This window comes from Microbacterium sp. MYb45 (assembly GCF_002979655.1).
Lineage (GTDB): Bacteria > Actinomycetota > Actinomycetes > Actinomycetales > Microbacteriaceae > Microbacterium.
In genome coordinates, this window is the sequence record NZ_PCPG01000001.1 from 456,523 (window position 1) to 570,768 (window position 114,246).

The window sequence follows — 114,246 nt, forward strand, 5'->3', positions numbered from 1 at the left end:
TGGCGATGCCGACGCGCTGCTTCTGTCCGCCCGAGAACTCGTGGGGGAACCGGTTGTAGTGCTCCGGCCGCAGCCCCACCCTGTCCATCAGAGCCGCGACCCGGTTCTTCATGCCCTCCTGGGGGGAGATTCCCTGGGCCTGCAGGGGAGCCGCGATCGCCGCGCCGACGCTCTGCCGCGGGTTCAGCGACGATGAAGGGTTCTGGAACACCATCTGCACGCGGCGCCGGAACTGCTGCAGGTCTGACCCGCGGAGCTGGGACACGTCGGCGCCGTCCAGCAGGATCCGCCCCGACGTGGGGGTGAGCAGACGCATCAGCAGACGTCCGGTGGTGGACTTGCCGCAGCCGGATTCGCCGACCAGCCCCAGCGTCGATCCGCGTTCGAGTGTGAAGGAGACCCCGTCCACCGCTTTCACCTGCGAGGACCCGCGCAGGAATCCCTTGCTGACGCTGAAATGCTTGGCGAGGTTCTCGACGCTCAGCAGCGGCTCGCTCATCGGGCTACCTCCTGCAGGTCGAGCGCGGATGTCTGGATGTCGACTTCCGCGAGGTGACAGCGTGCGCGGTGGTCCGAGCCGACGAGGGTGAGTCCGGGGCGCTCGGTGCGGCATCTGTCGTCCGGCACGAGGGCCGCGACGGGGCAGCGATCGGCGAAGAGACACCCCTGCGGGAGGTCGAGCAGCGACGGCGGGAAGCCGGGGATGGGCGTGAGGCGTCCGGCTTCGTCGACCATCGAGGGCATCGATGCGAGCAGGCCCCGGGCATAGGGGTGCGCGGTCCGGAAGAACAGGTCGTGCACGCCGGCCTCTTCCACGCACTGGCCGCCGTACATGACGACGACACGCTTGCAGACCTCGGCGACGACGCCCAGATCGTGCGTGACGAAGATCACGGCGGAACCGGTCTCCGCCTGGAGCGATCCGATCAGGTCGAGGATCTGCGCCTGCACCGTGACATCGAGCGCCGTGGTGGGCTCGTCGGCGATGAGCAGCTCCGGTTCGCAGATGAGGGCCATCGCGATCATCGCCCGCTGCCGCATACCGCCGGAGAACTCGTGCGGGTAAGAGTCGTACCGTGCGACCGGATCGGGGATGCCGACGCGGTTCAGCATCTCGATCGCCTGGGCCTTCGCGGCCTTCGCGCTCACCCTGTTGTGCACGCGATACGCCTCGGCGATCTGCCGGCCGACGGTGTAGAAGGGGTGCATCGCCGAGAGCGGATCCTGGAAGATCATCCCGATCTTGCGACCGCGGTATGGCCGCATCTCGCTCTCGCTGAGCGGTACCAGATCGGTGCCGTCGAAGAGCACTCGTCCGGTGACCTTCGCGCTGGTCCCTTTGAGGAGCCCCATCAGGGTCTGGCTGGTCACGGTCTTTCCCGAACCGGATTCGCCGACGATGCCGACGGTCTCTCCGCGCTGCACGACGAGGTCCATGCCGTTCACGGCGTGCACCAGACCGTCGTCGGTGGGGAAGGTCACCCGCAGATCGCGGATGTCGAGGATCGGCGTGGTCATCAGTTGACTCTCACTCTCGGGTCGACGCTCGCGTACACGAGGTCGACGATGACGTTCGCGGTGATGATGAAGAAGGCGGCGAGCATCGTGATCGCCATGGTGACCGGGAGGTCTCCCGAGGTGGCTGCCCGCACCGCCGTGAACCCGAGACCGGGCACCGAGAAGATCTGCTCGGTCAGGACGGCACCGCCGAGCAGGGCGCCGATGTCCAGGCCCAGCATCGTGATGATCGGAGTGATGCCGGCACGGACCCCGTGGGTCGTGATCCGTCCGGGGCTCAGACCCTTCGCCCGCGCGGTGCGCATGTAGTCCTCGCCGAAGGTCTCGATCATGTTGTTCCGCGTGATGCGGATGTACTGCGCGCTGAACAGGATGGCCAGCGCGACCCAGGGGAGCAGGTAGTTCGTGAACCACGCCCCGGGTCCGGCGGGGCCGAACGGGGACGAGATCTGATTGCTCGTGAACGGCAGCCAGTGCAGTGCGCTCACGAACACGAGCAGGAGCAGCAGCCCGGTGACGGGGACAGGGAGCGAGACGCCGACGGATGCGGCTCCGACGATGATCTTGTCCGTCGCCCTGCCCTTGCGGAGGGCTGCGAGCAGGCCGAGGCCGACGCCGATCACGGTCCACAGCACGACAGCACCGACGGCGATGGAGATCGTGTAGGGGAGCGCTCTGACGATGACGTCGGTGACGTTCTCGTTGGTCTGGAACGATTTGCCCAGGCAGGGCCAGGCGCAGACCTGCTCGGCGCCCGGGGCTCCGATGAGCCGTTCGCCGAAGAATCCACTGAGGTACGTGAAGTACTGCACCAGGAACGGCTTGTCCATGCCGAGGGCGACGCGCGCCTGGTCGATACGTTCAGGGGTGCACTCCTGGCCGCAGGCGGCTGCCGCAGGGTCTGCGGGGCCGATCTGGAACAGGGCGAACGTCACGAAGCTCACGACGAGCAGGAGGATGACCAGCGCGGTCACGCGGCGGATGATGAATCCGAACATTGCTGTCCCGTACGGGGCCGACCGATCGAGTGGTCGGCCCCGTCCTTTCCGGAGGTGTCGTGTCGGCCGTTACTGTTCGACGCCGATGGTGGACAGGTCGATGCTTCCGAAGAAGTACCCCACCTGGGCGTTGTGGATCTTCGAACCCACGACGCTGTTGGTGAAGGTGCGGATGAGCGGAACGAGCGGGTAGGACTCCATGGCCTCGTTGTAGAGCTCGGCCCAGCGCGTGTTCAGCTCTTCGGAGGTGCCGTTGGTGTTGCGCAGCTCGTACATGTCGCCGGAGAGCTTCTCGTCGTAGAAGCGCGAGATGTTGCTGAAACCGTATCTCGTTCCGTCGAGGCTCGGGCCGATGTTGGGGTCGACCGTGGTCCGGGTGGAGCCGGAGGCCGCACCGCCGCACCAGCCGGCGCGGGCGATGTCGGGCATCTCGTCGCTGGCGAGCACCGTGTAGTAGTTCGCGGCGGGGATCGGCACGAGCTGCAGGTCGATGCCGAGCTCGGTGAAGTTCTGCTGGAGCACGGTGCCGAGGTTCTTGTACCGGTCGATCGCGTTCGAGTAGCCGTAGGTGAGCGAGGCGGGGAGGTCCTTGCCCTCGAGCAGCTTCTTGGCGGCGTCGAGCTGCGGGGCGCCGTCGATGTCGAGGTCGGTGGTCTCGGCGACGTACCCGACCTGCGAGTCGTTCAGGTACGAGTTGGTGAGCTTGCCGAAGCGCGCACCGCCGTACTGCACCTGGATCGCCGCACGGTCCATCGCCAGGGCGAGCGCGTGGCGCACGTCGGGGTCGGTGATGGTCTCGGTGTTGAAGTTGAGCACATCGGTGCAGCCGAGCAATCCGGAGGCGGTGCGGTCGGCGACGGACGACTCGGTCAGGCGTGACGTGTCCGAGGCCTGGAGGGCTCCGTTCGAGTCGAGCGTGATCGCGGTCGGGTCGGCATCCGAGATCAGCTGCTGGCTGATGGTCGCCTGCGCGGTGGACAGCGAGAACGTGAACGTGTCCGGGAGGGCGGTGCGGTTCTCGTCGGTCGCGGGATCCCAGGAGGGGTTGCGCACGAGCTTCAGCTCCCGGCCGCGGTCGTAGCTGGAGACCATGTAGGGGCCCGAAGAGATCGGGTGGTTCGTGTAATCGAGCATCGTGTCCCTCGCCTGCGGGACCGGCGCCGTGTTCGAGCGCGACACGAGTGCGGCGAAGTCGGGGTTCGGCTGCTTCAGATGGAAGATCACGGTCTTGTCGTCGGGGGTCTCGACGGCTGTGAGATCGCCGCCGCCCGAGTACGGACCCTTGTAGTCATCGGCATCGAGAGCGGAGTTCAACTCCTGCGGTGCCTGGGTGAAGACGTCGCGCGCGAACGTGCGGGCGATGCCGTACTTCACATCGGCGGCGGTGATGGGCGTACCGTCCTCGTACTTCAGACCGTCTTTGAGGGTGTACGTCCAGGTGAGGCCGTCTTCCGAGGCGGTGCCGGTGTCGGTCGCGAGGTCGCCGACGATCGTGGGCGGCTCTCCGGCGGTCTCCTTCGCCATCGTCAGCGTGCGGTAGTAGAGCTGGCCGACGTTCGCGGTCTGCACATAGTTGCTGTTGCCCGGGTCGAGCGTCATGAAGTCGCTCGACATCAGGACGTTGACGTTGCCGCCGGCCTCGTCGAAGCCCGGCTGCACGATGTGCGCGGCATACGGGTCCTTCGAGCCGGTGGGGGCGGATTGCCCGTTCTGTGCGGTGACGCTGGTGCAACCGGTGACGACCAGGGCGATGGCCACGGTCGCAGCGGCGAGCAGGGGACTGCGGTGTCTCATGACGCGTTATCTTTCGGTGGGGGTCGGGTGTTCGGGGGAGGGAAGGTCAGCTGCGGGAGGCCTTGGGATCGAGCGCGTCGCGCACGGCGTCGCCGAGCAGGTTGAAGGCGAGCACGGTGATGATGAGCGCGGTGCCGGGCACGATGAGGAACCAGGGGTCGCTGAGGTACCAGTTGCCCGCCTGAGCGGCGTTGAGCATCTGCCCCCAGGACGGCGTCGGGTCCTTCACGCCGACGCCGAGGAAGGACAGTGCGGCTTCGGCGGAGATGTTCGCGGGGATCATCATGGTCGCGTAGACGAGGACGACCCCGAGCACGTTCGGGATGACCTGACGGAAGATGATGGTCCGGTGCGAGGCCCCGTAGGACTTCGCCGCCTCGATGTACTCCTGCTCGCGGATGCTGAGCACCTGGCCGCGCACGACTCTGGCCAGGTACGCCCAGCCGAAGAACCCGAGGATCAGCACGAGGGAGGCGATGGGGACGAAGCTGCCCTGGCCGAGGGGCGTGTCGCGCAGCCGGGATTGCAGGATCGGGGTGAGCGAGAGCACCAGGAGCAGGTGCGGGAAGGCGAGGAAGAGGTCGATGATGCGGCTGATGACCATGTCGACCTTGCCGCCGAAGTAGCCGGCCGCCGCCCCGAGCACGGTTCCGAGGACGACCGAGACCAGCGTCGAGAGCAGGGCGATCAGCAACGAGACCTGAGCCCCGTAGGCGATGCGGGCGAAGATGTCGCGTCCGAGTCCCGGTTCGACGCCGAGCCAGTGCTCCACGGACGGGTACATGTAGGCGGGGAGCGGCAGGCCGGGGGTGTTGAAGTTGTCGAGGACCTCAGGGCCGGTGTTCGTGGTGAACGGATCCTGCCCCTCGATCGCGACCAGCACGGGGGCGAGGAGGGCGAAGAGCACGATCGCCACGACGACCCCGAAGGAGACGAGGGCGATGGGGCTGCGGCGGATGCGCAGCCACGCCGTCCCGAGGAGCGAGCGTCCGGTCGCGATCTTCGGCGGCGCGGTGGGCAGCGCCTCCGTCTTCGGGGTCAGCGTCTGGGTGTCGGTCACGATCTTCCTTGATGGGCCGGGGAGCGGGTGCTCAGAATTGTATACCAGCGGGAACGAGGTTGGGATACCAAATTCCAGAGCGCTGTGATTTCTGCGTACTTACGGGGGAACATCTTGAAGAGCAGAAGCGCGTGAGATAGTTTTTGGATACCAAATCGCATCTCAGATCATCGGGGCTCTCATGCGCACACTTCTCACCGCCGACCACGTGCTGGTGTTCGACGGTACCTCCCACCGGGAACTCCGGCAGGGGGCCGTGGTCGTCGAGGACGACCTGATCGTCTTCGCCGGCCCGGCTGACCAGGCTCCCTCGGGCATCGACGAGCGCCTGGAACTCGGGGAGAGCCTGCTGATGCCCGGGCTCATCGACCTGGACGCGCTCACCGACATCGACCACTTGATCTTGGACGCTTGGGGTACTCGTGAGCAGGCGGCCCGACTGCAGTGGTCGGAGGACTACTTCGACCGTCGGCGGCATGTCTTCGACGAGGATGAGCGTGCACGGATCCGGGAGATCGCGCTGGTGCAGCTCGCGCTGCACGGCATCACCTCCTACATGCCGATCGCCTCGGAGGTGCATTCGGTCTGGGCCGAATCGGCGGGCGACCTTCACCGGATGGCGGCGTTCTCGCGCGCTCTCGGGCTGCGCGGATTCCTCGGTCCCTCCTACCGCTCGGGCGTGAACGTCGTGACGGCGTCGGGTGAACGCCGGGTGCGGTTCGCGCCGGAGGAGGGTGAGGTCGGGCTCGCCGACGCCATCCGGTTCCATGACGAGCTGGCCGCGCTCGGCGAGCCGCTGCTCACGCCCGTCTTCCTGCCCTGCCGCATCGAGACGCTGACTCCCGAGCTGCTCGCGGCGACGGGGGCGGCGGCGGTGGAGCGCGGAGCGATCGTCCGGCTGCACGCGCTGCAGGGGGAGGTCGAGCGCGAGCTCATCCTCGATGCCCACGGCTGCACTCCACTCGAGCTCATCGAGAGGACGGGCCTTCTGAACGATCGCCTCATCGTGCCGCACGGCGTGTTCCTCGACGTGAACACGCGGGTGCACGGGGAAGACCGCGGCGACCTCGCACGTCTGGTCGACGCGGGGGTGTCGATCGTGCACTGCCCGCTGACCAATGCCCGCTACGGCTCCGAACTCGAGACGTTCCAGCGTTATCGCGATGCCGGGGTGAACATCGCCCTCGGTACGGATTCGTTCCCGCCCGATCTCATCCGGGGCATCGACACCGGGGTGTCGGTCGCGAAGGTGCAGAACGGCAGTCTCGCTGCCGGTGACCTCGCCGGATACGTCGACGCGGCGACGCTCGGCGGGGCGAAGGCGCTCCATCGCCCGGACCTCGGCAAGATCGCCGTCGGTGCCCAGGCCGATCTGACGGCGTTCCGGCTGGACGACGTGCGGATGGGCGCCGTCGACGACCCGCTGCGCACACTCGTGCTGAACGGCACGGCGCGCGATGCGTGCCTGACGATGGTCGCCGGCCGGGTCGTCATGCGTGACGGGAAGATCGACGGAATCGACCTCGACGCGATCCGCGACGATACGCAGATACTCTTCGGGCAGATGCGGAACGCCTACACTGGGCGCGACCATCGGAGCGGAACGACCGACGAACTCTTCCCTCCGGTCTTCCCCCGTCATGCCTGATGCCCCGAGAGGTTCCGCGATGAGTTCCGACAGCCTGATCACCGACGGATCCGCCCTCGCCGAGCGGGTCTATCGCGGTGTGCTGCGCCGGATCATCGTCGGAGAGCTCACCCCGGGGTCCTGGCTGAAGGAGCGGGATCTGTCGGAGCGGTTCGAGGTGTCCCGTGTGCCCGTCCGGCAGGCGCTCCAGCGGCTGGAGACAGACGGGTTCGTCGTCACGACACGCAACAAGGGGGCGAGTGTCACGCCGGTGACGAGGGCCGACGTCGAGGAGCTGTACGACGCGCGGCTGTGCATCGAGCCCTATGCGACGCGGCATGCGGCGCAACGTGTCCACTCGGGAGCGGCGAGTGCGGATCGGTTGCGCGAACTCCTCGAGCGTGCGCTCGCGCCGGGGGACACGGCCGAGCTGGGGGAGTCCAACCTCGGGTTCCACCTCGAGATCGTCCGTCTCTCCGGCAATCGCATCCTCGAACGCAGTCTGCGGCCCATGCTCGGCCGGATGCAGTGGATCTTCGGCATCACGCACGCCACACGGGAGCAGGAGCACGCGGTGGAGCACCAGCAACTGCTCGACGCCATCGTCGCCGGGCGCGGCGAGGTGGCGGCGGCGCAGGCCTATGCGCACATCGATCAGGGGCGCGAACCCATCATCGAAGCCCTCGCGCAGGCACTCGACTGGTGACGACGGGTTGACCCCTCCCTCGCTTTCCGATAGGAAAGTAGTGAACTTTCCGGATGGAAAGTCAGGGAGGTCCATCGTGGGGCAGAAGTCCTTCCCTGTCAGGACGCGCTCGTCCCGCCGGATGCCGATCTCGCGCAGCAGTATCTGGCTGCCGCTGACGCGGTGGCGGGGCGCCGCGACCGCGCGATCGACCGACGCGCGCTCGCCTGGCTCCAGATCCTCAATGCGGCGGTCACTGCGGCATACCTCGTCGCATTCGCGCTCGTCCTCCGGAACGACGACGTGATCGCCTCGCAGGCGATCCTGTTCACCTTCCTGGTGTGGGGGCAGCTCGCGAGCGGCATGGCTCAGCGCAACGGGATGCAGTGGCGCATGACTCGCTCGCGGTGGCCGGTCATCCTGGGTGGAGGGGTGCTGCTGGCCGCTGCCCTCGTGGTGTTCGGACTCGTGGCGTTGGACACCGCGCTCCCCGCCGGTACGGTGCTGATCCCCGCCGGTATGGTCCTGCTGGGCATCGGCGGCCACGGGGCGGTGCAGCTCCTTCGCGCGTCACGGGACCCGCGTCGTCCGCGTCCTGCTCGGGTCCCGCTACCGGCGCCCCTGCGGTGGGGAACCGTGCTTGTCGGTATCACTGTAGGCGTACTCACCATGCTGGCGGGATCCCCCGACGATGTCCTCCGGAGCGTGATCTCGTTGCTGGTGATGATGACGCTCCTCGCGTGGATCGTGGCCTTCAACACCCCGCTGGGGCTCCCGGCCATCGGAGCCGCCTGGCGTTGGCCGCATGTGGCGATGTTCTTCGTCGCGGCGTGCGTCCCCGTCGGGCTCACTCTCGCGGGCGAGTCCTTCGGGAACCGGGGGCTCGCGGGTGTTCTCGGAGGTGTCGTCGTGATCCTGCTCTTCGCCCTCGTGTCCTTCGTCCCCGGCCGGGCGAGCCGTGGCTGAGCCGGCCTCCAGGCCTCACCCACGCACCCAGCTGGATGATAATTTCGCCTCGCCCATCCGGTTCTCCCTCATGGCGGCGCTGGGGGATGGGATGGAACTCGACTTCGCGACGCTTCGGGATGTCCTCCAGTGCGGTGACTCACCCCTGAGCAAGGCCATCACGCACCTGCAGGCTGCCGACTACGTGTTCGCGCGCAAGGCGAACGTCGGTGGCCGCTCGCGCACGTGGGTGCGTTCGACCAAGACGGGGCGCGACGCCTTCGCCGCACACCTCCAGGCGCTACGTGAGATCGTCGCCCTCGGAGGTGGGCAGGCCCTGTGAGCGTGGGCTCAGGCGGTGGCATCCACGAGGTCCGCGTGGTGGATCGCCGCGACGTCGGGGTGGGCGCGCAGGCGTGACTTGAGGGCGTTCTCGCCGTAGAGCGCGTGGATCGGGTTGCTCGGGTCCTTCGTGACGCCGTTCGCCTCGGCCGCCAGCTCGGGCGGAAGCTCGATCAGCGGGAGGCGCTTGTCGAGGGCGGGGTTGAAGAAGAACGGGATCGAGATCCGGTCGTTCGGGGCCTTCGGTGACACGACCCGGTGGTTCGTCGCCTTGAGGTAGCCGCCGGTGGCGTACTCGAGCAGCTCGCCGATGTTCACGACGAAGGCACCGGGCACCGGGGGAGCGTCGACCCAGGCTCCGTCGCGCTCGACCTGCAGGCCGCCCTTGCCCGGTTCGACCCAGAGGAGCGTGAGGACGCCCGAGTCCTTGTGCGCGCCGACGCCCTGCTGGGGCTCGGGCTCGTGTGTTCCCGGGTAGCGGACGATCTTGATCAGTGTCGAGGGCTCACCGAAGTGATCGTCGAAGTAGGTCTCGTCGGCTCCGAGCGTCTGCGCCCATTCCCGCAGCAACCGCCGGGCGACGTCGGACAGCGTCTCGTGCCATTCGGTGACGATCTCCTGCAGTTCCGGCTGCGCCGCCGGCCACAGATTCGGGCCGATGAGGCGGTTGAACGCGGGGCCGCCGTCCACGGGTTCGCGCTCGGGCCCGATGTCGATCTGCTCGCGCCAGTCCACCTGACCCTGGGTGCGCTCTCCGCCGATGCGGGTATAGCCGCGGAAGTGCGGGCTGTTCACGTTCTCGATCGCGAGCTTGTCCTCCTCCGGGAGGGCGAAGAAGTCGAGGGCAGCACGGTGCAGCCGTGCTTCCAGCTCGGGGGAGATGCCCGTGCCCGTGAGATAGAAGAAGCCGACGTCGTGCGTCGCCGCCCGGAGATCGTCGCGGAAACGAGCCGCAGCGTCCGGGCCTTCGTCGAGCTGGGACAGGTCGAGGATCGGGAGCGAGAGTTCAGCCATGGACCGAGGGTATGTCGGCTTTCCGAGCGGGAGGGCCACTGTTGCGCCGCGTTACCGCCGGGGCCTCGTCTGCCGGTGGCGACAGTGTTCCGGCAAGACTCCGCTGCAATGCTAGAGTCTCGTAGGTAAGGGATGCCTTACCTCAGTCGTCGCAACAGAAATCGTCTCCGTGCTCGCCACTTTTCTCATCGGCCTCCGTGAAGGCCTGGAAGCCGCGCTCGTCGTCGGCATCCTCGTCGCCTACCTCCGCCGCCTCGGCCGGAAGGACGCCCTGCCGAAGATGTGGGCGGGCGTCGGCCTCGCGATCGCCCTCGCACTCGGTATCGGCGCAGTGCTCACCTTCGGCGCCTACGAGCTCACTTTCAAGGCGCAGGAGCTGATCGGCGGCGGGCTCTCGCTGCTCGCCGTCGCGATGGTCACGTGGATGATCTTCTGGATGCAGCGTGCCGGACGCACCATGAAGGCGACGCTCGAGGGCGGCCTCGATCGCGCGCTCACGGTCGGCGGCCTCTGGGCGCTCGTCGCAATCGGCTTCGTGTCCGTCGCGCGGGAGGGCATCGAGACGACACTCCTTCTGTGGTCGATGGTGCAGGCGTTCGGCGATGCGCCGTCCGCTCTGCTCGGCGCTCTGCTCGGACTCGCCGCCGCCGTGATCATCGGCTGGCTCATCTCCCGCGGAGCCGTGAAGCTCGATCTCCGCCGCTTCTTCGCGTGGACCGGCGGCTTCCTGGTCATCGTCGCCGCCGGCGTGCTCGCCTATGCGCTGATGGATCTGCAGGAGGCGGGCGCCCTGCCGGGCCCGTTCACGGCCGCGGCGCCGCTCGATCCCACGACCGGGGCGGTCGCGATCGGGTGGGCGGCTTTCCCGTTCGGTTGGGCGTTCGATGTGTCGTCGGCCATCGCCCCGAGCGGTCCGCTGGCCGCGGTGCTGCAGGCCACGGTCGGCTTCATGCCCGCGATGACCTGGTTGCAGGTCTCCGCCTGGACTCTCTACATCCTCATCGTCGGTTCGCTGTACGTCCGCGGTCTCCGCTCGCGCCGTACGCCGAAGCCTCGCGCTTCGGCCGAACCCGAATCCGACACGACCTCTCTCTCACCACAAGGAGCAGCATGACCACCTCTCACCGTGTCCTGGGGGCATTGGCCGCCGCGGGCGCCGTAGCACTCGTCCTGAGCGGTTGCGTCGCGAAGAGCGACGTCGCCGCCGACGCCGCCTTCGACGTCTCGTCGACCGCCGGCGACTGCGCCGTGTCGGCGGCCACCGCGAAGAGCGGGACGCTGACCTTCGACGTCAAGAACGACACGGACCAGGTCTCGGAGTTCTATCTGCTGGCCGAGGACGGTCTGCGCATCGTCGGCGAGGTCGAGAACATCGCGCCGGCAGCGTCCCGCACTCTGACGGTCGTCGCACAGCCCGGCGACTACTTCACGCTGTGCAAGCCCGGGATGCTCGGCGACGGCGTCGGCAAGGCGGCCTTCACCGTCACCGGCGATCGCGTCGCGGTCGACGGGCCCGATGCCGAGCAGAAGCAGCAGGCGGTCGATCTCTACGCCGCGTTCGTCAAGGACCAGGTCGGTCAGCTCGTCCCGGCCGTCGAGGAGTTCGTCGCAGCCTACGAGTCGGGCGACGACGAGACCGCCCGCGCGCAGTTCCCGCTGACCCGCGCGTTCTACGAGCGCATCGAGCCGGTCGCCGAGGCGCTCGGGGATCTCGACCCGCGCATCGACTATCGCGAGGTCGACGCCGTTGCTGAGGGCCTGGATTGGACGGGCTTCCACCGTATCGAGAAGGACCTGTGGGTGCCGGCGGAGGACGCGCTGAACGCCGACGGCGAGACCCCGGCCTGGCAGGACTGGACTCCGTCGACGCCGGCAGAGCGGGCCGACTTCGGCGACCTGCTGCTCGCCGACGTGCAGGAGCTCTACGATTACGTGCACTCCGACGACTTCACGACGGCTCTCGACGATCAGGGCATCGGAGGCATCTCGAACGGCTCCATCGCGCTGCTCGACGAGGTCGCCACCGGAAAGATCTCGGGCGAGGAGGACTGGTGGTCGGGCACGGACCTCTACGACTTCGCGGCGAACGTCGAAGGCTCGAAGATGGCGTTCTCCCTCGTGCAGGACTTCGCTGCGGCTCAGGGCGACGACGGTGAGGCCCTCGTCGACGAGATCGAGGGCGGCTACGCAACCCTCGAGGAGTCCCTCGCCGCCCACGGTTCGCTGTCCGACGGCTTCGTCGCCTACGCACAGCTGACCGAGGACGACAAGCGCGAGTTCACCGACCTGATCAACGCGCTGGCCGAGCCGCTCTCGCAGCTCACCAGCACCGTCCTCGACTGATCAGCGTCGAGCGGAATCGAACGGATACCATCACGGACGTGAACGAACCAGAAGCGGGGGCCTCGCCCGACACCTCATCGACGGGTGACGTCTCCGCTCCGGGCGGGCTGAGCAGACGCGGACTCCTCGGCCTCGCCATCGGCGGTGGCGTGGCAGGGCTTGCGGTCGGCGCCGGCGCGGGCCTCGCCGGGGGTGTGGCGCTGGGACGTGCGCGCGCAGCGGAGGACGCGCATTCCGCCTACGAGTTCTTCGGTGCGCACCAGGCGGGCATCACCACACCGGTGCAGGATCATCTGCACTTCGCGAGCTTCGACATGATGCCACGCAGCGACCGCGATGACCTGATCTCCCTTTTGCAGGACTGGTCATACGCCGCGTCCCGCATGTCGCAGGGGCTGGAGGTCAGCGCGAGCGGAGCGGTCGGCGGACCGGCGGAGGCACCGCCGGATGACACCGGCGAGGCATTGGGGCTCCCCGCGGCCGGTCTCACGATCACCTTCGGGTTCGGACCCGGCCTCTTCGAGAACGAAGACGGCGACCGCTACGGCATCGCCGCGCAGCGCCCGGCCGGCCTCGAACGCCTCCCGGCGTTCCTCGGCGACGATCTCGACCCGCAGGCGTCCCACGGAGATCTCTGCATCCAGGCCTGCGCCGATGACCCGCAGGTCGCGGTGCACGCGATCCGCAACCTCAGCCGCATCGCCTTCGGCCGCGCCCGCCTGCGCTGGTCGCAGCTGGGATTCGGCAAGACGTCGCGCACGACCGCCGCGCAGGCGACGCCCCGGAACCTCTTCGGCTTCAAGGACGGCACCGCCAACATCCTCGCCGACGACACCGAGGCGCTCGCGGACCACGTCTGGGTGTCCGAGCAGGACGAGCCCGCCTGGCTCGCCGGAGGCTCGTACCTCGTCGCGCGCAAGATCGCGATGCTGATCGAGACGTGGGACCGTGTGCGGTTGTCGGAGCAGGATGCGATCATCGGCCGGGACAAGGGGGAGGGCGCGCCCCTCTCGGGAGGGGACGAGTTCACGGCGCCCGACTTCCATGGCAAGGCCATCGACGCCAACAGCCACGTGAGCCTGGCGCATCCCGAGCAGAACGACGGTGTGCGGATCCTGCGTCGCGGCTATAACTACGTCGACGGCAACAACGAGCTCGGACGCCTCGACGCCGGACTCTTCTTCCTGTCGTATCAGCGTGACCCCGCGCAGTTCATCTCGCTGCAGCGGCGGCTGTCGACCGACCTGATGAACGAATACATCCGCCACGTCGGCTCGGGGATCTGGGCCGTGCCGAGGGGTGCGACCCCGGGGTCCTACGTGGGCGCGCAGCTGTTCGCCTGAGCGGGCTCAGACCCCGCGTCGGGCGGTCTCGAGGATGTCGACCACCGTGGCAGCCATCTCGTCCGCACCGAAGTGATCGGCAGCGGTGATGGTCACGACCGCGTCGTCGAGGAAGATCAGCAGCTGGCCGTGCGCGCCGTGCAGCCGCCATCCGCGGCCGGGGCCACCCCAGCCGGCGAGGGCGTAGCGGTCGTAGCCGGGGTTCGGGCCGGCGACGACCCCGTTCTCGTGCATGGCGTCGATCCATCCCGACGACACCAGCTGCATGCCCTGCCACCATCCGCGGTCGCGGATCAGCAGACCGATCCGCGCCATCTCGCTCGTTCGCAGCGCAAGTCCGCCACCCGCTTCGATGCGTCCGTTCGGACTGCGCGCCCACACCACATCATCGATGCCGAGTGGGCGGAAGAGTCGGGCATCCAGGTAGTCGCCCACATCGCCGACCCGCGCGGAGAGCGCCGTCATGGCGGTGTAGGTGCTGGCGTTCGAGTACTGGAACACGCGTCCGCGCGACGGTCGACGCAGGAACTCGCGGGCGAGATCCGGCCAGTCCGTCATGAGCGTCTCGGACCAGGGCAGGTCGATGCCGCTCGACATCGTGAGCAGATGACGCAGGGTGACCTGTTCGACGCCCTCGCCGCGCTCGAAGTCGGGCAGGTACACCATCACGGGCACATCGAAGGAGATCGCGCCCTCATCGGCGGCGATCGCGGCCGCGAGCACGCACACGCCCTTGGCGACCGAGTGCACGTCCTCGCGCACATCGGGCGTCCAGCGGTGCTCCGCCTCATCGGCTCCGATGCGGACGTGGAGTCCGTGCGCGTCGAAGCCCGAAGCGGTTACGGCCTCGACGATGCGGTCGCGGACGTCCTCGGCGACGGTCATCGTGTGTCGGCCCGGGGGCGTCGGGATCCGGTCGGGTCGTTTCGGCGTCCTTCACGCGATGCGAGCGCGGGGTCGACGAAGAGCCAGCGGGGTCGAGGCTCGACGAGCGGCCGGAACACCCAGCGCACCGGCTTCGTGGCCAGGAGCAACGCGACGACCACGGAGAGCGCTGTCACCAGCGGCAACCAGATCCATGTCGGCTCCAGGTCGCGCAGCGCACCCGTCTCGCGGAACGGATAGAGCACGAACGAGTGGAGGAGGTAGACATACATCGTGTACTGGCCGAACGTGGTCCACCAGTACGAACCGCGCGGGATCAGGGCGAAGAAGGCGGCGCACAGCAAGACCGCCAGCAGCATCAGGGCGATGCGGATCCCGCCGGCCCACCACTGGTCGCCGACCAGGTCGGAGTACGAGTCCTCGTAGAACAGCCAATGGCGCAGGTCGACGGCCTGCCAGAGCGGCAGCCAGTTCCAGGCCGCCCAGCCGACCCCCGCGAAGACCGCCACCGCCGCCACCCGGATCCACCAGGGGCGGAAGTCGAGCAGTCGGAGCCGATCGACGATGTCGTGCTCGCACAGCCACCAGCCGAGCGCGAAGAACGGCAGGAGCCCGAGAGTGCGGGACAGCGAGAACGTGCTGTCGACGTTGGGGAGGTAGCCGGAGCCGATCGAGATCACGACGGTCCACAGCAGCGGCCAGCGGAGCAGCGCGAGATAGGGGAGCACCAGTCGGAAGATTCCGAGCGCGAGCAGGAACCACAGGGTCCAGCTCGGCTTCGTGAAGTTCGGTGTCGCCTCACCCTCGACGAGCCACTTGGTGAGGGTCCACAGCGTCTCGAAGATCACGTAGGGGAGGATGATGTCGGTGATCACTCGCGCCATCTGCGTCTTGGTGGGAGTGCCCGACTTGGAGAAGTAGCCGGAGATGATCGCGAACGCCGGCATGTGGAACGCGTACAGCGCCAGGTAGAAGGCGAAAGCGATGTCCGAGTCGTAGATGAGTCGCTGGATCGCATGCCCGAGCACGACGAGAACGATGCAGATGTACCGCGCGTTGTCCCAGAACGGCACGCGCCGTCGCTTTCGCGGGAGAGATCCTGTGGTGGGCCCTGCGCTGTCCGCCCCGGTACTGCTCATCTTTCGAGGCTACAGCCCGGGAATAAAGTTGCTGTGAGCGCGTTGACACATATACATTCAAATGAATAGAAACGGGTGCGAGTCATCCGGTTCGGAGAACACGGAGCAATCATGAGCGAGCAGTCAGGCGCGCAGGCGATGCAGTTCGGCATCATGTCGGTCAGCGACATCACCCGCGATCCCACCACGGGCATCACCCCCAGCGAGCAGGAGCGCATCAAGGCGACCACGGCGATCGCCGTGCACGCCGAAGAGGTCGGACTCGACGTCTTCGCGATCGGTGAGCACCACAACCCGCCGTTCTGGTCGTCCAGCCCCACCACTTTCCTGGCGGCACTGGCCGCGCAGACCGAGCGCCTCATCGTCTCGACCTCGACGACGCTCATCACCACGAACGACCCCGTGCGCATCGCCGAGGAGTACGCGATGCTGCAGCACGTGTCCGACGGGCGCATGGACCTCATGCTCGGCCGCGGCAACACCGGACCCGTGTACCCCTGGTTCGGGCAGGATATCCGCCAGGGTCTCCCGCTCGCGATCGAGAACTACGCGCTGCTGCACAAGCTGTGGCGTGAGGACGTCGTCGACTGGGAAGGGAAGTTCCGCACCCCGCTGCAGGGCTTCACCTCGACGCCGCGACCTCTCGACGGCATCGCCCCCTTCGTGTGGCACGGCTCCATCCGGACCCCGGAGATCGCGGAGCAGGCCGCCTACTACGGCGACGGGTTCTTCGCGAACAACATCTTCTGGCCGAAGGAGCACTACCAGCGCCTCATCGAGCTGTACCGCCAGCGCTTCGAGCACTACGGTCACGGCACCAGGGAGCAGGCGATCGTCGGCCTCGGCGGTCAGGTGTTCATGGCAGCCAAGTCGCAGGACGCGGTGAACCAGTTCCGCCCGTACTTCGACAACGCGCCGGTGTACGGTCACGGTCCGAGCATGGAGGACTTCACCGAGATGACGCCGCTGACGGTGGGTTCGCCGCAGCAGGTCATCGATCGCTACGCCGGCATGCGCGAGCACTACGGCGACTACCAGCGCCAGCTCTTCCTCATCGACCACGCGGGACTCCCGCTGAAGACAGTGCTGGAGCAGCTCGACATCCTCGGCTCCGAGGTCGTGCCGGTGCTGCGCAAAGAGCTCGCGAAGGACCGCCCGTCCTCCGTCCCCGACGCGCCGACCCACGCCGCACGCGTGGCCGCGGAGTTCGGTGACGGGCCGACCCGTCAGGCCCGCCCCGGCGCGAACCGCGGTGACAACCTCACCGGCGACTCGCCGTACCAGGACAGCCCGGCACCCGCCGGTGCAGCATTCGGGCTCGGCCGGAAGGAGGCCTGACATGACCACGCGTCGTATCGCCGTCGTCGCGGCAGGGCTCTCCAACCCGTCGTCGACCAGGATGCTCGCGGATCGACTGGCCGCCGAGACCGTGAAGGCCCTCGCGGAGCGCGACATCGCGGCCACCGTCGACGTGATCGAGCTGCGCGACTATGCGCACGACATCACGAACAACATGCTCACGGGGTTCGCACCGCAGGCGCTCGAGACCGCGATCAACACGGTGGTCTCCGCCGACGCGCTCATCGCCGTCACGCCGATCTTCTCGACCAGCTACTCGGGACTGTTCAAGTCGTTCATCGACGTGCTGGACCCGGATGCGCTCACCGGGAAGCCGGTCCTGATCGGCGCGAACGCGGGAACCGCGCGGCACTCGCTGGCGATCGACTACGCGATCCGTCCGCTGTTCGCCTACCTGCACGCCGATACCGTCTCGACGGGCGTGTTCGCGGCGTCGAGCGACTGGGGTGACTCGGGTGATGACGTCGCCCCGCTCGCGAAGCGCGTCGAGAAGGGCGCACGGGAACTCGCGGACACGATCGCGCGGAAGGAAGCGGCCACGGTCGCGGACCCCTACGACCCGGCGACGTACCTGGGCGAAGGACGCTCCTTCGGGCACATGCTCGGGGGCCTCGCGGGGGAGTGATCCGCTTCCCCTTGACCGTCGAAACGCGCCGCGCGCCCGAGAAGGGCGCGCGGCGCGTTCATCCCCGCTCCGCTCCTCCGTCCGCTCCCTGTCTCCAGGCATACTCCGTTTCGGGGCGACCTCGTGCGCCGCGACGTGCGGTGCGGAGCGCGACCCCCTCGGCGGTCAGATGCTCCAGGTAGCGCCGGGTCGCGACCCGCGAGAGCCCGAGGCGATCGGCGGCTTCGCGCGCGGACAGCGGTCCGTTCGCGCGCAGTGCCATCGAAACGTCGTTCAGCGAGCTCGCGGACAGACCTTTGGGCAGCGGGATCGCTCCGGTCGCACGGCCGAGCAGCGCGTCGATCTCCGCCTGCGTGGCCTGGCCCCTGGTCGACCGCGCCTGCTCCCGATGAACGCGATACTGCTCCATGCGCTCTCGGAACACCGAGAACGGGAACGGCTTGACGAGGTACTGGTGCACTCCGAGCGCCGCCATCTGTCGGACGCTCTCGGCATCGCGCACGCCGGTGATCGCGATCACATCCGTGGCGGCGGCGCGCGCACGAAGGCTGCGCAGCACATCGATCCCGGAGCCGTCCGGCATGGTGATGTCGAGGAGAACGAGGTCGAACGCGTCGGCACCGGGGTTCTTCAGCACGGCGTGCACCGCTGCGCGGGCACTGCTGCATTCCCCGGCGACGGTGAATCCATCGAGCCGGGCCACGTAGTCCCGGTGCAGTTCGAGGGTCAGGGCATCGTCGTCGACGATCAGCGTACGGATCATGTCGGCGGCCTCCGAGACTGAGCGCGGGGGAGGACGACGCGGAACATCGTGGGGTCGTCACTCACCGTCACCGAACCGCCGGCACTCGTGACCACGGAGCGCACGAGCGCCAGTCCGATACCGCGGCCGTTCCCATCGGCGGGCTTCGTGGAGTAGCCCTGATCGAAGATCCGCTCCTGGAGGAGTGGCGGTATGCCGGGACCACTGTCCGACACCTCGAGCACGATTCCGCCGTCGTCACTCGGATGCAGCGACACCCGCACCCACCGATCGTCGGAGTCGGAGTCGGAGTCGGCGGCAGCGTCCATGGCGTTGTCCACGAGGTTGCCCAGCACGGAGACGGCGTCGACGGGCGACAGCGGCGTGCGGGGTGTATCGGGCTCGATGTGCACCCGCCAGTCGATGCCGCGCTCCTTGGCCTGCGAGGCCTTGCCGAGGAGGAGGGCACCGACGGCGGGATCGCCGTGACCCCGCGCGGTCACCTGATCCACGAGCGACTGGCTCTGTCGTGACGTCTCCGTGAGGATCTCGATCGCTTCGTCGCGGCGCCCGAGCTCGAGCAGCGCGACCGCGGCGTGCATCCGGTTCCCGTGCTCGTGCGTCTGCGCGCGCAGAGCCTCGCCCAGCGTGCGGATCGACTCGTACGACGACACGGCGTCGCGGAGCTGGCCGGGAGGGAGGTCGCCGGCGATGCGTCGGGTCACACGCCGGGCGATGACTGCCAGACCGACGCCGAGTGCGATGAGGCCGATCGTGATGCCGAGAGTGAGAGGCAGGCGGCGGATCAGGGTGTCGGTGATGGACTCGGTCGTCACCCCGGCGGCGACCCAGCCGATCAGGTCTCCGTCCGGCGTCGTGACCGGCGCGATCGTCCGGATCGAGGGACCGAGGGTCCCGGTGAACTCCTCCGTCAGCGTCCGGGATGTCGAGGGGATCGTGCCGAGGTAGATCCCGCCGATCTGGTCGTCGTCGGGGTGGGTGATCCGCGTGCCGTCCAGGGTCATGACGGTGATGAAGTCGAGCCCGGCGCCGGCGATCACTTCCAACGAGTAGGGCTCGAGCTCCCGAGTGGCCGCGTCGTGATCGCTCGAGCGCAGACCGTCGACGACGAGTGGGGAGGAGGCGAACGCGACTGCTGTGGCCGCCGTCACCCGCTCGGCCTCGGCACGGATCGTTCGCTGCGCCTCGGCGACGAGGAAGACCGCCACGAGAGCGCCGATCACGACGGCCGCGATGAGCAGCACGACGAAGACGCGCGAGGCGGTGCTGCGGGCGCGGGAGGTGGGCGCCATCGCCTGCTCCGATCGTCGATGGTCAGGTGCCGTGACCAATACGACCACAACTCGCGCTGCGGCGGGAGGTGGATCACCGTGGGAACCGATCGGCGGTGCAGAAGCCGCCATTCGGACGACGACGTCGACGATCAAGGAGGAAGCCGTGGCGCTCACGACGGGATTCGCACTGCCGAAGTTCAACTGGCGACGAGGGAAGCACGCGTGGGACCGGCACACCTGGCTGTATGTGTCCGTGCTGATCGCCGTCGTGCTCGGCGCGGCGGTCGGGCTCATCTGGCCGGAGGTGGGCCGAGGGTTCGAAGCGCTGGGCACCGGCTTCGTCGCCCTGATCAAGATGATGATCGCCCCGATCATCTTCTGCACGATCGTCGTGGGCGTCGGTTCCATCGCCAAAGCGGCCACGGTCGGCAAGATCGGCGGACTCGCGCTCCTCTACTTCATGGTGATGTCGACGTTCGCGCTGGCGATCGGACTCGTCGTCGGGAACATCATCCACCCGGGCGCGGGCCTCGATATGGCGTCTTCGACCTATGACGTGGTCGAGGCAGAGGCCAAGACGACGCAGGAGTTCATCCTCGGCATCATCCCGACCACTTTCTTGTCGGCCTTCACGGGGGAGAGCGTGCTGCAGGTGCTGTTCATCGCACTGCTCGTCGGTTTCGCGCTGCAGGGACTCGGCGAGCGCGGCGCCCCCATCATGGAGGCGGTCAAGCAGCTGCAGAAGCTCGTCTTCCGCATCCTCGGGATGATCCTCTGGCTCGCACCGATCGGCGCGTTCGGAGCGATCGCCGCGGTGGTGGGCAAGACCGGTGTCGCGGCGATCTGGAGTCTCGGGACGTTGATGGTCGCGTTCTACATCACGTGCATCCTGTTCATCGTCGTGATCCTCGGGGCGATGCTGTGGGCGGTGACGCGGGTGAACATCTTCGCTCTCATGAAGTACCTCGCGCGGGAGTACCTGCTCATCGTCGGCACGTCCTCGTCGGAATCCGCCCTCCCTCGCCTGATCGCGAAGATGGAGTTCGTCGGCGTCTCCAAGCCTGTCGTCGGCATCACGGTGCCCACCGGGTACTCGTTCAACCTCGACGGAACGGCGATCTACCTGACGATGGCATCGCTGTTCATCGCCACGGGGATGGGGCAGCCGATGTCGATCGGCGAACAGATCGGCCTGCTCGTGTTCATGATCATCGCCAGCAAGGGGGCTGCCGGAGTGACCGGTGCGGGGCTGGCGACACTCGCCGGGGGTCTGCAGGCGTATCGCCCCGACCTCGTCGACGGGGTGGGCGTGATCGTCGGCATCGACCGCTTCATGTCTGAGGGACGAGCTCTGACGAACTTCACCGGCAACGCCGTCGCGACCCTCCTGATCGGTACCTGGACGAAGCAGATCGACCGCGACCGCGTGCGACGGGTGCTGAGCGGCGAACTCCCCTTCGACGAGTCACTGCTCGACGGCGTCGACGCGCACGGGAATGCGGATGCACCGCAGGGCGCGGATGTGCAGGAACTGCGGGAGGCGGCAGTGACGGAGATGGCGGCGAAGGAGGAGCGGGCCAGGGCGCGAGCCGAACGCAGCTGACGAGCGGGTGAGGGATGCGGGAGTCCGGATGAACGGGCTCCCGCATCCGCGCGGTCAACCGCTCTTGCGTCGGAACTCGCGCCGGGTCTGCGGGGCGTTCGCACTGTGCACGGCGGAGTCGCCATCCAGGTGCGCCTCGCCCTGCCGGTGGTGCGCGTTCTTCTTCTCGAGCGCTTCCTTGAACTTGCGCTTCATCTCCTCAGAGGAGGAGGCGCCTTCTTCGGTGCTCATGCCCCGAGCCTAGAGCACCGGCTGCGGCAGGTCACCCTCTCGTGCCGCGCAGCACGCGATCGAGCAGTACTCCCAACCCCAGCGCGACGACGATCGACACCGGAACGGCGATCACCGGCCCGCCCGGCAGGATGGCGGCGATCGTGGCGCCCACTGCCGCCTGGTAGAGCGCCCAACCGGTCGCGGCCAGTGCGACCAGAGCGAGGTAGCGAGGCGGATGGATGCGCGACGCCCCGGCCACGAGGTTGATCGCCAGTCGGGCGAAGGGCACGAATCGGGCCGTGAAGAGCACGGTGGCCGTCCCCGTGTCCAACCGGTGCCGTGCCCAACCCAATGCCTGCTGCACCCGAGACGCCCTCATCCACCGCCACCGATCGACGCCGACGGTCCGGCCGACCAGATAGCAGCAGGCGTCTCCCACGGTCGCGGCTGCCGCGGCGCAGACGACGACCGCCCAGAGCGGCGGGGCTCCGGTGGTCACCGCCAGCGCTCCGAGCGCGGTCACCGCGATCTCACCCGGCACGACGACGAAGAAGGCGTCCCCGAGCACGAGCAGGCCCATCAGTGCCAGGCTCCACGGCCCGGTGAGGGATTCGGTGAGCAGATCCGTCGTCACGTCGCCCACTGTGCCTGCAGAGGGTGAACGGGAACCAAAGAGCGCATAGCCGGTGACCCGCCGTCCAGCATCCGGTGAACATCCGGTGCTGCGGGCCGTTTCCGACGCGTGCGCCCTCGATGCTCGGTCATCCTGAGGCTGTGAGAGTAGCGATCGTCACGGAGTCCTTCCTTCCGCACATGAACGGCGTCACCGGGTCGGTGCTGCAGATCCTGCGTCACCTCGAGCAACACGGCCACGATGCCCACGTGATCGCCCCCGCCGCAGTCGGGATCCCCGGGGAGGTGGATGGGGTGTCGATCGAGGCGATCCCGAGCCTCGCTCTTCCGGGGTACCACAACGTCAGGGTCGGCACGTCGGGCGCTCCGCGCATCGCTGCGTCCCTGCGACGTTTCCAGCCGGATGTCGTGCACCTCGCCTCGCCGTTTGCGCTCGGTTGGCGGGGGGTGCTCTCCGCCGAGCGGATCGGGGTCGCCAGCGTCGCCGCCTACCAGACCGACGTGGCGGCCTACACGGAGCGCTACCGGGTGGCCGCGGCCACGGGCATCGCCCAGACGCACATCGCGCGCCTGCATCGACGCGCGACCATGACGCTCGCTCCGTCTGCGGACTCCGCTCAGCAGCTCGCCGCACTCGGGGTGGATCGTGTACGCCACTGGGGGAGGGGAGTCGACGCGGAACGCTTCCGACCGTCTCGTCGCAATCCCGGACTGCGCGCCGCGTGGGGTGCCGAGATCGTGATCGGATACGTCGGCCGCCTCGCCCCGGAGAAGCAGGTCGAGGACCTCGCCGCGCTCCGCGACCTCCCGGGTGCGCGCCTGGTGATCGTCGGAGACGGACCCAGCAGAGCACGGTTGGAGGGGCTGCTCCCGGATGCCGTGTTCCTCGGCCACCTCGACGGGTCTGCGCTCGCCGCGGCCATGGCGTCGTTCGACGTCTTCGTGCACCCCGGGGAGAGCGAGACGTTCGGGCAGACCCTGCAGGAGGCCCACGCCAGCGGGGTCCCGGTGATCGCGACCGGCCGCGGCGGGCCCCTCGATCTCGTTCGCATGGGTGTCGACGGCTGGCTGTACCGCCCAGGAGACCTCGGCGACCTGCGGATGCGAGTGGCCGATCTGGCAGGCGACGCGAGAAAGCGACGGGCGTTCGGAGAAGCCGGTCATGACGCGGTGCAGAGTCGCAGCTGGACGAGCGTGTGCGATCAGCTGCTCGGGCACTTCGAGGAGGCGCGTCTGCTGCAGCGGGTGGATGCGGCCTCCCGCGCTCGCCGCGTCACCCGGCCCGATTCCCCGCCGCCGGTGACCGCGCGTCGCTGGCGCCGCTTCGTCGCCCTGGGGGATTCGCTCACCGAGGGCCTGTGCGATCCCGCCCCGGATGGGGGCCTGCGTGGGTGGGCCGATCGGCTCGCGCTGCTGCTGGCCGCGCGGGGCGGGCTCCACTACGCGAACCTCGCGATCAGGTCGAAACGTGTGCGCGATGTGTCCGGATGGCAGGTGGACCGCGCGCTCGAACTGCATCCTGACCTCGTCTCGATCCTCATCGGCGCGAACGATCTCGTGAAGCATCGTGTCGACGTCGCAGCGCTCGCCGCGGAGGTGGAGCACGCTGTCGTGCGGCTGCGGGCGATCGGAGCGGATGTGCTGTTGGTCACCCCGTTCCTCCCGGATCGTCGGGCGGCTGCCGTCTACACGCGGCGCTTCGCGGCGTTCGCGACGGCGTTGACGGGGATCGCGGCGCGGACGGGAGCGATCCTGATCGACACGGACCTGCATCCGGCACTGGCCGAGCGACCGAACTGGGGTGAGGATCTGGTGCATCTGAGCAGCCGGGGCCATCGTCTCCTGGCGTATCGAGCGGCCGAGATTCTGGGTGTTCCCGATGCGGATGCGCTGGGTATCCTCGATGCCGCCCTGCACGAGCACGAGCCGATCGGTGCGGGCGCGTGGTGGCGGCGACACGCCCTTCCCTGGGTCTGGCGCCGCCTGCACGGTCGCGCGGCGGGCGATGGTCGTGTGGCGAAGCATGAGGACTACGTCTATCTCGGGCGCTCGTCCGCGGCGCGGTGGGCGAACATCGGCTGATCCGCTCGGCGCAGCGCCGCGTCGACTCGTCGAGCCACCGCCGACGTGCAGAGGCGGTCAGCGCCGCCCCATGCCGTGATACTGCCAGCCCGCTGCACGCCAGGCCGCCGCATCGAGGCAGTTGCGTCCGTCGATGATGATCCGTCCGCGGACCAGACCGCCGGCGTGGGTGGGGGAAAGATCGCGACGGTACTCGTCCCACTCGGTCACGATCACGACCGCATCGGCTTCCCGAAGAGCATCATCGCGGTGTCGCGCATAGCCCAGCTGCGGATGCGCGGCAGCGGCGTTGTCGAGAGCGGCGGGGTCGGTCACGACGACGTCTGCGCCGAGCCCACGCAGCCGAACGGCGACGTCGAGGGCGGGGCTGTCGCGGATGTCGTCGCTGAACGGCTTGAACGCGGCACCGAGTACAGCGATCCGACGTCCGAACACGAGCCCGCCCAATGCGTCCACGACGAGCCGGACCGCCCGTTCGCGGCGCCGGAGGTTGATCGCGTCCACCTCGTGGAGGAACCCGACCGCTTCGCCGCGACCCAGCTCTTCCGCACGGGCGGCGAATGCCCGGATGTCCTTCGGCAGGCAGCCGCCGCCGAAGCCGATGCCGGCGCCGAGGTAGCGCCGACCGATCCGCGAGTCGTGGCCGAGAGCGTCGGCGAGCAGCGCCACGTCGGCGCCGGAGGCCTCGGCGATCTCCGCCATCGCGTTGATGAACGAGATCTTGGTCGCGAGAAAGGCGTTCGCGGCGCCCTTCACCAGTTCCGCCGTGGCGAGGTCGGTGACCAGGAAGGGCGTCCCGGCCGCGACGGCCGCCGCGTAGACCTGGCGCAGCACCGCCACGGCGCGTGTGCCCGCGGAGTCCGTCTCGGCGCCGACCACGAGCCGGTCCGGTGTCAGCGTGTCGTGCACGGCCCACCCCTCGCGAAGGAACTCGGGGTTCCACACCACGGTCGTGCCCGAGTCGATGACGCGCGCAGCGAGCCGTGCGGCGGTGCCCACCGGCACGGTCGATTTCCCCGCGATCACGTCGCCGCGGCGGAGATGGGGGAGCAGCCCGTCGATCGCCGCATCGACGTAGCGGAGGTCGGCCGCGTGACCGCCGGGGATCTGCGGGGTTCCCACTGCGAGGAAGTGCACCTGCACGCCCGCGGCATCCGCCATCCGGCTGCTGAACCGGAGCCGACCGGATGCTCGTCCCTCGGCGAGCAGCTCCGTCAGCTGCGGTTCGAAGAACGGTGCGGATCCTGCGTCGAGTGCGGCCACCTTCCGTTCGTCGACGTCGATGCCGATGACGTCGTGTCCGATCGAGGCCATGGCTGCGGCGTGCACGGCACCGAGGTACCCGCAGCCGATCACTGACATGCGCATGGAGACAGCACAACGGACTTCCGCCACGGTGTGGCATCCGCGCGGTGAACGTTCCGTGGCCGGTGCCTGTCCACTCCGCGCCGCTGCGGCGACGTGGGTTTTGCGGAGTCCGCTGGTAGGGTGGATGAGGTTGACGTGTGTCAACCGCACAATCGAATATCGACTCATGGAGCGAGCGGCGGAGAAGCTGGTCCCCTGTGGTGGGTTCCTCGGCAGGACATGTCGGGTGGCTTTCTACTGGTGGCCAGCGCAGGCGACATTCGCGGGAATGCCCGCGCGCCCGAACCCTTCCGTTCCGCTCCTTTGAACACGCTCGCGCGTCACATGGACTCGCGAGTCTAAACAAAGAAGGAGAGACCTCTTGGAAGGTCCTGAAATCACCGCCACCGAGGCCGTTCTCGACAACGGCCGCTTCGGCACCCGCACCATCCGCTTCGAGACCGGCCGCCTCGCGCAGCAGGCTCAGGGCGCAGTCGCCGCGTACCTCGACGGCGAGACCATGCTCCTCTCGGCCACCAGCGCAGGCAAGCACCCGCGCGAGGGCTTCGACTTCTTCCCGCTGACGGTCGACGTCGAGGAGCGCTCCTACGCTGCCGGCAAGATCCCCGGCTCGTTCTTCCGTCGCGAGGGCCGTCCCTCCACGGAGGCGATCCTCGTCTGCCGTCTGATCGACCGTCCGCTGCGCCCGTCGTTCGTCGACGGCCTGCGCAACGAGGTCCAGGTCGTCATCACCGTCATGTCGATCGCTCCGGGCGAGTTCTACGACGCTCTCGCGATCAACGCCGCGTCGGCGTCCACGCAGATCTCGGGTCTCCCGTTCTCCGGCCCCGTCGCCGGTGTGCGCCTCGCGTTCATCCCGGGCAACGGCCAGAACGACGACCAGTGGGTCGCGTTCCCGACCGCTGAGCAGGTCTCGGAGGCCGTGTTCGACCTGATCGTCGCCGGTCGTGTCGTCACCAAGGCCGATGGCACGGAAGACGTCGCCATCATGATGGTCGAGGCCGAGGCGACCGAGGGCAGCTGGAACCTGATCAAGGCCGGCGCCACGAAGCCGAACGAAGAGGTCGTGGCCCAGGGCCTCGAGGCCTCGAAGCCGTTCATCGCTCAGCTCGTCAAGGCTCAGGCCGAGCTCGCTGCGACCGCATCGAAGGAGCCGGGCGTCTACCCGGTCTTCCCGGCGTACAGCCAGGAGGTCTACGACTTCGTCGCCGGCCGCTCCTACGACGAGCTTGTCGGTGTCTACCAGATCGCCGACAAGGTCGAGCGTCAGACCGCTGACGATGCGATCAAGGACCGCGTCAAGGCCGAGCTCATCGAGGCCACCGAGGCGGGTTCGCTCCCGGCTGCGGCTCCGCTCGAGTTCTCTGCGGCGTACAAGTCGGTCACCAAGAAGATCGTCCGTGGTCGCATCCTCACCGAGGGCGCTCGCATCGACGGCCGTGGGCTCGCGGACATCCGCCCGCTCGACGCCGAGGTGCAGGTCATCCCGCGCGTGCACGGCTCCGCGGTCTTCCAGCGCGGCGAGACTCAGATCCTGGGTGTCACCACGCTGAACATGCTCAAGATGGAGCAGCAGATCGACTCGCTGTCACCGGTCACGAGCAAGCGCTACATGCACCACTACAACTTCCCGCCCTACTCGACCGGTGAGACCGGCCGTGTCGGTTCGCCGAAGCGTCGCGAGATCGGGCACGGCTTCCTCGCCGAGCGCGCGCTCGTGCCGGTGCTGCCGAGCCGCGAGGAGTTCCCGTACGCGATCCGTCAGGTGTCCGAGGCGCTGAGCTCCAACGGCTCGACGTCGATGGGCTCCGTGTGCGCGTCGACCCTGTCGCTGCTGAACGCGGGTGTGCCGTTGCGCGCCCCCGTCGCCGGTATCGCGATGGGTCTCGTCTCCGACGAGGTCAACGGTGAGACCCGCTACGCGGCGCTGACCGACATCCTCGGCGCGGAAGACGCTCTCGGTGACATGGACTTCAAGGTCGCGGGAACGAGTGACTTCGTCACGGCGATCCAGCTCGACACGAAGCTCGACGGCATCCCGACGTCGGTGCTCACGGGCGCGCTGACGCAGGCTCGCGAGGCTCGCCTCACGATCCTCAACGTCCTGAACGCTGCGATCGACGCACCTGACGAGATGGCTCCCACCGCGCCGCGCGTCATCAGCGTGCAGATCCCGGTCGACAAGATCGGTGAGCTGATCGGCCCGAAGGGCAAGACGATCAACGCGATCCAGGACGAGACCGGCGCGCAGATCTCCATCGAAGAGGACGGCACCGTCTACATCGGTGCGACCGACGGACCCGCGGCCGAGGCCGCTCGCGCCCAGGTCAACGCGATCGCCAACCCCACCAACCCGGAGATCGGGGAGCAGTTCCTCGGCACCGTCGTGAAGATCGCCACCTTCGGTGCGTTCATCTCGCTGCTCCCGGGCAAGGACGGTCTGCTGCACGTCACCGAGGTGCGCAAGCTCGCCGGCGGCAAGCGTGTGGAGAACGTCGACGACGTGCTGTCGGTCGGTCAGAAGATCCTCGTCAAGATCACGAAGATCGACGACCGCGGCAAGCTTTCGCTCGAGCCCGTTCTCGACGATGCTGCCGCCGCTGAGGCAGCGCCCGCCGAAGACGCGGCCGCCGAGTAAGCGCAGAGATCGAACCGGAACCCGGGTCCGTCCGTCGTGGACGGGCCCGGGTTCCGTCGTATCCGGTGTGACCAAATCGTTATCGGCCGTTTCCGCGCCGTTCCCCGGATTGGTCAGGGCGTTCGATGAATTCGCTTACCCTCGAAGTACGCACCGGGGGGTGCAGATCCAGCAGGTACGCAGGTCGGCACGCACCGATCGACGCGGGGGTGAGAGAGTATGCGGTTGTTCAGCGTAGGCGCAGGAGCGTCGGCCGATCGCGCCCAGCAGCACGCCGAGCACCCGTCCGCACCGATCCCCATCGTCGGACCGGGAATAGGGGAGACCATCCGCGTCCCGCTCGGCGAGACCGGCTACGAGACCTTCCCGCTGATGCTGGGCGCCGCCGAGTTCGGCTGGAACGTCGATCTCGAGACCAGCCACGGAATCCTCGATCGCTACATGGAGTTCGGCGGTAACGCCATCCATACGGCCGACGGATTCTCCGGCGGGCGCAGCGAGCACATCATCGGCCAGTGGTTGCGGTCGCGCGGTCGGCGCGATCACGCGGTGCTGAGCGTGCGCATCGGTGCCCACGCCGACAATCCGGGGCTGGGCTCGGTCAACCTCGTACGTGCGGTGGAGGGGTCGCTCACACGGCTCGGGGTCGAGCGCATCGACGTCCTGTACCTCGACGCGACGCTCGATGCCACGACCAATCTCGAAGACACCCTGGCGACCGTGGAATGGCTGTCGGACGCGGGGAAGGTCGGTGCCGTCGGGGCCTTCGGCCTGTCACCGGAGCGACTGGTCGAGGCACGCATCCTCGCCTCGGCCGGATACCCGCGCATCCAGGTGATCGATGCGCCGTACAACCTCATCCGTCGCCAGCCGTTCGAGGGCGACCTGCGCCTCGTCGCCGGTGCGCAGAACCTCGCGGTGACGCCGTCTCACGCCCTCGAACACGGGTTCCTCTCGGGGCGCCACCGTAACAAGGCGCTGACCTCGCGCGGCGTGCGCGGCGAGCAGTTGCGCGGGCACTTGAACCGGCGGGGTATCAAGATCCTGCGCGCACTCGACCAGGTGGCCGAGGAGTTGGCGGTCCCCGTGGCTGCGGTCTCGATCGCCTGGCTGCTCGCTCAGCGCACGATCGCGGCACCGATCGTGAACACGTTCGCGACGGAACATGTCGATGAACTCATGCAGGGCGCGGGTGTCTCGCTGTCGCGGAGCCACCTCGCCGAGCTGACCCGGGCCGGCAACTGAGCATCGTCCCACCCGTGACATAGGGTGGGATCAAGGCCCGGCGGATGCTGGCGATGAAGCGAGCGAGTTGTGACGCACTACATATATCTGGTCAGACATGGTGAACATCAGGATGCGGAGCATGGTCTCGCCGACGGACCCCTTTCTCCCCGAGGGCAGCGTCAGGCCGAGCTGATCGCCGACCGACTGTCCGGGCTTCCGCTCGACGCGGTATGGCATTCGCCGTTGCTCCGCGCGAACGAGACGGCTCGAGCGATCGCTGCTCGTCTGCCGTCGGTCGATCCTGAGCCCACCGCGCTGCTCTTCGATTGCGTCCCCACCGGGATGACCGAAGAGACTCCCGCGGTGTTCGAGCCGTTCTTCGGCTCGGTCACCGAAGCCGAGATCGAAGCGGGGCGCGCGCAGATGTCGGATGCGGTCGAGGAGTTCCTCGTGCGCAAGACCGGGGAGGTGCATGAGGTGCTGATCACACACAACTTCGTGATCTCGTGGTTCGTGCGTGAAGTGCTCGCGGCGCCGGAGTGGCGATGGATGACGTTGAACCAGTCCCACTGCGGTCTGACGGTCATCGCGCAGAAGCAGGGGCGGCCGTGGACGCTTCTCACGCACAACGACACCGGGCATCTTCCGGTGGAGCTGCGAACGGGAATCCCCGACGCGCTTCTCGTCTGAGAGCTCTCGCTTCCAGAACGGCGGAGGACCGCCCGCGCGCCCCCGGACGGACCGCGTCCCGCGAAATAGACTGGACGCATGACCACGCAGGTAGCCCTCGTCGGCGGAACCGGGAAGCTCGGCACGATCATCGGTGCGGTGATCGATGAGCTCGAGGGCTTCGAGGTGAGCCGCGTGTTGACCTCGTCGAGTGATCTCTCCGAGCTCGACGGGGCCGATCTCGTCGTCGATGCCTCGACGCCCCAGGTCAGCATCGAGGTCGTCCGCGCCGCCGTCGAACGGGGCATCAACGTCCTCGTCGCGACTTCCGGGTGGTCTTCGGAACGGATCGCCCTCGTGCGTCCTCTCGTCGAAGCTGCCGGCACCGGCGCGGTGTTCATCCCGAACTTCTCGCTCGGCTCAGTGCTCGGGTCGGCACTGGCTGCGGCCGCCGCCCCGTTCTTCGGCTCCGCCGAGATCATCGAAGCGCACCGCGAGACCAAGATCGATTCGCCGAGCGGCACGGCTGTGCGCACCGCCGAGCTGATCGCGGCGGCCCGCGCGGAGCAGGGCCCTGTCAGCGCTCCGCATGCGGATCAGCGTGCACGGGGGCAGCAGGTCGGCAGCGTGCCGATCCACTCGTTGCGGCGGCCCGGAGTCGTCGCCAAGCAGGAGGTCATCCTGTCCGGCCCCGGCGAGTCGCTGACGTTCACGCATGACACCACCGATTCGGCGCTCGCCTATGCGCCGGGGATCCGGCTCGCCGTGCCGTTCGCGGTTCAGGCCGCCGGTGTGGTCGTCGGCCTGGAGAACATGATCGACATCGGCATCCGCTCGTGATGTCGCGGATCGGCGTCGGCCTGATGGCCGCGGCGCTGCTCGTCTATCTCGCCGTCGCGATCTGGCTGGCCGTGATGTTCATCTCGGTCGGCTCTCCGGTGTCCATCGGCATGGGGGTCACACTGCTGGTGCTTGCTCCGATCGGGGCCTGGGCGCTGGTTCGCGAGATGATGTTCGGCTTCGGTGCGGACCGCCTCGGACGCCTGCTCGACGCGGAAGGCGGGATGCCTCCGGTGGAGACGGAGCTGACGCCGAGCGGTCGCATCGCCCGCACCGACGCGAATCCGCTCATCGCGCGATACGCCGCCGAGGCCGACGCAGCCGGCGATGACTGGCGTGCGCGCTACCGACTGGGCGTCGTGCAGGACGCCGCCGGGCGCCGGAAGGATGCCAGGGCCAGCATCCGCGAGGCGATCCGCCTCTCGCGGCGCTGACCCCCGCATCATCCCTCAGGCGAGAGTCGCCTCGAGAGTGATCTCGATGCCGGCGAGGGCCTGCGACACCGGGCAGCCGGTCTTCGCGCCCGCCGCGATCTCCTGGAACGCCTCGGGCGTCAGGTTCGATACCGTCGCGTTCACGTTCAGGTGGCTGCCCGTGATGCCGACGCCCGGCTTGAAGGTGACCGAGGCCGTCGTGTTGACACGCTCCGGCGGGGTGCCGTTCTCCGCGAGCGCATGGGAGAGCGCCATGCTGAAGCACGAAGCGTGGGCCGCCGCGATGAGCTCCTCCGGCGTGGTCGTGGTGTCGCTGCCTTCGCTGCGCGCCTTCCAGTTGATCGGGAAGGTGCCGAGGTTCGACGACGAGAACGCGACCGTGCCCGATCCCTCCATGAGCGATCCGGTCCAGGTGCTGGCGGCTTCGCTGGTGACGGGCATGATTCCTCCGCTTCTCGGGACCCGCTCGGTGCGCGGGTCACGTAGCGGCCAGCCTACCGAGGGGCCCGGCGGGACGGAACAGGAATCAGGCGGCGGCGGGGCGCCCGATGATGCCGGCGCGCTGGAGCAGGAGGTAGAGCTGGCAACCGAGGCAGAAGGCGAAGGCGGCGTTCAGGAACGCGGCGATGAAGGCGGCTGCCGTGGCGATCGGGAGCGCCCACGGGACGCCGAGGAGATGCAGGACGAGACCGATGCCGACGACGAACAGCCCCACGCCCTGGGAGAACCGGGGTGGGCGCGGGTCCTCGAGTTCGGTCGGCGGTGAGAGTCGCGGGCGGACGAGCGTGCGGAAGACGACGCTCCACGGCGTGGTCCGGGGCGAGACGACACCCCACAGGAACAGGAGGGCGATCACGACCGTGAGCAGGAAGCCCGGGTCGAGCGCGCGTTGGGCGGGTGTCGATGATGAGATCACCAAACCACCGGGGACGAACGTGGAATCCGCGAGCGGCTGATAGGCGAACCATCCGAATGAGCCCGTACTCGCGGATTCCGTCGATATCCCGATCAATGCCAGGAACGTCGCCACCAGGAGGAGCAACGCGGTGATCGTGGCGGCGAAGCGCGGACCACGGGGATCGATGCCTTCGGGAGTGCTCATGTGTGCTCCGGTCTTCGCGCCTCAGACGGTGGCGACGGCTTCTGTGAGGGCGTGCGGGTGGGGAACCCCGTGGATTCGTGCGCGGACCGCGCCGGAACCGTCGACCAGGAACGTCGTCGGCGTCTGCAGCACCCGGTAGCGCGCGGAGAGATCGGGGCGATGGGTCAGGTCCACCTCGACGTGCGCGAGCCCATCATGACCGGACGCGTAGTCGTGCAGCAGGCGACGGACCTGCGGGCACCGCGCGCACATCTCGGTGCTGAACTGCACGAGGGTGGCGCGCGAGCCGAGTTCCGCCGACACGACATCCGCGGGGTCGAATCGAAGCGTCCCGCCATCGCGTCGCCGTCCGTCTCGACGTCGCAGGACGATGCCGATGATCGTCGCGAGCGCGATGAGCACCACGGCGACTCCGAGGGCGAGAGCGGGCGACATGTGTCGAGAGTACGTGCTCCGTCGGGGTGCCGATGCCGATGTTTCCGAGCATGACGAACCCCGGCCCCAACGCGGTGGCTCCGCCCGTGCCCGGGGCGGGGAAGGTATCGTGGCTGTCATGAGTGCAGCCGTCCCGACGCCCTACGAAGACCTGCTCCGCGATGTCCTGGAGACCGGCACGCACAAGTCGGATCGGACGGGCACCGGGACCACGAGTGTCTTCGGTCGACAGATCCGTTTCGACCTGTCGAAGGGCTTTCCGCTCATCACCACGAAGCGCGTGCACTTCAAATCCATCGCCTACGAGCTGCTGTGGTTCCTGCAGGGCGACTCCAACGTCGGATGGTTGCGGGAGAACGGCGTCACGATCTGGGACGAGTGGGCGGACGAGTCCGGCGACCTCGGGCCGGTCTACGGTGTGCAGTGGCGGTCGTGGCCGACGCCTGACGGCGGCAGCATCGACCAGCTCTCCGAGGTGATCGAGCAGATCCGGCGTTCGCCCGATTCGCGCAGGCTCATCGTGTCGGCGTGGAACCCGGCTGATATCCCCGACATGGCGCTCGCTCCCTGTCACGCGCTCTTTCAGTTCTACGTCGCCGACGGCAAGCTCTCGTGCCAGCTGTATCAGCGCAGCGCCGACATGTTCCTCGGGGTGCCGTTCAACATCGCCTCCTACGCCCTGCTCACGATGATGATCGCGCAGCAGGTGGGGCTCGAGCCCGGTGACTTCGTATGGACGGGCGGCGACTGCCACGTCTACGACAACCACGTCGAGCAGGTGCGCGAGCAGCTGAGCCGTGAGCCGTTCGAATCCCCGACGCTCCGATTCGCGCGCAAGCCCGAGTCGATCCTCGACTACCGGTACGAGGACTTCGTGGTGGAGGACTATCAGCATCACGCGCCGATCCGCGCGGCGGTGGCGGTATGACCTGGGTCGGGCTCATCTGGGCCGAAGCCCACGGCGGCGTGATCGGCGCCGAGGGGGGCATGCCCTGGCACGTGCCCGAAGACCTGGCGCACTTCAAGGACGTCACGCTCGGGACGCCGGTGGTGATGGGGCGCAAGACCTGGGACTCGCTCCCTGAACGATTCCGTCCGCTGGCCGGCCGTGACAACATCGTGGTGACCCGTCAGCAGGACTGGTCGGAGGGGGGTGCCCGCCGCGCAGCCACCGTCGCTGAAGCCGTCCGCGGCCTGGACCGGGTGTGGATCATCGGCGGCGCGGAGATCTTCCGTCAGGTGATCGGCGACGCCGACCGGCTCGAAGTCACCGAGCTCGATCTCGATGTCGACGGCGACGCGTACGCGCCGGCCAAGACCGGGTGGCGACTCGTCGACGAGGGGGAGTGGCAGACCTCCCGCACCGGCATCCGCTACCGCTTCCTCGGATACGAGCGCTGATGCCCACCGCTTTGATCACCGGCGCAAGCGCCGGAATGGGGGCAGAGTTCGCCCGCCAGCTCGCCCGCCGCCGCGCCGATCTCATCCTCGTCGCGCGTTCCGAGGCCGCGCTGGAGCAGCTGGCGGCCGAGCTGCGCAGCGAGTACGGGGTGGCAATCGAGGTGCTCCCCGCCGACCTGGTGGACGAAGCGGGGGTCGAGAGCGTCGCTGCTCGGCTGCGCGACACCGCGGATCCGGTCGATCTGCTCGTGAACAACGCCGGATTCGGGTTGCCGCTCCGCTTCGCCGACAACGACATCGACGATGAGGTGCGGCACCTCCGGGTGCACGTCGAGGCGTCGATGCGTCTCATGCACGCCGCTCTGCAGTCCATGCGCGGACGAGGTGGCCGCATCATCAACGTGGCCTCCGTCGCCGGCTTCATCTCCCGCTCCACCTATTCCGCGTGCAAGTCCTGGTTGATCGGTTTCAGTCGATGGGCGAACGCGGAGTATGCGCGCGACGGGGTGAGCGTCACCGCCCTCTGCCCCGGATTCACGCACACCTCGTTCCACGAGCGGATGGGCCTCGCCGTGGGCGAGGAGGGCGTGCCCGGCTTCATGTGGTTGAACGCCCGCGACGTGGTCCGCACGGGATTGCGCGATGCAGCCCGTGGCAAATCCGTGTCCATTCCGTCGCTGCGGTACAAGGCGATCGTGGCGTTGACGCGTGTGCTGCCGAGTTCGCTGACCTCGGGCGTCGCGCGACGCGGCCGTGTCTGAGGAGCGTCACCGCGTCCGCATGACCGCGACCCGAACCGATACGCTGGGTCTATGACGCACTCGGGCAACCCTTTCGGACAGGTTCTCGTCGCGCTCGTCACTCCGATGACGGCCGACGGCGAAGTCGATTGGCCCGCCGTCGAGAAGCACATCGATGACGTGATCACCGCGGGAGCGGACGGCATCGTCGTGACGGGAACGACCGGCGAGACCTCGACCCTGACGGACCCCGAGAAGCTCAAGCTCGTCGAGGTAGGCAAGTCCGTCTCGGCAGGTCGCGCCAAGATCATCACGGGCGGTGGGTCCAACGAGACCGCGCACGCCATCGAGCTCTACAAGGCCAGCGAGAAGGCCGGCGCCGACGGCATCATGATCGTCACGCCGTACTACAACAAGCCGACGCAGGCCGGCATCCTCACGCACTTCCGTCTGGTCGCCGACGCGACCGACCTCCCGGTGATCCTCTACGACATCCCGGGCCGTACCGGAGTGCCGATCAAGTACGAGACGATCCTGCGCCTCGCGAAGCACCCGAACATTCTCGCGGTGAAGGACGCCAAGGGCGACTTCTCCGAGGTGAGCCGCGTGCTCAATCAGACCGACCTGATGTACTTCTCCGGCGACGATGCGAACGTGCTGCCGCACCTCGCGATCGGCGCCACCGGGCTCATCGGCGTGACGGCGAACGTCGCGGCGGCGCCGTACCGCACGATCATCGACGCCGTGAACGCGGGCGACCTGGCGACGGCGACAGCCGAGCACAAGCGGCTCGAGCCGCTCGTGCGCGCTGTCATGACGCACGTCCCAGGAACCGTCGCCGCCAAGTACATCCTGCACGGGCTCGGACGTATCTCGAGCCCGCGCGTGCGGCTGCCCCTGGTCGGTCCCGAGGAATGGGAGGCCGCGCTCATCGAGGATGAGCTCGACCTCGTCAAGAACGTTCCCGGAGCCGACTTCTCGAACTTCCGCCCCGACCGCAATGCGGCTGCGGGTGGTGCCCTGCCGAAGGTGCACGGCACGACGCGCTGAGTCGCGTCCCCACGAACGAACGGACGCGCGGAGTGTCCGACTGAGGAGACAGCATGTCCATTCCCCTGGTAGAACCGGCCCCTCTCGCTGAAGGGACGTTGCGGGTCATCCCGATCGGTGGTCTCGGCGAGATCGGTCGCAACATGACGGCCTTCGAGTACGACGGCAAGATCCTGATCGTCGACTGCGGCGTGCTCTTCCCTGAGGAGCACCAGCCGGGCGTCGACCTGATCCTGCCCGACTTCGAGCCGATCCGCGATCGCCTCGACGACATCGTCGGTGTCGTACTGACTCACGGCCACGAGGACCACATCGGCGCCGTTCCGTATCTGCTGCGTCTGAAGAGCGACATTCCGCTGATCGGTTCGGGCCTCACGCTCGCGCTGGTCGAAGCGAAGCTCAAGGAGCATCGCATCAAGGCCTTCACCCTCACCGTGAAGGAGGGCGAGCAGGAACGTGTCGGACCCTTCGATCTCGAGTTCGTCGCAGTCAACCACTCGATCCCTGACGCGCTGGCCGTCGCCATCCGGACGCCGGCCGGCATGGTGCTCGCCACCGGTGACTTCAAGATGGATCAGCTGCCGCTCGACGGCCGCATCACCGACCTGCGTGCGTTCGCCCGCCTCGGCGAGGAGGGCGTCGACCTGTTCCTCGTGGACTCGACGAATGCCGACGTCCCCGGCTTCACTCCCACCGAGCGCTCCATCGGCCCGGTTCTCGACCAGGTCATCGCCAAGGCGCCGCGCCGCGTCATCGTCGCGAGCTTCTCCAGCCACGTCCACCGCGTGCAGCAGGTCATCGACGCGGCGTACGCCAACGGACGCCGCGTCGCCTTCCTCGGCCGCAGCATGGTGCGGAACATGACCATCGCCGAGCAGCTCGGCTACCTGAAGGTGCCGGACGGGGTCCTCATCGACTTCAAGAAGGCGCGCGATCTCCCGGACGAGCAGATCGTGTACATGTCGACCGGTTCCCAGGGCGAGCCGATGGCGGTCCTCAGCCGCATGGCGAACATGGACCACGCGATCGAGATCAGCGAGGGCGACACCGTCATCCTCGCCTCCAGCCTCATCCCGGGCAACGAGAACGCGGTGTACCGCGTGATCGACGGGCTGACCAAGCTCGGCGCCAACGTCGTGCACAAGGCCAACGCGAAGGTGCACGTCTCCGGGCATGCCGCCGCCGGCGAGCTGATCTACTGCTACAACATCCTGAAGCCCAAGAACGTCCTTCCGGTGCACGGCGAGTACCGCCATCTCATCGCGAACGCCAAGCTCGCGCAGGACACCGGCGTCCCGGAGTCGAATACGATCATCGCCTCGAACGGCACCGTGATCGATCTCAAGGACGGCGTGGCGAGCGTCGTCGGCCAGCTGGATCTCGGGTTCGTCTACGTGGACGGCTCTTCGGTCGGAGCGATCACCGATGCCGACCTCAAGGATCGACGCATCCTCGCCGAGGAGGGCTTCATCTCGGTGATCGTCGTCGTAGATGCCGCGACCGGCCGCATCATCTCCGGTCCTGAGATCCACGCGCGTGGTGTGGCCGAAGACGATTCCGTGTTCGATGACGTCGCGCCGAAGATCGTCGCGGCGCTCAAGGAGGCGGCCGGCAACGGGGTGCGCGACACCCACTCGCTGTCTCAGGTCGTGCGACGCACCATCGGGCGCTGGGTCAACCAGCGACTCCGCCGTCGTCCGATGATCGTCCCGCTCGTCATCGAGGCGTGACGGTCGCTCGGTATTCACGGTCGGCCGTCATCCCGGCGTAACACCCCGGTTCTATGCTCGCGGCATGGACAGCGGCTTTGCCCTTCGCAGGGCGGCGCAGACTGATGCGATGTTCCTCGGTGACATGCTCGTCGAGGCCGCCAACTGGCGCGCCGGGGGAGTGCGTCCGCGGCATGAGGTGTTGAACTCTGCCGACCATCGGCGCTATCTCGCGGGGTGGAAGCGCATGGCCGATGACGGGCTGGTGGCCACCGGTGCACACGAGGTGCCCGTGGGTGCGGCCTGGTATCGCGTGCTCCCGCAGAATGCGCCGGGGTTCGGCTTCGTCGGCGTCGCCGTTCCGGAGCTGATCATCGGCGTGCATCCGCTCTGGCGTGCACGCGGTGTCGGACGCGCTCTCCTGCGCGGTGTCATCGAGCTCGCCGGTACGCAGGGGCATGCGCGGATCAGCCTGAGCGTCGAACGCGACAACTTCGCCCGCAATCTGTATCGCGCCGAGGGGTTCGCCCTCGTGGCGGAAGGAGAGTCGCGCGACACCATGGCGCGTCGGACCCGGTAGTCAGCGTCGCGAGGATCGGTGGAAAGCCGCGTCATTACGCGGAGATGTCGGCCGTTGGTCGTAACGTGAGAGCATGGCCAGGAGTACCACGAAGACAGAGCGCGCGTCGACCAGCGCACCGTCGCGCCCCAAGCGGCAGACGGCTCCCAAGGCCCAGCCCGCACCGAAGAAGTACATCGACGAGGCAGACAAGCCTCCGGTGGCAGTCCGGGCATGGATCGGACTCGCCCACGGCGTCGGCGGACTCTTCCGCGCCTTCGGGCCTGAGGCGCTGAAGAAGGACGACCGCCGCGACGGCTTCCCGTTCCTCCTCGTGCTGCTCGCGGCTCTCGGCGCCGTGAACGAGTGGGTCTTCATCGGCAACGAGGTGGCCGAGAACATCAGTGCCTACTCGGTGGGGCTGCTCGTCGGCAGGGTGGCGTTCATCATGCCACTGCTTCTGCTGGTGCTGGCCGGTTGGCTGTTCCGTCACCCCGCGTCGGTTCACGACAACGGACGCATCGGCTTCGGTTTCGGCCTGTTCGTGATCTCCCTGGCAGGTTTTTGCCATGTCGCCGGTGGACAACCACAGCCCCAGCCGAACATCACGGCGTTGAACACGGGGGGCGGGTTGCTCGGGTGGTTGGTGGGGCAGCCGCTGACTTACCTCACGAATATCCCTGCGTACGTCGTGCTCGCGTTGCTGGCCGCACTCAGCATCCTGATCCTCACCAAGACGCCGCCGAACCGCATCGGTTCCCGTCTCGGTGATCTCTACGCCTGGATGTTCGACGCCGAGCGTCCGGAGAAGCCCGCCAAGGACGCGGCGGCGATCGACGACGCCGACAAGGTCGACGACCCCGATGTGCTGCCCTGGTGGCGTCGCAACAAGACCGGCCGTGAAGAGGACCCCGACGAGGGCACCCTCGGCTCGGATGACATCACCGCATTGCTCACGACCTCCGATCCGACTCCGGCCTACGACCAGGCGGTCGTCGTCGAGAATCCCTACGACGCCGCGACCGAGGTGCTCTCCGACGTCAGGTCGGTCGCCGATTCGCTTGCCGAGCAGCAGACGACGGCGCTTCTCGATGACTCCTCCGACACCGGCGAGGTGCCGGAGCTTCCGGGGCTCGACGGGTTCGGTACTGAGGGCCCGGGCGACCGCGGACCTCAGGCCCCCGTCACGCCGTACATCCTGCCCTCTCCGGGCCTCCTCGTCGAAGGCCCGCCGCCGGTTCTTCGTTCCGAGGCCACCGACAAGGTGATCGAGCAGATCACCAGCGTGCTGACGCAGTTCAAGGTCGACGCGAAGGTCACCGGCTTCTCGCGCGGGCCGACGGTCACGCAGTACGAGGTCGAAGTCGGTCACGGCGTCAAGGTCGAGAAGATCCTGCAGCTGAGCAACAACTTCGCCTATGCCGTGGCATCGAACGACGTCCGCATCCTCTCACCGATCCCCGGCAAGAGCGCGATCGGCATCGAGATCCCCAACGCCGACAAGGAGATGGTCGCGCTCGGCGACGTCCTCCGGTCGCCGGCCGCGCAGAAGAGCACGCACCCGATGACCATCGGCGTCGGCAAAGATGTCGGTGGCAACATCGTCATCGCGAACCTCGCCAAGATGCCGCACCTCCTGGTCGCCGGTTCCACGGGTTCCGGTAAGTCGAGCTTCGTGAACTCCATGATCACGAGCCTGCTCATGCGGGCTCGCCCCGCGGACGTGCGTATGGTCCTGATCGACCCGAAGCGCGTGGAGCTCACGAGTTACGCCGGCGTCCCGCACCTCATCACGCCCATCATCACGAACCCGAAGAAGGCAGCCGAGGCGCTGCAGTGGGTCGTGAAGGAGATGGACATGCGGTACGACGACCTCGCGTCGTTCGGCTTCCGTCACATCGACGACTTCAACCGCGCCGTGCGCGCCGGCGAAGTCGAACTCCCTGTGGGCAGCGAGCGAGTTCTCAAGCCGTACCCGTACCTCCTCGTCGTGGTCGACGAGCTGGCCGACCTGATGATGGTCGCGCCTCGCGACGTGGAGGACTCGATCGTCCGCATCACGCAGCTCGCGCGAGCTTCGGGTATCCACCTGGTCCTCGCCACGCAGCGCCCCAGCGTCGACGTGGTCACCGGTCTCATCAAGGCCAACGTGCCGTCCCGTCTCGCCTTCGCTGTCACGAGCGTCACCGACAGCCGCGTCATCCTGGACAGCCCCGGGGCCGACAAGCTGATCGGGCAGGGCGACGCGCTGTTCTCGCCGATGGGATCGTCGAAGCCGTTCCGTCTGCAGGGTGCGTGGGTCGATGAGAAGGAGATCGACGCCGTCGTCAAGCACGTCACCCGTCAGGCTCGGCCGGACTACCGACCCGATGTGCAGGAGGCGATGGAGCCGACGAAGAAGAAGGAAGTCGACGAAGACATCGGCGACGACCTGGAGCTTCTGCTCGCCGCAGCCGAGCTCATCGTCTCATCGCAGTTCGGCTCCACATCGATGCTCCAGCGCAAGCTGCGTGTCGGCTTCGCCAAGGCGGGTCGCCTGATGGACCTTCTGGAGTCCCGTGAGATCGTCGGACCCTCCGAGGGGTCGAAGGCCCGCGACGTGCTGGCCACGGCCGAGCAGCTCCCACAGGTGATGGCGAAGCTGCGCGGAGACGATGCTCCGGCGGCCTCCCCGGCTCCGGCAGCCCCTCCGGTTCCGCCGATGCCTCAGCCGCATGATCCGATCGCCGCCCAGTATGAAGGACTCCCCGAGGTGGAGGCCGACGGCGGCGACGAAGACGCCTGGGGCCTGACGGGGCGCGACTGATGACGATTCCTCGGCAGCTGCCCAACGCCATCACCGTCGCGCGCATCCCGCTGGCGGTCATCTTCTTCGTCCTGCTGCTGTTCGGTGGCACCTACGGACTCCCCGAGCCCGGCCTCCGCTGGGCGGCCGCCATCATCTTCATCGTCGGGATCTCCACCGACTGGGTCGACGGCTACCTCGCACGCAAGTACGACATCGTCAGCGACTTCGGCAAACTCTGGGACCCGATCGCCGACAAGATGCTCACCGGAGCGGGCTTCATCGGCCTCGCCATCCTCGGTGAGGTCAGTTGGTGGATCGTCGCGATCATCCTCATCCGTGAGTGGGGGATCACGATCCACCGTCTCATGGTCGCGAGCGAGCATGTGGTCGCGGCTGCCTGGATGGGCAAGATCAAGACGGCGTTCCAGGGGGTCGCACTCGGGTGGGCGTTGCTTCCCCTACACGTCCTCATCGGCCTCGATGCCTGGACGCTGATCACCTTCATCCTGATGGTCATTGTCCTCGTGCTCACGGTGGCGAGCGGGATCGACTACATCGTCGCGCAGGCACGCGGATCGCGCCAGAAGCAGGCATGAGCGACGCGGGCGCCGCCGCACTGCTGTCGGCTCTGACACACCGCGGTTGGACTCTGGGCGTCGCCGAGTCGCTCACGGGCGGCGCGCTGTGCGCCGAGATCGTGTCGGTTCCGGGGGCTTCCGCGGTCTTGCTCGGTGGTGTGGTGGCCTATGCGACCCCGGTCAAGGCGACGGTCCTCGGTGTGGATGCCGAGCTCCTCGCTGCTCACGGGCCGGTCCACCCGCAGGTCGCCTTGCAGATGGCAGACGGCGTGCGCCGCGTCGTGAACGTAGACGGAGTCCCGGCTGACGTCGGGGTCTCGACGACCGGCATCGCCGGCCCGGATTCCCCCGACGGCCAGCCGGTGGGAACGGTGCACATCGGGATCGTGACGCCCGACGGCTCCTCGGCGAAGGCGTTGCACCTGCAGGGTGACCGTGATTCGATCCGTGCGCAGACGGTGAACGCGGCTCTTCAGGTGTTGCTCGAGTTCGTCCTGGAATAGTGACGGTCCGATGTCGGTTATTACCGATGTGCTCACATTCAAACCACAGAGTGCAGGGGTAGATTTCGAGCAGGCCAGGAGTACTAGACTGGCTGTCTCATCGGGGGAGACCTCGAACGATCACACGGGGAGGAGGTTCCGATGATTCTTGTACGACAGGAAATCGGCGATGTGCTGAGGGACTTCCGCCTGCAGAAGGGGCGCACGCTCCGGCAGGTCGCGAGCAAAGCGTCGGTGGCGCTCGGCTACCTCAGTGAGGTCGAGCGGGGCCAGAAGGAGGCGTCGAGCGAGATCCTCGCATCCGTCGCCGATGCTCTCGACGTGCCCATCTCGACGATCATGCGTGAGGTCGGGGACCGTATCTCTGTACTCGAGGGCATTCAGGTCTTCCCGGATGTCGTTCCGGACGACCTCGTCGCGTCGGTCGAACCTCAGCTCTCGCTGCACTGAGCTTCGCATGCGGGTGAGCGATGCGTCGTAGCGAGTTCCTTCGCGCCGTCGACACCGAGTTCCAGGCGCGAGCCTCGTCATTGGTGAACGACCTCGGGCTTTCAGCCTTGCGTGGCCGTACGGCGCTCGAAGCTCTGGAAGACGGCACGCCGCCGCGGGAGATCTGGTTGGCGCTCTGCGCAGAGATGGATGTTCCGGAGAACCGTCGGCACGGCGTCGGACGGCAGGAGCCGCGAGGGCGTTGAACCCTGGAGGGTGTCCGCAGTTTACGGGACACGGCCTGCGATGATCGGCGTGTCGTCGAAGATCTGTTCGAAGCGGGCGTAGTCTTCTGCACAAGTGGTTCAGGGAATCTGTTCTCCACGGTATGCGAGCTCTCGGCGTTGATGTCGGTGGCCTCTCCTACGGTGGAAACAAGCCGAAGAGCCATTACGCCTTGTCGGAGAGTTCCTCCCAACCGGGAGAGCCGCGACAGCCTACAGGCGGCACCACGCGCGCAGAAGGAGCAGACCATGCCATCACCCGCCGACCGCGAGAAGTCCCTCGAGACCGCACTCGCCCAGATCGATCGTCAGTTCGGAAAGGGCTCGGTCATGCGGCTGGGCAGTGATGAGCGCGCCCCCGTGGCCGTCATCCCCACCGGCTCCATCGCCCTCGACGTCGCCCTCGGCGTCGGAGGTCTCCCGCGTGGCCGCATCGTCGAGATCTACGGACCTGAGTCCTCGGGTAAGACGACGCTGACGCTGCACGCGATCGCGAACGCGCAGCGTGGCGGTGGCATCGCAGCCTTCATCGATGCCGAGCACGCGCTCGACCCCGACTACGCGGCGAAGCTCGGCGTCGATATCGACGCGCTTCTCGTCTCTCAGCCCGACACCGGCGAGCAGGCGCTCGAGATCGCCGACATGCTCGTGCGTTCCGGTGCCATCGACCTCATCGTCATCGACTCCGTCGCTGCGCTCGTGCCTCGTGCGGAGATCGAGGGCGAGATGGGTGACTCGCACGTGGGCCTGCAGGCACGTCTCATGTCGCAGGCGCTGCGCAAGCTCACCGGTGGTCTGAGCCAGACGAACACGACCATGATCTTCATCAACCAGCTCCGCGAGAAGATCGGTGTCTTCTTCGGATCACCCGAGACGACCGCCGGTGGTAAGGCGCTGAAGTTCTACGCCTCTGTCCGCATGGACATCCGTCGTATCGAGACGCTGAAGGACGGCACCGACGCGGTAGGAAACCGCACCAGGGTCAAGGTCGTGAAGAACAAGATGGCCCCGCCCTTCAAGCAGGCGGAGTTCGACATCCTCTACGGTGTCGGTATCTCTCGCGAGGGCAGCCTGATCGACTTCGGCGTCGAACACGCCATCGTGAAGAAGTCGGGCTCGTGGTACACCTACGATGGCGACCAGCTGGGGCAGGGCAAGGAGAACGCACGGACTTTCCTGCTCAACAACCCCGACATCGCGCTGGCGATCGAGACGCAGATCAAGCAGAAGCTCGGCATCGGCGGGCCAGCCGCCGTGCCTGCTGCAGCAGACGAGCTCGCTGAGCGTCGTCCGGCCTGATGAGTGACACTCGTGGGGGCGATCCCGACCGGATCGCCCCCATCATTCCGCTCTTCGGACGCGCCGTGAAGAAGGCCGATCCGCTTGCTATCGCTCCTGGCGGCGATGACCTCTCAGACGGCGCTTCCGTGGGCCCCGGTGACGCAGGCCAGTGGCGGTCCACATGGGATGCGCGAGAGCGCACCTCTCGCGCCGAAAGTCGGCCCCAGTCCGGCAGCCCCAGCGACCGTCATCCCGCGCGTGGGGCATCAGCCCGAGCTGGGTCGGAAGCATCGAAGACCGCGCCGAGACTTCACGCGCTCGGGATCCCACCCGTCGCGCAGGGAATTGCTGAGGAGCCGGGAGAGCTCAACGATATCCGCACGGCGGCCGAGGAGTCCCTCGTGAGAAAGCTGCGGACTCGATCTCTCTCGGTCTCCGAAGCGCGTCAGGCGCTGAGGGGGCACGGGCTCGATAACGCTGTGATCGACGACGTGATCGACGACTTCTGCCGTCGTGGCTACCTCGACGATGCCGCTCTTGCCGGTGTTCTGGTGACATCGGGGGTCGAGCGGAAGGGACAGGGGAGGGTCGCTCTGTCGCGCGCACTCGCTCAACGGGGTATTCCTCGCGACGTGATCGACGCTGCACTCGACGAACTGCCGGATGATGACGATGAGCGGGCCCTCGAATTCGCCCGCACCAAGGCACGTTCGTTGGGCCGACTCGACAACGACACCGCCCTTCGGCGTCTGGTGGGACAGCTTTCGCGACGCGGCTACAACGGGTCCGTCGCGATGAAGGCGGCCAAGCAGGCACTGCGGGAGACTGGCCCGAGTGCGTCGAGCTCGGGCGTCCGATTCGTCGATTCGGACTGAGCAAGCGACGCAGCAACCGCATCCGCACGGCTCGTAGAATGGTTTGATCATGACTATTCCGCGCAGCGAACCGACGATCATCAGCGCCTCGTCCGCAGCCGTCGACGAAGACGGACGCCAGCGATCGTACGAGGTTCGTACTTTCGGGTGCCAGATGAACGTGCACGACTCCGAACGGCTCTCCGGATCGCTGGAAAGCGCCGGCTACGTCCGTGCACTCGACGGCGCCGAGGCTGACGTGGTGATCATCAACACCTGCGCGGTGCGCGACAACGCCGCCGGAAAGCTCTACGGCACCCTCGGACATCTCGCCTCCGTCAAGCGTCGTAAAGAAGGTATGCAGATCGCGGTCGGCGGCTGCCTGGCCCAGATGGACAAGCAGGCAGTTCTCGACAAGGCGCCCTGGGTGGACGTCGTGTTCGGCACGCACAACATGGGGTCGCTGCCCGGGCTGCTGGAGCGTGCACGTCACAACGGCGATGCGGAGCTGGAGATCCTCGAGTCGCTCGAGGTGTTCCCGTCGACGCTTCCGACGAAGCGCGACTCGGCGCACAGCGGATGGGTGTCGATCTCGGTCGGCTGCAACAACACGTGCACGTTCTGCATCGTCCCGAGTCTGCGTGGCAAGGAGAAGGACCGGCGTCCCGGCGACATCCTCAACGAGATCCGCCTCCTCGTCGAAGACGGTGCCATCGAGGTCACTCTCCTCGGCCAGAACGTGAATTCGTACGGCGTCGAGTTCGGCGACCGACAGGCGTTCGGAAAGCTGCTGCGCGCGGCCGGCGAAATCGAGGGACTGGAGCGCATCCGTTTCACGAGTCCGCACCCTGCGGCGTTCACCGACGACGTGATCGACGCCATGGCCGAGACCCCGAGCGTGATGCCGCAGTTGCACATGCCGCTGCAGTCCGGCAGCGATCGCATCCTCAAAGCGATGCGGCGGTCGTACCGGAGTGAGCGTTTCCTCGGGATCCTCGATCGTGTCCGCGCGCGCATCCCGAATGCCTCGATCACGACCGACATCATCGTCGGTTTCCCGGGGGAGACCGACGAAGACTTCGAAGACACGATGCGCGTCGTCGAGCAATCCCGCTTCTCCGGAGCCTTCACCTTCCAGTACTCGATCCGCGAGGGCACGCCCGCCGCGACGATGGAGGATCAGGTTCCGAAGGAGATCGTCCAGGAACGGTACAACCGCCTGATCGCACTCCAGGAGCGAATCTCGCTGGAGGAGAACCAGAAGCAGGTCGGACGCCAGGTCGAGGTTCTCGTCTCGACGGGCGAAGGCAAGAAAGACGCCGAGACGCACCGGCTGACCGGCCGTGCCGAAGACAACCGTCTGGTGCACTTCGAGGTCACCGCCGGCTCGGACCTCCCGCGGCCCGGCGACATCGTCACGGTCAGCGTCACCCATGCGGCCCCCTTCCACCTGCTTGCCGACGATCCGACCGGAGCGCCGCTGCGCATCCGTAGAACGCGCGGGGGTGACGCCTGGGATCGCTCGCAGGCGGAATCGTGCGCGGTCCCGACTCCGGCGTCCGACGGCGGCCCGCGCGCCGTATCCCTCGGTCTGCCCACCCTTCGCGTCGGAGTGTGAGCGAACCGCGCCTCTGGGCGATAGTCGGAGCCACAGGAACCGGGAAGAGTGACCTCGCGCTCGATCTGGCGGAGGCTCTCCGTGGCCGCGGCAACCCGGCCGAGATCGTGAACGCCGACGCCATGCAGCTCTATCGTGGGATGGACATCGGCACGGCGAAGCTCCCTGTCGCCGACCGACGCGGAATCCCGCATCACCTCTTCGACGTTCGTGAAGTGGATCAGGACGCGGCCGTCGCCTGGTACCAGCCCGTAGCGCGAGAGGCGGTCGGCGCGATCCACCGACGCGGAGGCGATGCGATCCTGGTCGGCGGTTCGGGCCTCTATGTCTCGAGCGTCGTTTACGAGTTCCACTTTCCACCGAGAGACCCCGAGATCCGTGCAGGGCTGGAAGCAGAGCTGGAGTCGCACGGGCTGGACGTTCTCCTCGATCGGCTCCGGTCGGCGGACCCGGCAGCAGCGGCGAAGGTCGACCCGCGCAACAGCCGACGGGTCATCCGCGCCCTCGAGGTGCTCGCGCAGGGGAGCAGTACCCACGGCGCGTCACTGCCGGAGAAGCCCGTGCTGTGGCAGCAGCGCACGAGGCTGATCGGCCTGCACGTCGAACGCTCCCAGCTGGTCTCCCGCCTGGATGATCGCGTCGAGCGGATGTGGGAGGCCGGGATACTGACCGAAGTCGCTGCACTGAGGCAGATGGGCCTCGAGCGGGGTGCCACTGCCTCCAGAGCGATCGGGTACGCGCAGGCGCTGGGCCAGCTCGATGGCACCCTCACTGCGGCGGAAGCCATCGCCGAGACGCAGGCGCTCACACGCCGCTACGCCCGTCGACAGGTGTCGTGGTTCAAGCGGTATCCCGACCTGGAGTGGTGGGATGCTCCGGCGGACGTGGGGGCACTCCTGGCTGAGTGAGCCAGCGCGCCGCGATCGACCGTCGCGATGTCGGAGGCAGGTGCGAGGCTCGGTGCATGGCCACCCACTTCTTCACCGCATCCAGCCTCGACGGATTCATCGCGACAGACGAGCATTCGCTCGACTGGCTGCTGACCCAAGACGTCGACCCCGACGGGCCGATGGGCTACAACGCCTTCGAGAAGAACATCGGCGCGCTGGCGATGGGTTCGTCGACGTACGAGTGGGTGATGCGACACGAAGAAGGACGATGGGGCTACAGTCAGCCCACCTGGGTGTTCACGCACCGCGAGATCTCGCTCCCGGAGGGTGCCGATGTGCGGCTGACGCATGACGACGTGCGCAGCGTGCACGCCGAGATGCTCGCTGCCGTCGCGGGTCAGGACATCTGGATCGTCGGTGGGGGAGATCTCGCGGGTCAGTTCGCGGACGCAGGGCTTCTGGATGAGGTGTGGGTCCAGTACGCGCCGGTGACGCTGGGCTCCGGCGCCCCACTCCTTCCGCGGCGGCTCGACCTGGAGCTTCTCGAGGTCGCGCGAAACCGCAACTTCCTCTGCGGTCGATACTCGGTCGTCTCGGCCGGAGCCGCGAAGTGACTTCGTAGAACGTTCTGCGGAGGAGGTGCGCGGCGTCTTCGCCGTATGGCTGCGCTCTCTAGACTGGGGAGCATGGTCGCATTCACCAAGGGTCACGGCACGGGCAACGACTTCATCATCATCGCCGACCCCGACGGGGCGCTCGATCTGACGGTCGAGCAGGTCGCCGTGCTGTGCGACCGCCACTTCGGAATCGGTGCCGACGGCATCCTCCGCGTCGTGCGCTCGTCGGCGATCGCTGAGGGAGCAGCGGCTCTGGCCGAGGAGCCGGCGGCCGAGTGGTTCATGGACTATCGCAACGCCGACGGATCGATCGCCGAGATGTGCGGCAACGGCATCCGGGTCTTCGCTCACTATCTCGTGCGCGCGGGGCTTGCGACCATTGAACCGGGAGCGACACTGCCGATCGGTACCCGTGCCGGTGTGCGCGACGTGACGCGCAGCGCGACGGGATACCAGGTCGACCTCGGCCGGTGGAAGCTGTCCGGCGACGACCCGCTGGTGCGCGTCGACGGCCTCCCGGTCACGCGTCCCGGTCTCGGAATCGACGTCGGCAACCCTCACGTGATCGTGGCGATCGCCTCCGAACATGAGCTCGCCTTGCTCGAGCTGCACCGTGCGCCGGAACTCGATCCCGTTCTGCCGGCCGGCGCGAACGTCGAGTTCGTCGTTCCGGGTGAGCCGTTGGTGCGCGACGGAGTCGGGCACGTCCGCATGCGTGTGTTCGAGCGCGGCGTCGGTGAGACCCTCAGCTGCGGTACCGGTGTGGCTGCCACCGCACTCGCCGTGCGGTACTGGGCGGGGGAGAATGCCCCGAACAATTGGCAGGTCGAGGTGCCGGGAGGAACACTCGGAGTGCGGATGTTCCCGGCAGAAGACGGCGAGCACGTCGCCCTGTCCGGTCCCGCTCAACTCGTCTTCAGCGGAGAGATCGAGCTGCTCTGACCGAAGCCGTACGACGCCGTCGTCGGTCGGCGTGGTCGCTCTGCATCGACGCGGTCAGAGTCCGGACAGCGCGATCGGCTCGGTCGGCGGCGTCCCGTGCTTGCGTACCTTGAGGATGCGATAGCCCTTGCCGGTCGCGGTGCGGAAGACGCTGTATCCCGGCTGGAACGTCGAGCCGATCCAGCGCTGCAGCGAGTCGGCTCCGAGATTGCGCTGCACGACGAGCCAGGCGTCGCTGCGTTCGTCGAGCCGCGGTATCCACCTCTCCAACAGTCCGTGCAGTTCGTTCTTGCCCACGCGGATCGGCGGATTCGAGCGGATGGTGCGGAACGAGACGTGCTCGGGAACATCGTCGGGCAGCGATGCGTTGATATTGGTGAGCCCGAGGGACGCGGCGTTGCGGCGCACGAGATCGAGGGCACGCTCATTCACATCGACGGCCCAGACCGTGGCATGCGGAGCGGCGAGGGCCATCGAGATGCTGACGGGGCCCCAGCCGCTGCCGAGGTCGAGAAGATTGCCTCCCGGGGGAACCGGGGGCATGTTGGCGAGGAGCACTGCAGTGCCGGCATCCAACCGATCCGGGCTGAAGACGCCACCGGCGGTGGTGACTTCCAGCTCTCGGCCTGCGAGTGATACACGGATCCTGCGCAGATTCTCGGGGCTTGCCGGGGCCGCAGTGAAGTAGTGGTCTGACCCCATACGGTGAGCGTACCGGACAGCGCGGGCTAAGGTTAAGGCTCGCTACAAAACCCCCAGAGACAAGGAACGGATGACGGATACCAGGACACCCTCCAACGGCGACGACACGGTCGATCGCGTGCTCGCGAACGCAGAGAAGCGCTCCGACGTCCACGTGTTCGGGGCAGCGCAGGCGCTGCAAGACGAGTCGACCGCCGCGCACGCCAGCACGGACGGGGCGCAATGGGATCTCGAAGACCGTCACGCTCTTCGCCGCGTCGGTGGACTCTCGACCGAGCTCGAGGACGTCACCGAGGTCGAGTACCGCCAGCTTCGCCTGGAGAACGTCGTCCTCGTCGGTGTCTACCCGCAGGGTGCGCAGGAGGATGCCGAGAACTCGCTGCGTGAGCTCGCCGCACTGGCCGAGACCGCGGGTGCCGTCGTGCTCGATGGCGTTCTGCAGCGTCGCCCGCACCCGGATGCTGCCACGTATCTCGGGCGCGGCAAGGCGCAGGAGCTCAAGGACATCGTCGCCGCGGTCGGGGCCGACACGGTCATCGCCGACACCGAACTCGCGCCGAGCCAGCGACGCGCGCTCGAGGACGTCGTCAAGGTGAAGGTCATCGACCGCACCACCGTGATCCTCGACATATTCAGCCAGCACGCGAAGAGCAGGGAGGGCAAGGCGCAGGTCGAGCTCGCTCAGCTCGAGTATCTGCTCCCTCGTCTTCGCGGGTGGGGCGACTCCATGAGCCGACAAGCCGGTGGCCAGGTCGGCGCCGGTGGTGCGGGCATGGGGTCCCGTGGTCCCGGTGAGACCAAGATCGAGCTCGATCGGCGGCGGATCCGCACCAAGATGGCGCTCCTGCGTCGGCAGATCCGTGACTTCGGACCGGCTCGTGAAGCGAAGCGTGCGGAGCGCAAACGCAACACCATCCCCTCGGTGGCGATCGCCGGCTACACCAACGCGGGCAAGTCGAGTCTGCTCAATGCGCTCACCAGTGCCGGCGTCCTGGTCGAGAACGCCCTCTTCGCGACGCTGGACGCGACCGTGCGCCGATCTGAGACCGAAGACGGCCGTGTCTACACGCTGACCGACACCGTCGGCTTTGTCCGCAATCTCCCGCATCAGCTCGTCGAGGCTTTCCGTTCGACCCTGGAAGAGGTCGGAGAGGCTGACGTGGTGCTCCACGTCGTCGATGCGTCGCACCCCGACCCGGCCGGTCAGCTGCAGACGGTACGCGATGTCCTCGGCGATGTCGGAGTGCGTGACCTGCCCGAGATCGTCGTCTTCAACAAGGCAGATCTGATCGACGACGACGAACGCCTGGTGCTCCGCGGTCTCCAGCCGCACGCGCACTTCGTGTCGTCACGCTCCGGTGAGGGAATCGCCGAACTCCGTGCCGTCATCGAGGAAGCACTCCCGAAGCCGGCGATCGAGGTTCACGCGGTGATCCCGTATGACCGCGGCGACCTCGTGGCGGCCATCCATGAGACGGGGATGCTCCTCGAAGTGGAGCATCGAGAGGCCGGCACCGCCGTGCACGCGAGGGTGTCCGAGCGCCTCGCGGCAGAACTCGCTCCCTTCACCGTCGTCAACTGACCCGGCTCACCGGGCGAGGAAGCGCGCCTCGACCGTCGCGGAGATGACGATCTCCTCCGGCTCGTATTCCATGGCCGGGGCTGCATCTGCGGCGAATGCCACGCCTCCGCGAGCCTTCATCATGGGCGCACCCGGCATCGGCTGCCCGCTCGAGATGAGACCGACATCGGCGATCTCGAGCGGCGTGACCTCGTCGAGACCGAGAGCCCCCGCATATGCCTTGGCGCGGGTGACGGCGACGCTGACGGCCTCGGCGGCCACCTCCCGCTCGATCTGCGTTCGTGTCACGCGGGTGAGGTGCCAATCGACCCAGCCCACCTCGACGCCGTCCCAGGGCGAGATGTCCGAGACCCATATCGAGAGTTCCGATGCCTCTGCGAATGTCGCAGTGAAGTCGATGCTCGCGTAGAAGACGGGTGCGAGGCGCTTGCCGTCGTTGTTCCAGGGTCGCTCGGCTCGCACGGAGAGTCGTTTGCTGGTCCAGTCGACGACGCTGCCCTCCTCTGCCCGCTCCGTGATGCTGCCGCGTACGGGCTCGGCCAAACGCATCACGTGCTCGACGACGGTCGTGCGCTCGGAACCCTCCGCCCGCACGCTGACCCGGATGGTGGCGCGCTCCGGCGCGACACGCGCCTCGTGTTCGCCGCGGACTGTGACGGTGACTTCGCTCATGCGCTGACTCTACGCCAGCGCTCCGGGCGCCTGCGGAATGGCGAATGGCCCGTGAACGTTGTAGTCTGTGATGCTCGGGTGTTCGTCGCCCGGGATGGTAATTCCATAGTGTGACAGCGGCTCCTTCGAGAGAAGGACCACGGGGCTGATCGGTTTCGACAGCGCCTGTGAATCCACGAGAAGCGGGCCGAGGATGCAGAGTTATCTCGTTAACGCTCTCTGCAAAAAAATAGTTGCCGAAACCAAGCGCAACGACTTCGCCCTCGCTGCATAAGCGAGCCCGATAGTCCGTCAGGCCGTATGTGATTCCGATACGGATCCTGGCGTCATTTAGGAATCTTGCTGCGTGATGGCGTCTGGACGTCACGTGGGACTCTTCCCAGGCTGGGCTCGTCGACTTAGGTGTCTGTGACAAAGGTCGGAGCCGAGTAGAACGTCTTCACAGACTGCGCCCGGAGAAGGCGTGGAGTCTCAGCGTTGGACGGGGGTTCGATTCCCCCCAGCTCCACCAAGCCGTTGTCACAGAAGAAGCCCCGTGCTCTCCTTCCAGGAGGTCACGGGGCTTCTTCGTGTGCGGGAACGGCGTGTCACTCCGCCGTCTGCGTATAGGGCACCGCCAGCACAGCATCCGCATATCCCGCTGCCGAGAACCGGATCGTGATGATGCCGTCCCAGAAGGAGGTCCCTCCGTTCGGTGTCTCCGCGCCGAACATGAATGCCGCCTCAGGGTCGGCGAGATAGGTCGAAACGGTCGGCACCGTCAGAGTGCCTGCCGCGATGACGGTGCTGAAGACGAACACGCTGTACAGCTGGTCGTCTGCAGCGCCCTGCAGGAGTGTCCACCCGCTGATGCCTCCATCTTGGGAGGGAGACCCTCCGTCGTAGAGGTAGAGCCCCTGTGCGTCGGAGTTGGCACCGGTGCCCTGCCAGGAGATGGTCGCTGTGACCTGTGTAGGAGCGGCGGGCGCCGGCGAAAGGGCGAGCTGACCGCTCAGGGTGAACTCGGAACTCCACTGCGGGCCCGTGAAGGCGAGGACCACGCCGGTTGCGTCGATCGCGCCTCCGCTCGCCGCTTGGGCCGGTGTGGCTGCCGTGAGGGCGATCACGGGGACCGACCACGCCGCCGCGCCGATGACGGTGCGGCGAGAGATCGTGGGACGCGCAGGGAGAGGGCGTTCGTCGGGCACGGAGCATCCTTCGGGGAGAGGTGAAGCGGTCCGACAGCAGAAGGGCCTCGGAGCGAGCAAGAGAGTAGCAGAGGCAAGCGGCCGGGGAGGCGCGAACGGCACCCGCTGGTTCCGACGGGGACCTATATTGAGGTCTGTGGAATCGACCCCCGAAACTGTCGCGACCGGTCTCACCCGAGCGGAGGTGGCCGAACGCGTCGCGGCCGGGAAGACGAACGCCTTCGTGGCGGACACGAGCCGCAGCGCGTGGAGCATCGTGCGGGCGAACGTCTTCACGCTGTTCAACGGCATCGTCTTCGCGTGTTTCTTCATCCTCTTCCTGGTCGGGCGGTGGCAGGATGCGCTCTTCGGGCTCGCCGCCTTCGCGAACGCCATCATCGGCTGTGTTCAGGAGTTCCGAGCGAAGTCGGCTCTCGACCGCCTGGCACTGATGAACGCACCGCGCGCTCTGGTGCTCAGGGAAGCTGCGGAGGCGGAGATCGCCCCCACCGATGTCGTCCTCGACGACGTGCTGGTCCTGCGCGCCGGCGAGCAGGTGCCGGCCGACGCCAGAGTACTCACGGCGCGCGGGCTGCAGATCGATGAGTCGATGCTCACGGGCGAGTCCGACCCGGTGGAGAAGCAACCGGGCGACGAGGCGCTTTCGGGCGCGGTGGTCGTCGCCGGGGAGGGAACCGCGCAAGCGACCCGTGTGGGCGCCGACTCGTACGCCAACCACTTCGCGGGCGAAGCGAAGCGTTTCTCGCTCGTCTCCAGCGAGCTCCGCTCGTCGGTCAACCGGGTCCTGAAGTGGGTGAGCTGGGTGATCGGACCGGTGGGGCTGCTCGTCCTGAACGCGCAGATCATCGTCACGGGCGGGTACGCCACCGTGTTCTCCAGCGGCGCCTGGGTGCAGGCCGTCGTGAACACGATCGCCGCGCTGACGGCGATGATCCCGCTCGGGCTGGTGCTCATGACGAGCATCGCCTTCGCCGTCGGTGCGTCGAAACTGGCACGCAGGCAGGTTCTGGTGAATGAGCTGCCCGCGGTCGAGGGGCTCGCCCGGGTCGACGTCGTATGTCTCGACAAGACCGGCACCCTCACCGTGGGGGAGATAGGGTTCGACGAAGCGCACGGACTCTCCGGGCTCACGTCGGAGCGTGCGGAGGCGGCAGCGGCGGCGCTGGGCTGGTATGCCGCCTCTCCGGATGCGAATGCCACGGCGCGATCGATGCGAGCGGTGTATCCGGCCGGGTCCCCGCTCGCGGTCGCGGAATACATCCCCTTCTCCTCCGCACGCAAGTGGAGCGCAGTCTCCTTCGAACAGGTCGCCGGGACCTGGGTGATGGGTGCGCCGGAGATGGTGTTCGGCGATGCCGCGACATCCGACGAGACCGAACTCGGGCGCACGGTCACCGCGCTCGCAGAGACCGGCCGACGCACGTTGGTCCTCGGCTACGCGGAATCGGCGTTGTCCGAGGCGGATGTCGATTCCGAGCGGCTTCCGGATGGTGTGGTCGCGGCCATCGTCCTCACCTTCCGGGAGCAGGTGCGCCCCGACGCCGCCCAGACGCTCGAGTACTTCGCGCGGCAGGATGTGGGCATACGGATCATCTCGGGCGACAACCCGCGCACGGTCGCGGCGATCGCGCGAGAGGTGGGAGTGGACGTCGCGGAGGGCTTCGACGCACGTCGCCTTCCCGATGATGACGCCGAACTCGCAGACGTGCTCGAAACCAACTTGGTGTTCGGACGCGTCTCACCCGAGCAGAAGAAGCGCATGGTCGCGGCCCTGCAGAGTCGCGGGCACACCGTGGCGATGACCGGTGACGGGGTCAACGACGCCCTCGCGATCAAGGCCGCCGACATCGGTATCGCCATGAACACGGGATCGCCCGCCACGAAGGCGGTGGCGCGATTGGTGCTGCTCGACGGGCAGTTCTCGCACCTGCCCGATGTCGTCGCGGAGGGGCGTCAGGTCATCGCGAACATCGAACGGGTATCGATGCTCTTCCTGAACAAGACCGTGTACGCCACACTTCTCGCGATCATCTTCGGGGTGTTCGTGCTGGAGTTCCCGTTCCTCCCGCGCCAGCTCTCCATCACCGACGGTCTCACCATCGGCATCCCGGCGTTCTTCCTCGCGCTGATGCCCAACGCGGCGCGTTATGTGCCGGGATTCCTCCGGCGATCGTTGAGCTTCGCCATTCCCTCGGGGATCATCGTCGCGCTCGGCCTCACGTGGTTCACCTTCGTCGCGCGCGGTCTCGAGGCGCACGAGGAGCAGCTGCGCACCGGAGCGACCGTCATCCTCGCCGTCGTCGGCATCTGGGTGCTGGCCGTGCTCGCCCGCCCCCTCAACCGCTTCAAGGTGCTGGTCGTGGGTGCGATGTTCATCCTGCTCATCGCCGTGTTCTCGCTTCCCCTCGCGCGACAGTTCTTCGTCCTCGTCGATCCGGGGGAAGACCTCGCGATCGCGCTCACCGGGATCACGGTCGTGATGATCGCGGCGATCGAACTGGTGCGCATCGTGCATCGTCGGCTCGTCCTGAGGGAGGAGCCCACGACGGGGCGTCCACAGGCGCCCGAGCAGGGCAGCGGTACCGAGCGTGGGCTGGCGGCCGTCATCACGACGACGGTCGCCGTGCTCTCGTACGTGTTCGGAATCCTCGCCACGGGCTTCGGCATCCTGGTCTTCCTCGGGCGCTACGACCCGGACGTGAGCGCCTCCGCGTTCTCGCTCGCGGGCGCGGCCATCGCGCTGTTCGGTCTCCTGGTGTTCGCGGTCGCCGCCGGTATCCGCCGGGGGAGCGGGCTCTCGCGGCTGTTGCTCACGCTCTTCCTCGGGGTCGTGCTCGCGCTCAGTGCAATCGTGCTCGTCTTCGGCGACCGGTGGGACTGGGGAGCAGCCGTCACTGCCGTGGTCGCCGCCCTCATCGTCGTCCTGCTCTGGACACCACCGGTCGCCCGGGGTTTCCGGCCCGTCCTGGAGAGTTCGATGGGGAGTACGGCGCCGTAGCGATGTCGCGAGCTCGAGCGGCGCTCAGCCGGTCCACTCGATGAGGATCAGCCCCTGACGTGTGTCCGCGAAGCGCACCCATCCGTCGCCGAACAGATACGTCATCCCGTACCCGTCTTCATCGAGTCCCATCGCGTATCGCGGATCCTCCGTGAAGTACACCCCGTCCGGGCCGTCCTCGCGCTTCCACCCCTCGGAGAGCAGGCCGGACTGGGCCTGCGCGGCGTCCTCCGAACTCAGAGATGCCCAGCCATAGAGCTGACCGTGGTCGGACGCGACGCTGTAGTCGGCCCAGAAGCACAGCAGCCCGTCGGTCAGCGCGACCCCGCCGACGACGAACTCCTTCGACTGCGCGGTCCATCCCATATCCGTGAACACGGAAACCGTTCCCGCCGAGATCATGGATTCACACGTGAGCTCGCCGGGAGCCTCCGGGACGCTGGAGCTCACCGGCTCGGGGCTCGGAGCCGGGCTCGGGCGGACCGCATCCGATGTGGGTGAGGCCTGCGGCCCCGCAGGTGCTCCGCACGCCGTCAGGGCGACAAGAAGCACCAGGGCGCCTGCGGCGGCGGAGATGATGCGGAGGGTCATCCTGTGCCTCGTGGTTCGGATCAGTCGTGCATGAGCTTCAGGAACTCATCGTGGAGCGTGCCGTTGGTGGCGAGTGTCGAGCGCGCCGATATCGTCTCGGCGCCGTCGGCGGCGGTCATCCGCCCGCCGGCCTCCCGGATGATCGGCACGGCCGCGGCGATGTCGTATTCCTTGACATCGAATTCGGCGACCATGTCGATTCGCCCTTCGGCGAGAAGCATGTAGGAGTACACGTCGCCGTAGGCGCGATCGCGCCAGACGCGTGCCGCGACTCGGAGGAGGGAGTCGAGCCGTCCCGCGTCGGACCACTGCGCGATGCTCTGGAAGCTCACACTGGCATCGTCGAGCGATGACACGGTGGAGACCTGGAGTCGGCGGGGCTCGCCGTCGGTCGCGGTCCAGGAGCCTTCGCTGGCGGCTCCCCACCAGCGCCTACCCAGTGCGGGCATGCTGACGACACCGACCTGGGGGACGCCATCGATCGCGAGAGCGATCATCGTGCCCCACAAGGGAACGCCGCGGAGGAAGTTCGCCGTGCCGTCGATGGGGTCGATGATCCACTGGCGATGCGTCCCGCCCTGCGCGCCGAACTCCTCGCCGAAGATCCCGTCGTCGGGTCGCTCGGTCTCGAGGATGGTGCGGATCGCACGCTCCGTCGCGAGGTCGGCGTCGGTCACGTGCGACTTGTCGGCCTTGGTGGAGATCTCCAGGTCGGCCGCATCGAACCGCGGGAGCGACTGGGCGTCGGCGGCGTCGGCGAGGCGGAGCGCGAGGAGGAGATCGCTGCGCAGGTCATCGGCGTGAGGGGAGGCGGTCACGCTCCCAGGATAGTCGGCGGAACAACGGGCGCTGAGGGCCGAACGGCCATGTTTCCGAGTGCGACGGGCACCGGCACGCCCGGGCCCACCTCGATTTCGCATGGGGGCGGTCGGCTGGTAATGTAATTCCTCGGTCGGGGTTATCCCGGGCCACGCACCTCTAGCTCAATCGGCAGAGCAACTGACTCTTAATCAGTGGGTTCTCGGTTCAAGTCCGAGGGGGTGCACGGAACAGCCTCAGAAACTCTCGCCAGTTTCTGGGGCTTTTCTGCTTTCTTGTGCACGCGGTCCGCTTATCGATCCGGACAGGCCCGCGAAGTCCGGGTTTCTGAGGGCTTGCAGAGAATGCCGGTGTACCGCGTAATGGGCTCTCGTCGAGGCCGTCTCTCACACGGGGACAACCGCGTCACTGCCATCGGATGCGTCGCTGCGCAGCAGCACGGCCGAGGCGGTGAGGCTTCGACAAGAAACTGGGGAACACCGTGTACAGAAGTAATCGGCGCGCGCGATCGCGCCGCGCATCCATCACGTTCGTCGCCGCCGCTGCGGCGGCACTCACCGCTGTGGTCACGGGCGTGGGGGCCGGCGCAGCCATCGCTGCCGAGTACGACCATCCTGCGGCCATCGATCCTGCGTCGATCACGGTGACCACCGTGGACGGCGATGAGACTCTGGCGCAGTTCGATCAGGTGCGCGTGGACGCGGACTGGTCGGTGCCGGATGGCGCTCTCGGCGGCGAGACGTTCGGGTTCACGCTTCCGCGTGAGTTCGCCCGAACCGGCCTGACATTCTCGGTCCCCTCGACCGAGGACCCGACGGAGATCGTGGCCGAATGCGCCGTCAGCAGCGACGCGGCACCGGTGGTGACCTGCACCCTCACCGACTACGTGAACGGACGCACGGGCGTCAACGGTTCGCTGTGGTTCCTGGCCAGCGCCGACGAGCAGACCTCAGAGACGACCGTGGAGTTCGTCGTCGACGGCAAGACCACGCGCGTCGACATCCCGGGCGGTGGGATCACGCCTCTTCCGCCTCTGCCCACGGAGCCTCAGAAGGTGTCATGGCAGACGGACGACGGCAGCATCGCGTGGCAGCTCGAGCTTCCGGGCGCGAGCTTTCCCGGCGTCGAGTCGATCGTCGTCGACGATGTGCTGACCGCGCCGAACGGTGAAGTCGCAGAGCATCACAACCGAGACGGCCAGCTCGCGGTCTGGAGCACCGACGCAGACCAGCAGGACTACCGGACGATCACGAACTGGACCGGTGCCTGGAACGAGGGCGGCACGGCGTTCCACCTCGAGATCCCGGGTGCGATCGATCCCGCACGGACGTACTTCGTCAAGTACCTCACGGTACCGAGCACTCAGGCGGACGGGACCTCATTCAGCAATGTCGCCAATGTCAACGGAGTGGTGCTGCAGGACCGCGAGGTCTGGCAGGTCACGGGTGGCGGCACCGGAGACGGAACCGCCACCGGTGCGTTCACCCTGACCAAGGCTGTGGGCGGCTCCGGAGTGACGGATGTGCCGGCCAACGCCGAGTACACGGTCCGCTACAGCTACGGCGACCCGGTGGTGGAGAAGACCGTCGTGGTGACCGCGGGAGCGGCGACCGCACCCGTTCGCCTCCCCGCCGGCACCGTCGTCACGCTCGAGGAGCTGACGCCGCCCGCCGTCGACGGCATCGAATGGGGCACGCCGGTGTTCTCGGGCACCGGAGTGCGCGCGACCGCGGACGGCGGGGCACAGATCACCGTCTACGGGGGTTCGACGCTCGCGATCACGCTCACCAACACCGCGACGGAGAAGCCGCCGGTGGTCCCGCCGACCACGCCTCCCACGCCGGAGACGCCCGTGACGCCGCCGACCGATGTGACGCCTCCGATGGAGCTGCCGTTGACCGGCGATTCCCTCGCCACGACCGGTGGCGATGTGCCGGCGGTCATGCTCTGGGGTGCCGGCGCCGCGCTTCTGCTCGGCATCGCGCTGACCACTCTGGCTGCCGTGCGCGCTCGACGGCGCGAGCCCCAGGGCTGATCCTTGCATCGGGGTCGAGGTCGTCGGAGCACCTGCTTCGCGGTCTCGACCCCGCCGCGTGCGTGGAGCGTCACGCGGCAGGAGACCGCCCTCCGGGAAGCTCAAGGCAATCTCAAGCCACGGCGATGACCGTGCCCCCGGTGATGAGGCGCAGCTGGTCGAACGTGAGCGGCATGACGGTGTGGGGGTGGCCGGCTGCGGCCCACAGCTCGTCATGTTCCTGGAGCGCGTCGTCGAGGAAGGTGCGCAGCGGCGCCGGATGCCCGGCCGGTGCGACGCCGCCGATGGCCTGGCCGGTCGCCGCGCGGACGACGGAGGCCGGCGCCATCGACACTTCCCGCGCACCGATGCTCGCGGTGAGTACGGCGAGGTCCGCGCGGTGGCCACCGCTGGTCATGACGAGAACCGGCTCTCCGTCAGCGATGAACACGAGGCTGTTCGCGATCGCGGCGACGTCGCATCCGATCGCCGCGGCCGCAGCCGCCGCGGTGCGCGCCGAGTCCGGCAGGACGCGGATGGTGGTGTCGACCCCTGCATCCACAAGGTGCTGCTGCACGAGTCTGCTGCGCTCGGGAAGGGGCGTTTCTTCGCTCATCGCCGCACGATATCGGAGGGGGATGTCGGTGCCGGATCGGGCGTCAGCGGCCGATCCGGCACCGACATGACGCCTCAGGCGGCGTCGCCCACGAGGATCGCCGCGGCATCCTCAGCGGCGGCGTCTTCAGGCTCGTCGTCGATGTGCGCGAGCACGCGCCGGCCGAGGAACACCGTCAGCGCTGCGATGAGGACAGACGCCGCCGCGAACAGGTACGGCACTGTCGCGTTGAACGCGTGCCACAGGAGCGCCGCGATCGGAGGAGCCATCGCGCCACCGAGGAAACGCACCGCGGAGTAGGCGGAGGAGGCCACGGACCGGGGGAGGTCCGTGGCCTCCATGACCGCTTCGGTCAGCACGGTGTTCATCACGCCGAGCAGCAGACCGCCGATGACGATACAGGTGACGAGGGCGGCCGCGTTCCCGACGACGAGCCCGGCGGCGACGAGGTCGAGCGCCAGCAGAGGGAGCACCACGAGGATGATCCGCGTGCGCGGCATGCGGCGCATCAGCACCGGCGCGACCCAGACGCTCGTGACCGCGAGAGCGACGCCCCAGCCGAAGAATGTGAACCCGATTCCCATCGCGCCGAAGCCCAGGGGGAACGGCGAGAACGCCAGCAGCACGAAGAAGCCGATGTTGTAGAACAGGGCGGCGACCGCGAGGATGGCGAGCGCGGGGCGCCGGAGGGCCGTGAACGGGGCCGAGAAGGGCACCGGGATCCGCTTCTCGCCCGGCCCGCGCAACAGTACGAGAACGGCGACGAAAGCGATCGCCATCAGCACGACGACGCCGAAGAACGGGCCGCGCCAGCTCTGCTCTCCGAGGATGCCACCGAGCAGCGGTCCGACCGCGATGCCGAGGCCGAGCGCGGCCTCGTACAGGATGATCGCGGCGCTGCTGCCGCCGGACGCCGACCCGACGATCGTCGCGAGGGCTGTCGAGATGAACAGCGCATTGCCGAGACCCCAGCCGGCACGGAAGCCGATGACGGCGTCGACGCTGCCGCTCAGAGCACACAAGAGTGCGAAGACGACGATGAGTGCGAGCCCGATGAGCAGCGTTGCCTTGGCGCCGATGCGGCTGGAGATCCAGCTGGTCACCAGCATCGCGAGGCCGGTCACCAGCAGGTAGCTGGTGAAGAGCAGTTCGGTCTCCACCGGTGACGCCTGAAGCGACTCCGCGATCGCGGGGAGGATCGGATCGACGAGCCCGATTCCCATGAAGGCGACGACGCATGCGAAGGCGACGGCCCAGACCTGCGCCGGCTGCTTCCACACCGAGGGGGTGGCGGTGGTGTTCACCGAGATTCTCCTGTTCGTTCCGTGGCGGTGTGCGCGGCGAGGATCTCCGCCGCGCGGGTGAGAGCGGACCAGTCGTCGTCCTTCAGGGCGGCGAACCGCGGCGCGAGGATCTCGCGGAACTCCGCGCGCCAGGCCGCGACGGCGGCGGTGCCCTGAGGGGTGATGTCGACGACGGTCGCTCGCGAATCGTCCGGGTCGGGGGAGCGGAGCACGAGCCCCTCGCGCTCGAGCAGGCCGAGGAGGCGGGTCATGCCGGGTTGGGTGGTGCGCGCAGCGGCGGCCAGTTCGCCCACGCGCCTGGCACCCTCCTGCTCGAGGAGACTCAGCACCCGCCACTGCGCGGCGGGCGCGTCGTTGCCGGCGTCCTGCGCCGCTATGCGACCCAGGGCGTAGCCGGAGAGCACCAGCGAAGCGATGACGTCCGTGCGATTCATACCAAAGAGTATATATCGGATGGTATGTATGGAGGGTCAGCGCCGGGCGTTGGCTATCCTCGCCGAGAGCTGATGGGCGTGCGCCAGCAGGGTGCGACCGAGTTCCGCCATGCGATCCGGGCCGAAGCGGAACTCGACACCGGTCAGACTGAGGGCCCACTCCGGGCGCCCGGATCGATCGAAGACGGCGGCGCCGATTCCCCAGCTGCCCTCGACGATCAGGCCCGGGTTGACGGCGTATCCGCGTTCCTTGGTCTCTGCCAATCGGGTGCGCAGCGCGCGCGGCCGGTGTGTCGGCCCCCATGCGCTCTCGAGGTCGGGATGCCGCTCCAGATATGCGTCCACATCATGGTCAGGGAGGAAGGCCAGGATCGCGAGACCCGCGCTCGCGACGCCGAGGGGGAACCTCACGCCCTCGCTCAAGACGAAGGAGCGGATGGGGAAGGATCCTTCCTCGCGAAGCAGACACACCGTCTCGTCCGCTCGTCGCACCGAGAAGAACGCGCTCTCCTCGGTCTTGACCGCCAGTGACCGGACGATGTCCCGCGCCAGGGTGGTCACGTCGTAGCGCGCAGCGGCGACCGAACCCATGAGGAACAGCTCGGGGCCGGGCATCCACCGGGTGCTGTCCGCGTCGCGGTCGACGAGCCCCTCGAGCTTGAGCGCGCTGAGGAGGCGATGCGTGGTCGAGCGTGACAGCTCAGCGCCCCGGGCGAGGTCCTGGAGGCTGGCGCCCTCCGCGCCGGCGGCGGTCACCAACCGGAGCAGACGAGCCGCGCGAGCGATGGCCTGCGCGCCAGGGATGGAGCGGGCCGTGGATTCCATATCGTGGACGCTACCTCCGTATCTGACCACATCGCAAGACGTGATCGTTGCGCCGGGGGCCGAAGAGCGGATGCTGGAGTGAGGCACGAATTCGAAGGAGCAGACGTGATCGACAAGCAATGGGACTCGGCAGCGCACGCCGTGTCCGACATTCCCGACGGAGCCTCGTTGGCGGTCGGCGGGTTCGGGCTGTCCGGTAACCCGATCGCGCTCATCGAAGCTCTGCTGGCCCAGGGCACGAAAGATCTCAGCGTCGTGAGCAACAACTGCGGCGTGGACGACTGGGGACTCGGGGTGCTGCTCGCCGCGCAGCGCATCCGCAAGATGACATCGTCGTACGTGGGGGAGAACAAGGAGTTCGAGCGCCAATTCCTGAGCGGCGAACTCGAGCTCGAACTCACTCCCCAGGGAACGCTGGCCGAGAAGCTGCGGGCCGGTGGGTCGGGGATCGCGGCCTTCTACACGCAGACGGGTGTGGGCACCCAGGTCGCAGAAGGAGGGCTGCCCCGCCGATACAACGCGGACGGCACGATCGCCGTCGCCTCCCCGGTGAAGGACGTCCGAACATTCGAGGTCGATGGCTCGCCGGCGGACTTCGTGCTCGAGGAGGCGATCACCACGGACTTCTCGCTCGTGCACGCTTCCCGCGGCGATCGCCACGGAAACCTCGTCTTCAACAAGGCGGCGCGCAACTTCAACCCGCTGGCCGCGATGGCCGGACGCACCTGCATCGCTCAGGTCGAACAGCTCGTGGAGCCGGGTGAGCTCGATCCGGACAGCATCCACCTTCCCGGCGTCTTCGTGCATCGCATCGTCGAGGTGGGCACGGACATCCCCAAGCGCATCGAGCGGCGCACCGTCGCCGTGGAAGGAGCCTGAGATGGCACTCACACGAGACCAGATGGCGGCCCGCGCGGCAGCCGAGCTGGAGGACGGTTCCTACGTCAATCTCGGAATCGGGTTGCCGACGCTCGTGCCCAACCACGTGCCGAGCGACGTCACGGTGGTGCTCCAATCCGAGAACGGGATTCTCGGCGTTGGGCCCTACCCGCACGAAGACGCCGTGGACCCCGACCTCATCAACGCGGGTAAAGAGACGGTCACGACCCTGCCCGGTGCGGCGTTCTTCGACTCGGCCACCAGCTTCGGGATGATCCGCGGCGGCAAGATCGATGCCGCGATCCTCGGCGCGATGCAGGTCTCGACAAGCGGGGATCTCGCGAACTGGATGATCCCGGGCAAGATGGTGAAGGGCCCCGGCGGGGCAATGGATCTCGTGCACGGTGCTGCTCGGGTGATCGTGCTGATGGAGCACGTGGCCAGGGACGGATCGGCCAAGATCGTGGACGAGTGCTCGCTGCCGCTGACCGGTCGCGGAGTGGTCGACCGGATCATCACGGACCTGGCCGTGATCGACGTCACGCCCGAGGGGCTGACGCTCGTCGAGACGGCCCCGGGAGTCAGCGTGGACGAGGTCATCGCCGCGACCGAGCCGGCGCTCACCATCCATCCGGATCTCCTCCACGAAAGGACCTCGCATCATGAATGACAACGACATCGTCATCGTCGCCGCTGCTCGCACCCCGCAGGGGCGACTGAAGGGGCAGCTGGCGGCCTTCACCGCTCCTCAGCTCGGCTCTTTCGCCATCAGAGGCGCGCTGGAGCAGGGCGCCATCGATCCGGGTGACGTCGACGCGGTGATCGTCGGACAGGTGCTGGCGGCGGGCTCGGGTCAGAATGCTGCTCGGCAGGCAGCGATCGGCGCCGGGATCGGCTGGGACGTTCCCGCCCATTCCGTGAACAAGGTGTGTCTGTCGGGATTGACCGCGATCATCGATGCCGTCCGGATGATCCGCACGGGCGACGCGTCCGTCGTCGTCGCCGCGGGGATGGAGTCGATGACGCGCGCACCGCACATGCTGATGGGATCCCGCGACGGCTGGACGTACGGCAGCGTCGAGGTGCTCGATCACATGGCCTACGACGGTCTGACCGACGCCTACGACCGCGAGAGCATGGGCGCGTCGACGGAGCGCCACAACGAGCGATACGAGCTCACCCGGGAGGCGCAGGATCGCGTGGCCGCACTGTCGCACCAACGAGCGGCCGCGGCGCAGGAAGCGGGAGTGTTCGAGGCCGAGATCGTCGCCGTCGCCGTGCCCCAGCGCCGGGGTGAGCCGGTTCGCGTGACGAAGGATGAAGGGGTGCGCCCCGATACCACCGTCGAAACTCTCGGCGGTCTGCGCGCGGCCTTCGCGGAGGGCGGATCGATCACGGCGGGGAACTCGTCACAGATCTCCGACGGCGCATCGGCCGTGGTCGTCACGACGCGGCGCGCGGCCGCAACCAAGGGCTGGTCGGTACTTGCCACCGTCGGCGCCAGCGGCCAGACAGCCGGTCCCGACAACTCATTGCAGGCCCAGCCGGCGCGCGCGATCGAGCGCGCGTGCGAGAAGCAGGGCATCGCCCCCTCGGACCTCGATCTCGTGGAGATCAACGAGGCGTTCGGTGCGGTCGTGGCCCGCTCGCAGGTCGAGCTCGGGTTGGACGAGGGCATCGTGAACGTCCACGGCGGAGGGATCGCGATCGGGCACCCGATCGGCGCATCCGGTAACCGACTCGTCGTGCACGTCGTCCACGAACTCGTGCGTCGCGGAGCGGGAACGGCTGCCGTGGGCCTGTGCGGCGGTGGCGGTCAGGGCGAGGCGCTGATCCTCACACGGTGAACGATGCGCTCGGGGCGCACGGTGTCAGTGCCGTGCGTCCTTGGCGTGATCCTGCGTGTCGGCGAGGGCCTTCTGCGAGCGGAACTGGAGTCGCTGGGCCTTCTTCGCCTTCTTGACCGACTGCGGCGAGTCGGCATCGACGAGCACACCGCGTCGTTCGCGGTTCATGTCGATCACTGCACCGACGGCGAGCGCCATCGTGATGCCCCAGCTCAGCCAGGACAGCAGGGAGCGCCAGGTGATCGGCTGCTCGCGGGTGCCGCGTAGCAGCGAGACTCCCGCAGAGATCGCAGCGACGAGTCCGGTGCTGAAGAGGTAGCGCATGCCCCCACGCTACCTTCCCGCACCCCAGGTCGTCCCGAGCCTTGACAAGCCCTCCCTGATCCTGTCAGGGGAGTATGTCGTGAAAGACAGGCGGAGCGTCCGCAGATCGGGCGTTCCCGCGTAGAACGAGGCACCGGGCACGTACGCGACATCGTTGGCCAGGGCGCGTCCGAGCGATTCGGCGGCATCCATACCCTCAGGCAGCCGTGCCCAGACGAACATGCCGCCGTCGGGACGGTTCCAGGTGCTGCCGGTCGGCAGAACGGTGGGCAGGGCGTCGAGCATCGCGTCGCGCCGGGCGGAGTACGCCTCGCGGATGCGCGTGAGCGCGGGCTCCCCGCGGCCCGAGAGGAGGTAATGGGCGGCTGCTGCCTGGTCGATGGTGGAGGTGTGGAGGTCGGCGGCCTGCTTCGCGATCGTCACGGCGGGGCGGATATCAGCGGTCGTGCGGATCCATCCGATGCGCAGTCCCGGGGCGATCACCTTCGAAAAGCTGCCGAGGCTGATCACGTGCTCCGGTGCGAGCTCGGCCAGTGAGGGGAGGGCCTCACCCGAATACCGCAGTTGGCGGTAGGGCTCGTCCTCGACGATGCGGAACCCCCGCCGCTGTGCGATGGCGGCGATGTGCCGACGGGCGTCGAGTCCGTGCGTGCGGCCGGTGGGGTTCTGGAAGGTGGGGACCGTGTAGAGGAACTTCGGGCTGTGCTCGGCGGCCAGCCGGTCCAGTGCTTCGAGATCCAGCTCGTCGCCGTCATAGGGGACGCCGATGACCCGCGCGCCGGCCAACGCGAAGGTCTGCAGCGCCGCGAGGTAGCACGGTTCCTCGACCAGGATCGTGTCGCCGGGATCGAGAAGCGTCGTCGAGATCAGGCCGAGCCCCTGCTGCGAACCCGTCGTGATGATGAGGTCGGATGCCGCGGTGGGCAATCCGTCCGCCGAGTAGCGCCGGGCGACTTCCTCCCGGAGCCGGGCGTCTCCCTCGGACGTGGAGTACTGGAGCACAGAGGGGGAGTCGAGGACCGCGTCGAACGCCGCCCGGATGCCGGCGACGTCGAACAGCTCGGGCGCGGGGAGCCCGCCGGCGAACGAGATGACCTCCGGGCGCTCGGTCAGCGCGAGAAGGTCGCGCACCGGCGAGGTCTTGGCGTTTCCTGCGCGCTGCGAACGCGGAGGGAGGGTGAGTGCGGCGGCGGCATGCGGGGCAGTGGTCAACGGAGGTTCTTCCTCGGAGGAGTGAGTGCGGGGACAGCGGTGCGGCGGTGTCGCCCAGGATAGACCCGTCCCGAAACACTCATCTCTCGGGCATTTCCCGGGACCATCCGCTATCCTGGGGTCGTCGCGGCTCGCCCGCGGCCGCACAAACCGTGTATCTACCGGCCGTCGGCATCCCCGGCGGACAGCGGCGGCACCCGACATCGCGTCTTCGACGCGCGAGAGCCATGACACACGCATCAGCACCCCCGCAGATCACCGAGCCGAGCCCGAGCCTTCTCCGTCTCGCCGGATTCCCCTACTTCCTCATCGCCTTCATCGCGCGACTTCCGTTCGCCATGATGGTCGTCGGCGTCCTGACCGTCGTAGTGTCGGCCCGCGGCTCGCTCTCGCTGGGTGGGCTCACCTCGGCCGCCGTCGGTCTGGGAACGGCGTGCTTCGGCCCCCTTCTCGGCGCCGCCGCCGACCGGTTCGGCCAGCGGGTGGTCCTGGTCGTGCTCGCGCTGGCCAACGGCGCGATGCTCCTGCTCTTCACCTTCGTGGTCTACGGGGAAGCGGCCGATGGCTTCGTGCTGTTGGCGGCGGTCGGGATCGGCGCCACGGCACCGCAGGTCGCGCCGCTCTCGCGCTCACGTCTGGTCACGATCATCGCCGATCGGATGCCGGAGGCGCGTCGCGCGAAGACCGTCTCCGGGACGATGGCCTACGAGTCCGCGGCGGATGAGACCGTGTTCGTCTTCGGGCCGTTCCTGGTCGGCATCCTGGCTTCCGCATTCGCTCCCTGGGCTCCGCTGGTGGGCGCCGCCGTGCTCACCGTCGTCTTCGTCGGCGCGTTCGCGCTGCACCCCAGCGGACGTCACGTGTCGCAGGACCGCGACGCCGACGGCAGGGCGCCGTCAGCGGTCTCGGAGCTCTTCCGGCCGCAACTGCGCATAGTCGTCCTCGGCATCCTGGGCGTCGGGATCTTCTTCGGGACGATGCTGACGTCGCTGACGTCGTTCATGGCGGACCGCGGTGCGCCCGAGCAGGCCGGACTGCTCTACGGCGTCATGGGCGTCGGGTCGGCGGTACTCGCGCTGGGGGTCGCCTGGCTTCCTCCGTCGTTCTCGATGCGGGCACGGTGGCTCGTCTTCTCCGGCATCCTGCTGGCCGGAACACTCCTGCTCGGCCTCGTCGACTCGCCCGGCACGATGATGCTGGCGCTGGCGATCATGGGAATCGGAATCGGACCCACCCTGGTCACGCAATACAGCTTCGGTGCCGCCCGCAGTCCGCGTGGACGTTCGGCGACGGTGATGACGATGCTGGGCTCCGGCGTCGTGGTCGGGCAGTCGATCGGTGCGGCAGTGGCCGGCGAGATCGCCGAGAACGTCGGAACGTCCGCCGCGCTCCTGCTCCCGATGATCGCGGCATTCATCGCCTTCGGCGCGGGAGTGGCGAACTGGGCGCTCAGCAGCGAGCGGCGTACACGTTCGTCGGTGACGGCCTGACCTCCGGCGACGGTATTCCGCGATCCTGGGTAGGTTTGATTTCACCGCTGATGTGAGGAGTCCCCCTTGACCGCCGCAGATTTCGTCGTCGTCGCCAACCGCCTGCCGGTCGACCGGGTGGAGGGACCTGACGGCGAGGAAGTTTGGCGCACGTCTCCTGGTGGGCTCGTGGCCGCCCTCGAGCCGATGATGCGCAACGTGCGCGGGGCCTGGGTGGGCTGGGCAGGGCAGGCCGACGTCGAGCTCACGCCGTTCGAAGCCGGTGGTATCGAGCTGGTGCCGGTCGCACTGAGTGCGCAGGAGGTCGCGGAGTACTACGAGGGCTTCGCCAACGACACGATCTGGCCGCTGTACCACGACGTGATCGCGCCGCCGCAGTACCACCGCGAATGGTGGGACGCGTATGTCAGAGTCAACCGTCGGTTCGCCGAGGCTGCCGCCGCTGCCGTGGCGGAGGAGGGCACCGTCTGGGTGCACGACTACCAGCTGCAACTCGTCCCGCAGATGCTTCGCGAACTGCGTCCGGACGTGACGATCGGCTACTTCCACCACATCCCGTTCCCGGCTCACGGTCTCTACGCCCAGTTGCCGTGGCGGGATCAGGTGCTGCGCGGGCTGCTCGGTGCCGACGTCATCGGCTTCCAGCGCGCTCAGGACGCCACCTACTTCCTCACGGCCGTGCGCCGCAGACTCCGCTACGACGTCAAGGGACCGAACGTCTCGGTGCCTGACGGGGAGGGGACCCGCACGGCGCTGGCGCGGGCGTTCCCGATCTCCATCGACACGACGCCGTATCTCGAGCTCGCGGCCCGTGAGGACGTGCGTGCACGCGCCGCCGAGATCCGCGCGAGCCTCGGCAACCCGAAGCGCATCCTGCTCGGCGTCGATCGACTGGACTACACCAAGGGCATCCGCCACCGCATCAAGGCCTACGGGGAGTTGCTCGCAGAAGGGCGGCTCAACGTCGAGGACGTCACGCTCGTGCAGGTCGCGAGCCCCAGCCGGGAGCGCGTCGACGCGTACGTCCACCTGCGCGATGAGATCGAGCTCGCCGTCAGCCGCATCAACGGCGACACCGACACGATGGGCCACTCCGCCATCCGGTATCTGCACCAGGGGTATCCGCGCGAGGAGATGGTCGCCCTCTACCTGGCCGCCGACGTGATGCTGGTCACCGCATTGCGCGACGGCATGAACCTCGTGGCCAAGGAGTACGTCGCCAGTCGCGTGGACGATCGCGGCGTCCTCGTGCTCAGCGAGTTCACCGGGGCGGCGGACGAGCTCCGGCAGGCGGTGCGGGTCAACCCGCACGACATCGAAGGGCTCAAAGACGCGATCATGACCGCGGTGGAGATGCCCCCGGCCGAGCAGGGACGGCGTATGAGATCGCTGCGCCGTCGTGTGCTGGACAACGACGTGAACGCCTGGTCCTCCTCGTTCCTCGCCGCCCTGTCCGAGGTGCGCGCGCGCTGAGCACCCGCGGGGCCGCGATACTGGGAACGAACCCCCTGTGATTGGAGAACCTGTGACGCGCCCCTGGATCCCCGGAACCGCCGATGACGACCTGAGTGCCCTGGCGGCGACGCCGCGCCTGGTCGTTGCCCTCGACTTCGACGGCACCGCCTCGCCTCTCGTGCCTGACCCGATGGCTGCGCGCGCGCTTCCCGAGGTCGCGATCCAGGTGGAGCGGCTCGCGTCGCTTCCCGACACCGTCGTGGCGTACGTCTCCGGACGCAGCATGCACGATCTGCGGGTCATCACCGAACACACCGACGACTCCGCCATCGCCCTCGCGGGTTCCCACGGCGCGCAGTACTGGTTCCCGGGTGAGGGAGATGCCGAGATCGCGGGCGACGTCACCGAGGACGGCTCGCGTGAAGAGCTGTGGGCAGCCGCGAAGCCGATCATCGAGCGCTTCGAAGGTGCCGAGTTCGAACCCAAGACCTTCGGCATGGGCGTGCACACCCGCCGCGCGGACCGCGAGACCGAGGAGCGCGTCTTCGCCGAGATCGACGCTCTCGTCGCCGAGCGCTTCCCGCACTGGCGACGTCGGGCCGGACACCGCGTGCTGGAGTTCTCCTCGCGTGCAGAGGGCAAGGACGCGGCCATGACGGCGCTTCGTGAGCGCTTCGACGCCACCGGAATCCTGTTCGCCGGTGACGATGTGACCGACGAGGATGCGATGCGCGTGCTCGGCGAGGGCGACCTCGGCGTGCGCGTCGGTCCGGGGGAGAGCGCTGCGGCGCTTCGTGTGGACACTCCACAACAGATCGCCGCGCTTCTGGAGGCGCTGGCGGACGAACGCGCCTCCGCACGGCAATAGACTTCCGTCATGTCCTCGCATGATCCCTCCCAGAGCGCGCCCATCGACATCAAGCCCCGCAGCCGCGTCGTCACCGACGGCATCGAGGCCACGACCTCCCGAGGCATGCTCCGTGCCGTCGGGATGGGGGACGCCGACTGGGACAAACCGCAGATCGGCATCGCGTCCAGCTGGAACGAGATCACTCCCTGCAACCTGAGCCTCGACCGGCTCGCTCAGGGCGCCAAGGAGGGTGTGCACTCCGGCGGCGGCTACCCGCTGCAGTTCGGCACGATCTCCGTTTCGGACGGCATCTCGATGGGCCACGAGGGGATGCACTTCTCGCTGGTGTCCCGTGAGGTCATCGCCGACTCCGTCGAGACCGTGATGATGGCCGAGCGCCTCGACGGCTCCGTCCTGCTCGCCGGGTGCGACAAGTCGATCCCCGGCATGCTCATGGCGAGCGCCCGCCTCGATCTGTCGAGCGTGTTCCTCTACGCCGGCTCGATCGCGCCGGGGTGGGTCAAGCTCTCCGACGGCACCGAGAAGGACGTCACGATCATCGACTCGTTCGAGGCGGTCGGCGCCTGCCGTGCCGGTCTCATGAGCGAGGAGGACCTCAAGCGCATCGAGTGTGCGATCGCCCCGGGCGAGGGGGCCTGCGGTGGCATGTACACCGCCAACACGATGGCATCCGTCGCCGAGGCGCTCGGTCTCAGCCTCCCCGGTTCGGCCGCTCCGCCCGCCGCGGACCGTCGGCGCGACTACTTCGCCCACCGCTCGGGCGAGGCCGTCGTGAACCTGCTCCGCCAGGGCATCACGACGCGCGACATCCTCACCAAGGAGGCGTTCGAGAACGCGATCGCCCTGGCGATGGCGCTCGGCGGCTCCACGAACGTCGTGCTCCACCTGCTGGCGATCGCTCGCGAGGCCGACGTCGACCTGAGCCTGCACGACTTCAACCGCATCGGCGACAAGGTTCCCCACGTCGCCGACATGAAGCCGTTCGGCAAGTACGTCATGAACGACGTCGACCGTCACGGCGGCATCCCCGTGATCATGAAGGCGATGCTCGACGAGGGCCTCCTGCACGGTGACGCTCTCACGGTCACGGGCAAGACGCTCGCCGAGAACCTCGCCGATCTCGACCCGCAGCCGATCGACGGCGAGGTCATCCACACGTTCGACAACCCGATCCACGCGACCGGCGGACTCACGATCCTGCACGGTTCGCTGGCTCCTGAGGGTGCCGTCGTCAAGACGGCCGGCTTCGACGCCGCCGTGTTCGAGGGCCCCGCCCGCGTGTTCGAGCGCGAGCGCGCCGCCATGGACGCCGTCGCGGAGGGCGAGATCGAGCCCGGTACCGTCATCGTCATCCGCTACGAGGGGCCCAAGGGCGGACCGGGTATGCGCGAGATGCTCGCCATCACCGCGGCCATCAAGGGCGCGGGACTCGGAAAAGATGTACTACTCTTGACGGACGGACGATTCTCAGGCGGCACAACCGGCCTGTGCATCGGCCACATAGCACCCGAAGCGGTGGACGCAGGTCCTATCGCCTTCGTGCGCGATGGTGATCTGATACGGGTCGATATCGCAGCTCGCTCTCTCGATCTACTCGTCGACGAGGCAGAGCTCGCCTCCCGCCGCTCTGGCTGGGAGCCGCTTCCCCCGCGCTATACCCGAGGCGTTCTTGCCAAGTACTCGCGCCTCGTGCGGTCCGCCGCCGAGGGAGCGACCACCGGCTGACCCGGACGCTCCGGCATCCGGTGTCCTCCACAGATCATCAGAAGGAAAGTCATGACTGCTGACTCCGCCCCGGCTGTGCCGAGGCCGCCCGCCCGTCAATCCTCTGCTCCGGAGATCACCGGCGCCGAGGCCGTCGTCCGCTCGCTCGAGCTGCTCGGTGTCACGGATGTCTTCGGCCTGCCCGGCGGGGCGATCCTCCCCGTGTACGACCCGCTGATGGATGCCAAGGATCTGCGCCACATCCTGGTGCGGCACGAGCAGGGGGCCGGCCACGCGGCCGAGGGGTACGCCTCCGCGTCCGGCAAGGTGGGCGTGTGCATCGCGACCTCCGGCCCGGGTGCGACGAACCTCGTCACCGCGATCGCCGACGCCTACATGGACTCGGTGCCGATGCTGGCCATCACCGGTCAGGTGTTCTCGACACTGATGGGGACGGACGCCTTCCAGGAGGCCGACATCGTGGGCATCACGATGCCGATCACGAAGCACTCGTTCCTGGTGAAGGACGCGGCCGACATCCCGGGCGCGATCGCGGCGGCGTATGAGATCGCCGGCACAGGTCGCCCCGGTCCCGTGCTGGTCGACATCACCAAGGATGCGCAGCAGGCGACGGCGCCGTTCGTGTGGCCGCCCAAGATCGATCTCCCCGGCTACCGCCCGGTGACCAAGGCGCACGGCAAGCAGATCCAGGCCGCAGCCACCCTGCTCGCCGAGGCCAAGAAGCCGGTGCTGTACGTGGGCGGCGGAGTGATCCGCGGCAAGGCGTCGGCCGAGCTCCTCGAGCTCGCGGAATCCACGGGAGCGCCGGTCGTCACCACGCTGATGGCCCGTGGCGCGTTCCCTGACTCGCACCCGCAGCACCTCGGCATGCCGGGCATGCACGGCACGGTTCCCGCCGTGCTGGCGCTCCAGGAGGCCGACCTCCTCGTCTCGCTCGGCGCACGGTTCGACGACCGCGTGACGGGCAAGGCGGCGCTCTTCGCCCCGAACGCCAAGGTCGTGCACGTGGACATCGACCCCGCGGAGATCTCGAAGATCCGCACCGCGGATGTGCCGATCGTGGGAGATGTCCGCGACGTGCTGACCGATCTGGATGCCGCGTTCCGCGGTGCCACCGCCAGCGCGAAGCCCGACATCGAGGAGTGGTGGTCGTACCTCGATGGCCTCCGCACCGAGTTCCCGCTCGGCTACGCGCCGACGACCGACGGCCTCCTCGCTCCGCAGTACGTGATCCAGCGCATCGGCGAGCTCACCGGTCCCGAGGGCATCTTCGCCTCGGGTGTCGGCCAGCATCAGATGTGGGCGGCGCAGTTCATCAAGTACGAGCGCCCCAACGCCTGGCTGAACTCCGGCGGTGCCGGCACCATGGGCTACTCGGTGCCCGCGGCGATGGGTGCGAAGGTCGCAGAGCCGGAGCGTCACGTCTGGGCGATCGACGGCGACGGCTGCTTCCAGATGACCAATCAGGAGCTCGCGACCTGCACCATCAACAACATCCCGATCAAGGTCGCGATCATCAACAACTCCTCGCTGGGCATGGTGCGCCAGTGGCAGACGCTGTTCTACGACGGCCGCCACTCGAACACCGACCTCAACACCGGGCACGGCACGGTCCGAATCCCCGACTTCGTGAAGCTCGCCGAGGCGTACGGCTGCCTGGCGATCCGCGTGGAGAAGGAGGAAGAGGTGGATGCCGCCATCCAGCTCGCGCTCGAGACGAACGACCGCCCCGTGGTGATCGACTTCGTCGTGAGCGCCGACTCCATGGTGTGGCCGATGGTCCCGCAGGGCGTCAGCAACAGCTACGTCCAGTACGCCCGCGAGCACGCGCCCGACTTCGACCAGGAGGACTGATCCATGTCGACTCACGTGCTGAGCCTGCTGGTGGAGAACACCCCAGGACTCCTCACCCGCGTCGCCGGGCTGTTCGCCCGTCGCGGCTTCAACATCGACTCCCTCGCCGTCGGCGTGACCGAGGTGCCCGGTATCTCCCGCATCACGGTCGTCGTCGACGTCGAGGAGCTGCCGCTCGAGCAGGTCACGAAGCAGCTCAACAAGCTGATCAACGTGATCAAGATCGTCGAGCTCGATTTCTCGACGTCGGTCCAGCGCGAGCACATGCTCGTGAAGGTGCGCACCGACAACGCCACGCGCTCGAACGTGATCGAGGTCGTGAACCTCTTCCGCGCGTCGGTGGTGGACTACGCCTCGGATGCGCTCGTGATCGAGGTGACCGGCGACAAGGGCAAGGTCGACGCCATGCTCCGTGCACTGGAGCCCTTCGGCATCAAGGAGATCGCGCAGTCGGGTCTTCTCGCCATCGGGCGCGGCGGTAAGAGCATCACCGAACGCGTCCTGCGCGGCTGACCATCCCGAGCAATACAGTCTTCGCCGCTCCTGGAGCGCGCGAATCCCGACGAAACGCAAAGAACAAGGAGAAACACACAGTGAGCACCGAGATCTTCTACGACGCCGACGCAGACCTGTCCCTGATCCAGGGCAAGAAGGTCGCGATCGTCGGCTACGGCTCGCAGGGCCACGCCCACGCGCAGAACCTGCGCGACTCGGGCGTCGAGGTCGCCATCGCACTGAAGGAGGGCTCCAAGTCCGCCGCGAAGGCCGAAGAGGCCGGCTTCCCCGTGAAGACCGTCGCCGAGGCCACCGAGTGGGCCGACGTCATCATGATCCTCGCGCCGGACCAGCACCAGCGCATCATCTACAGCGAGTCCATCGCGCCGAACCTCACGGCCGGCAAGACGCTCGCCTTCGCGCACGGCTTCAACATCCGCTTCGGCTACATCGACGCCCCCGAGGGTGTCGACGTGATCCTCGTCGCCCCGAAGGCGCCGGGCCACACGGTCCGTCGCGAGTTCGTCGCCGGCCGTGGCATCCCGGACATCATCGCCGTCGAGCGCGACGCATCGGGTCACGCCTGGGACCTCGCCCTCTCGTACGCGAAGGCCATCGGCGGCACCCGCGCCGGCGTCATCAAGACGACCTTCACCGAAGAGACCGAGACCGACCTGTTCGGCGAGCAGGCCGTGCTCTGCGGTGGCGTGAGCCACCTCGTGCAGGCGGGCTTCGAGACGCTGACCGAGGCCGGCTACCAGCCGCAGATCGCCTACTTCGAGGTGCTGCACGAGCTCAAGCTCATCGTCGACCTGATGTGGGAGGGTGGCATCGCCAAGCAGCGCTGGTCGATCTCCGACACCGCCGAGTTCGGCGACTACGTCTCGGGCCCGCGCGTCATCGACGAGCGCGTCAAGGAGAGCATGCAGGGCGTGCTGGCCGACATCCAGTCGGGCGCCTTCGCGAAGCGCTTCATCGACGACCAGGACAACGGGGCCGAGGAGTTCCTCGCGCTGCGCGCCAAGGAGGAGCAGCACCCCATCGAGGTCACCGGCAAGGAGCTGCGTTCGCTCTTCGCCTGGAAGCAGCAGGACGAGGACTACGTCGACGGCAGCGCTGCGCGCTGACCTGAGTCCAGCCTGACCTGAGTCAAGAAGAACGGGCGCCCCCTCGGGGGCGCCCGTTCTTTCGTCTTCATCCCGGCGGGTCAGGTCCGGGTGAGTTCCTCGAGGATCTCGATCACGTGCCGGTAGGAGCGGCCGGTGGCCCTGGTCATCCCGATCTCGCACGTGCGGTTGGCCGACACGAACGCATCGAAGCCGCCGCGCTCCTCCTCCGCGGCCGCGATCTCCGCGGATTCCTGTGCGGTCGCACTGGCGGTGAGTTCCGGATGCAGCATCCCACGGTCACCGGCGAAGGCGCAGCAGCCCCAGCCCTCCGGGATGAAAACGTCGTCGGCGACGGCGGCCGCGATCGCGGTCAGAGCCCCCGTCGCCCCGAGGGCGGTCGTCGAGCACGTCGGGTGTACGGCCACGGTCGGAAGCTTCGCGGACACGGTCAACCGCGGCAGCACCTCTCGGGCGACGTACGTCGTCGCATCCTCGATCCGGAGCCCGGCGTACTTCGGACTCTTCGCCACGGACTGCGCGAGCATCACATCGAGGCCCTCTGTGCAGGATGCGGCGTCGCACACCACGGGGAGCTCGCCCTGGCGGCTCGCCTCCCAGAGGGAATCCAGCACCCGGTCGGACATGAGCCGGTAACCGTCGAGGTGGCCCTTGGACTTCCAGGGCGTGCCGCAGCAGAGGCCGCCGTTCTCCTCAGGGATCACGATGGGGATGCCGGCGCGTTCCAACAGCTCGCGCAGCGCGTCCCGCGATCCCTGGCCTTCGCCCTCCGCGCCGAACATCGTGCCGATGCACGCGCCGAAGAACACGACCTGCGCATCGCTCGGGGCTGCGGGGAGCGGAGGCTTCGACCCGCCGCGGGGAAGTCCCGCGTCGTAGAGCGGGAGTGTGTCGGCGCCCAGAACGGCGCGTCCCACCCGGGTCACTCCACGGACGAGAGGAGCCGGGAGCGCGTCCGCGACCGTGAGGGCGATGCCGCCGGCGCGGGTGACCGTGCTCCAGTGCTTGGCCGCCGTGCCCCAGAGGGCACCCTCGACGGCGTTCGACTGCTCGGCCCGCAGCCGACGAACCAGGTCGCCGGTGTTGATGTCGACCGGGCACGCCACACCGCACATGCCGTCGACGGCGCAGGTCTGCACGCCGTCGTAGTCGTAGTCCTTCTGCAGGTCCCGCAGCAGCTCGGTGTCGCCCTGCTCTTCGGCCCAGGCCATGTCACGGCGGATCACGATGCGCTGACGCGGGGTGAGCGTGATGCTCTTGCTCGGACACGTCGGCTCGCAGTATCCGCACTCGACGCAGCGGTCGACCTCGTTCTCGACCGTGGGAACGCGCTTGAGGTCGTGCAGGTACGAGTCGGGGTCGTCGGAGAGGACGACGCCGGGGTTGAGGATGCCGTCGGGATCGAGCAGGCCCTTGATCTCCCACATCATGTCGGTCAGCTCGTCGCCGTACTGGCGGCGCACGAACGGCGCCATGATGCGACCGGTTCCGTGCTCGGCCTTCAGCGAACCCTGCTGGGACAGCACGAGGTCGACCAGGTCGTCCGTGAACCGGCGGTAGCGGGCGACGCTGTCGGCGTCGTCGAAGCGCTCGTTGAGCAGGAAATGGACGTTCCCGTCCTTCGCATGACCGAAGATGACCGAGCCCTCGTAACCGTGCTCGGCGAACAGTTCGATCAGTCGCTCACAGGTCGCGAGCAGGCGGGGGACAGGGACGACGATGTCTTCGAGCAGAGCGGTCGTGCCGGAGGGGCGCGCACCCGCCACCGCCGTGTAGAGACCCTTGCGCACATGCCACAGCGCGGCCCGCTCGGCGGCGTCCGTCGTGAGTCGAGGCGCCACGGCCAGCGGCAGGGCCTCGAAATGCACCTGGGCGGCGGCGCTCGACTCCGTGAGGGACGCAGCATCGGAGGCGTGGACTTCCACGAGCAGGGCCGCATGCCCCTGGACGTCGATCTCCGCGATCGCCGCCGGGACATCGCTCAGACCCTGTGCCACGCGCAGCGATGCGGCATCCATCAGCTCGATCGTCGCGAGGCCGAGACGCGTGAGGTCGGGGAGTGCGGTCATGGCGGCCGACAGCGTCTCGAACACGAGCAGACCGGTGGCGATCGCCGGACGAACCTCGATCGTGCGGAACCGTGCCTCGGCGACGAACGCGAGGGTGCCCTCGGACCCGATGATGAGGTGCTCGAGGATGCGCACCGGATCGTCGAAGTCGAGCAGGGCGTTGAGGCCGTAGCCCATGGTGTTCTTCATCGAGAACTGCTGCCGGAGGAAGGCGACGTGCTCCGGTGCGGCGAGCAATCGGGCGCGCAGGGCCAGGAGCCCGTCGGCGATCGCCGGTTCCGCGGCGCGCAGCAGCTCGTTCGCGTCGGGTCGTCCGGTGTCGAGGATCGTCCCGCTCGGGAGCACGATCGTCATCGATTCGATGGTCTGGTACGAGTTCTCGGTGATGCCGCAGGCCATGCCGCTGGAGTTGTTCGCCACGACCCCGCCGATCGTGCAGGCGATCTCACTCGCCGGGTCGGGCCCCAGCTTGCGGCGGTGGCGTGTCAGCCGGGTGTTGACCTGGCGAACCGTGGCTCCGGGACCGACGCGGACGAATGCGCCGTCGTCCTCCACGCGGATGTCGCGGAAGTGGCTGCGCGTGTCGACGAGGATGTCGCCGCTGACGCTCTGCCCCGACAGGCTCGTCCCGCCGGAGCGGAAGGTCATCGTGCGTCCCGCCGCACGCACGGCGCCGAACGCACGGGCGACGCCCTCGGCATCCGCGGGGGAGAGCACCGCATCCGGGATGAGCAGGTAGTGCGAAGCGTCGTGTGCCCGGGCGAAGCGGTCGATGGACCGGGAGTGCACCTCGGTCGTGGGGCCCAGCAGTGCGGGATCCAGCGGTTCGGCGAGTGTGGTCGGCACGGTGCTCCTCTGCTCCGTCGAAAGATTGTCTGACAAGTGTACCGACGGCGGGGCGTTTCGTTAGACTGACCGGATGACCATGAGCTCGGACGCGCCGCTCGGCATCGTCGGCGTGGTCGACGCCGTCACCGCTCAGCTGCGCGGACGCATCCTCCGCGGCGAGATCGGCTCCGGCACGCCGCTCACGGAGTCAGCCGTCTCGCAGACGTTCGGGGTGGCCAGGCCGAGTGCGAAAGCAGCCATCGAACAGCTCGTCGCCACCGGACTCCTGGTGCGCACCGCGCATCGAAGCGCCCGCGTCGTCGGGATCGACTCCGAGACCGTGCGCGACGTCTACCGCACGAGGACACGGCTGGAGAGCGCGGCGCTGCGCGAACTCGCCGTGACCAGGACCGTTCCGGATGCTGCCCGCGACGCCAACGCCGAGATCCTCGCGATGCCGGCCGGCCCCGACCCGGCGACTGTCGGCCCCGATCTGCGCTTCCACACCGCGCTCATCGACGCCCTCCAGAGCGAGCGGACCGGTCGCATGTACCGCAGCGTCCTCGACGAGGTGCGACTGTGCATGGCGCAGGTGCAGGGCCGCCGCCTGCTCGACGCTGCGGTGATCGCTGCCCAGCACGCCGACATCCTCGACGCGGTCGAGTCAGGAGAGGGCGAGCGTGCGGCCGCCCTCCTCGAGGCGCATCTCTCTTCGGCCGAGGAGAGGCTCGTCGAAGCGCTCGACGCCGACTAGCGACCGGAGATCGTCACTCGGCCGGGGCCTCGTCGACGACGATGGGCGCTTCCGTGGAATCCGCCCATTCCGGCGCGGGGAGGACGGTGTCCACCTGGCCCGCCTGGATCGCTCGCAGCGCCTCGGTGATCTCCTCGTCGTTTTCGGGAACGGGAAGGTCGCAGGCACGCAGCTCGGAGGCGAACTGCAGCGTCAGCCGGTTCTTGCCCGCTTCCACGGCCTGTGCCGTCGTGCCGGTGATGATCTCGCTGCCGGTCTGGATCGCGGAGACCTCATCGCAGACGTGGTACACCTTGCCGCCCTCGACCCACACGACCTCGTCCTTGCCGAGCAGCTGGATCACGGCGGACTGATCGGCCGTGTACTGCTCGACCGACGGCGGAGCGAAGTCGACGCCGAGGACGACGGCGAGAGCCGCGAGGGCTACTCCGACGATGCCGGCCGTCGTCTTCTGGCCCTTGTCCATGTCCTTGTTGAGGAAGATCAGGATGACGAGGGGGAGGAAGGCGACGATCGCGATGATCGCGCCGAGCTGGTTCTGCACGAAGAACCGTGTCTTGTCGGACTTCCGCGCGGGGTCGAGGCGATTCGCCTTCTTCCAGAGCACGGACCCGGTGATCGAGAGTGCGGCGATCACGACGAGCAGCACGAGGAGTGCGATGAACGCCCACTGCGGGAACGTCGCCGTGACGCCGTGCTCCTCGAGCAGTCCGGTGTCGGGGTTGCGGAGGAGCTGTCCGTCCTCGCCGACGTAGACGCGCTGGCGCAGCAGCCAGAAGATGCCGACGGCTTCGCCGATGATCGCGATGGCCCAGAGCACGGCGGCGATCCAGCGGAAGCGGGTGGCCTTCGCTTTCGCCTCGGGAGTGGGGACCCATCCGGCGGGCGGCTCGGTGTTCGTGCTGCTCGCCGCAGGCCGCTCGACGTCGGCGTTCTTGTTGTCGCTGTCGGCCACGGTGCTCCCCTTTTCCCTCCGGTGCCCGCCATACCGGCTCAAGGCAACCCCGAGCATAGTGGACCGGGTGTCCTACTCTGGGGAGATGACTTCCGATTCCGACGACGCCCTCAGCTGGGAGGGCGACGACGCCGCGGCGCCGCAGGATCGCGCCCTTCCGCACGGCTGGAACGCCGTGGGCAGGGGCAGCGAAGAGGTGGGGGCGGTCGAGGATGACGGCACCGTCACTCCCGCTGCGCCCGACGAGCCGGCGAGCATGAGCACCATGATGCTGCTGATCCTCGGGGTCGTCGGCGGCGTCTATCTCCTCTACACGATCGGTTGGATCGTCGGCGGACTGCGACTCAAGCCGCTGGCCTCGTTCCTCGTCGACGACGCCATGTTCCTGCCGTGGTTCGTGCTGGCGATCGCCGCGCCCGCGCTGTGGTTCCTCGCGACCTGGGTCCTGACCCGGGGGAGGGCCGCGTGGATCCGCGTCGCCGTGCTGCTCGCGGGCGTGGTCCTCCTCGTTCCCTGGCCCTTCGTCACCGTGGGGGTGATCGGATCGTGAGTGCGTCTTCCGCTCCTCAGCAGGTCTCGGCGGGCTCGCCCCGCTGGCTCGTCGGACTCGTCATCGGGCTGGCAGGGCTGTTCTACGCCTACGCGGTGTGGAACGCCGTCGCACACCTGATCACGATGGCGCAGACCGGATTGACCGGAGGGGGATGGGCGACACTCCTGTTCGGCGTCGCCTTTCCCGCCATCGTCTTCGCGTTCGCGTTCGTGATCGGTCGACGACGCAATGTCGGAGAGCTCTCCCTGGTGTTCCTCGCGGGACTCGGCATCGTCGCGGTCTTCTGGATGAGCCTCATCGCGCTCAGCCTCACGATGCCGAGCGCCTGAGTCGCACGCGGTCACACGGCACGGAGGGCCTCGAGCGCTCGGGTAGAGTTGACGCGATCGCGCCCCCATGGTGTGCGGCGCATCGGCCACTCCCGCCTGCCGCGCTGCCCCGAAGGATCCACTGTGCCGAAGCCCGTCGTGCTCATCGCCGAAGTACTCTCTCCCGCCACCATCGAGGCCCTCGGCCCCGACTTCGACGTCCGCAACGTCGACGGCACCGACCGTGAGGCGCTGTTCGCGGCGCTGGCGGATGCCGATGCCGTGCTGGTCCGCTCGGCGACCCGCATCGATGAGGAAGCGCTCACCCACGCGCCGAAGCTCAAGGTCGTCGCCCGTGCCGGAGTCGGCCTCGACAACGTCGACATCAAGGCGGCCACGGCTGCCGGCGTCATGGTCGTCAATGCGCCGACCTCCAACATCGTCTCCGCCGCCGAGCTCACGGTCGGCCACATCCTGAGCCTCGCCCGCCGCATTCCGGCCGCGCACGCCTCGCTCTCCGCAGGCGCCTGGAAGCGCAGCTCCTTCACGGGAGCCGAACTCTTCGAGAAGACGGTCGGCATCGTCGGCCTCGGTCGCATCGGTGCGCTCGTCGCCGCGCGCCTTGCCGCTTTCGACATGCGTGTCGTCGCCTACGACCCCTACGTCACCTCGGCGCGCGCCCAGCAGCTCGGCGTGCAACTCCTCTCGCTCGATGAGCTCGTCGCCGAGTCCGACTTCCTCACGATCCACATGCCGAAGACGCCGGAGACCACCGGCATGATCGGTGCCGAGCAGTTCAAGGCCATGAAGCCGACCGCGTTCGTCGTCAACGTCGCGCGCGGCGGCCTGATCGACGAGGAGGCGCTGCACGCCGCCCTCGTCGCGGGAGAGATCGCCGGTGCGGGCCTCGACGTCTTCACCTCCGAGCCCCCCGCAGAGGGTGGCACCGCTCGTCCGCTGCTCGATCTTCCCAACGTCGTCGTCACCCCGCACCTCGGTGCGAGCACCGAGGAGGCGCAGGAGAAGGCCGGTGTCTCGGTCGCCCGATCCGTGCGTCTCGCGCTCGGCGGCGACCTGGTGCCCGACGCGGTCAACGTCGCCGGCGGTGTCATCGACCCGTACGTGCGCCCCGGTATCTCGCTGGTCGAGAAGCTCGGTCAGATCTTCGCGTCGCTGGCGACCTCGCCGCTCACGAGCCTCGACGTCGAGGTGCACGGTGAGCTCAACGACTACGACGTGAGCGTGCTCAAGCTCGCCGCTCTCAAGGGCGTCTTCACGAACATCGTCAGCGAGACCGTCTCCTACGTCAACGCGCCGCTCCTCGCAGACCAGCGCGGCATCGCCGTGCGCCTGCTCAAAGACGACGTGAGCGATGAGTATCGCAACGTGATCACGCTCGCCGGCGCGCTGTCGGACGGGTCCCAGCTGTCGGTGTCCGGCACGCTCACGGGCCCGAAGCAGGCCGAGAAGCTGATCGGCATCAACGATCACGCGCTCGAGCTGCCGATCGAGAAGCACCACGTCGTCATGCTGTACACCGACCGTCCCGGCATCGTCGCGGTCTACGGTCAGAAGTTCGGCGAGGCGGGCATCAACATCGCCGGCATGCAGATCGCCCGCGAGGCGGCCGGTGCGCAGGCGCTCAGCGTTTTGACGCTGGACTCGCCGGTGTCCGACGAGCTGCTCGACGATGTGCGCGACGCCATCGACGCCGACCTGTTCCGTCAGATCGAGATCACCGAGGTCTGATCGACGGCTGCAGACAAGAGGGCGGGAGCGTGATGCTCCCGCCCTCTTGCGTGGGTCGGTGCGGTCAGGCCGTCACCTTCAGGACCAGCGCGATCAGCTCGGCGAGCTCGTCGCTGCGGGGGACCAGGCGCTCGGGCCCGTGCACGTCGAGCGAGTTGTTGAAGTAGAGCCCGTCGCTGACCAGCATCACCAGGTCGAGACTCGCCGTGTCGCGCACGTGCGGACGGATCGTCTCGGCCCACCGTCGCCGCGTGTCGCGGAGCATGTCGGCTGCCGGCACGGATCCGCCCTGCGCGAGTCGCGTCGCGGCGATGAGTGCGCGGTCGAGTGCGTCGTCCTCCATCACCGATGTGCGCACGTAGTACGCGACGGGGCCTTCCTCAGCGGACGACATCCGTTCCAGGTCGAGTGTCGTGAGGTTGTCGAGGCGCTCCATCAGTCCGGCTTCGAGGTCGTCCTTCGAGCCGAAGTGGTAGAGGAGTCCGCCTTTGGACACCCCTGCAGCCTTGGCCGTGGCGTCGAGCGTGGCTGCGCGTTCGCCGTCTTCGATGAGGATCGCTTCGAAGGCGTCGAGCACCTTCTCGCGGGCGAGGGGAGGTCGGGGCATCGTGGATCCTCTGCACAGGGGAGCGGCGGGAATTCTGTTACTATACCATCCGGACGGTTCACTAACGATACCGCCGAAACTGTGAGAGGTGTTCCATGACCCGTACTGCGTCGATCCCGACGACAGAGACGGATGCTCCCCGCGTCGGAGCCCGTGGCTGGGCGGCGCTCGTCGTCCTCATGCTGCCGGTGCTGCTGGTGTCGGTGGACAACACGGTGCTGAGCTTCGCGCTCCCCGAGATCTCCATCGCGCTCGCCCCCACCGGGGCCGAGCAGCTGTGGATCATCGACGTGTACCCCCTGGTGCTCGCCGGGCTCCTGGTGACGATGGGCACGCTGGGCGACCGCTTCGGCCGCCGGAAGATGCTGCTGATCGGTGCGACCGGCTTCGCCGCCGTGTCGGCTCTCGCCGCCTTCGCGCCGACGGCCGGGCTGCTCATCGCCGCCCGCGCGCTCCTCGGTTTCTTCGGCGCCATGCTGATGCCGTCGACCCTCTCGCTGCTGCGCTCGATCTTCCAGAACCGCGACCAGCGCCGCATGGCGATCGCGGTGTGGGCCTCGGCGTTCTCCGCCGGTTCCGCCCTCGGACCCATCGTGGGCGGATTCCTCCTCGAGCACTTCGCCTGGGGATCGGTGTTCCTCATCGCCGTCCCCGTGCTCATCCCGCTCCTGATCGCGGCACCGCTGCTCGTCCCGGAGAGCCGCGACCCGAACCCGGGCCGCATCGACCTGATCAGCATCGCGCTCTCGATGGCGACCATGATCCCCGTCGTCTACGCGATCAAGTCGCTGGCCGTCGACGGACCGAGCCTCACGGCCGGCGCATGGGCTCTGCTCGGCTTCGGCATGGGGTACCTGTTCGTCCGTCGCCAGCTGCGCTCCCGGTCGCCGATGCTCGATATGGCGCTGTTCCGGCGAGGCTCATTCTCCGGGGCGATCCTGGTGAACCTCCTCAGCGTCGTCGCGCTCGTCGGCTTCCTCTACTTCGTGTCGCAGCACCTGCAACTGGTGCTCGGACTGTCGCCGATGATGGCGGGCTTGGCACTCGTCCCCGGCATGCTCGCGATGATCGTCGCCGGCCTCTCGGTCGTGCCCGTCTCGCGCCGCGTGCCGCCGCACATCGTGATCCCGGTCGGACTCGCGTTCTCGGTGGCGGGCTACCTGATCGTGGCATTCACGACCCACGCGCACGGAGTGCTTCCCCTCGTCATCGCCTTCGTCGTGCTCGGCATCGGCATCGGGGCGGCGGAGACGATCTCGAACGAGCTGATCCTCTCCAGTGCCCCCGCGGCGAAGGCCGGCGCGGCGAGTGCCGTCTCCGAGACAGCGTACGAACTCGGCGCCGTGCTCGGCACCGCGGTGCTGGGCGGCATCATCACCGCGTTCTACCGCGGCGCGCTCGTGCTGCCCGAAGGGCTGCCGGCCGATGTGGCGCACGCGGCGGGGGAGACCCTCGCCGGCGCCTACACCGCGGCGCAGGCGCTTCCGGAGCAGCTCGGGACAGCGCTGTGGGATGCGGCTGCTGCCGCGTTCGGCTCCGGTGTGATGGTGACGTCGCTGATCGGCGCTGCCCTCGTGGTCCTCGCCGGTGTCATCGCGGCCGTCACACTGCGCAAAGCCCCCTCGCACTGACCAGTACGCTGGGAGGACCGGCCCGCTCGACCCCGTCGGGCCCGGCCGGTCCATCCCCGTGCAGTGCGCAAGGAGTCTCATGTCGCGTGTCGTGAAGCTGGCCGTCATCCCCGGTGACGGCATCGGTCCCGAGGTCATCGCCGAGGCGGAGAAGGTGCTCGACGCCGTCACCGCGTCCAGCGATGTGGTCTTCGACAAGACCCGTTTCTCGCTGGGTGCCGGGCGCTTCCTCGAGACCGGCGACACCCTCACCGACGACGACCTCGCATCGATCGCCGCGAACGATGCGATCCTGCTCGGTGCGGTCGGAGGCACGCCGGGCGACCCGCGTCTGAAGGATGCGAACATCGAGCGGGGACTGCTGCTGAAGCTGCGCTTCACGCTCGACCACTACGTGAACCTGCGGCCGTCGAAGCTCTTCACGGGCGCACCCGGTCCCCTGACGGATCCGGGTGAGATCGACTTCGTCGTGGTCCGTGAGGGCACGGAAGGCCCCTACGTCGGCAACGGCGGCGCGATCCGCAAGGGCACGCCGCAGGAGGTCGCGAACGAGACCTCGGTGAACACGGCCTTCGGTGTGGAGCGCGTCGTGCGCTACGCCTTCGATCTCGCCGAGCGCCGCCGCAAGAAGCTGACTCTCGTGCACAAGACCAACGTGCTCGTGCACGCCGGGGGTATCTGGCAGCGTGTCGTCAACGAGGTCGCCGCCGAGCACCCCGACGTGACCGTCGACTATCTGCACGTCGACGCGGCCACGATCTTCCTGGTCACCGACCCCTCGCGCTTCGACGTGATCGTCACCGACAACCTGTTCGGCGACATCCTCACCGACCTCGCGGGAGCCGTGACCGGCGGTATCGGACTCGCGGCATCGGGGAACATCAACCCCGACGGCGCGTTTCCCTCGATGTTCGAGCCCGTGCACGGTTCGGCGCCCGACATCGCGGGCCAGCAGAAGGCCGATCCGACCGCGGCGATCCTCTCGATCGCACTGCTGCTCGACCACCTCGGCCTCGCAGAGGAATCCGCACGCGTGAGCGCGGCGGTCGAGGCCGACATCGCCGCACGCACGGCGGCACGAACGACGGCGGAGATCGGCTCCGCGATCACTGCGCGCCTCTGACTGCAGGCGTAGGCTGAACGGGCGCGACGATGCGCCCACCCACGAGGAATGGATGATGAGATGACGACCATCGATGCCGAGGCGACCGTGGCTCCCCTGGAGTTCCTCGTCATGAAGAACCTGAACGCTGTGTCACCCGACCGTCTCGCCGAGGCGCTGGAGAATCCGGGCTTCGGCGTGGTCTTCACCGATCACATGGTCGACATCTGCTGGTCCGCCAAGGGCGGGTGGCACCGCCCGCGCGTGCAGCCGTACGGTCCGATTCCGCTGGACCCCGCCGCATCCGTCCTGCACTACGCGCAGGAGATCTTCGAGGGCATCAAGGCCTATCGTCACGCCGACGGCTCGATCCACACGTTCCGTCCCGACCGCAACGCCGCGCGCCTGCAGGCCAGCGCCCGCCGACTCGCGCTGCCGGAGCTGCCGACCGAGTACTTCATCCAGTCGCTGCGCGAGCTCATCGCCGTCGACGGCCGCTGGGTGCCGACCGGGGCGGACCAGAGTCTCTACCTGCGGCCCTTCATGTTCGCCAAGGAGGCCTTCCTCGGCGTCCGCGCCGCCCAGAAGGTCGCCTACTACGTGATCGCCAGCCCTGCGGGCGCCTACTTCACCGGCGGCGTCAAGCCGGTGCGCATCTGGCTCTCCGAGGAGTACGCTCGCGCCGGCAAGGGCGGCACGGGCAAGGCGAAGACCGGCGGCAACTATGCCTCCAGCCTGCTCGCACAGAGCGAGGCCAGCGCGAAGGGCTGCGACCAGGTGGTCTTCCTCAACGAGAAGCGCGACGTCGAAGAGCTCGGCGGCATGAACGTCGTCTTCGTCTTCAAGGACGGCCGGGTGGTGACACCGGAGTCGGACAGCATCCTCGAGGGCATCACGCGCGACTCGCTGCTGCAGCTCGCGGAGGACCGCGGCTACACGGTCGAGAAGCGTCCGATCTCGATCGACGAGTGGCGTGAAGGCGTGGCTTCCGGAGACATCGTCGAGGTGTTCGCCTGCGGCACCGCGGCAGTCGTCACTCCGATCGGTGCGCTGGTCGGCGACGGGTTCGACGAGCCGCAGCCGCTGGGCGAGCTCGCCCTCTCGCTGCGTGAGGAGCTCACCGACATCCAGTACGGTCGCCGCGAAGACAAGCACGGCTGGCTCCTGCGTCTCGACGCCTGAGCCGCGGGAGCGCTCGGTAGGCTGGATCCATGAAGATCGCCCGGTTCAGCCACGACGAAGCCATCATGTACGGGATCATCGACGAGCGCGAGCTCGTGGTGCTCGCCGGAGACCCGATGTTCACCGGGTACGAGACCACCGGCGCGCGTGTACCGCTCGCGGATGCTGCGCTGCTCGCCCCGGTGATCCCGCGGTCGAAGGTCGTCTGCGTCGGCAAGAACTACCACGACCACGCCGCCGAGATGGGGGGAGTGGCTCCCGAGGAGCCGCTGCTCTTCCTGAAGCCCAACACCTCGGTGATCGGCCCCGGCGACGCGATCGTGCGTCCGACCCTCTCCGAGCGCACCGAGTACGAGGGTGAGCTCGTCGTGGTGATCGGCAAGATCGCGAAGAACGTGAAGGCCGAGAACGCGCTCGACTACGTGCTGGGCTACACGATCGGGAATGACGTGACCGCGCGTGACCTGCAGCGCAAGGACGGCCAGTGGTCGCGTGCGAAGGGCTTCGACACGTTCTGCCCCCTCGGGCCGGTCATCGAGACCGATTTCGACCCGGCGAACGCCACCATCGAGACCCGCGTGAACGGAGAGGTGCGGCAGCACGCACCTCTGACCGACATGATCCACTCCGTGCCGGCGATCATCGAGTACGCCTCCGCCGTGTTCACCCTGCTGCCCGGAGACGTGATCATGACGGGGACGCCGGCCGGTGTCGGCACGTTCGAGGCCGGCGACGTGGTCGAGGTCGAGATCTCGGGACTGGGCATCCTGCGCAACAGCGTGCGCGACGCCGTACCCGCACCATGAGCGATGTCGCCCTGACGGCGACGCAGCAGGCGACCGTCCAGCGGCGGACCGTACTGGTGCTGTCCTTCGGGCAGGTGCTGGGCGGCATCGCCTTCGGCGCCACGGTGTCGCTCGGCGCTCTTCTGGCGGCGGACATCTCGGGGAACGATGCGCTCTCCGGCCTGGCGACGGCGTCGGTCACGTTGGGAGCGGCGGCGTGCGCCATTCCGCTCGCGCGTCTCGCCGCGCGCGTCGGGCGGCGTCGGGCACTCACCCTCGGCAACCTGTTCGCGCTGATCGGCATCGCCGTCGTCATCCTCGCCGCCTCTGTGCGGGTCTTCCCCCTGCTGCTGGCGGGCATCCTGATGATCGGCGCCGGCAACGCGGGCAACCTGCAGTCCCGGTTCGCGGCCACGGATCTGGCAGCACCTCAGCATCGCGGCCGTGATCTCTCGATCGTCGTCTGGTCGACGACCATCGGCGGGGTCGCCGGGCCCTTGCTCCTCGGTCCCGGAGAGATCGTGGGGCAGGCGGTCGGCATGCCGCCGCAGACCGGCTCATATCTGTTCTCGTTCGTTGCGCAGTGTGCGGCTCTGGTGCTGTACCTCGTAGCCCTCCACCCCGATCCGCTGCTCGCTGCGCAGCGTCTCGCGAAGGTGGCGGCGGCGACGACCGGGGCCGTGGTGCTCGACCGCCCTCGTGTAGCGCGCTACGCGATCTTCGCGGTCGCCGGATCCCACGTGGTGATGGCGTCCGTGATGGCGATGACGCCCGTGCACCTCTCGCACATGGCACATGGCGCGCAGGGCATGGCAGCCACTCCGGCCGATGTGTCCGCGCTCGTCGGCATCACGATCGCTTTGCACGTCGGCGGCATGTACGCTCTGTCGCCCGTGTTCGGCGTGCTCGCCGATCGCTGGGGGCGTCTGCGCGTGGTGCTGTTGGGTCAGGTGCTGCTCGCCGGTGCGCTGGCGTTCGCCGTGTTCACGGGCACGGAGGCCTGGGGCGTGATGGTCGCGCTCATCCTGCTGGGGCTGGGCTGGAGTGCGGCGACGGTCGCCGGTGCCGCACTGCTCACCGAGGCGTCCGCACCGGAGCTGCGCACCCGCCGGCAGGGCCGCAGCGACTCGCTGATGAGCCTCTCGGCGGCAGCCGGATCGGTACTGGCCGGGGTCGTCCTGGCGAACTTCCAGTACGCGGGGCTCGGTGTGGCCGCGTTCATCCTGGTGATCGCGATCGTCGCCCTGTCTCCGCTGGCTCGCTCCGGCACCCGATGAAGGACTGGGCCGGGGTCGGGGAGGCATACGCCGTCTCGTACGCGGACCTGTGCGCAGGGACCTTCCCCGTGATGCGTGACGCGCTGGGCACGCCTGGCGACCGCAACCTGCTCGATGTCGGTGCCGGCGACGGCACACTCGCCGAAACGTGGTCGGTGGGCGGATGGGATGTCACCGCCTGCGAACCGGAGGCGTCGATGCGCGCCGTCTCGCGGCGGCGGCATCCTGCGATCGAGCCGGTCGACGGTGCACTGCCCGATCTTCCGTTCGCCGACGGCACGTTCGACGTCGTCGTCGCGAACTTCGTGCTGAATCACGTCGCCTCGCCACGCGAATCGGCCGCCGAACTGCGCCGGGTGAGTCGCGGCATCGTCATCGCGACCACCTGGACGCTGTCGCCCTCCTGGCTCTGGGCCGAGATCACGGGACGTGCCGGGCTGAAGCCGTTCGCGGGCGCGAGGCTTCCGGCTGCGGAGGACTTCGAGCGGACGCCCGAGGGTTTCGCACGGATGCTGAGGGAGGCGGGCCTGGGCCATGTCGCCGTCGCGGAGCATGAGTGGGCCTGGAACGCGCGACCCGAGGCGCTCTGGGCATCGGTCGAAGGAGGCGTCGCCGGTGCGGGCGCCCTCTACGCCGGACTGGATGCGGGCGATCGGCGACGTTTCCGCGCGGCCTTCGACTTCGTCGTCGAGCAGCGGCGGAGAGGTGGCGTTCTGCCCCTCGAGCACCGGGCGGCGATAGCCGTGGCGACGGACGCCTGAACGCCCACCGCCCGCCAGCGGAGACGACCTCGTCCCCGTAGAATCGAAGGGCTATGGCTACCCCTCACCCCCTCACCACGACTGTCAGTGGTGCCGACGTCCGCGTCCGCTTCTGCCCATCGCCGACCGGGCTGCCGCACGTCGGCATGGTCCGCACGGCGCTCTACAACTGGGCGTACGCACGCCACAACGGCGGGAAGATGGTGTTCCGCATCGAGGACACCGATGCCGCCCGCGACAGCGAGGAGAGCTTCCGTCAGCTCGTCGATGCGCTCACCTGGCTCAAGATCGACTGGGACGAGGGTGTCGAGGTCGGCGGACCCCACGCTCCGTATCGGCAGTCCGAGCGCCACGACATCTACCGTGAGGTGATCGACAAGCTCATCGCCACCGGGGCGCTGTACGAGAGCTACTCGACGGCGGAGGAGATCGACGCGCGCAACGAGGCCGCAGGCCGCGCCAAGCAGCTCGGCTACGACAACTTCGACCGCGACCTCACCGACGAGCAGAAGGCGGCGTTCCGCGCCGAGGGCCGCCAGCCCGCCCTGCGCCTGCGCGTGCCGGACGAGGACGTCACCTACGTCGACCTCATCCGCGGCGAGGTCACGTTCCCCGCGGGTTCGTTCCCCGACTTCGTGGTCGTGCGGCCGAACGGCGTGCCGCTGTACACGTTCGTGAACCCTGTCGACGACGCGCTCATGGGCATCACCCACGTCCTGCGCGGCGAAGACCTCATGCCCTCCACCGCGCGCCAGCTCTCGCTGTATGCGGCGCTGATCGACGCCGGTGTCACGACCTTCGTGCCGCGCTTCGCGCACATGCCGCTCGTGCTGGGCGAGACCGGCAACAAGAAGCTCTCCAAGCGCGACCCGCAGGCCGACCTGTTCCTGCACCGCGACCGCGGCTTCATCCCCGAGGGGCTGTTGAACTACCTGGCGCTGCTCGGGTGGTCGATCGGTCCGGACCGCGACGTGTTTTCGCTCGACGAGTTCACCGCGGCGTTCGACATCGAGAACGTCAATCCGAACCCGGCACGCTTCGACCAGAAGAAGGCCGAATCGATCAACGGCGACCACATCCGGATGCTGGGGGAGAAGGACTTCGCCGAGCGGACGATCCCGTATCTCGCGGCGGCCGGCCTCTTCGACGAGCCCACGCACGAGCAGCTCGTGATGGCCTTCCGGGTCGCACCGCTCGTGCAGGAGAGGGTGCAGCTGCTGGGCGAGGTCCCCGGCATGGTCGGGTTCCTGTTCGAGGACGAGGTCTCCTACGCCGAAGACGCGCTCAAGGGTCTGCCGGCGAATGCTGCCGAGGTCCTCGACGCGTGCGTCAGCGCCCTCGAGCCCGTGGAGGATTTCGTGCCCGAGAAGATCCAGGAAGCGCTGGCCACGGCGCTCGTCGAGAAGCTGGAGCTCAAGCCGCGGATCGCTTACGGGCCGCCGCGGGTCGCCATCACCGGCCGTCGGATCTCGCCGCCGCTGTTCGAGTCGATGGAGCTGCTCGGCAAGGATGAGTCCCTGCGTCGTCTGCGGTCGCTCTCGGCATTCCTCGCGAGCTGAGCGCGACGCGCCCGAGCGGCGGTGCGCACCGGTGGTTTTGGTGTTCCGCCGTCGCTCGGGTAAGCTTGAATCTCGGTGCGAGGCTCCGGTTTCGCCCTTGGGGTATGGTGTAATTGGCAACACGGCGGTTTCTGGTTCCGTTGTTCTTGGTTCGAGTCCAGGTACCCCAGCAAGACGAAAACCCCCGCTCAGGCGGGGGTTTCGTCGTTTCCGCGGGTACTGATTCCGGCTGGCGGCGGGCACCTGTCGACGCCGACATCCATCGAACGGACGAGGCCGGCGGGGTTCGCACGCAATAGGCTCCGAGCATGGCCCTGGAGTCTCTCTTCCTCCGTCTCGACCGGATCGCGGGCGGGCGGCAGGCCGGCGTCGCGATCAGCGAGGCCGACCGCACGCACCCCAAAACCGTGCGAGCGTTCACGTGGATCCTCTGGCTCCTCGTCGTCGAACTCGTGATCGGTGTGGGCGCCGTCATCGTCGCTCTGGTGCTGGCGGTCGATGGCGAGTCCGTCTCGTTCGCCGTCTGGATGCGAACTCTGGTCGTCCTCGCGATGACCGCGACATTGTTCTACTTCGCGTGGCGCGCGCAGCACGGCTGGCGATGGGCCTATCAGCGGCTGCGACTGTTCGCTCAGATCTTTCCCGTCATCACGCTCGTGATTGCCGCGATCCCCGGCCTGTACCCCCTCTGGATGGTGTCCGAGCAGATCGTCTTCAGTCTGATCATGATCGGCATAGCCGACTTCCTCACGAGCGATCACATGCGCCGCACCTTCGCGCGACCTCCGGCCGACGCCGAATAGCACGGCGGGGCGCGCGACGCCACTCCCTATCGCTGCACTTCGGAGACCGGCATCCTCGGCGGAGACGACTTCAGGGGAGGAGCACGAATGGCCAGACTGGTTCGGGTGGCACCAGACGAGGATCCGGGCTTCCGACGGGTTCGCTCGGGATCGGGTTTCCGCTACGTCGATCCCGCAGGCGAGACCGCACCGGAGGCGGATCGCGAACGCATCAGCGATCTGGTCATCCCGCCTGCGTGGCACGACGTGTGGATCGCGGCGGACCCGCTCGCGCACATCCAGGCCGTGGGGATCGACGGCGCGGGGCGCAAGCAGTACCTGTACCACCCGCTGTGGCGCGTGAGCCGTGATCGCCGCAAGTTCGTGCGAGCGCTCGACCTTGCGGCCGCGCTCCCCGGTGCCAGAGCTCAGGTGACCAGGGCGCTCAAAGAGGAAGGGCAGACCAAGGAGCGCGCTCTGGCTATCGCCTTCCGCCTGCTCGATGATGCGGCGCTCCGCATCGGCTCCGAGCGATACCTCGTGCGGCACGGCAGCCGCGGGCTCACGACCCTTCGCCGGCGCGACGTGCGCGTGTCCGGCAGCGACGTGGCGTTGTCCTTCCCCGCGAAGAGCGGCCGCACCGCCTCGATCGAGATCACCGACGAGTCGCTCGCGGACGCGCTGACCGATTTCGCCGCAGGGAAGTCAGGAGCTTTCCTTCTGGCCTATCGCCGCGGTCGTCGCCGTGTGCGCATCACTCCCGCCGAGGTCAACACGTACCTCCGCGAGGTGACGGGGGCGTCTTTCACGGCCAAGGACTTCCGTACCCTGCACGGGACCGTCATCGCGGCCGATGCACTCGCGCGGATCGGCGAGCTCGACCGTCGCAAAGATCGCGACCAGGCCGAGCGACTCGCCGTGCAGGCCGCCGCGACCGCGCTCGGGAACACGACTGCCGTCGCACGCGGCAGCTACATCGATCCGCGGGTCTTCCGCCAGTACGCACGGGGACGCACGCTGGACCTCTCGGTGACGCCCGAGACGGCCATCCGACGGCTCCTGGGTGGGCCGGAGATCTCGAAGAACGTCAACCGGCGAGCTGCAGCCAGACGACAGCGATGAGCATCGGGATGAGTGGTGTGGCCACTGCGGCGATCACCGGCCACCACCGCGCACGGGTGTCCACGGTTCGAGCGCGCTCGGTGAGAGTGTCGCCTTCGCGGCGGTAGGACTGCGGGTCGAGCGGAGCGGCAGCCTCATCGCGGTACAGCAGCGTCCGTCGTCCGAACCGCTCGTGCAGCGCGGCGAGCACCGTGAGGAACCCGTGGAGCTCGCTCTCGTCGGTGAGGTCGACCGCAGGAAGGTACAGGTGCAGCGTGCTGTCGACGATCTCCAGATCGAGGTCGGCGCTCTCATCGAGAAGGATCGCCATCAGATCGGGTGTGAGCACATACAGCGCGTCGGTCTCGTAACCGTGCGGGACGGACACCTCGAACACATCGCTGAAGTTCCCCTCCAACCGCAGCTGCGAGCGGCCGGTCGGTCGTCGCGGAAGCACACTGAGCGCTCCACCGCCCCGACGCGAGCGGAGCGTGATCCTCGGCGCTTCCGACGGGAGGGGGATACGCACGGCGCGCACGGTATGCGTGGTCGCTCCCTCGCGGTCGCCGACGACGAAGATGCGCTCGACGCTGTCGAACGGGAGGCTGGTGTGGAGTGCATCGAGGTGGTCCTGGGCGGTGCGGCTCCCACGGTCTATCTGCTCGTCGATGGATCCGCCCCACATACGGTCGCCGATGTCTGCGCGGTACATCCACCCGAGCGCCTGTGCGATGGCTTCGAGGTTCGCGCGTCGCCGTCGATGCTGCACGACTGCGAAGGTCGAGGTGGCGACGAGCACAGCGCCCGCGACGATCGTCGCCAGCTGTGCGAGGAGCAAGGAGGCACCATCGAGCCCGAAGCCCACGGGCAGCAGATAGAACGCGACGCCGGCGGCGATCACCAGATAGGCCACCGACGCGGCGATCAGTCGGAAACCGCCCCGCACGGGGGTTCCCGCGTGCGGGGCGGGCATCGGTTCCGAGTGCGTGAACACCGTCAGGGCTTGTACACGATGGCGATGTTCAGCTGGCCGTTCTCGCGTGCCCAGGCGAGCCAGCGCGGTTCGTTCAGACCGTTGAGACGCTGGATCGGGATGACGTAGATGCCCTGATCGATCCGGCTCAGCGCGCGGAACTCAGGCTTCTTCGAGATCCAGATGGTGCCCCCGCCGTCCCACGGCTCGAGGCACGAGTACACATACCCGTGCTCGCGGAGGTTGATCCGGTCGGTCAGGCTCTCGGCCTGCTGTCGGAGCTCGGTGACCACGTCGGCGGGCACCGTGCCGTCCAGGGTGAACGCGGCGACGTCGTACACGTTGCCCTCGCCGAAGTCCCGCGTCGTGAGGATGGTCAGTTCGGTGACCCCCTTGTCGGAGGTGCGGGTCCACAGCGCGTGCGAGTTCTTCGCACGCTTGTTCATCAGGAACCCGCCGAAGTTCACCTTCTGGAACGAGAAGTCGTCGAGCTTCGCGGCGATCTCTGCGCGTGTCGTCATGGGGAGTGTCTCCTTGTCCGGGAGGTCCGGCGGCCTCCGTCGAGCGAGCCTAGGTGCCCGCCACCGGGCGCCGTCGGACCCCGAACGAGCCCGAACGACGCGCCGGCTGAGCGCCGCCGCAGCCTGCCATAGGCTCGACTCATGCCCGCCCCGCGCACCCTCGACGAGCTCTGCAGCGGGCTGGGGCGGATGCGCGCGGATGCCGGATCCCCCTCGTACGCGGAGATCGCACGGCGCATCGGACGGTTGCGCGGGGGAGCGGAACCGGCGAAGGTCACGGTCTACGACTGCTTCCGTCCCGGTCGACGACGGGTGGATGATCGGCTCGTCGGAGACATCGTCCGGGCGCTCGGCGGCGAGGAGACCGAATCGGAACGCTGGAGCGAGACGGCGCGCGTGCTCAACGGCGAGCGATCCGGAGTGCACATCGAGGTGACGCATGCTCCGCGGAACGCTCCCGGCGCGGAGATCGGTCGAGAAGCGCTGTTGGCCTCGGTGCCTGCGGCGGATGTCCTGGTTCTCACCGGGCTGCCGGGCGCCGGGAAGAGCACCTTCGCCTCCGCACTGGTCGGCAGGGACTCCGTGCTCACGGTGCAGCTGCGCGAATCCGAGTCGGACCGCCCACGCGCCGACCCCATCGACGTCCTGCGGCGCATGCTGGGCGCGCTCGGAGTCCGTTCGCTGCCCTACGAGCTGCCCCGCCTGCGCGAGACATTGCAGGTCACCGCGCGCGGTACGACCGTGATCGTGGAAGACGCGGGTGATGCCCGGCGCCTCGCCGCACTGATCGTCCCCGGGGTGCGGTACGTCGTGACCTCCCGGGTCGACCTCGCCGATCTGGAGCAGCGTGTGCGACCGCAGACGCTCACCATCGCTCGTGTCATCGTTCCGCCGATGACGGACACCGACGCGCAACGGCTCCTCGCGCATCTCATCACGGTCGAGGGGACGGCGGCGCCTCTGCCCCACTCGGAGATCGACGTCGGTGCAGACGCGCTCCGGCGCATCGTGGCCGTCGGTGGCGGCCTCCCGCTCGACCTCGTGATGCTCGCGGGCATCGTCCGTGAGCACGAGGGCTGGTCGTTCCAGGATCTCGCCTCGCGGTTCGAACACGAGCCGCGTGATGCGCGGATCCGTCCTGTGCTCGAAGCCGCGACCCGCTCGTTGTCGCAGAGTGAGGCCGATCTGCTGGCGGACGCTGCGCTGTTGGACAGGGACATCGACGCCGAGGTGCTGCTCGCTGCCGGCGGTCCGTCGGCGGAAGCCGATCTGCATCGCCTTCATGGTCGCCATCTCGTCGAGCTCCGCGACGGGCACCTGCTGATCCACGCCACGGTCTTCGCATTCGCAGCGGAGCGATCGCGCTCGCTTCGCCCGTCGTCGGAGCGCCGGGCCTTCGTGCTGAGGGCAGCGGCCGCAGTGGTGGCGCGGATCCGCTCTGACCCCGACTATGCGGCGCGGGAAGTGGTGACCGTGCTCGCCGTCGCCGCGGCGGCTCGGGAGCACGCTGCCGATTCCGCGGTCGAACAGCTCGCCATCGAGGCGCACCCCGGGCTCTCCCGGTGGTCGATGTGGAACGAGTCGCTGCGCCTGCATGACCTCGCCGCGCGCGGAGTGGGACTCGACCTCGTGCCGGAGATCGCCCTGGGCGTCGCGCATTGCGCCGAGAAGCTGGGGCGTCTGGACGAGGCGCTGATCACGCTGCATCGGGTGCGACGTATCGCGACCGGGGCGTCACTCGCGCGCACCTGGAATCAGATCGGCAACGTCCAACGATGGATGAGCCACCTCGAAGAGGCGCTGCGATCCTACGAGCTCGCGATCGGTCATGCACGGGCCGCGGGGGCTCGGATCGTGGAGGGGCGTGCGACCGGCAATCATGCCGACACGCTGCGCATCCTCGCCCGGTACCCGGAGGCGCGCGACCGTTATGCGGTGGCCCTGACGATGGCCGGGGAGGAGGGCGACGATCTCAACGTCGCGGTCGTCCGCGGCAATCGGCCCCTGCTCCTCCTGGCGATCGGACAGCTCGATGACGCGGCCGCCGAGCTGCAGGGGCTGCTCGACGAATCGAGCGTCGACTCGCTGCCGTTCGTGCGCAGGACGCTGGCCCTGGTGGCGGAAGCGACGGGGGACGACGTGCTCGCTCGCGAGCTGTGCGCGACCGCGAGACAGACCCTGCGGACAGCGGGGGAGTTCGCGACATCGGCGGACCTCGACCTGCTGGAGGCACGGCTCGATGGCCGCGCCGGCGACCTCGTGAGGGCGCGAACCACCGCCGAACGAACGCTGCGCGAGGCGGAACGCGCCGGCTCACCGTTGATCGCGACCGAGGCGGCGAACTCGCTGGCGGAGATCCTGGTGCGCGCGGCGACGATCGATGCGACCGCTGCCCACCAGCTGGTCGATGATGCGGAGCGGCATGCCGAGGAAGCGCGCAGCATCGCGGAGGCGACCGGCGATCGTGCCGAGGTCGCACGCAGCGACGCCGTCCTCTCGTCGATCGCGGCTCTGCGAGGCGATGATGGGTCGGCTGAGGCACTCGCGGCAGCTTCGGCGCAGCTCTACGCGGAGATCGGTCATCGCCTGCGCAGCGGGTGAGGCGTGAAGGTGGGGCCGTCTGCGTCCCGTCCGGATGCCAGGATGGAGGGATGGACACCGCCAACCTCACCCGGGAGGAGACCGCCGCGCGATCCGCAGTGGTCACTCTGCACCGCATCCGTGTCGAACTGGATCTGACGGGGGCGCCCGAGCGGGCGCGCACCGGGTTCTCGACCGTGACGACGCTCGAGTTCGATGCCACGGCGGAGTCGACCTGGCTCGACTTCATCGGCGAAGAGGTGCGCCGTGTCGAGGTGAACGGCGTCGACCAGGATGTCGTGTGGGACGGAGCACGGATCACGCTCGCCGGCCTTGCCGCCGCCAACGTGGTCCGCGTCGAGGCGGTCGGGGCATACAGCCGCTCCGGCGAGGGACTGCACCGCTTCCACGACCCGGCCGACGACGAGACGTACCTGTACACGCAGTACGAACCCGCGGATTCGCGTCGTGTCATGGCGTGCTTCGAGCAACCCGACATGAAGGCCGAGTACACCTTCGTCGTCGACTCGCCCTCCGAGTGGCAGGTGCTCTCCAACCAGACCGCGGTGCACACCGACCTCGGCGTCGGGGTGCAGCGGGTGGAGTTCACCCCGACCCTGCCGATCTCGAGCTACATCACCGCGGTCGCCGCCGGCCCCTACACGCGTGTCGACGGCGAGTGGTGGCGCGACGAGCAGCAGATCCGCCTCGGCGTCTTCGTCCGCCGGTCGTTGGCGCCCCACCTGGACGCCGACGAGATCCTCGAGGTCACCCGGCAGGGACTGGACTTCTTCACCGACGCCTTCGCCTACCCGTACCCGTGGGGCAAGTACGACCAGATCTTCGTCCCCGAGTACAACCTCGGTGCGATGGAGAACCCCGGTCTCGTGACGTTCACGGAGTCGTATCTCTCCCGCGGCGCGGCGACGGATGCGCAGCGCGCCGCACGGGCGAACACGATCCTGCACGAGATGGCCCACATGTGGTTCGGCGACCTCGTCACGATGACGTGGTGGGACGACCTGTGGCTCAAGGAGTCGTTCGCCGACTACATGGGTGCGCACGCCTCCGCCGTCGCCACCCGTTTCCACGACGCCTGGGTCAAGTTCGCCGCGAGCCGCAAGGCCTGGGCGTATCAGCAGGATCAGCTGCCCACCACGCACCCGATCGTGGCGGACATCACCGATCTCGAGGCCGCGAAGCTGAACTTCGACGGGATCACCTACGCCAAGGGCGCCGCGGTCCTCAAGCAGCTGGTCGCTTTCGTCGGCGACGACGCGTTCTTCGAGGGTGCTCGGCGCTACTTCGCTGCGAATGCGTTCGGGAACACCACGCTCGACGACTTCCTGGTGCAGCTCAGTGCCGTCTCCGGCCGCGACATGAGCGACTGGTCGGCGGCATGGCTGCAGACCTCCGGTGTGTCGACGCTGTGGACCGAGACGGATGACGAGGGCCGCAGCGTCCTCGTGCAGACCGATCCGCGTCCGCACCGACTGCGCATCGGCCTGTACGAGCGTCGGGATGGGCGCGTCGTCCGGCGCGAGCAGCAGGAACTCGACCTGATCGGCGAGCGGACCCCGCTGGATCTGCCCGAAGCCGATCTCGTGCTCCTCAACGACGACGACCTCACGTATGCCAAGGCGCGGCTCGACGAGCGGTCGCTGCGCACGGTCGAGGAGTCGCTGTCGGAGATCGAGGAGCCCCTGGCGCGGGCACTGGTGTGGTCGTCGCTGTGGAACGCCACGAGGGACGGTGAGCTCGATGCGGCGCGGTACGTGGCGATCGTGCGCACGCACGGCCCCGCCGAGTCCAATATCGGCCTGTTGACGGGTGTCCTCGCGAACGCCGCGTACGCCATCCGGCACTTCGTCGCGGACGGCGACCGTGCTGCGGCCCAGCGCAGTTGGACGGGTGCCGCGTGGAGTGCGCTGCAGGCCGCCGATGCCGGCAGCGACGCGCAGCTGTCCTGGGCGCGGGCGCTCGCGACCGCATCCGCATACGACGACGCGCACCACGAGCAGGTGCGGGCTCTGCTCGACGGCGACGTACCCGCGGGGCTCGTGGTCGACCCCGATCTGCGCTGGCAGTTGCTGACGGCGCTCGTCACGACGGGGCACGCCGACCTCGCCGACATCAGCGCCGAGCAGGAGCGTGATGACACGGGCAGCGGGCGCACGGCAGCGCGACGAGCACGGTCATCGCGCCCGGACGCCGCCGTGCGGCGCGAGGCCTGGGAGACCGCCTGGACCGACCTCACGCTGAGCAACGATCACCTCGACGCCGAGATCGACGGTTTCCGTGCCGGTGGGCGCCGCGATCTGACCGAGGTCTTCGACGCGGAGTACTTCGCCCGTATCTCGGGAGTCTGGGGTGATCGCAGCATCGAGATCGCGCGTCGGCTGGTCCTCGGGTTCTTCCCCGCGGCCGATTCGCTGAGTGCCGTCGATGTCTGGATCGCCGAGAACGCGGCGGCGCCCGCGGCGCTGCGGCGGCTCATCGTCGAGCAGCGCGATCATCTGGAGCGCGATCTCCGGGTGCGCGCCGCGCAGGGCGCCACTTCACGCGGCTAAGCGGGAGCGACCTGCATCCCCATGACCGTGCGCACGATCCACGGGTGCGCACGGTCATCGTCGATGTGAGTCATCCCGAGATTCTCCGCAACGCCGCGTGAGGCGTCGTTGGCGGGATGGATGATCGCGGTGAGCAGCGTCGGTGCGAACTCCCGAGCGACCAGCTCGACACACGCGCGCGCTGCCTCGGTCGCGTACCCCCGGCGCTGCATCGACCGGCGCACCTGATAGCCGACCTCCAGCACCGGATCGCCGTTCACGGACTGCCAGGTCAGACCGCAGTCGCCGACGAACTCGCCTTCGCGTGTCTCGATGATCCACAGCCCGTGGCCGTGCTCCCGATAGCTCTTCTGCATGCGCGCGATCCACTCGGCGCTCTCGGCGCGGCTCTTGGGCGCCGGATAGAACGCCATCACCTCCGGGTCGCCGAGCAGGTCGGCCATCAGGTCCAGGTCGTCCTCCGTCATCTCCCGGAAGACGAGTCGCGCGGTCGTCGGAGGGAGGAGGCGTCGTACCGCGCCGCTCACAGATCGAGCGATTCGCCGGGCTCCAGAACGAAGAACTCCCCGCCGCCCTGCTCGGTCGCCCACTGCAGCCGCTGGCGGTGCATGTTCTTCCCGATGACGGAGAGCGTCATGTCGTGGGTGCCGAAGGCGCGACGCGGCGCGACAGCGAGCACATAGTCCATCGCCTCGCCGATCTTCAGCCAGGGCGCTCCGAGCGGCGCAGCGAGCGTGCCGACGTCGATCCCCTCCGGAACCGCATAGGAATCGCCGGGGTAGTAGAGCTCATCGTTCACCAGTACGCCGACGTTCTCGACGACGGGCAGCGACGAGTGGATGACCTCGTGCGTGCCGCCGAAGAATCGGAGCGAGAAGTCGCCCACCTCGATGGTGTCCCCGGGGGAGACGACCGTGATGTCGTATCCCTCCGCCGCACGAGCCACCCCGGACGGCGCGAAGATCGGCGTGCCGGGTGCCCCGCGCAGGAGGCGGTCGAAGTGATCGGAGGTCCAGTGGTCGGGGTGCTCGTGGGTTATCACGATCCCGATCAGACCGTCGAGATCCACCAGCGGTGCGGTGAAGGAGCCCGGATCGATCAGCAGGGTCTTCCCGCCGGCATCGAGGCGGAGGGCGGCATGTTCGAACTTGGTGACGCGCATGAGACGAGTCAACTCCTTCATCCGGCGCACGGCAAACGTATTCTGCGCGCCACGCCCGGGAGTCAGGTCGGGGCGGCGTCGATTTGGCGGACCGAGAAATGCCATGGCATACTTGAACGGTTGTCGCGCGACGGAAACGTCCGCCAGACGGCCCCATCGTATAGCGGCCTAGTACGCTGCCCTCTCACGGCGGTAACGCGGGTTCGAATCCCGCTGGGGTCACACAACATGAGAAAGCCTCCGGTTCGCCGGAGGCTTTCTTGCTTTTCGGACAGAACTTTCTTGCTTTCCGGACAGAAGAGGCCGCTTCCGGTTTCCCGGGAGCGGCCTCTTCTGGATTCGCCGGACGGAACTCAGGCCTCGTCGGCCCCTGCCTGCTCCGCGCTCGTCGAGGGTGCGGTTCGACGGTTCCGGCGCGCTCGACGGATCAGCCACACGATCAGTACGACGACACCGACGACCGCGAGCCAGGGGAGGACGAAGCCCAGAGCGATCACGAGGGCGTTCAGCGAGACGACGAGGCCGTTCCATCCGGCGAGCAGGCCGTCGGCGAACCCGGCGGGATCGGCGGTGGTGGCCGTCGTCGCTCTGGTGAGTTGTACCTGAAGCGATGACATCGCGACCTGATCCTGCAGGGACTCGAGTTGCTGCTCATACGACTCGAGCTGCGCCTGTCGGTCGGTCAGCGCGACCTCGGCCTCGATCAGCTCGGAGACGCTTCCCGACTGCGCCATCAGCTCGGTGAGACGCTCGACGGACGCGCGCGTCGAGTCGACGCGCGCCTGAAGATCGATCGACACCGAGGTCACGTCCTGCTTCGACGTCGACGACGAGAGGACGTCACCGGTCTCCCCGAGCGCGGCGATCACCTCCGGCAGATCCGTGGAGGGCACGCGGATGCTGATCCAGCCGTACGCCGAGTCGGCGGGAGCCGGTTCGGACGTGCCGTCGATGGCGACGGACTTCCCGATCTCGGTGCTCTCCACGTAGCCGTCGTGCTCCTCGGCGAGGTTCGCGATCGCCGAAGCGGCGTCCGCGATGCTCTTCACCTGAACCGTCGCCTGCGCGGTCGCGATGATCTCCCTATCGCCCTCGCTGCTCTCGGCACCGGCGATGGTGGAGTCGGAGATGCTCCCGGGGAGCGATTCGGGCGCGGAGTCGGACATCTGATCCGGTGATGACGACGAGGAATCCATCGAGACGCCGCCCGGCATGCTCAGCCCTTCGGCCGTCGACGTTGTGGCGCCACCGACCGCGCCGAGGATCGGTGGTGTCACGAGGACGCCGACGACGAAGGCCGCGGCGATGCCGCCGCCGGTGAGCCAGCGGCGGCGGCGCTTCCTGGCGCGCTCGGCCTTCGGATGCGCGGGGGAGCGTTCCGCGGCGATCTCGGTGAACACGGCGGTCTCGATGCGGGCGATGGCGTCGTCCGACAGCACCGGCAGTTCGCCACGGGGGTTCTGGTCGTTCATGCGTCTCTCACTTCTTTCACGGCGCCGCGCAACCGGGTGCGCACTCGGGAGAGACGATTGCGGACGACCGCGTGCGTGATGCCCAATTCCTCGGCTGCGGCCTGGTAGGCGTAGCCCTCGGACGCGCACAGGCGGAAGATCTCACGGTCGAGCTCGTTCAGGGTCCCGACCTCGACGGCGATCCGGGCGGCGAGCTCGGCCGTGATGACCTGCTCCTCGACGCTGATCGTGTCGGGCAGCAGGGTCTCGTCGACGGCCTCGGCGGTGTGCGCTTGATCGCGGCGCCGCTGGCGCAGCCGGTTCGCGGCCTGGAAGCGGCAGATCGTGGCCAGCCAGGGCAGGATCGACTCACCCTGGAGCTCGAGGGCGGGGAGCTTGCGCCAGGCGACGACGAACGTCTCCTGGGTGACGTCCTCCGCGTCGGCGGGCGACGCCAGGATGCCCTGGGCGATCCAGTAGACCGGCCGCACGTGTGTGCGGTACAGCTCGCGGAAGGCGCTCTCGTCGCCGGCCGCGGCCTGCGCCGCCCATTTCTGATCACTCGTCTGCACGGGCATCCTGATTCCGTTCGGTGTCTCTCACCAGGGAAGTGTCGATCGCTGCCTCATCGTCTCAGATCCGGTCGCCGCATTCGTCTCGATCGCTGTTCCCCGCGATGCCGCGGCTCCGGTAGCATTGCCCGGGCGAGAGGGAGTATCCCGGATCCGCGCGTAACGTCATCACGAGCACCGTCATCGCTGCTCCGGGCGCGCGACGCACATCTGTGCGGGGGAGAGACTTTCGACTGATTCCCGACCCCTCCGCGAAAGGCCCGTGCGCCCTTGGAAATCCCCGTCTGGTTCGAGATCACCTCGATGGTCGTCCTCACGATCATCCTGATCGCCGACCTGCTCCTCATCCGGCTGCGGCCGCACATCCCCTCGACGAAGGAGTCCACCCTGTGGGTGGTCTTCTACGTGGGTCTGGCACTGCTGTTCGCGGTTCTGCTGGGCAACGTCGGCGGCTGGCAGAACGCCGGCGACTTCATCACCGGCTGGGCCCTCGAATACAGCCTGTCGATCGACAACCTGTTCGTGTTCGTCCTGATCATGGCCCAGTTCGCCGTGCCGCGGCGGCTGCAGCAGCAGGTCCTCATGGTGGGCATCATCATCGCGCTGATCCTGCGCGGCCTCTTCATCCTCGCCGGTGTGGCGATCGTCGAGAACTTCTCGCCGATCTTCTACATCTTCGGCGCATTCCTCATCTGGACGGCGATCCGTCAGGCCATGCCCGACGGCGACCATGAGGGCGAGGTCAAGCGTGAGAACTTCATCGTGCGCCTGCTCCGTCGTCGCGTCGACATCAGCGAGGAGTACGACGGATCGAAGATCCGCACCACGGTGAACGGCAAGCGCATGTGGACGCCCATGGTGATCGTCTTCATCACGATCGGCGTCACCGATCTGATCTTCGCGATCGACTCGATCCCGGCGATCTTCGAGATCACCACGAACGGCTTCCTCGTCTTCGCGGCCAACATCTTCGCGCTCATGGGTCTGCGCCAGCTCTACTTCCTGCTGGGCGACCTCCTCGATCGCCTCCGTTACCTGCACTACGGCATCGCCGTGATCCTCGGCTTCATCGGGATCAAGCTGATCCTCCACGCGCTGCACGTCAACGAGTTGCCGTTCATCAACGGCGGTCAGCACGTCGAGTGGGTGCCCGACATCAGCAACATGGTCTCGCTCGGCGTGATCCTGGCTTCGATGACCATCGCCACGGTGGCGAGCCTCATCGCCTCCTCGCGTGAGAAGCGGGCGTCTCGGCCCACCACGACCGTCGAGTGAGCCCACGCCGGCATGGACGGATCGGGAGCGGGGTCTCGCTCGTCTGACCGCAGAGGTGCGGCGTCCCGCGTGAAGTCGATGATCTGAACGGAGAGACGTAAGATGCGCAGATGCGCAGACCTCGCCCGATCACTCCGGCCCCCGGGCAGGAATCCGTCTGGGACTACCCGAGGCCGCCGCGCGTCGAACCGGTCGCCGAGCGCATCACGATCCGCCTCGGCGGGCATCTGATCGCCGATACCCGTGGCGCGGTGCGCGTGCTGGAGACCAGTCACCCTCCTGTGTACTACCTTCCGATCGTCGACTTCGTCCCCGGTGCACTCGTCGATGCCCCCGGCGGATCTTTCTGCGAGTTCAAGGGTGCTGCCCGCTACTTCGACGTGCGCAGTGGAGAAACCCTGCGTCAGGGGGCCGCCTGGAACTACCCGCACCCGGCGCCCGGCTTCGAGGCGCTGATGGACCGGGTCGCCGTGTATGCGGCGCAGATGGACGAGTGCACCGTCGGGGAAGAGATCGCCGTTCCGCAGCCGGGTGGGTTCTACGGCGGGTGGGTCACCTCGGCTGTCGTCGGTCCCTTCAAAGGCGTTCCCGGCTCCCTGGGCTGGTGACGGTCGGCCGGATCGCCGATCAGAACGCGCGCAGGTTCTCCTGGAGACCGCCGTCCGCATACGCGCGACGGAGGATGCCGCGGCGGCGCAGGATGGGCACGAGCTCATCGAGTGTGCGGTGCAGGGTGACCGGATGGAAGTCACCCCAGAGCAGCACGCCGTCGTTGCCCCACTCGCCGAGCTCTTCGACCAGGTCGGCGAACTCCTCGGCCGTTCCGACGAAGCCGGAGCGGTCCGTGATCCGGCCCGTGCGGGCGAGCGCCGTCAGATGTGCGCGCAGCGGGGCGTCCTCGCCGCGGTCTCCGATCAGGCGCTGGATGCTCCCGCGTGAGACGTGGGCGCCGAAGATCGAGGGGTCCAGCGCCTTGTCGAGGTCGAGCGACGTGAGGTCGGTCTCGAGGTCGCTGGACTGCTTGCGGGCGATCTGCACCAGTGCGGCGTCGTCGGGATGGGCCGAGGCGGCGACGATGCGGTCCGCCTCCTCGCTCGATGTGGTGATCTCGGGCTGGATGGCGAAGAGGATCTTGACGTCCTCCGGCTGCCGCCCCTTCGCGATCGCCGCCTCGTGCACCCGGGCACGGTAGTCGCGCACGGACTTCTCGTTCAGCGGAGCCAGCGCGAGCTGCACATCGGAGTTCGCGCCGGCGAACCCGAGTCCGCGCCCGGAGCCGCCGGGGGAGACGATCGCCGGATCCCCGTCCGTGAACGGGAGGGCGTTGAGCGGGCCGTCGAACGCGAAGTGCTCGCCCCGGTGCCGGACGGGCTGCAGCTTCGCGCCGTCGGCGTAGACGCCGGTCTCGCGGTCGGCGACGAGTGCGCCGTCGTCCCAGCTGTGCCACAGCGCGCGGATCCCGGCGAGCCATTCCTCCGCGCGGTCGTACGCCTCGTCGTGACCGAGCTGCGACGTGTCCGAGAAGTGTCGTGCGCTGCCGGTGTCGGTGACGACGTTGAGACCCAGCCGATGCCCGCTCAGATGCTGCAGCGTCGCGAACTGGCGTGCCGCGGTGTAGGGGAGGTACGCGGCCGGATTGACCGTCGGCACCACGCCCAGGTGCCTCGTCGCCTGGAAGAGATACGGAGCGAGCAGGAGTGGATCGTGCTTGGGGCCCCCGAAGGCGTGGCGGACCCGTAGATCGATCGTCGACGGCGACCCCAACGACGGCGCGTCCTCGATGATGACCAGGTCGAAGCCCGCCTGCTCGAGGGTGCGGGCAGCGTCCTGGTACACCTCAGGGCGCGTCCAGTCGTAATCCCAGTCGAGAGCCGGGTAGCCCCAGCCCTGCGGCCCGAAACCGCGCGCCAGGAACCAGCCGAAGTGCTGGGGGCGGCTCATGCAACCGTCTCCCGCACGGCGTTCAGCACCTGGGAGAGGTCGGCGACGAGATCATCGACGTCTTCGATGCCGATCGACACCCGCAGCGTGCCGGGGTGCACCCCCAGAACCTCGCGCTCTTCGTCCGTGCGCTGCGCGTGACTCGTCGTCGCCGGATGCAGCACCAGAGAGCGGACGTCACCGATGTGCGTCATGTGTGTGAAGACCTGCACGCCCTCGACGAACCGTCGTGCGGCGCGCAACCCGCCACGCAGGGTGAAGGTGAAGATCGACCCCGATCCGCCTTCGAGGTAGCGGGAGCCGATCTCGTGGTCAGGATGCGAGGGGAGTCCGACGTAGTCCACGCTCTCGACCGCGTCGTGCCGTTCCAGCCACTGCGCGATCTGGAGGGCGTTGCGGGATTGCCTCTCGACGCGGAGGCCGAGCGTCTCCACGCCCTGGCCGATCAGGAAGGCGTTGAGCGGCGACGGAGACGCCCCGAAGCGAGGTGCCACCGACTCCCGCGCGTAGGCGATGCGTGCGCGGCCGCCGTGGCGAGCGAAGACACTGGGCGCGTCGCCGCGACCCGGCAGCACGAGGTGCGGCGCATTGTGGCCCGCATGCTCGGCGTCGAAGCGTCCGTCGTCGACGATCACGCCGCCGAGCACCGACCCGTGTCCGGCCAGGAACTTCGACGCGGAATGGACGACGATCGCCGCGCCGTGCTCGATCGGACGCAGCAGGGCCGGGGTGGCCAGGGTGTTGTCCACGATCAGCGGGATCGCGAACTCGTCGGCGATGTCGCTGATGGCGCGGATATCGAGCACGTCGTTGCGCGCGTTCGCGACGGACTCGGCGAACACCGCGCGGGTGTTCGGGCGGATCGCCGCCCGCCAGGCGTCCGGATCGGCGATGTCGTCGACGAAGGTCGTCTCGATGTCGAGGCGAGCCAGGTTGTCGAGGAAGAGCCCTCGGGTGCCCTCATAGATGTGCGTGGAGGAGACGATGTGGTCGCCGGCGCCCACGACGGTCAGCAGGGCGGTCACGACCGCCGCCTGCCCGCTCGCGACCAGCACCGCGTCCGCGCCGGACTCCAGAGCCGCGAGCTGACGCTCCACGGCTCGAACCGTCGGGTTGCCCGTGCGCGTGTATCCGAAGCCCGCCCCGGTGCTGAAGTGGTCGGCCGCATGGTCGAAGTCGTCGAACTCGAACCCCGCCGTCAGATAGATGGGGGTCGCGCGCGAGGCGGCCGTCTCACGGCTTCTCGCCGCGTGGACCGCACGGGTGGCGAAGCGGGCGGTGTCGACGGTCATGCGGTGCCTCTCGGTCGTTCGGTGCTCAACAGAGTGTCATGACGGGTCGGAGCGCGTCCGAGCGGTGGTAATCTGACGTCATGCGGACCGTGCTCCTTCTTCTTACGCGCCGCGACGAGACCTCGATCTAGAGCCCCTCCTCGTCGCGGAGTCCATCGTGGGCCGTACCGCCAGCCTCAGGAGACACGCAATGACCACCCCCGCAAACGGTGCCGATTCCGCACGCCGCAGGACCCTCGCCGAGAAGGTCTGGGACGACCACCTCGTCGTCAAGGGCGAGAACGGCGAACCCGACCTCATCTACATCGACCTGCACCTCGTGCACGAGGTCACCAGCCCGCAGGCGTTCGACGGCCTCCGCAGCGAAGGGCGGCCGCTCCGCCGCCTCGACCTGACGATCGCGACCGAGGACCACAACACCCCGACGCTGGAGATCCACAAGCCGATCGCCGATCTGACCAGCCGCACGCAGATCGAGACGCTGCGCCGCAACGCGGCGGAGTTCGGGGTGCGTCTGCACTCGCTCGGTGACGCGGAACAGGGCATCGTGCATGTCGTCGGACCCCAGCTCGGGCTCACGATGCCCGGAATCACGGTGGTCTGCGGGGATTCCCACACCTCGACGCACGGCGCGTTCGGAGCGATGGCGTTCGGCATCGGCACCAGCGAGGTCGAGCACGTCATGGCCACGCAGACACTGCCGCTGAAGCCGTTCAAGACCATGGCGATCAACGTCGAGGGCACTCTGCGTGACGGCGTCACCGCGAAGGACATCATCCTCGCCGTGATCGCGAAGATCGGCACGGGTGGCGGTCAGGGCTACGTGCTCGAGTATCGCGGCAGCGCCATCCGCGCCCTCTCCATGGAGGGGCGCATGACGATCTGTAACATGTCGATCGAGGCCGGAGCCCGGGCCGGCATGGTCGCGCCCGACGAGACCACCTTCGCCTATCTCGAGGGCCGTCCGCACGCCCCCAAGGGCCAGGACTGGGAAGAGGCCGTGGCCTACTGGCGCACCCTGCCGACCGACGAGGGCGCGACCTTCGACGCCGAGGTCTTCATCGACGCCGACGAGCTCGAGCCGTTCGTGACCTGGGGGACCAACCCCGGTCAGGGCAGCTCGCTGTCGTCCTCGGTGCCGAATCCCGCCGAGATCGTCGATCCGAACGAGCGGGCCGCCGCCGAGCGTGCGCTGGAGTACATGGACCTCACGCCGGGGACGCCCCTCAAGGAGGTACCGGTCGACGCCGTGTTCATGGGGTCGTGCACCAACAGCCGCATCGAGGATCTGCGCGCCTTCGCATCGATCATCCAGGGCAAGAAGAAGGCCGACGGTGTGCGCGTCATGGTCGTCCCCGGGTCGGCGCGTGTACGCCTGGAGGCCGAGGCAGAGGGCCTCGACAAGGTCATCACGGACTTCGGAGCGGAATGGCGCTTCGCCGGATGCTCGATGTGTCTGGGCATGAACCCCGACCAGCTCGCACCGGGCGAGCGCTGTGCTTCCACATCGAACCGCAACTTCGAAGGACGGCAGGGCAAGGGAGGGCGCACGCACCTCGTGTCGCCGCTCGTCGCCGCCGCGACCGCGATCCGCGGCACGCTGTCCAGCCCGAGCGACCTGACGGAAGGGATCTGACCCATGGAGAAGTTCATCACGCACACGGGCGTCGCCGCACCGCTGAAGCGCTCGAACGTCGACACCGACCAGATCATCCCGGCTGTCTTCTTGAAGCGCGTCACGAAGACGGGTTTCGAAGATGCTCTGTTCCACGGCTGGCGACAGGACCCGGAGTTCGTGCTCAACCAGCCGGAATTCCAGGGCGCGTCCGTCCTCGTCGCCGGTTCGGACTTCGGTACCGGATCCAGCCGTGAGCACGCCGTGTGGGCATTGCGCGACTTCGGATTCAAAGTGGTCCTCAGTCCGCGCTTCGCCGACATCTTCCGCGGGAACTCGGGCAAGCAGGGCCTTCTCGCGGCGACGATCTCGGAAGAGGATCTCGAGCGGATCTGGGCGGAGATCGACCGGAATCCCGGGGCACGGATGACGGTCGACCTCGAGGCGCGCAGCGCGTCGATCGGTGACGTCCAGGCCGAGATCGGGATCGACGATTACACTAGATGGCGGCTCCTCGAAGGGCTCGATGACATCGGGCTCACGCTGCGCAACGAAGACAAGATCGCGCAGTTCGAGGCCCGTCGCGAGTCGTGGCGGCCCCGAACCCTTCCCGTTCAGTAAACGGCGGGGGCGGGGGAGCCCAGGGGCAACCCGCCCCCGAAATCCGTAAATGAAGTGAGGCTCCGAATGACGACACCTGTGCGCGACGCTCTCCCGGACGGAGTCCCTGCACTCACCGGAGACGTCCTCGCCATTCGAGGCGGACGCCCGCTTCGCGGTCGCGTCGACGTCAAGGGGGCGAAGAACCTGGCCACCAAGGCCATGGTCGCCTCGCTCCTCGGCGAGACCGTGAGCACCCTGCGCGATGTGCCGGCGATCAGCGATGTCGCCGTCGTGCGCTCGCTGCTCGAGGTACACGGTGTGCGCGTCAGCGAGGGCGATGAGCCCGGCTCGCTCGTCTTCGACCCGAGTGATGTCGAGTCGGCCCACTTCGAGGAGATCGACGCCCACGCCGGCGCCTCCCGCATTCCGATCCTCTTCTGCGGGCCGCTCCTGCACCGTCTCGGTCAGGCGTTCATCCCCGACCTGGGTGGATGCCGTATCGGCGACCGCCCTATCGACTTCCACCTGGATGCGCTCCGCAAGTTCGGCGCCATCGTCGAGAAGCTCCCCAGTGGCATCCGCCTCTCGACGGGCGGAAGCCGCCTGCACGGTGCGAACATCCACCTCCCGTACCCGAGTGTCGGCGCCACGGAGCAGGTGCTGCTCACCGCGGTCCGCGCCGAGGGCGTGACGGAGCTGCGCAACGCCGCCATCGAGCCCGAGATCATGGACCTGATCGCGGTCCTGCAGAAGATGGGCGCGATCATCTCCTACGAGCCGAACCGCGTCATCGTCATCGAGGGCGTCGAGAAGCTCCGCGGCTACGACCACCGGTCGATCTTCGACCGCAACGAGGCGGCCTCGTGGGCATCCGCGGCTCTGGCCACCGACGGCGAGATCTTCGTCGGCGGTGCCAAGCAGCAGGAGATGCTGACGTTCCTCAACATCTTCCGCAAGGCGGGCGGCTGGTTCGATATCCAGGAAGACGGCATCCTCTTCCGTCGTGACGGTGACATCAAGCCCGTCGTCATCGAGACCGACGTGCACCCCGGCTTCATGACCGACTGGCAGCAGCCCCTCGTGGTCGCACTGACTCAGGCGCACGGCCGTAGCGTCGTGCACGAGACCGTGTATGAGAACCGGATGGGCTTCACGGACGCGCTGGTCAAGATGGGTGCCGACATCGTCGTGCACCCCCGCGGTCTGCAGGACGGGCCCCGCCGCGTTCCCCGCCGCGACCTGGAGCAGGCTGCCGTCATCACGGGTCCGACGCCGCTGCATGGCGCGGACATCGTGGTTCCCGACCTCCGCGGCGGATACAGCCACATCATCGCGGCGCTGACCGCCACGGGCGAGTCGCAGGTGTCGGGTGTGGATATCCTCAGCCGCGGCTACGAGAAGTTCCTCGCCAAGCTCGACGCGCTCGGCGCCGACTTCGACGTCATCCGGTGACCGAGGTGACGTCCCGGTCATCCGAGACGACGCGGCCGAGCATCTTCTGGCCGCTCGCGGCGCTGGTGATCCCGCCCGTCTCGCTGATCGCGAAGATCCGGGTCACCGGCGCCGAGAAGCTCCCGCAGCACGGGTCGTTCATCCTCGCGCCGAACCACTACTCCGAATTCGATCCGCTCATCGTCGCGGTCGCCGTGTGGCGCGCGGGTCGGGCGCCGCGGTTCATGGCCAAGGAGAGCCTGTTCAAAGTTCCCGTACTCGGGTGGTTCCTGCATCGCACGGGGATGATCCCGGTCGCGCGCACCTCGTCCGCCAGTTCGGCCCGCCAGACGATGAAGCAGTCGGAAGAGCTGGTGGAGCACGGTCGCGGAGTGATCGTGTATCCCGAGGGCACTCTCACGCGTGATCCCGACCTGTGGCCGATGCGCGGCAAGTCCGGCGCGGTGCGTCTGGCCCTCGCCGACGGCATCCCCCTGATCCCGATGGCGCAGTGGGGTACGCAGGCGATCATGGGGCGCTATCAGAAGGGCCTCAGCCTCTGGCCGCTGCGCAAGCCCGTGCGAGTGATCATCGGCGATCCCGTCGATGTCTCCGATCTGCGGGATCGCGCCGGGGAGCCGGCGGCCCTCACCGAGGCATCGAACCGACTGATGAACGCGATCACGGCGCTCCTGGAGGAGCTGCGTGACGAGAAGGCACCCGCGGAGCGATGGAACCCCGCGAGCCACGGCCAGAAGGAGACCGGACGCCTTGACTCCTAAGAGAACCGCTCCGGTAGGCCCCCGGGCCACGGTCATCGGCTCGGGCAGCTGGGGAACCACCTTCGGAAAGATCCTCGCCGACGGCGGCGCCCAGGTGACGATGTGGGCCCGACGACCCGAGCTCGCGCAGGAGATCAACGAGGCCAAGCGCAACTCCCGGTATCTGCCCGGCATCAACCTCCCACGCACGATGTCGGCCACTCACGAGCTCGCGACGTCGCTCGAGGGCGTCGAACAGGTCTACCTCTCGGTGCCGAGCCAGTCGCTCCGCGAGAACCTGAAGGCGCTGCGCCCGCTGCTCGCCGACAGCGACGCGAAGATCATCAGTCTGATGAAGGGCGTCGAGCGCGGCACCGGCTTGCGCATGAGCCAGGTGATCCACCAGGAGCTTCGCTGCGACCCCGACCGTATCGCGGTCGCGTCCGGTCCGAATCTTGCGTTGGAGATCGCTCGTGAGCAGCCGACCGCTGCCGTGATCTCCTCGCGGAGCCAGGAGACGGCGGACACCGTCGCGCGCGCCGCGCGCAACAGCTACTTCCGCACGTTCGTGAACACCGACGTGATCGGCACCGAGTTCGGTGGCGTGCTCAAGAATCTGATCGCGGTCGCCATCGGCATCGTCGACGGCGTCGGCTACGGCGAGAACACCAAGGCCTCGATCATCACCCGCGGCCTCGTCGAGATGACGGACTTCGCCGTGGCGAACGGTGCACACCCGGAGACGTTGCAGGGACTCGCCGGCCTAGGAGACCTGATCGCCACCTGCCAGTCGCCGCTGAGCCGCAACAATACGGCCGGGCGTCTGCTCGGCCAGGGATACAGCTTCCAGGACGTCGTGAAGCAGATGCAGCAGACGGCGGAGGGGCTGGCATCGGTCGCGCCGATCCTGCAGCTCGCACGCGAGGCCGAGGTCGACATGCCCATCGTCGAGCAGGTGAAGATGGTGCTCGACGGCAAGATGGATCCGAGAGACATCGCACCCCACCTGACGACGGACGACGACACCCCGCAGGGTGAGAGGACCAATCATGGACAAGCAGACGGTGGTGGTGCTCTTCGGCGGGCGCTCCAGCGAGCATTCGATCAGTTCCGCAACGGCGGGGGGCGTGCTGGGCGCGATTGATCGCGACCGCTACTCGGTGATCCCGGTGGGGATCACCCGCGAGGGGGCGTTCGTCCTGGAGGACGATGATCCCGCGAAGTTCCCGCTGGATGCCGCGCACCTTCCTGAGGTCGTCGACAACGGCACGC

Annotated in this window: 106 protein-coding genes, 3 tRNA genes, 1 other RNA gene and 1 pseudogene (2 of these 111 cut by a window edge); 73 read left to right on the forward strand and 38 right to left on the reverse strand. The window is 68.1% G+C overall.

What is annotated here, in order from left to right:
* From CQ034_RS02135 to CQ034_RS02155, 5 genes are all read right to left on the reverse strand, one after another.
* Positions 1–499 carry the beginning of an ABC transporter ATP-binding protein gene (locus CQ034_RS02135; protein WP_105709772.1) on the reverse strand. It extends 533 nt beyond the left edge of the window, so the window shows 499 of its 1,032 coding nt (coding positions 1–499); the start codon lies at positions 497–499; its stop codon lies beyond the left edge, outside the window.
* Entirely contained in the window at positions 496–1,518 is a 1,023-nt protein-coding gene (locus CQ034_RS02140) for an ABC transporter ATP-binding protein (RefSeq protein WP_105709773.1), read from the reverse strand. The genes CQ034_RS02135 and CQ034_RS02140 overlap by 4 nt, the downstream gene beginning before the upstream one ends.
* Positions 1,518–2,516, reverse strand: a complete 999-nt coding sequence (locus CQ034_RS02145; RefSeq protein ID WP_105709774.1) for an ABC transporter permease — start codon at positions 2,514–2,516, stop codon at positions 1,518–1,520. The genes CQ034_RS02140 and CQ034_RS02145 overlap by 1 nt, the downstream gene beginning before the upstream one ends.
* Before the next feature lie 69 nt (positions 2,517–2,585).
* Positions 2,586–4,310 (reverse strand): ABC transporter substrate-binding protein, encoded by a 1,725-nt coding sequence (locus CQ034_RS02150; RefSeq protein WP_105709775.1) that lies wholly within the window; start codon positions 4,308–4,310, stop codon positions 2,586–2,588.
* 46 nt (positions 4,311–4,356) lie between these two features.
* Positions 4,357–5,370 (reverse strand): ABC transporter permease, encoded by a 1,014-nt coding sequence (locus CQ034_RS02155; protein ID WP_231481743.1) that lies wholly within the window; start codon positions 5,368–5,370, stop codon positions 4,357–4,359.
* A 181-nt stretch (positions 5,371–5,551) separates the two neighbouring features.
* On the opposite strand from CQ034_RS02155, the gene CQ034_RS02160 reads away from it, so the two are divergent.
* The 4 genes from CQ034_RS02160 to CQ034_RS02175 all read left to right on the forward strand — a co-directional run bounded on the left by CQ034_RS02160 (position 5,552) and on the right by CQ034_RS02175 (position 8,970).
* Positions 5,552–7,018, forward strand: a complete 1,467-nt coding sequence (locus CQ034_RS02160; RefSeq protein WP_105709776.1) for a chlorohydrolase family protein — start codon at positions 5,552–5,554, stop codon at positions 7,016–7,018.
* A gap of 19 nt (positions 7,019–7,037) precedes the next feature.
* Complete coding sequence (locus CQ034_RS02165; protein WP_029263639.1) at positions 7,038–7,703, forward strand: GntR family transcriptional regulator; 666 nt, start codon at positions 7,038–7,040, stop codon at positions 7,701–7,703.
* Positions 7,704–7,865: 162 nt separating this feature from the next.
* Positions 7,866–8,648 (forward strand): hypothetical protein, encoded by a 783-nt coding sequence (locus tag CQ034_RS02170; protein ID WP_181156188.1) that lies wholly within the window; start codon positions 7,866–7,868, stop codon positions 8,646–8,648.
* Entirely contained in the window at positions 8,641–8,970 is a 330-nt protein-coding gene (locus CQ034_RS02175) for a transcriptional regulator (RefSeq protein ID WP_029263637.1), read from the forward strand. Before CQ034_RS02170 ends, CQ034_RS02175 begins: the two co-directional genes overlap by 8 nt.
* 8 nt (positions 8,971–8,978) lie before the next feature.
* On the opposite strand, the gene CQ034_RS02180 is transcribed toward CQ034_RS02175, so the two are convergent.
* The gene (locus tag CQ034_RS02180) at positions 8,979–9,983 is read right to left on the reverse strand and encodes an isopenicillin N synthase family oxygenase (protein ID WP_105709777.1); all 1,005 of its coding nucleotides are present in this window, start codon (positions 9,981–9,983) and stop codon (positions 8,979–8,981) included.
* Between the two features lie 169 nt (positions 9,984–10,152).
* Here CQ034_RS02180 and efeU point away from each other — a divergent pair, with 169 nt between their 5' ends.
* From efeU to efeB, 3 genes are read left to right on the forward strand one after another with little or no spacing between them, the layout of a single operon-like run.
* Positions 10,153–11,097: an iron uptake transporter permease EfeU gene (gene efeU, locus CQ034_RS02185; protein ID WP_029263635.1), complete on the forward strand. Its 945-nt coding sequence runs from the start codon at positions 10,153–10,155 to the stop codon at positions 11,095–11,097.
* Entirely contained in the window at positions 11,094–12,326 is a 1,233-nt protein-coding gene (gene efeO / locus CQ034_RS02190) for an iron uptake system protein EfeO (protein ID WP_105709778.1), read from the forward strand. The genes efeU and efeO overlap by 4 nt, the downstream gene beginning before the upstream one ends.
* A 38-nt stretch (positions 12,327–12,364) precedes the next feature.
* The gene (efeB, locus tag CQ034_RS02195; RefSeq protein WP_374956804.1) at positions 12,365–13,669 is read left to right on the forward strand and encodes an iron uptake transporter deferrochelatase/peroxidase subunit; all 1,305 of its coding nucleotides are present in this window, start codon (positions 12,365–12,367) and stop codon (positions 13,667–13,669) included.
* Between the two features lie 6 nt (positions 13,670–13,675).
* Here efeB and CQ034_RS02200 read toward each other — a convergent pair whose 3' ends face one another.
* On the reverse strand, positions 13,676–14,554 hold the full coding sequence (locus CQ034_RS02200) for a serine hydrolase (protein ID WP_105709779.1): 879 nt from the start codon (positions 14,552–14,554) through the stop codon (positions 13,676–13,678).
* Entirely contained in the window at positions 14,551–15,693 is a 1,143-nt protein-coding gene (locus tag CQ034_RS02205; protein WP_105709780.1) for an acyltransferase family protein, read from the reverse strand. The genes CQ034_RS02200 and CQ034_RS02205 overlap by 4 nt, the downstream gene beginning before the upstream one ends.
* A 111-nt stretch (positions 15,694–15,804) precedes the next feature.
* Here CQ034_RS02205 and CQ034_RS02210 point away from each other — a divergent pair, with 111 nt between their 5' ends.
* Entirely contained in the window at positions 15,805–17,031 is a 1,227-nt protein-coding gene (locus CQ034_RS02210) for an LLM class flavin-dependent oxidoreductase (RefSeq protein ID WP_029263630.1), read from the forward strand.
* Between the two features lies 1 nt (position 17,032).
* Positions 17,033–17,677, forward strand: a complete 645-nt coding sequence (locus CQ034_RS02215) for an FMN reductase (protein ID WP_029263629.1) — start codon at positions 17,033–17,035, stop codon at positions 17,675–17,677.
* Between the two features lie 58 nt (positions 17,678–17,735).
* Here the strand turns inward: CQ034_RS02215 and CQ034_RS02220 are convergent, their stop codons facing one another.
* Complete coding sequence (locus tag CQ034_RS02220) at positions 17,736–18,440, reverse strand: response regulator (RefSeq protein WP_105709781.1); 705 nt, start codon at positions 18,438–18,440, stop codon at positions 17,736–17,738.
* Positions 18,437–19,732, reverse strand: a complete 1,296-nt coding sequence (locus CQ034_RS02225) for an ATP-binding protein (RefSeq protein WP_105709782.1) — start codon at positions 19,730–19,732, stop codon at positions 18,437–18,439. Before CQ034_RS02225 ends, CQ034_RS02220 begins: the two co-directional genes overlap by 4 nt.
* 145 nt (positions 19,733–19,877) lie before the next feature.
* Between CQ034_RS02225 and CQ034_RS02230 the strand changes: the two genes are divergently transcribed.
* Entirely contained in the window at positions 19,878–21,317 is a 1,440-nt protein-coding gene (locus tag CQ034_RS02230; protein WP_105710332.1) for a cation:dicarboxylate symporter family transporter, read from the forward strand.
* Between the two features lie 54 nt (positions 21,318–21,371).
* Here CQ034_RS02230 and CQ034_RS19510 read toward each other — a convergent pair whose 3' ends face one another.
* Entirely contained in the window at positions 21,372–21,548 is a 177-nt protein-coding gene (locus CQ034_RS19510; RefSeq protein WP_017830923.1) for a DUF5302 domain-containing protein, read from the reverse strand.
* A gap of 31 nt (positions 21,549–21,579) precedes the next feature.
* On the reverse strand, positions 21,580–22,164 hold the full coding sequence (locus CQ034_RS02235) for a DedA family protein (protein ID WP_105710333.1): 585 nt from the start codon (positions 22,162–22,164) through the stop codon (positions 21,580–21,582).
* 140 nt (positions 22,165–22,304) lie between these two features.
* Here CQ034_RS02235 and CQ034_RS02240 point away from each other — a divergent pair, with 140 nt between their 5' ends.
* Positions 22,305–24,245, forward strand: a complete 1,941-nt coding sequence (locus tag CQ034_RS02240; protein ID WP_105709783.1) for a GDSL-type esterase/lipase family protein — start codon at positions 22,305–22,307, stop codon at positions 24,243–24,245.
* Between the two features lie 57 nt (positions 24,246–24,302).
* On the opposite strand, the gene CQ034_RS02245 is transcribed toward CQ034_RS02240, so the two are convergent.
* Positions 24,303–25,613: a UDP-glucose/GDP-mannose dehydrogenase family protein gene (locus tag CQ034_RS02245; RefSeq protein WP_105709784.1), complete on the reverse strand. Its 1,311-nt coding sequence runs from the start codon at positions 25,611–25,613 to the stop codon at positions 24,303–24,305.
* Positions 25,614–25,974: 361 nt separating this feature from the next.
* On the opposite strand from CQ034_RS02245, the gene CQ034_RS02250 reads away from it, so the two are divergent.
* The 5 genes from CQ034_RS02250 to CQ034_RS02270 all read left to right on the forward strand — a co-directional run bounded on the left by CQ034_RS02250 (position 25,975) and on the right by CQ034_RS02270 (position 31,421).
* Positions 25,975–28,251, forward strand: a complete 2,277-nt coding sequence (locus CQ034_RS02250) for a polyribonucleotide nucleotidyltransferase (protein WP_029263622.1) — start codon at positions 25,975–25,977, stop codon at positions 28,249–28,251.
* A 219-nt stretch (positions 28,252–28,470) separates the two neighbouring features.
* A complete protein-coding gene (locus tag CQ034_RS02255) occupies positions 28,471–29,496 on the forward strand; it encodes an aldo/keto reductase (RefSeq protein ID WP_105709785.1) in 1,026 nt (341 codons plus the stop codon).
* A gap of 69 nt (positions 29,497–29,565) precedes the next feature.
* Positions 29,566–30,168: a histidine phosphatase family protein gene (locus CQ034_RS02260; RefSeq protein WP_029263620.1), complete on the forward strand. Its 603-nt coding sequence runs from the start codon at positions 29,566–29,568 to the stop codon at positions 30,166–30,168.
* A gap of 78 nt (positions 30,169–30,246) precedes the next feature.
* Complete coding sequence (gene dapB, locus CQ034_RS02265) at positions 30,247–30,987, forward strand: 4-hydroxy-tetrahydrodipicolinate reductase (RefSeq protein ID WP_105709786.1); 741 nt, start codon at positions 30,247–30,249, stop codon at positions 30,985–30,987.
* A complete protein-coding gene (locus tag CQ034_RS02270; protein ID WP_105709787.1) occupies positions 30,987–31,421 on the forward strand; it encodes a hypothetical protein in 435 nt (144 codons plus the stop codon). Before dapB ends, CQ034_RS02270 begins: the two co-directional genes overlap by 1 nt.
* A 15-nt stretch (positions 31,422–31,436) precedes the next feature.
* Here CQ034_RS02270 and CQ034_RS02275 read toward each other — a convergent pair whose 3' ends face one another.
* The 3 genes from CQ034_RS02275 to CQ034_RS02285 form a co-directional block, all read right to left on the reverse strand.
* Positions 31,437–31,862: an OsmC family peroxiredoxin gene (locus tag CQ034_RS02275; protein ID WP_105709788.1), complete on the reverse strand. Its 426-nt coding sequence runs from the start codon at positions 31,860–31,862 to the stop codon at positions 31,437–31,439.
* An 85-nt stretch (positions 31,863–31,947) separates the two neighbouring features.
* Positions 31,948–32,523, reverse strand: coding sequence for a DUF4395 domain-containing protein (locus CQ034_RS02280; RefSeq protein ID WP_105709789.1), 576 nt, complete (start codon positions 32,521–32,523; stop codon positions 31,948–31,950).
* Between the two features lie 21 nt (positions 32,524–32,544).
* A complete protein-coding gene (locus CQ034_RS02285) occupies positions 32,545–32,958 on the reverse strand; it encodes a thioredoxin family protein (protein ID WP_105709790.1) in 414 nt (137 codons plus the stop codon).
* Between the two features lie 118 nt (positions 32,959–33,076).
* Between CQ034_RS02285 and CQ034_RS02290 the strand changes: the two genes are divergently transcribed.
* The 17 genes from CQ034_RS02290 (at position 33,077) to dapF (ending at position 49,201) form a co-directional block, all read left to right on the forward strand.
* The gene (locus tag CQ034_RS02290) at positions 33,077–33,886 is read left to right on the forward strand and encodes a thymidylate synthase (RefSeq protein WP_105709791.1); all 810 of its coding nucleotides are present in this window, start codon (positions 33,077–33,079) and stop codon (positions 33,884–33,886) included.
* Entirely contained in the window at positions 33,883–34,359 is a 477-nt protein-coding gene (locus CQ034_RS02295) for a dihydrofolate reductase (protein WP_105709792.1), read from the forward strand. Before CQ034_RS02290 ends, CQ034_RS02295 begins: the two co-directional genes overlap by 4 nt.
* The gene (locus CQ034_RS02300; protein ID WP_105709793.1) at positions 34,359–35,120 is read left to right on the forward strand and encodes an SDR family oxidoreductase; all 762 of its coding nucleotides are present in this window, start codon (positions 34,359–34,361) and stop codon (positions 35,118–35,120) included. The genes CQ034_RS02295 and CQ034_RS02300 overlap by 1 nt, the downstream gene beginning before the upstream one ends.
* Before the next feature lie 51 nt (positions 35,121–35,171).
* The gene (gene dapA, locus CQ034_RS02305) at positions 35,172–36,149 is read left to right on the forward strand and encodes a 4-hydroxy-tetrahydrodipicolinate synthase (RefSeq protein WP_029263611.1); all 978 of its coding nucleotides are present in this window, start codon (positions 35,172–35,174) and stop codon (positions 36,147–36,149) included.
* Between the two features lie 53 nt (positions 36,150–36,202).
* Positions 36,203–37,879 (forward strand): ribonuclease J, encoded by a 1,677-nt coding sequence (locus CQ034_RS02310; protein WP_105709794.1) that lies wholly within the window; start codon positions 36,203–36,205, stop codon positions 37,877–37,879.
* Between the two features lie 64 nt (positions 37,880–37,943).
* Positions 37,944–38,438, forward strand: a complete 495-nt coding sequence (locus tag CQ034_RS02315; protein ID WP_105709795.1) for a GNAT family N-acetyltransferase — start codon at positions 37,944–37,946, stop codon at positions 38,436–38,438.
* 73 nt (positions 38,439–38,511) lie between these two features.
* Positions 38,512–41,223 carry a DNA translocase FtsK gene (locus CQ034_RS02320; protein ID WP_105709796.1) on the forward strand — a complete coding sequence of 904 codons (2,712 nt, stop codon included), beginning with the start codon at positions 38,512–38,514 and terminating at the stop codon, positions 41,221–41,223.
* On the forward strand, positions 41,223–41,801 hold the full coding sequence (pgsA, locus tag CQ034_RS02325; RefSeq protein WP_105709797.1) for a CDP-diacylglycerol--glycerol-3-phosphate 3-phosphatidyltransferase: 579 nt from the start codon (positions 41,223–41,225) through the stop codon (positions 41,799–41,801). Before CQ034_RS02320 ends, pgsA begins: the two co-directional genes overlap by 1 nt.
* Complete coding sequence (locus CQ034_RS02330; RefSeq protein WP_105709798.1) at positions 41,798–42,286, forward strand: CinA family protein; 489 nt, start codon at positions 41,798–41,800, stop codon at positions 42,284–42,286. The genes pgsA and CQ034_RS02330 overlap by 4 nt, the downstream gene beginning before the upstream one ends.
* 141 nt (positions 42,287–42,427) lie before the next feature.
* On the forward strand, positions 42,428–42,736 hold the full coding sequence (locus tag CQ034_RS02335) for a helix-turn-helix domain-containing protein (RefSeq protein ID WP_026049981.1): 309 nt from the start codon (positions 42,428–42,430) through the stop codon (positions 42,734–42,736).
* A 20-nt stretch (positions 42,737–42,756) separates the two neighbouring features.
* Positions 42,757–42,981, forward strand: coding sequence for a DUF3046 domain-containing protein (locus tag CQ034_RS02340; RefSeq protein ID WP_081859941.1), 225 nt, complete (start codon positions 42,757–42,759; stop codon positions 42,979–42,981).
* A gap of 267 nt (positions 42,982–43,248) precedes the next feature.
* Positions 43,249–44,298, forward strand: a complete 1,050-nt coding sequence (gene recA, locus CQ034_RS02345; protein WP_029263605.1) for a recombinase RecA — start codon at positions 43,249–43,251, stop codon at positions 44,296–44,298.
* 65 nt (positions 44,299–44,363) lie between these two features.
* Positions 44,364–45,155: a regulatory protein RecX gene (locus CQ034_RS02350; protein ID WP_258133979.1), complete on the forward strand. Its 792-nt coding sequence runs from the start codon at positions 44,364–44,366 to the stop codon at positions 45,153–45,155.
* 49 nt (positions 45,156–45,204) lie between these two features.
* Positions 45,205–46,752, forward strand: coding sequence for a tRNA (N6-isopentenyl adenosine(37)-C2)-methylthiotransferase MiaB (gene miaB, locus CQ034_RS02355; protein ID WP_105709800.1), 1,548 nt, complete (start codon positions 45,205–45,207; stop codon positions 46,750–46,752).
* Positions 46,749–47,660, forward strand: a complete 912-nt coding sequence (gene miaA, locus CQ034_RS02360) for a tRNA (adenosine(37)-N6)-dimethylallyltransferase MiaA (protein WP_105709801.1) — start codon at positions 46,749–46,751, stop codon at positions 47,658–47,660. Before miaB ends, miaA begins: the two co-directional genes overlap by 4 nt.
* A 56-nt stretch (positions 47,661–47,716) precedes the next feature.
* Positions 47,717–48,256: a dihydrofolate reductase family protein gene (locus CQ034_RS02365; protein ID WP_105709802.1), complete on the forward strand. Its 540-nt coding sequence runs from the start codon at positions 47,717–47,719 to the stop codon at positions 48,254–48,256.
* 72 nt (positions 48,257–48,328) lie between these two features.
* Positions 48,329–49,201 carry a diaminopimelate epimerase gene (gene dapF, locus CQ034_RS02370; RefSeq protein ID WP_105709803.1) on the forward strand — a complete coding sequence of 291 codons (873 nt, stop codon included), beginning with the start codon at positions 48,329–48,331 and terminating at the stop codon, positions 49,199–49,201.
* A gap of 54 nt (positions 49,202–49,255) precedes the next feature.
* Here dapF and CQ034_RS02375 read toward each other — a convergent pair whose 3' ends face one another.
* Positions 49,256–49,903 (reverse strand): class I SAM-dependent methyltransferase, encoded by a 648-nt coding sequence (locus CQ034_RS02375; protein ID WP_029263599.1) that lies wholly within the window; start codon positions 49,901–49,903, stop codon positions 49,256–49,258.
* A gap of 295 nt (positions 49,904–50,198) precedes the next feature.
* Between CQ034_RS02375 and hflX the strand changes: the two are divergent.
* Positions 50,199–51,485 (forward strand): annotated as a pseudogene (gene hflX, locus CQ034_RS02380) (GTPase HflX); the annotation flags it as partial.
* 6 nt (positions 51,486–51,491) lie between these two features.
* Here hflX and CQ034_RS02385 read toward each other — a convergent pair.
* A complete protein-coding gene (locus CQ034_RS02385) occupies positions 51,492–52,157 on the reverse strand; it encodes an SIMPL domain-containing protein (RefSeq protein ID WP_105709805.1) in 666 nt (221 codons plus the stop codon).
* Between the two features lie 141 nt (positions 52,158–52,298).
* Between CQ034_RS02385 and ssrA the strand changes: the two genes are divergently transcribed.
* Positions 52,299–52,668, forward strand: a transfer-messenger RNA (tmRNA) gene (gene ssrA, locus CQ034_RS02390).
* A gap of 76 nt (positions 52,669–52,744) precedes the next feature.
* Here ssrA and CQ034_RS02395 read toward each other — a convergent pair.
* A complete protein-coding gene (locus CQ034_RS02395) occupies positions 52,745–53,344 on the reverse strand; it encodes a hypothetical protein (RefSeq protein ID WP_146114787.1) in 600 nt (199 codons plus the stop codon).
* A 136-nt stretch (positions 53,345–53,480) separates the two neighbouring features.
* Between CQ034_RS02395 and CQ034_RS02400 the strand changes: the two genes are divergently transcribed.
* On the forward strand, positions 53,481–56,342 hold the full coding sequence (locus CQ034_RS02400) for an HAD-IC family P-type ATPase (RefSeq protein ID WP_258133982.1): 2,862 nt from the start codon (positions 53,481–53,483) through the stop codon (positions 56,340–56,342).
* 24 nt (positions 56,343–56,366) lie between these two features.
* On the opposite strand, the gene CQ034_RS02405 is transcribed toward CQ034_RS02400, so the two are convergent.
* Both CQ034_RS02405 and CQ034_RS02410 read right to left on the reverse strand, forming a co-directional pair.
* Positions 56,367–56,933, reverse strand: a complete 567-nt coding sequence (locus CQ034_RS02405; RefSeq protein ID WP_105709807.1) for a hypothetical protein — start codon at positions 56,931–56,933, stop codon at positions 56,367–56,369.
* A gap of 20 nt (positions 56,934–56,953) precedes the next feature.
* Entirely contained in the window at positions 56,954–57,751 is a 798-nt protein-coding gene (locus tag CQ034_RS02410) for an inositol monophosphatase family protein (RefSeq protein ID WP_258133983.1), read from the reverse strand.
* Positions 57,752–57,905: 154 nt separating this feature from the next.
* On the opposite strand from CQ034_RS02410, the gene CQ034_RS02415 reads away from it, so the two are divergent.
* A tRNA-Lys gene (locus tag CQ034_RS02415) sits at positions 57,906–57,978 on the forward strand.
* A 255-nt stretch (positions 57,979–58,233) separates the two neighbouring features.
* Complete coding sequence (locus CQ034_RS02420; RefSeq protein ID WP_105709809.1) at positions 58,234–59,787, forward strand: Ig-like domain-containing protein; 1,554 nt, start codon at positions 58,234–58,236, stop codon at positions 59,785–59,787.
* A 112-nt stretch (positions 59,788–59,899) separates the two neighbouring features.
* Here the strand turns inward: CQ034_RS02420 and CQ034_RS02425 are convergent, their stop codons facing one another.
* The 4 genes from CQ034_RS02425 to CQ034_RS02440 form a co-directional block, all read right to left on the reverse strand.
* Positions 59,900–60,382: a YbaK/EbsC family protein gene (locus CQ034_RS02425; protein WP_105709810.1), complete on the reverse strand. Its 483-nt coding sequence runs from the start codon at positions 60,380–60,382 to the stop codon at positions 59,900–59,902.
* Between the two features lie 74 nt (positions 60,383–60,456).
* A complete protein-coding gene (locus CQ034_RS02430) occupies positions 60,457–61,686 on the reverse strand; it encodes an MFS transporter (protein WP_105709811.1) in 1,230 nt (409 codons plus the stop codon).
* Complete coding sequence (locus CQ034_RS02435) at positions 61,683–62,120, reverse strand: MarR family winged helix-turn-helix transcriptional regulator (RefSeq protein ID WP_105709812.1); 438 nt, start codon at positions 62,118–62,120, stop codon at positions 61,683–61,685. The genes CQ034_RS02430 and CQ034_RS02435 overlap by 4 nt, the downstream gene beginning before the upstream one ends.
* A 36-nt stretch (positions 62,121–62,156) precedes the next feature.
* A complete protein-coding gene (locus tag CQ034_RS02440; RefSeq protein WP_105709813.1) occupies positions 62,157–62,945 on the reverse strand; it encodes an IclR family transcriptional regulator in 789 nt (262 codons plus the stop codon).
* A 105-nt stretch (positions 62,946–63,050) separates the two neighbouring features.
* Between CQ034_RS02440 and CQ034_RS02445 the strand changes: the two genes are divergently transcribed.
* Genes CQ034_RS02445 through CQ034_RS02455 form a run of 3 tightly spaced genes read left to right on the forward strand, consistent with a single transcriptional unit; the run spans position 63,051 to position 65,671 of the window.
* Positions 63,051–63,824, forward strand: a complete 774-nt coding sequence (locus tag CQ034_RS02445) for a CoA transferase subunit A (RefSeq protein WP_029263587.1) — start codon at positions 63,051–63,053, stop codon at positions 63,822–63,824.
* Position 63,825: 1 nt separating this feature from the next.
* Positions 63,826–64,494 (forward strand): CoA transferase subunit B, encoded by a 669-nt coding sequence (locus CQ034_RS02450; RefSeq protein WP_181156190.1) that lies wholly within the window; start codon positions 63,826–63,828, stop codon positions 64,492–64,494.
* Positions 64,487–65,671, forward strand: a complete 1,185-nt coding sequence (locus CQ034_RS02455; protein ID WP_105709814.1) for an acetyl-CoA C-acyltransferase — start codon at positions 64,487–64,489, stop codon at positions 65,669–65,671. The genes CQ034_RS02450 and CQ034_RS02455 overlap by 8 nt, the downstream gene beginning before the upstream one ends.
* A gap of 24 nt (positions 65,672–65,695) precedes the next feature.
* Here CQ034_RS02455 and CQ034_RS02460 read toward each other — a convergent pair whose 3' ends face one another.
* A complete protein-coding gene (locus CQ034_RS02460) occupies positions 65,696–65,995 on the reverse strand; it encodes a hypothetical protein (RefSeq protein WP_029263584.1) in 300 nt (99 codons plus the stop codon).
* A 9-nt stretch (positions 65,996–66,004) separates the two neighbouring features.
* On the reverse strand, positions 66,005–67,207 hold the full coding sequence (locus CQ034_RS02465; RefSeq protein ID WP_181156191.1) for a PLP-dependent aminotransferase family protein: 1,203 nt from the start codon (positions 67,205–67,207) through the stop codon (positions 66,005–66,007).
* A gap of 227 nt (positions 67,208–67,434) precedes the next feature.
* On the opposite strand from CQ034_RS02465, the gene CQ034_RS02470 reads away from it, so the two are divergent.
* The 7 genes from CQ034_RS02470 to ilvC all read left to right on the forward strand — a co-directional run bounded on the left by CQ034_RS02470 (position 67,435) and on the right by ilvC (position 76,224).
* Positions 67,435–68,697 (forward strand): MFS transporter, encoded by a 1,263-nt coding sequence (locus CQ034_RS02470; RefSeq protein ID WP_105709815.1) that lies wholly within the window; start codon positions 67,435–67,437, stop codon positions 68,695–68,697.
* 66 nt (positions 68,698–68,763) lie between these two features.
* Positions 68,764–70,170, forward strand: coding sequence for a trehalose-6-phosphate synthase (locus CQ034_RS02475; protein WP_105709816.1), 1,407 nt, complete (start codon positions 68,764–68,766; stop codon positions 70,168–70,170).
* Positions 70,171–70,222: 52 nt separating this feature from the next.
* Complete coding sequence (gene otsB / locus CQ034_RS02480) at positions 70,223–71,020, forward strand: trehalose-phosphatase (RefSeq protein ID WP_029263580.1); 798 nt, start codon at positions 70,223–70,225, stop codon at positions 71,018–71,020.
* Positions 71,021–71,029: 9 nt separating this feature from the next.
* Entirely contained in the window at positions 71,030–72,748 is a 1,719-nt protein-coding gene (gene ilvD / locus CQ034_RS02485; RefSeq protein ID WP_105709817.1) for a dihydroxy-acid dehydratase, read from the forward strand.
* Positions 72,749–72,799: 51 nt separating this feature from the next.
* Positions 72,800–74,602 carry an acetolactate synthase large subunit gene (locus CQ034_RS02490; protein ID WP_029263578.1) on the forward strand — a complete coding sequence of 601 codons (1,803 nt, stop codon included), beginning with the start codon at positions 72,800–72,802 and terminating at the stop codon, positions 74,600–74,602.
* Between the two features lie 3 nt (positions 74,603–74,605).
* Positions 74,606–75,115: an acetolactate synthase small subunit gene (ilvN, locus tag CQ034_RS02495; protein WP_029263577.1), complete on the forward strand. Its 510-nt coding sequence runs from the start codon at positions 74,606–74,608 to the stop codon at positions 75,113–75,115.
* 80 nt (positions 75,116–75,195) lie between these two features.
* Entirely contained in the window at positions 75,196–76,224 is a 1,029-nt protein-coding gene (gene ilvC, locus CQ034_RS02500) for a ketol-acid reductoisomerase (protein ID WP_029263576.1), read from the forward strand.
* Between the two features lie 80 nt (positions 76,225–76,304).
* Here the strand turns inward: ilvC and CQ034_RS02505 are convergent, their stop codons facing one another.
* Positions 76,305–79,139, reverse strand: a complete 2,835-nt coding sequence (locus CQ034_RS02505; RefSeq protein WP_105709818.1) for an FAD-binding and (Fe-S)-binding domain-containing protein — start codon at positions 79,137–79,139, stop codon at positions 76,305–76,307.
* Positions 79,140–79,212: 73 nt separating this feature from the next.
* Here CQ034_RS02505 and CQ034_RS02510 point away from each other — a divergent pair, with 73 nt between their 5' ends.
* On the forward strand, positions 79,213–79,875 hold the full coding sequence (locus CQ034_RS02510) for a GntR family transcriptional regulator (protein WP_105709819.1): 663 nt from the start codon (positions 79,213–79,215) through the stop codon (positions 79,873–79,875).
* 13 nt (positions 79,876–79,888) lie between these two features.
* Here the strand turns inward: CQ034_RS02510 and CQ034_RS02515 are convergent, their stop codons facing one another.
* Positions 79,889–80,830, reverse strand: a complete 942-nt coding sequence (locus CQ034_RS02515; RefSeq protein ID WP_029263573.1) for a hypothetical protein — start codon at positions 80,828–80,830, stop codon at positions 79,889–79,891.
* Positions 80,831–80,915: 85 nt separating this feature from the next.
* Here CQ034_RS02515 and CQ034_RS02520 point away from each other — a divergent pair, with 85 nt between their 5' ends.
* From CQ034_RS02520 to serA, 3 genes are all read left to right on the forward strand, one after another.
* A complete protein-coding gene (locus tag CQ034_RS02520) occupies positions 80,916–81,380 on the forward strand; it encodes a hypothetical protein (RefSeq protein WP_105709820.1) in 465 nt (154 codons plus the stop codon).
* Positions 81,377–81,712: a hypothetical protein gene (locus tag CQ034_RS02525; RefSeq protein ID WP_029263571.1), complete on the forward strand. Its 336-nt coding sequence runs from the start codon at positions 81,377–81,379 to the stop codon at positions 81,710–81,712. Before CQ034_RS02520 ends, CQ034_RS02525 begins: the two co-directional genes overlap by 4 nt.
* A 123-nt stretch (positions 81,713–81,835) precedes the next feature.
* Entirely contained in the window at positions 81,836–83,440 is a 1,605-nt protein-coding gene (gene serA, locus CQ034_RS02530; RefSeq protein ID WP_029263570.1) for a phosphoglycerate dehydrogenase, read from the forward strand.
* A gap of 64 nt (positions 83,441–83,504) precedes the next feature.
* Here the strand turns inward: serA and CQ034_RS02535 are convergent, their stop codons facing one another.
* The gene (locus CQ034_RS02535; protein WP_105709821.1) at positions 83,505–84,047 is read right to left on the reverse strand and encodes a TetR/AcrR family transcriptional regulator; all 543 of its coding nucleotides are present in this window, start codon (positions 84,045–84,047) and stop codon (positions 83,505–83,507) included.
* A 95-nt stretch (positions 84,048–84,142) separates the two neighbouring features.
* Here CQ034_RS02535 and CQ034_RS02540 point away from each other — a divergent pair, with 95 nt between their 5' ends.
* From CQ034_RS02540 to CQ034_RS02585, 10 genes are all read left to right on the forward strand, one after another.
* Complete coding sequence (locus tag CQ034_RS02540) at positions 84,143–85,678, forward strand: MFS transporter (protein WP_105709822.1); 1,536 nt, start codon at positions 84,143–84,145, stop codon at positions 85,676–85,678.
* A 79-nt stretch (positions 85,679–85,757) separates the two neighbouring features.
* Complete coding sequence (locus tag CQ034_RS02545; RefSeq protein WP_105709823.1) at positions 85,758–86,801, forward strand: 3-isopropylmalate dehydrogenase; 1,044 nt, start codon at positions 85,758–85,760, stop codon at positions 86,799–86,801.
* Between the two features lie 60 nt (positions 86,802–86,861).
* The gene (locus CQ034_RS02550; protein ID WP_029263566.1) at positions 86,862–87,962 is read left to right on the forward strand and encodes a branched-chain amino acid aminotransferase; all 1,101 of its coding nucleotides are present in this window, start codon (positions 86,862–86,864) and stop codon (positions 87,960–87,962) included.
* Positions 87,963–87,991: 29 nt separating this feature from the next.
* The gene (locus tag CQ034_RS02555; RefSeq protein ID WP_029263565.1) at positions 87,992–88,768 is read left to right on the forward strand and encodes a fumarylacetoacetate hydrolase family protein; all 777 of its coding nucleotides are present in this window, start codon (positions 87,992–87,994) and stop codon (positions 88,766–88,768) included.
* Positions 88,765–90,024, forward strand: coding sequence for an MFS transporter (locus tag CQ034_RS02560; protein WP_105709824.1), 1,260 nt, complete (start codon positions 88,765–88,767; stop codon positions 90,022–90,024). The genes CQ034_RS02555 and CQ034_RS02560 overlap by 4 nt, the downstream gene beginning before the upstream one ends.
* Positions 90,025–90,095: 71 nt before the next feature.
* Positions 90,096–90,785 (forward strand): class I SAM-dependent methyltransferase, encoded by a 690-nt coding sequence (locus CQ034_RS02565; protein ID WP_258133985.1) that lies wholly within the window; start codon positions 90,096–90,098, stop codon positions 90,783–90,785.
* Positions 90,786–90,838: 53 nt separating this feature from the next.
* A complete protein-coding gene (gene gltX, locus CQ034_RS02570; RefSeq protein ID WP_029263562.1) occupies positions 90,839–92,344 on the forward strand; it encodes a glutamate--tRNA ligase in 1,506 nt (501 codons plus the stop codon).
* Between the two features lie 98 nt (positions 92,345–92,442).
* Positions 92,443–92,514: transfer RNA gene (locus CQ034_RS02575), tRNA-Gln, on the forward strand.
* Positions 92,515–92,652: 138 nt separating this feature from the next.
* The gene (locus CQ034_RS02580; protein WP_105709826.1) at positions 92,653–93,147 is read left to right on the forward strand and encodes a hypothetical protein; all 495 of its coding nucleotides are present in this window, start codon (positions 92,653–92,655) and stop codon (positions 93,145–93,147) included.
* A gap of 87 nt (positions 93,148–93,234) precedes the next feature.
* The gene (locus CQ034_RS02585) at positions 93,235–94,248 is read left to right on the forward strand and encodes a DNA topoisomerase IB (RefSeq protein WP_105709827.1); all 1,014 of its coding nucleotides are present in this window, start codon (positions 93,235–93,237) and stop codon (positions 94,246–94,248) included.
* Here CQ034_RS02585 and CQ034_RS02590 read toward each other — a convergent pair.
* Entirely contained in the window at positions 94,214–95,200 is a 987-nt protein-coding gene (locus CQ034_RS02590; RefSeq protein WP_105710337.1) for a hypothetical protein, read from the reverse strand. The genes CQ034_RS02585 and CQ034_RS02590 overlap by 35 nt on opposite strands.
* 23 nt (positions 95,201–95,223) lie before the next feature.
* The gene (locus CQ034_RS02595; RefSeq protein WP_105709828.1) at positions 95,224–95,721 is read right to left on the reverse strand and encodes a hypothetical protein; all 498 of its coding nucleotides are present in this window, start codon (positions 95,719–95,721) and stop codon (positions 95,224–95,226) included.
* A 141-nt stretch (positions 95,722–95,862) separates the two neighbouring features.
* Between CQ034_RS02595 and CQ034_RS02600 the strand changes: the two genes are divergently transcribed.
* Positions 95,863–98,322, forward strand: coding sequence for a hypothetical protein (locus CQ034_RS02600; protein ID WP_105709829.1), 2,460 nt, complete (start codon positions 95,863–95,865; stop codon positions 98,320–98,322).
* A gap of 50 nt (positions 98,323–98,372) precedes the next feature.
* Positions 98,373–100,871 (forward strand): aminopeptidase N, encoded by a 2,499-nt coding sequence (pepN, locus tag CQ034_RS02605; RefSeq protein WP_105709830.1) that lies wholly within the window; start codon positions 98,373–98,375, stop codon positions 100,869–100,871.
* Here pepN and CQ034_RS02610 read toward each other — a convergent pair.
* Positions 100,868–101,398 carry a GNAT family N-acetyltransferase gene (locus CQ034_RS02610; RefSeq protein WP_258133986.1) on the reverse strand — a complete coding sequence of 177 codons (531 nt, stop codon included), beginning with the start codon at positions 101,396–101,398 and terminating at the stop codon, positions 100,868–100,870. The two genes, pepN and CQ034_RS02610, sit on opposite strands and share 4 nt — an antisense overlap.
* Positions 101,395–102,033 (reverse strand): MBL fold metallo-hydrolase, encoded by a 639-nt coding sequence (locus tag CQ034_RS02615; RefSeq protein ID WP_105709831.1) that lies wholly within the window; start codon positions 102,031–102,033, stop codon positions 101,395–101,397. The genes CQ034_RS02610 and CQ034_RS02615 overlap by 4 nt, the downstream gene beginning before the upstream one ends.
* Positions 102,034–102,182: 149 nt before the next feature.
* Between CQ034_RS02615 and CQ034_RS02620 the strand changes: the two genes are divergently transcribed.
* Positions 102,183–102,255: transfer RNA gene (locus CQ034_RS02620), tRNA-Glu, on the forward strand.
* 131 nt (positions 102,256–102,386) lie between these two features.
* Here CQ034_RS02620 and CQ034_RS02625 read toward each other — a convergent pair.
* Together CQ034_RS02625 and CQ034_RS02630 are read right to left on the reverse strand one after the other, a co-directional pair.
* Positions 102,387–103,505 (reverse strand): DUF4349 domain-containing protein, encoded by a 1,119-nt coding sequence (locus CQ034_RS02625; protein ID WP_105709832.1) that lies wholly within the window; start codon positions 103,503–103,505, stop codon positions 102,387–102,389.
* On the reverse strand, positions 103,502–104,062 hold the full coding sequence (locus tag CQ034_RS02630; protein ID WP_029263552.1) for an RNA polymerase sigma factor: 561 nt from the start codon (positions 104,060–104,062) through the stop codon (positions 103,502–103,504). Before CQ034_RS02630 ends, CQ034_RS02625 begins: the two co-directional genes overlap by 4 nt.
* Before the next feature lie 264 nt (positions 104,063–104,326).
* Between CQ034_RS02630 and CQ034_RS02635 the strand changes: the two genes are divergently transcribed.
* Together CQ034_RS02635 and CQ034_RS02640 are read left to right on the forward strand one after the other, a co-directional pair.
* The gene (locus tag CQ034_RS02635; protein WP_029263551.1) at positions 104,327–105,331 is read left to right on the forward strand and encodes a TerC/Alx family metal homeostasis membrane protein; all 1,005 of its coding nucleotides are present in this window, start codon (positions 104,327–104,329) and stop codon (positions 105,329–105,331) included.
* Positions 105,332–105,441: 110 nt separating this feature from the next.
* Positions 105,442–105,939 carry a DUF427 domain-containing protein gene (locus CQ034_RS02640; protein WP_105709833.1) on the forward strand — a complete coding sequence of 166 codons (498 nt, stop codon included), beginning with the start codon at positions 105,442–105,444 and terminating at the stop codon, positions 105,937–105,939.
* A gap of 19 nt (positions 105,940–105,958) precedes the next feature.
* Here the strand turns inward: CQ034_RS02640 and CQ034_RS02645 are convergent, their stop codons facing one another.
* Both CQ034_RS02645 and CQ034_RS02650 read right to left on the reverse strand, forming a co-directional pair.
* Entirely contained in the window at positions 105,959–107,272 is a 1,314-nt protein-coding gene (locus CQ034_RS02645; protein ID WP_105709834.1) for an LLM class flavin-dependent oxidoreductase, read from the reverse strand.
* Positions 107,269–108,564, reverse strand: a complete 1,296-nt coding sequence (locus CQ034_RS02650) for an O-acetylhomoserine aminocarboxypropyltransferase/cysteine synthase family protein (RefSeq protein WP_105709835.1) — start codon at positions 108,562–108,564, stop codon at positions 107,269–107,271. Before CQ034_RS02650 ends, CQ034_RS02645 begins: the two co-directional genes overlap by 4 nt.
* Positions 108,565–108,754: 190 nt before the next feature.
* Between CQ034_RS02650 and leuC the strand changes: the two genes are divergently transcribed.
* The 6 genes from leuC to CQ034_RS02680 form a co-directional block, all read left to right on the forward strand.
* Positions 108,755–110,200 carry a 3-isopropylmalate dehydratase large subunit gene (leuC, locus tag CQ034_RS02655; RefSeq protein ID WP_091036012.1) on the forward strand — a complete coding sequence of 482 codons (1,446 nt, stop codon included), beginning with the start codon at positions 108,755–108,757 and terminating at the stop codon, positions 110,198–110,200.
* Between the two features lie 3 nt (positions 110,201–110,203).
* Positions 110,204–110,800 (forward strand): 3-isopropylmalate dehydratase small subunit, encoded by a 597-nt coding sequence (gene leuD / locus CQ034_RS02660; protein WP_105709836.1) that lies wholly within the window; start codon positions 110,204–110,206, stop codon positions 110,798–110,800.
* Positions 110,801–110,866: 66 nt separating this feature from the next.
* A complete protein-coding gene (murA, locus tag CQ034_RS02665; protein ID WP_029263545.1) occupies positions 110,867–112,234 on the forward strand; it encodes a UDP-N-acetylglucosamine 1-carboxyvinyltransferase in 1,368 nt (455 codons plus the stop codon).
* On the forward strand, positions 112,231–112,995 hold the full coding sequence (locus CQ034_RS02670; protein ID WP_029263544.1) for a 1-acyl-sn-glycerol-3-phosphate acyltransferase: 765 nt from the start codon (positions 112,231–112,233) through the stop codon (positions 112,993–112,995). The genes murA and CQ034_RS02670 overlap by 4 nt, the downstream gene beginning before the upstream one ends.
* Positions 112,985–114,118: an NAD(P)H-dependent glycerol-3-phosphate dehydrogenase gene (locus CQ034_RS02675; protein ID WP_029263543.1), complete on the forward strand. Its 1,134-nt coding sequence runs from the start codon at positions 112,985–112,987 to the stop codon at positions 114,116–114,118. The genes CQ034_RS02670 and CQ034_RS02675 overlap by 11 nt, the downstream gene beginning before the upstream one ends.
* Positions 114,024–114,246 carry the 5' end (the start) of a D-alanine--D-alanine ligase family protein gene (locus CQ034_RS02680; protein WP_105709837.1) on the forward strand. The gene runs 860 nt beyond the window's last position, so 223 of the gene's 1,083 nt are visible here — the first part of the coding sequence; the start codon lies at positions 114,024–114,026; the stop codon falls past the right edge of the window. The genes CQ034_RS02675 and CQ034_RS02680 overlap by 95 nt, the downstream gene beginning before the upstream one ends.

Coding starts and splice junctions, on each gene's coding strand:
- CQ034_RS02140 (WP_105709773.1), bottom strand. CDS start 1,518: ATGACCACGCCGATCCTCGACATCCGCGATCTGCGGGTGACCTTCCCC.
- CQ034_RS02145 (WP_105709774.1), bottom strand. CDS start 2,516: ATGTTCGGATTCATCATCCGCCGCGTGACCGCGCTGGTCATCCTCCTG.
- CQ034_RS02150 (WP_105709775.1), bottom strand. CDS start 4,310: ATGAGACACCGCAGTCCCCTGCTCGCCGCTGCGACCGTGGCCATCGCC.
- CQ034_RS02160 (WP_105709776.1), top strand. CDS start 5,552: ATGCGCACACTTCTCACCGCCGACCACGTGCTGGTGTTCGACGGTACC.
- CQ034_RS02165 (WP_029263639.1), top strand. CDS start 7,038: ATGAGTTCCGACAGCCTGATCACCGACGGATCCGCCCTCGCCGAGCGG.
- CQ034_RS02180 (WP_105709777.1), bottom strand. CDS start 9,983: ATGGCTGAACTCTCGCTCCCGATCCTCGACCTGTCCCAGCTCGACGAA.
- efeO (WP_105709778.1), top strand. CDS start 11,094: ATGACCACCTCTCACCGTGTCCTGGGGGCATTGGCCGCCGCGGGCGCC.
- CQ034_RS02200 (WP_105709779.1), bottom strand. CDS start 14,554: ATGACCGTCGCCGAGGACGTCCGCGACCGCATCGTCGAGGCCGTAACC.
- CQ034_RS02205 (WP_105709780.1), bottom strand. CDS start 15,693: ATGAGCAGTACCGGGGCGGACAGCGCAGGGCCCACCACAGGATCTCTC.
- CQ034_RS02210 (WP_029263630.1), top strand. CDS start 15,805: ATGAGCGAGCAGTCAGGCGCGCAGGCGATGCAGTTCGGCATCATGTCG.
- CQ034_RS02215 (WP_029263629.1), top strand. CDS start 17,033: ATGACCACGCGTCGTATCGCCGTCGTCGCGGCAGGGCTCTCCAACCCG.
- CQ034_RS02220 (WP_105709781.1), bottom strand. CDS start 18,440: ATGATCCGTACGCTGATCGTCGACGACGATGCCCTGACCCTCGAACTG.
- CQ034_RS02225 (WP_105709782.1), bottom strand. CDS start 19,732: ATGGCGCCCACCTCCCGCGCCCGCAGCACCGCCTCGCGCGTCTTCGTC.
- CQ034_RS19510 (WP_017830923.1), bottom strand. CDS start 21,548: ATGAGCACCGAAGAAGGCGCCTCCTCCTCTGAGGAGATGAAGCGCAAG.
- CQ034_RS02245 (WP_105709784.1), bottom strand. CDS start 25,613: ATGCGCATGTCAGTGATCGGCTGCGGGTACCTCGGTGCCGTGCACGCC.
- CQ034_RS02255 (WP_105709785.1), top strand. CDS start 28,471: ATGCGGTTGTTCAGCGTAGGCGCAGGAGCGTCGGCCGATCGCGCCCAG.
- dapB (WP_105709786.1), top strand. CDS start 30,247: ATGACCACGCAGGTAGCCCTCGTCGGCGGAACCGGGAAGCTCGGCACG.
- CQ034_RS02270 (WP_105709787.1), top strand. CDS start 30,987: ATGTCGCGGATCGGCGTCGGCCTGATGGCCGCGGCGCTGCTCGTCTAT.
- CQ034_RS02275 (WP_105709788.1), bottom strand. CDS start 31,862: ATGCCCGTCACCAGCGAAGCCGCCAGCACCTGGACCGGATCGCTCATG.
- CQ034_RS02280 (WP_105709789.1), bottom strand. CDS start 32,523: ATGAGCACTCCCGAAGGCATCGATCCCCGTGGTCCGCGCTTCGCCGCC.
- CQ034_RS02285 (WP_105709790.1), bottom strand. CDS start 32,958: ATGTCGCCCGCTCTCGCCCTCGGAGTCGCCGTGGTGCTCATCGCGCTC.
- CQ034_RS02290 (WP_105709791.1), top strand. CDS start 33,077: ATGAGTGCAGCCGTCCCGACGCCCTACGAAGACCTGCTCCGCGATGTC.
- CQ034_RS02295 (WP_105709792.1), top strand. CDS start 33,883: ATGACCTGGGTCGGGCTCATCTGGGCCGAAGCCCACGGCGGCGTGATC.
- CQ034_RS02300 (WP_105709793.1), top strand. CDS start 34,359: ATGCCCACCGCTTTGATCACCGGCGCAAGCGCCGGAATGGGGGCAGAG.
- dapA (WP_029263611.1), top strand. CDS start 35,172: ATGACGCACTCGGGCAACCCTTTCGGACAGGTTCTCGTCGCGCTCGTC.
- CQ034_RS02310 (WP_105709794.1), top strand. CDS start 36,203: ATGTCCATTCCCCTGGTAGAACCGGCCCCTCTCGCTGAAGGGACGTTG.
- CQ034_RS02315 (WP_105709795.1), top strand. CDS start 37,944: ATGGACAGCGGCTTTGCCCTTCGCAGGGCGGCGCAGACTGATGCGATG.
- CQ034_RS02320 (WP_105709796.1), top strand. CDS start 38,512: ATGGCCAGGAGTACCACGAAGACAGAGCGCGCGTCGACCAGCGCACCG.
- pgsA (WP_105709797.1), top strand. CDS start 41,223: ATGACGATTCCTCGGCAGCTGCCCAACGCCATCACCGTCGCGCGCATC.
- CQ034_RS02330 (WP_105709798.1), top strand. CDS start 41,798: ATGAGCGACGCGGGCGCCGCCGCACTGCTGTCGGCTCTGACACACCGC.
- CQ034_RS02335 (WP_026049981.1), top strand. CDS start 42,428: ATGATTCTTGTACGACAGGAAATCGGCGATGTGCTGAGGGACTTCCGC.
- CQ034_RS02340 (WP_081859941.1), top strand. CDS start 42,757: ATGCGTCGTAGCGAGTTCCTTCGCGCCGTCGACACCGAGTTCCAGGCG.
- recA (WP_029263605.1), top strand. CDS start 43,249: ATGCCATCACCCGCCGACCGCGAGAAGTCCCTCGAGACCGCACTCGCC.
- miaB (WP_105709800.1), top strand. CDS start 45,205: ATGACTATTCCGCGCAGCGAACCGACGATCATCAGCGCCTCGTCCGCA.
- CQ034_RS02365 (WP_105709802.1), top strand. CDS start 47,717: ATGGCCACCCACTTCTTCACCGCATCCAGCCTCGACGGATTCATCGCG.
- dapF (WP_105709803.1), top strand. CDS start 48,329: ATGGTCGCATTCACCAAGGGTCACGGCACGGGCAACGACTTCATCATC.
- CQ034_RS02375 (WP_029263599.1), bottom strand. CDS start 49,903: ATGGGGTCAGACCACTACTTCACTGCGGCCCCGGCAAGCCCCGAGAAT.
- CQ034_RS02385 (WP_105709805.1), bottom strand. CDS start 52,157: ATGAGCGAAGTCACCGTCACAGTCCGCGGCGAACACGAGGCGCGTGTC.
- CQ034_RS02405 (WP_105709807.1), bottom strand. CDS start 56,933: ATGACCCTCCGCATCATCTCCGCCGCCGCAGGCGCCCTGGTGCTTCTT.
- CQ034_RS02425 (WP_105709810.1), bottom strand. CDS start 60,382: ATGAGCGAAGAAACGCCCCTTCCCGAGCGCAGCAGACTCGTGCAGCAG.
- CQ034_RS02435 (WP_105709812.1), bottom strand. CDS start 62,120: ATGAATCGCACGGACGTCATCGCTTCGCTGGTGCTCTCCGGCTACGCC.
- CQ034_RS02440 (WP_105709813.1), bottom strand. CDS start 62,945: ATGGAATCCACGGCCCGCTCCATCCCTGGCGCGCAGGCCATCGCTCGC.
- CQ034_RS02450 (WP_181156190.1), top strand. CDS start 63,826: ATGGCACTCACACGAGACCAGATGGCGGCCCGCGCGGCAGCCGAGCTG.
- CQ034_RS02455 (WP_105709814.1), top strand. CDS start 64,487: ATGAATGACAACGACATCGTCATCGTCGCCGCTGCTCGCACCCCGCAG.
- CQ034_RS02460 (WP_029263584.1), bottom strand. CDS start 65,995: ATGCGCTACCTCTTCAGCACCGGACTCGTCGCTGCGATCTCTGCGGGA.
- CQ034_RS02470 (WP_105709815.1), top strand. CDS start 67,435: ATGACACACGCATCAGCACCCCCGCAGATCACCGAGCCGAGCCCGAGC.
- ilvD (WP_105709817.1), top strand. CDS start 71,030: ATGTCCTCGCATGATCCCTCCCAGAGCGCGCCCATCGACATCAAGCCC.
- CQ034_RS02490 (WP_029263578.1), top strand. CDS start 72,800: ATGACTGCTGACTCCGCCCCGGCTGTGCCGAGGCCGCCCGCCCGTCAA.
- ilvN (WP_029263577.1), top strand. CDS start 74,606: ATGTCGACTCACGTGCTGAGCCTGCTGGTGGAGAACACCCCAGGACTC.
- CQ034_RS02510 (WP_105709819.1), top strand. CDS start 79,213: ATGACCATGAGCTCGGACGCGCCGCTCGGCATCGTCGGCGTGGTCGAC.
- CQ034_RS02520 (WP_105709820.1), top strand. CDS start 80,916: ATGACTTCCGATTCCGACGACGCCCTCAGCTGGGAGGGCGACGACGCC.
- CQ034_RS02535 (WP_105709821.1), bottom strand. CDS start 84,047: ATGCCCCGACCTCCCCTCGCCCGCGAGAAGGTGCTCGACGCCTTCGAA.
- CQ034_RS02540 (WP_105709822.1), top strand. CDS start 84,143: ATGACCCGTACTGCGTCGATCCCGACGACAGAGACGGATGCTCCCCGC.
- CQ034_RS02545 (WP_105709823.1), top strand. CDS start 85,758: ATGTCGCGTGTCGTGAAGCTGGCCGTCATCCCCGGTGACGGCATCGGT.
- CQ034_RS02550 (WP_029263566.1), top strand. CDS start 86,862: ATGACGACCATCGATGCCGAGGCGACCGTGGCTCCCCTGGAGTTCCTC.
- CQ034_RS02555 (WP_029263565.1), top strand. CDS start 87,992: ATGAAGATCGCCCGGTTCAGCCACGACGAAGCCATCATGTACGGGATC.
- CQ034_RS02560 (WP_105709824.1), top strand. CDS start 88,765: ATGAGCGATGTCGCCCTGACGGCGACGCAGCAGGCGACCGTCCAGCGG.
- CQ034_RS02565 (WP_258133985.1), top strand. CDS start 90,096: ATGCGTGACGCGCTGGGCACGCCTGGCGACCGCAACCTGCTCGATGTC.
- gltX (WP_029263562.1), top strand. CDS start 90,839: ATGGCTACCCCTCACCCCCTCACCACGACTGTCAGTGGTGCCGACGTC.
- CQ034_RS02580 (WP_105709826.1), top strand. CDS start 92,653: ATGGCCCTGGAGTCTCTCTTCCTCCGTCTCGACCGGATCGCGGGCGGG.
- CQ034_RS02585 (WP_105709827.1), top strand. CDS start 93,235: ATGGCCAGACTGGTTCGGGTGGCACCAGACGAGGATCCGGGCTTCCGA.
- CQ034_RS02590 (WP_105710337.1), bottom strand. CDS start 95,200: ATGCCCGCCCCGCACGCGGGAACCCCCGTGCGGGGCGGTTTCCGACTG.
- CQ034_RS02595 (WP_105709828.1), bottom strand. CDS start 95,721: ATGACGACACGCGCAGAGATCGCCGCGAAGCTCGACGACTTCTCGTTC.
- CQ034_RS02600 (WP_105709829.1), top strand. CDS start 95,863: ATGCCCGCCCCGCGCACCCTCGACGAGCTCTGCAGCGGGCTGGGGCGG.
- pepN (WP_105709830.1), top strand. CDS start 98,373: ATGGACACCGCCAACCTCACCCGGGAGGAGACCGCCGCGCGATCCGCA.
- CQ034_RS02615 (WP_105709831.1), bottom strand. CDS start 102,033: ATGCGCGTCACCAAGTTCGAACATGCCGCCCTCCGCCTCGATGCCGGC.
- CQ034_RS02625 (WP_105709832.1), bottom strand. CDS start 103,505: ATGAACGACCAGAACCCCCGTGGCGAACTGCCGGTGCTGTCGGACGAC.
- CQ034_RS02630 (WP_029263552.1), bottom strand. CDS start 104,062: ATGCCCGTGCAGACGAGTGATCAGAAATGGGCGGCGCAGGCCGCGGCC.
- CQ034_RS02640 (WP_105709833.1), top strand. CDS start 105,442: ATGCGCAGACCTCGCCCGATCACTCCGGCCCCCGGGCAGGAATCCGTC.
- CQ034_RS02645 (WP_105709834.1), bottom strand. CDS start 107,272: ATGAGCCGCCCCCAGCACTTCGGCTGGTTCCTGGCGCGCGGTTTCGGG.
- CQ034_RS02650 (WP_105709835.1), bottom strand. CDS start 108,564: ATGACCGTCGACACCGCCCGCTTCGCCACCCGTGCGGTCCACGCGGCG.
- leuC (WP_091036012.1), top strand. CDS start 108,755: ATGACCACCCCCGCAAACGGTGCCGATTCCGCACGCCGCAGGACCCTC.
- leuD (WP_105709836.1), top strand. CDS start 110,204: ATGGAGAAGTTCATCACGCACACGGGCGTCGCCGCACCGCTGAAGCGC.
- murA (WP_029263545.1), top strand. CDS start 110,867: ATGACGACACCTGTGCGCGACGCTCTCCCGGACGGAGTCCCTGCACTC.